Source organism: Coprococcus ammoniilyticus (genome assembly GCF_025567345.1).
Classification (GTDB): domain Bacteria; phylum Bacillota; class Clostridia; order Lachnospirales; family Lachnospiraceae; genus Coprococcus; species Coprococcus ammoniilyticus.
Genome location: NZ_JAOQJS010000003.1, coordinates 293,696 through 409,038, shown reverse-complemented (window position 1 = coordinate 409,038; position 115,343 = coordinate 293,696). Strand labels below are relative to the sequence as shown.

The window sequence follows — 115,343 nt, the reverse complement described above, 5'->3', positions numbered from 1 at the left end:
GCGAAGTATTATGATAATGGTGTAGAACAGGATTTATTTGCTATTTTGAAAGCATATGGTACAAATTCCGTGAGGTTAAGGCTTTGGAATGATCCATATGCGCCGGATGGTACTCTATATGGTGCAGAGACGAATGGTTTGAATAAAGTGATTATTCTTGCCGGGCGTGCAAAAAAATATCAAATGGTCTGCTCTGGCCAAGCGGTAAGAAACCGGAGTTTGACCGGATCGTAAAGTATCTGAATGCAGGAATCCGTGCAGTGAGAGAGATTCAGGCGGATATTCCGATCATGATCCATCTGGACAATGGTGGCTTTAATGAGATGTATGTGGAGTGGTTCGACGAATTTACAAAGCGAGCAGAACCATTTGACATTATAGGTTTGTCTTATTATCCGTTCTGGCACGGCACGATGGAAGATTATCGTGATCGCGAGGGTAAAACGCTGGATCAGTTAAAAGGAATGGCGACAAAGCCGGAGCTTGTATAGAAGCTGAATTATCCGATGACAAAGGAAGGACAGGCTTCATTTATGAAAGATCTTATGAAACTAATCGCAGATATTCCGGGTGGAGAAGGCTTCTATTACTGGGAACCTTCATGGATTCCGGTTTCGGGATGTGGTTGGGCGACAGAAGCAGCACTTGCATATACCGGAGAAAAAGGACCGGGAGGAAATGAGTGGGCGAATCAGGCGTTGTTCGATTATGATGGAAATGCCCTGCCTGCACTTGCTGTGATCCGTGATTTTAACAGGTAAAATTGTAAATGATAAAAATATCAATTGCTTAGTAGCAAGAAAAATGATATGACAGGTATGGAAAATTCAAGATTTCTGTTGTGGATTTAAATATAATAAAAGGCTGAATGTTCTGTACATTTTTGTGCAAGACGTTCAGCCTTTTGTTATTTCGGAACAGAAATGTCTGTTTCCGAAAAACGGTATTTATTTAGTGCAAAGGATCTATTTTGCTGGTAAGTTCGTGCTTTTATTCTTTGGTGCTGTCTTTAGCGTCCGCTTTTTTTACTGCCGGTCGTTGTTCTGTTTGCTTTGGTATTTTCCGTAGCTTTCGTTTTGCTGTTTGCAGTAACCTTTTCGGCAGTTTTTGCCTTGCCGGTTACGGTAACTTTCTCGGTGCTCTTTGTTTTCTCGGCAGTTTTTGCCTTCTGTGCATTCTGCTTTAATGTTTGTTCCTGAACGGAATGCATATCATCAATCAGATGTTCGATACATTTCTTCTTAACATAGACATCAACTGACAACATAGATACCATACACATATCATGAAGATAAGCGTCTGTTTCCGGATCATACATATCGGATGCCTTATCATAGGTAGATAAAATGCTCTTGATAATATCGTTATAGTTATCAATCTCATAATTGAATAATTTGCGGTAGACCTCTTCGATATTGACCGGGGACTCGCCGTTATAGCAGTCGTTGTTGTTCATCGGGGCAAGAAGTGTCTGGATATCAGTGATACTTACAAAGTTCTTGAGGTAGTAAATATACAACAGCATGATCAGATGATCCTTGGAGTAACGCTTCTTGTCGGGGGGCGGGAGAAGGTTGTTTTTTGTATAATTGTTGATCATGGTCTTTGTCATGGTCTTGTCATCTTCACTTCGCTTATTAGCGTTCAGCTTATCCTCCATAAAGGTTGTTAGCTGATCCATATATAGATCGATTTCAGGTATCTCATCCGGATCGATGTAACTTAGAGAAGTTGCAATCTGTAATAGTTTTTTTCTGCGAGTAATATTTTTATTCATTAGAATCTCTCCCAAACATAACCAAATCTGTATGAATTCTATAGGAAAGTCCTGTTTTCATGTAAATGATATGAAATACAGGACTTTATAACCTTAGTATTCTATTATATAGGAATAAAAACCACAACACAAGCGTTTTGCCAGAATTTTTATAAATTCAGAATTATGTTGGTATCTGTATACCTGCACGATACCGGCATTTTAGTACAGGTAAAAGTTATATAAGGCAAGACTTTATTATTCGTTGTCGTCATCATTGTCGGTATCTGGCTGTGGCAGGATTTCAAGAAGAACTCTGGATACACGTTTTTTATCTAGTTTTGTGACTTTACAGGAGATCACTCCGTCGGATGCAGTATCACCGACCGCAGGAAGGTGATCTAATAACTGAATGATATAGCCACCGATGGAATCGTAATCTTCGGATTCGATATCCAGATCCAGAGCATCGTTTAAGTCATCAAGCTTGATACCACCATCGATGCTGTAGTGTGTATCATCTATTTTTACGATGTTATTATGTTCTGCATCGTCGTATTCATCCTTGATATCGCCGATGATCTCTTCAATCAGATCTTCCATGGAGATCAGGCCGACACTGACACCGTATTCATCCAGCACGATACCGATGGAGTTGGAGCTGGATTTCATATTGGTCAGAAGATCATTTGTTTTCTGGAATTCATACACATAGAGTGGTTCACGAATGATTTTTGCAACATCAAAATTGTTGATGTCATGGGTCGCTTTATAAAAGAACAGATCTTTTACATGCAGAATACCGATGACATTATCACGGGAATCCTTATAAACAGGAAGTCTGGTGTAAGGAACCTCCATATACTGCTTCAGCAGTTCATCATAAGAAGCAGTAACAGGAACCATGGTCACATCGGCACGGGGAATCATAATATCACGTACACGGGAATCTCCGAAGTCCACTACGTTTGTGATCATTTCCTTTTCTTTGTTCTCGATAACGCCTTCTTCCTCGCTGACATTTACCATAGTGATCAGCTCATCTTCGGTGATGGATTTGGCACTTTCGTTTGTATCCATTCGTAAGATCCAGAAAATAACATGAGAGATCTTGTTTATAATGAATACAAATGGGGTAAAGATATATACCAGAAACCGTACGACGTCCACATAAAGTATTGACATTTTAACACTGTTATTTTGGGCAAGCGTTTTCGGTGTGATCTCACCAAATAACAGGATCAAAAGGGTGAGGATTCCTGTTGCGATTCCGACTGCCTTGCTTCCAAATAAATTAGTGGTAAGTGTTGTTGCAAGAGCGGAAGCTGAAATATTCACGATGTTATTACCTATTAATATTGTGCTGATTAGTTTGTCACTGTTAGAGATCAGTTTAAGAACTCTGGCAGCACGTTTGTTCCCATTGTCAGCCATTGAACGCAGAGTGAATTTATTGACCGTTGTAAGAGCTGTTTCGGCAGAAGAAAAGAATGCCGACAACAGGATCAATAGAATAATTGTAAATAACTGGATAATTGTACTGGGGTGCAAAAAAGATCATCTCCTAAAAATATTTTTGCTTTTGATTGTACAGAATAGCGGAAATCTTGTCAAGAACAGAACGGCTAAGAAATGATGGTTTTACATAAACATTACACTATCCGGTAATGTTCGGAATAAATGACGGAGAAGATGCAGATACTAATGCATGTAGATGATAATAGACAGTTATGCAGATATCATTGCCTGATGTTGTTGGTGCATGACCGGATCTATGAAATCTGCGAGAAAGACTGACAAATGTCAAGGAGGTAAGAACGATGAGAAGTTCAACAGAAACCTATCATGAGGTAGCAGAACGTTGTAGTGCTTATGAAAAGACATGCCATTGCAACAGTATGACCAACAAAGCGGATGGTGAAAAGAGCTGCTTAAACTGTTCCCATTTCAGCAAGGACGAACATTGTAAATTAGATCTTTATGATCCGATTGTAAAGAATCTGAAATAACAGGAAAACAGAACTGAAGGGTTCACCCCTGACCGGTCAGCCGGAAAAGACTTGGAAAATGAGCCTTTTCCGGCTTTTTCAAGCACATACGTTCTTTTCATAATTGACACATATTCAACTAATTGATATACTTTTAGATTAGAAAAATGGAAAGGTATGTGTATCGATGATAAGTGCAAATAACGTAACATTAAGATTTGGAAAGAAAGCTTTATTTGAAGATGTAAATATTAAATTTGTACCGGGTAACTGCTACGGACTGATCGGAGCAAACGGAGCCGGTAAATCAACCTTTTTGAAGATCCTTTCAGGAGAGATTGAACCATCAAAGGGCGATGTCACAATGGATGAGGGGGAGCGTCTGTCTGTATTACAGCAGGATCACTACAAGTTCGATGAATACACAGTACTCGATACTGTTATCATGGGAAACAAGCGTCTGTATGAGATCATGAAAGAAAAAGATGCGATTTATGCAAAAGAAGATTTTACAGATGAAGATGGTATCCGTGCTTCCGAACTTGAGGGCGAATTCGCGGATATGAACGGATGGGAAGCGGAATCCGATGCGGAGACTTTGTTAAATGGCCTTGGTGTGGATACAGAATATCATTATATGATGATGAAAGATCTGGACGGTGGACTGAAGGTTAAGGCACTGCTTGCGCAGGCGTTATTTGGCAATCCCGACGTTCTTCTTCTCGATGAGCCTACGAACCATCTGGATATGGATGCGATCGCATGGTTGGAGGAATTCCTGATCAACTTTGATAATACCGTTATCGTGGTATCCCATGACCGTTATTTCTTGAATAAGGTATGTACTCAGATCGCCGATATCGATTATGCAAAGATCCAGTTATATGCCGGTAACTATGATTTCTGGTATGAGTCCAGTCAGTTGATGATCAAGCAGATGAAAGAAGCAAATAAGAAGAAGGAAGAGAAGATCAAGGAATTACAGGAATTCATTCAGAGATTCTCGGCAAATGCTTCCAAGTCCAAACAGGCAACCTCCAGAAAGAGAGCACTGGAAAAGATTGAACTGGATGATATCAAGCCATCCAGCCGTAAATACCCATATATTGATTTTCGCCCAAAGAGAGAGATCGGAAATGAAGTATTGACCGTATCTCATATTTCAAAGACTGTAGAAGGCGAGAAGCTCTTAGATGATGTGTCGTTTACAGTAGGACATGATGATAAGATTGCATTTGTCGGACCAAATACAAAGGCAACAACCATGCTGTTCAAGATTCTTGCGGGAGAAGAAAAGCCGGATGAGGGAAGCTTTAAGTGGGGTGTTACAACTTCGCAGGGTTATTTTCCGAAGGATAATACAAAGGAATTCGATAATGATCTGATCATCGTAGACTGGCTGACACAGTATTCGGAAGAAAAGGATGCAACTTATGTACGAGGCTTCCTTGGAAGAATGTTATTTGCCGGTGACGATGGTGTTAAGAAAGTAAAGGTTCTGTCCGGTGGAGAAAAGGTTCGTTGTATGTTATCCAAGTTAATGATCATGGCTCCCAATTGCCTGATCTTAGATGAGCCTACAAACCATCTGGATATGGAGTCTATTACAGCGCTGAACAATGGACTGATCAAGTTCCCTGGTGTCATTCTGTTCTCATCACAGGATCATCAGTTCGTACAGACAACAGCAAACCGTATTATCGAACTTACAAATACAGGCCTGATCGATAAGCAGACAACATACGATGAATATCTGGCAAATGATGAACTTGCTAGAAAACGTCAGATCATGAACATGGATGTTGAAGGAGAAGATTAAGACAGAGATTAAGATGGCAGACAGGGGATGTTTCATATGAAGATGAGATTAGAAAAGCCTGAGATTGCAAAGCGGGCAGGCGAAGAAGGAAAGATTTATTCGTTTGGCAAGGAAATATGGCGGTTTATCCTGGTATTCCTGGTCGGAAGCTTTATTGCAGGTTTGATTCCTGCAATATATGAAATGTACCTGTTCCTGTCAGATATGGAAATGTTTGACCAACTGCAGCGACTGTTCTTAAACGGAGATTCATCTTTTTCGGATATGATGGAACTGGCAACCAATATGACAGACGGAATGTATATACTTACATTATTCTGTACACTGATCCTGATCATTTCTGTTCTGATCTATTGTAATAAGATAGAAAAGCGTTCCTATTATTCTATGGGACTTGTTAAGAAAGATGGAGCAAAGCATTATGTACAGGGCTTGCTTATTGGCGCGGTATCCTTTTCTCTTTGCGTACTTGCAGGTGCTGCTCTTGGATTTATAAATATTAAGGGATGGAATCAGAACTGCAATCTGCTGATCGTGCTTTTGTATTTTATCGGATTTTTGGTACAGGGCTTCAGTGAGGAGATCGCATTCCGAGGATATTTTATGATAAGCCTGATGAAACGAAGCTCGGCAGTAAAAGCTGTTCTTGTGAATTCACTGGCATTTGCATTCTGCCATATGTTGAATCCGGGACTTACGATTCTGGCGTTCCTGAACTTGCTATTGATTGGAATATTCTTGTCACTCTATGTGATAAAAACAAATGACATCTGGGGTGCGGCAGGCTACCATAGTATGTGGAATTTTGTGCAGGGAACCTTCTATGGAATCTCTGTCAGCGGAACCAACGTAGGAAGTGCTGTTCTTTCCTCTGAGATCAAACCGGGAAATATATTCCTGACGGGTGGTAAATTCGGCATGGAGGGCAGCATCGTGGCAACTGTTGTGATGGCAGCAGTCTTAGTCCTCGGAATGCTTTACTATAATAGAAAAGAAACAAAACAGAATATAGCTGGATAGAAGAAGATCACACAGGGCTGTCTCCGGAGTGGATCCGTTATATGAATATACCCACTATAACATGACGTTTGCGAGGATTTCGTCGCAAGCAACACATTGCCAGTAAATACGGGTGCTTGTCTGAGCTGAAGGCGAGTTAGCACAGAAGTATTTACGAATCAGGCATGTGTTGCGAGCAGAAACCGCAGCAAGTCATTTATAGTGGGTATATTTATATTTGGATCACTTCAGAGACAGTCCTGTGTGATCTTCTTCTATATAGGTATTATTTATAGATCCAATCCGAGGTCGAAGATGAAGTTACAGATCTGCTTGATACGCTTCTGGTTGTCTTCGGATACGCCGGGGAAACAGATGTAGACATCGTCGTATCCCGGATTCAGTTTCTTTGCAAAGTCGGTATCACTGATGTTGATCGCGTATGGAGCACTCTTTCCTGTGTAAGCAGGAGAAGTTGTGATCTGATCATTATAATCAGCGGTGAAAATATCATATAGATCGGAAGGCAATGCTTCACCCAGCGTATGAATGATCGAACTTTCACTTAAGTATTCCAACCCTCGTTTATCTGTAATGATAATATCGTAGTAGTTTTCATCACATAGAGTAGGAAATGCAATGTAGTTTCCGCTTTCGGCATCTTTAGATGCTTCGTTGGTGCTAATGCTTGGATCATACTTCAGATCCAGAACTTTCTGAAACTGATAATTGTCATCAAAACCATAGTAGTTCCAATAATCAGCTTCTATGACAGAGGTGTCAAGTGCTTCCAGATCTTCACAGTTTACAACTGCGTAGGAGAGTGCGATCGGTTTGTTGCCGCGGAAGAATGCAACTACGATCAGGCTGATTGCGATGATCACGATCAGCGGTAGCAGGATCTCCATCTTATACGCATATAAAAAGTATTGTAACTTTTGCACCAAGGTCATTCCTTCGGTCGTTTCCTTTAATCGTTTTCTTTTTGCTGCCCGACGCTCCTTACGGGACATGGTTGCAAATTCCAGTTTGTCCTCAATCTTAAGATCTTCCTTTGGTGGAACCTTGCGTGGATCTTTGAACTCGTGCGGCGGCTCCTGTTTGTTTTCGATAGTCTGTACCTTTACCGGTTCCTTCTTTTCGACGGCAGCCTGAGTATTGACAGTTTCCTGTTTAGTTTCGATATTTTGTGCCTTAGCCGGTTTTGCTGTTTGCACAGCAGTCTGCTTTTTTGCCTGTACATTGGAAGTTGCGGAGGTATGGTTGTTTTTCTTCTTTTTCTTTTTGTTGTTGCTCATAGTGTTTCCTTTTCTACTTATATAATAATGATAAGTATAACACAGATGGAAATGGATAAAAAGAAGCAGGCGTGGTAAAGAGTATGAAAAAAGAATGAAAATATAAGAAATGCAATATAAAGAATATGTATTTAGCAGATCATAAAGACGTGTACCTTGTAAAAAACAGAATTGGCGATATGCGTTGTGGTAAAAACGTATACATTTTAACGAATACGCAATGTACATCATATATAGATGAAGTTATACAGAAAGAGAACTGCAACTACGCGAAAAATGAGACAACGGAAAGATAAAGATTTAAATTGTATGTCAATTGAGCTAAAATTGTGGAAATAGTATAAATAAGCTGTGTCGCAAATTGGTAAATTTTTTTAAACGAAAATTTAAAAATGTACAAAAAAGATAAAAAAGAATAAAAAAGGGCTTGCCAAATTAGATAATATGTCCTATAATAAGCCTATGTTGACAAGGAAATTTGTCAATAATATCTTAAGAAAGCCACATACATAATCATGTTTGACATATTGTGTAAATGATAAGTTAATCAGATCATGTATAAAAGTGGCAGGCATTCCAGTAAATAATACAGATGCAGATGTCAATCCGCAGAAGTATGAATGAAAGGAATAGCACACATATTTTAAAAGGAGGGTTTTTTTGTGAGAAAAATCAAAAAAGCATTGGCTCTTTCATTAGCACTTGCTATGGGATTATCACTTGTTGCTTGTGGTGACAAGACAGATAACTCAACAACAGAGTCAAAATCATCAGAAGCAACATCAGAGGCAGCATCATCAGAGGATGCATCATCAGAAGAAGCATCATCAGAGGACGCTTCAGGAGCAGCTAAGATCGAAGCTCCTAGCACAGATGGATGGGATGACAGCAAGAAGATCTACGCTTATTCATGGGATGAAGATTTCTCAAAGAAGCTGAACGTCGTTCTTGACAAGTTCCCAGAGTACAAGGATTACGTTGAGTTCGTAACACTTGGTCTTGGTGGAACATCAGATGACTACAAGACAGCTATTGATACAGCTCTTACAAGCGGAGACAAGTATCCATCACTTATCCCAGCTGATAACGATGTAGCTAAGTACTGGTCAGAGGATGATTCAAAGACAGCTAATCTGTATGACTTAGGTTTCACAGATGAGATGCTTGCTAACTCATACGACTTCGCTAAGCAGTATGGTACAACAAACGGCGAGCTTAAGTGTGTAACATGGCAGGCAACAGCAGGTTCTGTATACTACAGAAGAGACATCGCTAAGGAAGTTCTTGGAACAGATGATCCTGCAAAGGTTCAGGAAGCACTTGCTTCATGGGATAAGTTCTTCGAGACAGCTGAGACATTAAAGGCTGCTGGATACAAGATCGTGTCTGGTGCTCCTGATGTTAAGTATGCTATCTGGGATACTCAGTCACAGCCTTGGGTAACAGATGACGGTTCAAAGGAAACTCTTACACTTGACGAGTCAGTTACAGAGTATCTTGAGACAGCTAAGAAGATTTACGATGGTGAATATTCAAACAACACATCTATGTGGGATAATTCATGGGCAGCAGATATGAAGGATGATTCTAAGGTATTCTGCTACTTCGGATGTCCTTGGTTCATTGGTTCAATGCAGGGTAATGGTGCTACAGATGGTAACTGGGGAGCTGTTACAGGCCCTACATCTTATCACTGGGGCGGTACATATGTATGTGTAGGTAAGGATACAAATAACCCTGAGTTAGCTGCATTCCTTCTTTACGAATTAACATGTGATCCAGACGTAGGTGTTGAAATCACAAACAAGACAGGTGACTGTGTAAACAACAAAGAAGCTAATGCTAGACTTATCGCTGGCGAACTTAGCGCTGACAATGCAGCAGCTAAATTCCTTGGTGGCCAGAATCCTATCGAAGTATGGGCAGCATCAGCAGAAGGTATTAACCTCAGCAACTTAACATACCAGGATGCTTCAATCAAGGCATTTATTGATGAAGCTTCTACAGCATACAATTCAGGAACATACAAATCAGTTGATGAAGCTATTAAGTATATCCAGGATAAGTGTGCATCAGAATTAGGTATTTCAGCTGAATAATCCCTAAAAACTGATTAAGTAACACAATTTGCACGCATCAGTAATGAAAGTTGCTGGTGCGTGTGTACTATAAACGATTAATTTTTAGGGGGTGCTCTTACACAATGAAAAAGAATAAGACAGTTGAATATGGAAAATATGGTTTACTTTTTCTTATTCCATTCTTTCTTGTATTCTTAGTTTTTCAGCTGTATCCTCTTCTTTATACTTTTTATAATTCATTTATCTATTCCGCTAAAAATGGTAGATATGTAACTGAGACGGTTGGTCTTGGAAACTTTACAAACTATGTATTTGCAAAGACTGGTAGCGAGTTCTGGCAGTCATTAATGGTAACAGTAGTTCTGTGGATCTTAAACTTCATTCCACAGATTTTATTGGCTTTACTTCTTGCTGCATGGTTTACAGACATCAAGATCAAGTTAAAGGGAAGCGGTATTTACAAGGTTATCATGTATATGCCTAACATTATTACAGCAGCTACAATCGCCGTATTATTCTACGGTATGTTCGAGGTTAATGGTCCTATCACGACTATTTTCAAAGACCTTGGCTGGTGTGATAAGGGTGGTATCTTAAATCATGGCTGGGCATCATTGATCATCATTGCTTTCATTCAGTTCTGGATGTGGTATGGTAATACAATGATCGTTCTTTGTGCAGGTATCTTAGGTATTAACCCATCCCTGTATGAGGCTGCAAGCGTAGATGGTGCTTCATCTAAACAGCAGTTCTTCAAGATTACACTTCCATTGTTAAAGCCGATCTTACAGTATACACTTGTAACATCAGCTATCGGTGGTTTACAGATGTACGATATTCCTCAGTTGTTCAATGAGGGCGGTCCTGTAGTTGTAACAGGCAGTGGATCATCCGTTAATTCAACAACAACAGTCGTAATGCTGATTAAGAAGTATGTAAGTGCCGGAGGTACACAGGATTATGGTAAAGCCGCTGCATATTCAGTTATGCTTTTTGCATTCACACTGATTATCAGCTTACTGTTCTACAGATTAACAGCAGAAAAATCATCAAAGGATGGAAGGTAGGTGAACAAAGTGGATCAGACAGAATCAAAAGTATCAGGAGGCAAGATTGTCAGATACGTCGTTTGTATCTTGCTTTGTTTCCTGTCGATATTGCCATTTTATATTTTGATCATTAACTCTACTTTAAAGTCAACAGAAATTGTTACAGGTATTAAATTAATACCGGGTGGAGAATTTATTACGAACTTCAAAGGTTTGTTAGCAGGTAGTGAAAAAACAAGTGGTGTTAACGTACTTCGGGCTATGTTAAACTCTTTACTGGTTACTGTTCCGGCTACAGCATTGCAGATCTATTTCGGATCATTAACAGCTTATGCAGTTACAGTATATAACTTCAAGTTAAAGAAGTTTGCATGGGGCTTTATATATGCGATCATGATGATTCCTCAGCAGGTATCAATCGTTGGTTTCATTAAGATTTGTAACTTAACACACTTATACGGATCATTCTTATCACTGATTATTCCGGCAATCGCTGCTCCTACTACTGTTTATTTCATGAAGCAGTACATGGAAACAGGTCTTTCAGTTGAGATCGTTGAAGCAGCCAGAATCGATGGATCGGGAGAAATTCATACATTCAATACGATTGTACTTCCGCTGTTGAAACCGGCTATGGCAACACAGGCGATCTTCGGATTCGTTGCATCATGGAATAACCTGTATACACCTTCAATTATTCTTGCAACAGAGAGACAGAAGCAGACAATGCCTATGTACGTTTCAGCGTTAAAGGCAAATGATAAGTCAAGAGACTGGGGTCAGATTTACTGTGGACTTTTCACTACAGTACTTCCAATTCTGGTTATGTACTTCTTCCTTTCTAAGTACATTATCGCAGGTGTAGCACTTGGTGGTGTAAAGGAGTAAAGAGGTCTTTTATAAAATATAATGTAGGTATCGGAAGCCATGGGCGATCGATACCCACATTATATATACTGAATAAGTGAGGAGAAGCTGCTGTAGCAGGTTCTCTATATTTTTGTTTATGAGGAAAATTTGATGAATGAAATGACAAACAATCAAGACAACAAGAATAGCGGAAGGGATAAAGAACCGTTTTTGAGACGCGCAATGGATGCATTTGGAACAATGTTTGCATTAAATATCTGCTTTGTGGTGGGATGCATTCCAATCTTTACGATTGGTGCATCATTTACTGCATTGTATGCAATGTGCATCCGACTTCAGGAAGATGAAGAGGAAACTGTTGTTTCTGGTTTCATTCATGAGTTTAAGCGTAGTTTCAAACAATCTACGATTGCGTTTTTACTGTTGCTCGTTGCAGTTGCTGTAATGTTGGCTGAATATATTATGATCAAGCGGGTGACAGGGTTTATTTCAACATTTTATACATTTGTGCTTATAATTGAGGCAGTATTAGTTGCACTTGTTGTACCGTTTTTATTTCCGTTAATTGCAAGGTATAATAATGCGTTGAGTATCACGGTAAGAAATGCAATGGTACTTTCAATAACTTACCTGTGGTCATGGGTAAAGGTCGTTATCGCATGGTTTGTTCCGATATTTATCTGTGTGAAATATCCGGTTGTGTTTGTGAGTATCTGGTATATGTGGCTGTTGCTTTTGTTTGGGGCAATTGCGTGGGGAACAACGCATACGATACGAAAGATATTCCGGTTGAATGAACAAAGAATCATTGATACTGCAGAGAAGGAGAGAAAAGCTGCGGAAGAAGCAGCGAAGGAAGATGAACCGGATGAATCGGAACCAGTGGATGAAGAGGGAAAATAAAAGAAAAACAAAATAGTTTCTTTAATAATAAAATAAAGGAAAATGAAAAAGTCTGTAGAATAATAAAATTGTACGGACTTTTTTGCTATATTCGTTATATTGACCATGGAGGATGGTAAAATATGCTGATTCGTGAAAAACAGGAGCGACAAGAACATGAGATCCTGAGCCCATATGCATCATTCAGTGATCAGAGCAGAGGCAGGGACAAGGAGGAAGAACAGTGTGATCTTCGGACGGTCTATCAGAGGGACAGAGATAGGATCATTCACTGTAAGGCGTTCCGTCGCCTGAAGCATAAGACACAGGTATTCCTGTCACCGGGAGATGATCATTACAGAACGAGACTGACGCATACCCTTGAGGTGGCGCAGATTGCAAGAACGATCGCAAGATCGCTTCGTCTGAATGAGGATCTGACAGAAGCAATCGCACTTGGTCATGATCTGGGGCATACACCATTTGGACATGCAGGAGAACGGGCATTGTCCAGATGTTCCGGCAGGTCGTTTCAGCATAATGAACAGAGTGTGCGTGTGGTGGAAAAACTGGAGAAAAGGGGAGCAGGGTTGAATCTGACATGGGAAGTCAGAGATGGAATGTTGAATCATAAGACATCCTGTACGCCGGCAACATTGGAAGGAAAAATCGTCCGGTTGGCAGATAAGATTGCATATGTAAATCATGATATGGATGATGCAATTCGAGGTGGAATTATGAAAGAATCCGATCTTCCGGTTAGTATCGTTAAGGTACTTGGCAACAATACCAGAGATCGATTGGACTGTCTGATCCATGATGTGATTGATACCAGTTATGAAACGGATACAGTTCGGATGTCAGAAGAGATCGGTGAGGCGTTATCAGCGCTTCGCAGATATATGTTTGAATATCTGTATACGAATCCTGTGGCAAAGAGCGAGGAAGTAAAAGCAGAAAAGTTATTAGAGATATTATATGATTATTACATGGAGGATCAGTCGAGATTGAATAATGAGAGTATAGAGATGCTCTATATGGGTGAAGATCTTACGACGGTGATTTGTGATTATATAGCAGGGATGACGGACAACTATGCGATCGAGACATTTAAGGAGATCTATGTTCCAGGTGCATGGAAGGGTGTCTGAGATGAGACTGCAATCCGTAAGAAAGATGTGTTTGGACAGAAGCTTATGGGCGTATAGATAGAAAGTAGTTGAATTGGAAAGGAAGGGTAGTCGTTGTACTATTCAGATGAAGTGATAGATGAGGTGATATCCAGAAATGATATTGTGAATGTGATATCGGGGTATGTCAGTCTCAGGAAAAAAGGAAGGACGTTTGAAGCCTGTTGTCCATTCCATCATGAAAAGACACCGTCTTTTAAGGTGGACCGGGACAAGCAGTTGTATCATTGTTTCGGATGCGGAGCTGGAGGAAATGTATTTACATTTATCATGGAATATGAGAATATGTCATTCCCGGAAGCCGTACAGTATCTGGCGGATAAGGCAGGCATGACGCTGCCGGAGAGTAATCAGTCCGGACAGGATGCATCAAGAGAGAAATATAAAATATTGCTTCGGGATATGAATAAGACCGCAGCAGCATATTTTCATTATATCATGCGGCATACAGAGCATGGAAAGAAAGCCTATGAGTATTTTAAGGGCAGAGGCCTTTCGGATGAAACGATCAATCAGTTCGGTCTGGGATATGCAGACATTTACCGGGATGATCTGTATCGTTACCTGAAAGGAAAAGGATATACAGATGCAGAGTTAAAGGACTCCGGTCTGGTTGTGATCGATGAGAAAAATGGTGGATCGGACAAGTTCTGGAATCGTGCGATGATACCGATCCTGGATATCAATGGCAAGGTGATCGGATTTGGCGGACGAGTCATGGGTGATGGAAAACCAAAGTATATCAACACCAGTGATACAGTTGTATTTGATAAGAGCCGGAATCTGTTTGCGATGAATATTGCCAGGAGGAGCCGACGAAAAGGGTTTATCTGCTGCGAGGGCTACATGGATGTCATATCCATGCATCAGGCAGGATTTGATAATGCGGTAGCATCACTTGGAACTGCATTTACCTTTGGACATGCCAATATATTGAAGCGATATACAAATGAAGTATATCTGGCATATGACAGCGATGGCGCGGGTGTTGCGGCTACGCTGAAGGTTATATCCATCATGCGTGAAGTAGGTATTTCGGCGAGAGTCATTAATATGCGGCCACATAAGGACCCGGATGAATTTATTCAGACACTTGGCAGTGAAGCCTTTGAGGAGCGGATCAAAAATGCAGAAAGCGCGATCATGTTTGAGGTTCGTATGCTGTCGGAACAATACAATCTGAACGATCCGGAGGAGCGAACCTCTTTCCACAATGAGACAGCAAAACGACTGGCACAGATAGAAGAAGTGCTGGAGCGTAATAATTATATAGAAGCGGTATCGAACCTATACCATATTGACAAGGCAGGTCTTGCAGATCTGGTACACAAATACGGAATTGCAGGTGTCCCGCGGTCAGAGATTGTAGAACGGGAAGAACGGCGGGCAGAGCATGAAAGCAGAGCTGCCGATCCGGCAAAGAATAAACCAATGAAGCTGCTTCTGACATGGATGGTCAACGAACCGGGATTATTTCAGAAACTGGATGGAATCATTGATGAAACCTGCTTTGAAGATGGTGTTTACCGGGTGGTTGCTGATAAGCTGTATTCCCAGTATCGGGAGAATGGCAGGGTAGAGCCTGCGAGCATCGTGACGACATTTGAGTCGTTGGAGGAACAGCGGCTGGTGGCAGAGATGCTTCAGACGAACATCGGAATTGATATGACGCAGGAAGAAATTAACAATGCAGTGACCGATGTTGTAAAAAAGATAAGTTTAAGCAGTATAGAAGATAAGCTGGCAAAGACGAATGATATAAGCGAGATGCAGAGCCTCATACGTGCCAAAGCGAATCTTACAAAGCTGCATATTTCCTTATAGAATGGATAAACTATTATATATTTATGGAGGATCATGATTTATGGAATCAAAAGAGAATAAAGAGCAGATTGAAGAGAAATTTCAAGCGAAGCTGCAGGGCCTGCTTGAGATGGCAAAAAAGAAAAAGATGGTAATTGAAGATACAGAGATCATCCGTTACTTTAATGATGCGAAAGAAATTGAGCTGAATCTGGAACGGATGGAGCAGATCTTTTCATTTTTAGAGAGCCACAATGTAGATATTCTGACGATCACAGAAGAGGATGACGATGAGGAGCTTTTGTTAGAGGATCTGGAAGAGGATGTGGATGTAGATAAGATCGACATTTCTGTGCCGGATGGTGTCAGCATCGAGGATCCTGTCAGAATGTACCTGAAGGAAATTGGTAAAGTACCTCTTCTGAGTGCAGAGAAAGAAATTGAACTGGCAAAACGTATGGAAGAAGGTGATGAGCAGGCAAAACAGAAGCTTGCAGAGGCAAACCTCCGTCTGGTTGTCAGTATTGCAAAGCGTTATGTCGGACGCGGTATGCTGTTCCTCGATCTGATTCAGGAAGGAAACCTTGGACTGATCAAAGCAGTAGAAAAATTTGACTACAGAAAAGGTTATAAATTCTCCACATATGCAACATGGTGGATCCGTCAGGCAATTACAAGAGCAATCGCAGATCAGGCAAGAACAATCCGTATTCCGGTTCATATGGTAGAAACGATCAACAAGCTGATCCGTGTATCCAGACAGTTATTACAGGAACTTGGCAGGGAGCCACAGCCGGAGGAGATCGCAGAAGTTATGGATATTCCGGTTGAACGTGTGCGTGAGATTTTGAAGATTTCACAGGAGCCGGTATCTTTGGAGACACCTATCGGTGAGGAGGAAGACAGCCATCTGGGTGATTTTATTCCGGATGATAATATGCCGGTTCCGGCAGATGCTGCAGCATTTACTTTATTGAAGGAACAGTTGGTTGAGGTACTTGATACGCTGACCGAACGTGAAAAGAAGGTACTTACCCTTCGTTTTGGTCTGGAAGATGGAAGAGCAAGAACACTGGAAGAGGTTGGTAAGGAATTTAATGTAACCAGAGAGCGTATCCGTCAGATCGAGGCAAAGGCTCTTCGGAAGCTCAGACATCCAAGCAGAAGCAGAAAACTGAGAGATTATATATACTAAAATAGGGATGGAGAGCATATGATAGAACTGTCGAAACGGATGCAGTCGGTTGCAGATATGATACAGCCGTGTGATGAAGTCGGAGACATCGGCTGCGATCACGCATTTGTATCGATATATCTGGTAGAACAGCACAGAGCAAAACGGGTGATCGCATCCGATGTCAGACGGGGACCGATTGCGATAGCAAAACGGAATATTGAAGCAATGAACCTGTCGGATCAGATTGAGATTCGTATGGGTGACGGGCTTGATACAATTGTACCGGGCGAGGTAAATGCTGTTGTTCTGGCTGGAATGGGCGGTATGTTGATGATCGACATTCTGGAACGCGGCGAAGAGGTGGTCACACGTTGTGATCAGCTTGTGCTTCAACCACAGTCGGATATTGAAAAGGTCAGACGATATCTGGCAGAAAAAGGATATCATCTTGCAGATGAACAGATGCTGATCGATGCCGGAAAATATTATAACCTGTTGGATGTAAGGGTTCATGAGATGGTGCAGAAAGATGAATATGATTGTTCAAAGCTTGCTGATGACTGGTGCTATATGTATGGTGGAAGCCTGTTACGAAAGAAAGATCCGGTTTTACGGTCGTGGCTGGTAAAACGGCGGGATACAACGGCCGGGCTGATCAACAGCCTAAGTGGTAAGAATACGGAGAATGCGGCAAAACGGCTGAAGACAGTAAAAGCAGAACAAAAGACCATTTGTGCAGTTTTGAAGCAGGTATATGGCATAGATGGATGACAGAGATCGTGGATGATATGATCATCAGTGACCTTTGTTGACAGAAGGTTTTTGGAGGTTTATTAGAAATATGAGCGAAAAAGCGGTACATAACAGCGTGCTGACTTTAAAAGAGCTTGCAAAGAAATGGGCAGTCCGTGTAGGGGCTGATTCGGTTGAAAAGATCAATGAGATCGTAGAAGCAGGGAAAGGCACGGAATTGATCCTTGTATGTGAAGCCATGCAGCAGAATGCGATCTATGATATAGCCAGAAGTATCCGCAGAGAGAAAAAAAGGATTGTGATGATCGCAGGACCAAGCTCTGCCGGAAAGACGACATTTTCACACCGGCTTAGTATACAGCTTTGTGCACTTGGACTGCATCCGCATCCGATTGCAGTTGATAATTATTTTATCAATCGGGAAGATAATCCAAAGGATGAAAATGGAAATTATAATTTTGAATGTCTGGAAGCTTTGGATGTAGAATTACTGAATCATGATATGAATCAGTTGTTAAGCGGACAGACAGTTGAACTGCCGGAATTTGATTTTATGAATGGCAGAAGACTGTACAAAGGGGATGATTTGCGTATAGGGACTCAGGATGTTTTGATTCTGGAGGGAATCCATTCACTGAATCCTAAAATGTCATATGCACTTTCAGATAAGGATAAATATAAAATCTATATCAGTCCATTGAATCAGCTTATGATTGGATCAGAGGATAAGATTTCTACACTGGACAGCCGGCTGATCCGCCGGATCGTCCGGGATAACCGAACCCGTGGCCATGACATAGAACGAACTCTTTCGATGTGGCAATCCGTCAGACAGGGAGAGGAACAGTATATATTCCCATATGAAGACAATGCGGATGTGATGTTTAATTCCGGATTGTTGTATGAATATTCTGTGCTGAAAAAACATATTGAACCACTGTTGATGGCAGTAGGAGAACCGTCTCCATATTATTCAGATGTTCTTCGATTAAAAGAGCTGACTGATCGCTTTCTTCCGTTGGAAGAAACCGTTGTACCACTAAACTCCATCTTACGCGAGTTTATCGGTGGAGGCTGTTTTAAAGTCTGAGGATGATTCTCACTTTGTATAAGTCAATGAACAGATAAATGGGCTGGCTATATATGTGTTCTGTGGAATACATATATAGCCAGCCCATTTATCGTCAGTATGATAAAAGCTGGACGATAAGCCGGGTTATGTCGAGAGTGATCATCTATCTAGGCTTTATGTTGCCATAAAGCTCAAGCGACCTACCTGAGACTTGACGGGCAGCCATTCGTCTCACAGCCGAAGCTGTTTTTTTGGTCTTGCTTCGAGTGGGGTTTACAGAGCCTGTTCTGTTACCAGAAGCAGCGGTGAGCTCTTACCTCGCCTTTCCACCCTTACCATATACATGGCGGTTTATTTCTGTTGCACTAGCCTGGGAGTTTCCTCCACCGGACGTTATCCGGCACCCTGCCCTGTGAAGCCCGGACTTTCCTCACCTGTCATATGACAGCCGCGATCACTTGTCCAGCTCATTACTTTTATAGCAGAATAGGGACGAAAAGTAAAGGGGAAAATATAGAAACAAAAACATGGTTTTCAAAACTACTTCTCGTGGTATAAAAAATGGTTGAAGTGAATGGAGATGGGTGTTATAATCTCTCTATAGAAGCCTGATAATAAGTATTATCAAAGATTTGATATAAGAGGGTGAATAATATGGAGAATAATTATCTGTTAAATAAAGATTATATCAGAATAAAAAACATGAATACGATCAGCTATGGTGGTAATCAGTCATGGTGCAAGAGCAAGAAGATGCAGAAGGTAGGCTGCGGAGTGATCGCACTGGCGGATATATCCATCTATCTTGCAGAACAGAATCCCGGACTTATGACAGATGCAATCCGCAAGATCAACAAGCCGAAGGGACTTTATAACAAAAATGATTACCTTGAATATGTGAAATGGTTCTATAAGCATTATGTATTTTTCCTGTGGTATAAAGGAATGACAGGCGTGACGATAATGAATACATTGAACCGTTATTTTATGCTGAATGATATTGGACTTCGTGCCAGATGGAGACTGTTTTTATCTGACGAGGAAATGATGAAACAGATCAGGCATTTAATCCGTAAAAATAAGCCGGTTGTATTATCAATTGGTCCGAATATACCAAATGTATTTGGAAATAAAGGAATCCATATGTATGTGGAAAAGGATGGGCGGATGCTTGCTTCCATGAAGAAAAATGTTCACAGCCATTTTGTTGTTGTGACAGGAGTAGAGGAAATAGCAGGTCATGAATACCTGATCGTTTCTTCATGGGGTAAGAAATACTACATCAGCTACGAAGAGTACCGTGATTATGTAAAACATTCCGGCGGAAGAATTACAAGCAGCATTCTGTACATCAAGGGGATGATCTGATACGGAAAATCTTTTTTTGTAATTTATGCGGATATTGTTATTTGTTAAAAATATGTACGGGGAATCTCCCTCAGACACGAACAACCACTATAAATGACTCGCTGTGGTTTCGATTCGTTGCACATGCCCGATTCGTAAATGCTCTTGCGCTAACTCGCCTTTGGCTCGAACAAGCGCCCGCATTTACTGGCAATGTGCATCTCATTTCGAAATCCTCGCTGATGTCATATTATAGTGGTTGTTTGTGTCTGAAGCAGATCCCCCCTGTGTGGTTTATCAAGAATAACAATATCTGCATAAAATTAAATTAAAAAGATTTTCTGTATTAGATCATTCTCTTTGGAAATCAATGTCAGACTGGATAGTTATTCATCTGTTGGTTAATGTATATTACATTATAATCATGTATTGCTACATAGTTATTTTCGGGTTAATGCCTGTAACTCGGTTTCTGTCAGTTCGCGGAATTCGCCGGGAGCGAGGGCTTCGTCCAATGCCAGACTACCCATGGACAGGCGTTTTAAGTAGGTGACTTTCATGCCGAGGACTTCAAAGGAGCGTTTGACCTGATGGTAACGTCCTTCGGTGATCGTCAGAAGAATTTCGGAGGTACTGGTATCAGGATTGGCGCTTTTTATGACCAGAGTGCCCGGCTTGGTTGGTTTATCATCTCCGATATCCAGACCGTCCTTGAATGCTTTGATATGTTCTTTTGTTACCAGCCCGTTGATACGGGCAAAATATGTTTTTGCAACATGCCTGGATGGGGATAAGAGATTATGGGACAGTTCTCCATCATCTGTGATGAGCAGCAGCCCTTCTGTATCGATATCCAGTCTGCCGACAGGAAACAGACTCTTTACCGGCACAGAATCTTTTAACAGATCCAGAACAGTTGTGTGCAGATTGTCATTGGTTGCGCTGACACAGCCTGCCGGTTTGTTCAGCATGTAATAGTGGTGTTTTTGATAGCCGATGATCGTTCCGTTATAAGAAATCAGGTCTGTATTTTCGTCAATCTTCTGTTCAGGGGATTTGCAGACAGTTCCATTTACCGATATCATTCCTTTTTTTATATATTGTTTTACCTGGGACCTGGAGCCGATGTTCTGATTTGCCAGAAATTTATCAATTCGCATAGTTGTTACCTGCCTTTTGTTCATTTGTTGAGTCTAAAACCATGCCCGCAGGCTGATGATTTTTCACCATTATAGCATGGATTTTTTTGTTGTTGTGGAACAAATTCAGTAAATTTCAGAATATTGCTCGTATTGCGCGAAAATGTTATAATAAATCTGTGATTATGACGGAAATGTTAAGCGTAAGGATACGAAGTGGTTTTACAGCAGATTATATAAAATAAACAAAAAAATCCCATATTTATTCACAGAAAATTAATACATTTTACTATAAAAAGTTGGAACTGGGGACATATGCGTATTGACATGAAATCAAAATTAGAGTATTATTTTTAACAGAAATGTAACATTTTGTCATGATTTTTAATAAATAGGTACGAAAAGATGAGAATTAACAGAAGAAATAATCGTTTTTCCCATATGAGGAGAGGCTTATTCAGTTATAGATACATGAAACGCAATCTGCTTGTAGCAGCAGCTACGATCGTTACGGCAGCAGGAATCGGACTCGTTGTTAAGTATGGGGAGGCGTTGGATCACAACCCTGCTTACCTGAACAGTCAGACCGTTCAGACTGCTGAAGTGGAGACAACCAGTGAAGAGGTTGCTTCTGTCGATACGACTGTACTTCAGAACAACAGTACAACCAAGAAGGCTGCACAGAAGAAGACAGTAGTAGCAAAAGCAGAAGAGAAGTCCGAATTTGATGGTAAATTTATCGCCAAGATTGACGATACATTAAATATCCGTGAGGAAGCATCGACGGATTCTGATATTGTTGGAAAGCTGTTTGATGGTAATGTAGGTGATGTTCTGGAAACAGATGGTGACTGGGTAAAAATTTCCTCCGGTGATGTAACGGGATATGTAAACAGTGATTATATTCTGACCGGTAAGGATGCAGAGACATATGCGGCAGATTATAAGAAAGTGCTTGGAACAGTAACGGATGATACCGTCCGTGTACGTGCAGAGAAGTCAACAGATTCTGATATTCTTGAGCTGGTAGCAAAGGATACGGTTCTTCCTGTAGAGGAACAGGATAAGGACTGGGTTCAGGTAACACTGGCAAATGATGTTACCGGGTACATAGCAGCAGATTATATCACAGTTGCAGAGTCTTATGAGTACGCAATGACAATCGATGATTATACAGCAATGGTTGATGCAGAGACACAGAAAACAACAGAAGTTGCATTGGCAGAAGAAGAGTCTGTATATGAAGAAGCATCAGAACCTGAGGTTATGTCAGTGGATGAATCGACAACGGAGGAGGTTGTTACAGAAGCACCAACGACAGAAGAAGTAACCACAGAGGCTCCGACAACGGAGGAAACTGTTACAGAAGCACCAACAACAGAGGAAACAACCACAGAAGCACCTTCTGCAGATCCTTCCCAGTATGATGATGCTTATCTGCTTGCCTGCCTGGTCAGCATGGAAGCTGGATATGAGCCATATGAAGGTCAGCTTGCAGTTGCAAATGTAGTTCTGAACCGTGTAAAGAGTGGTAGCTGGGGCAGTTCAATCTCATCTGTAATTTATGCACCAAATCAGTTTCCGATGGCAACCGGAAGTGTGATGCAGGGATATCTGCAGAACGGACCGCTGTCTACTGCACAGCAGGCTGCAGATGATGCATTAGCAGGAAATAATAATATTGGATCTTTTATGAGTTTCTTGAATGTGAATTATATTGATACGGATTCCTTATCCGATTATACGGTTATTGGAAATCATTGTTTTTATTAATAAGTGAATGGATGTAAGAGATATGTTGAGGCAGATGAATGTAAAAGATGATTATAACGATGCTCAGACAACTCAGAAGAACAGAAGGTACATGCATGGTATGATGTACCTTCTGTTGTTTCTGTTTTGTCTGGGCTTTTATATTGTAAATATGATAATAAACGGACAGTATCCATTTGGAAGCCGCAGCTTTCTGTATCAGGATGCATATGATCAGTATACAGGAATGCTGCAGATCTTTCTGGAATGGCTGCATTCTGGGAATAAAGGTACCTTTTTGTGGGATCACGGTCTGGGAATGGACATGCTTTTAAATATGTTTTATTACTGTATGAGTCCGTTTAATATTATAGCAGTAATATGCGGCTCCGGACATGTGGAGTTGGCAATGGTTATTATGATCGTTGTCAAAGCTTCTCTGCTTGCTCCTTCGGGACTGTATTTTTTCAGACGTACAGAGTTGAAACGGTATGCAGATGAAGAAACCGGTCGTGGCTGGCAGACAGCAGTTGAAATTGTTTTGTCTCTGTCGTATGCACTGTGCGGATTTGTGCTGGTATATGAGCACAATGTGATCTGGCTGGATGGGCTGATCCTTGTACCGTTTCTTGCGATCGCAGTAGAACGGATGGCTGCCGGTAAGGGAAAGATTGCTTATACAGTGCTGCTTGCGGTTGGATTTATCGTGAATTTTTATTTTGCCTTTTATCTGTGCCTGTTTATCGTGCTGTATTTCCTGTTACAGGACTGGAAAACTCTTCGTGAATTTGGCAGGGGGATTCTACGGTTTCTGATCTGGTCAGTTGTTGCAGGGCTGATCGCAGGTGCGGTACTGGTTCCTGCCTTTTATGCAGTGCTGCATTTGTCCGGAGCAGGAAGCATGGATGATAAGCTGCCGTGGTATCAGCTTGGTAATATCGGTAATTTTATCAATTCATTTTATCCGTTGAATAAGGTGACGACAGGCAATCTGTTTAATCATAATAATTATTGCGGCACACTGATTGTATTACTGGTGATCCTAGTGTTCTTTATGAAGAAGATAGAATGGAACCGGAAGCTCCGGTATCTGACAGTTCTGATATTTCTTGCACTTGCAATGAATCAGGCAGGACTGAATTATGTGCTTCATGGATTCGTAGTTACACACGGTATGGGAAATCGTTTTGCATTTATCTGGACGTTTTTACTGTTGAGCGTAGCTTATGTATGTCTGTTGAACATAAGGAAAATACGGATGTGGCAGGCGGGAGTGGCATTTGGAAGCTGTCTTGTATTGTTCCTGTTGGAGCTGTTCTTCAATCGCGAAGAAACAAATCCCAATTCCTATGTGGCGGTACTCTTATTTATCGTTGCTTATTTTGGTTTGTTTGTCTTTGCACTCCGGAAAAGCATCAAATGGAAGACCTTTTATATATGGGTGGTCAGCCTTTGGATCATAGAGCTGGTGTTAAATGGCAGCTATGTACTGAGTGCAAAAGGAAATAACAGAAGTCTTACAGATGATATAAAACAGACATCCAGGGAAACGGCATATGCAGAATGTGATCTGGAAGCCGGAGAACGTAAGACGGCATTGTATTCCTATGATTATCTGCAGTTATCAAATACAAACTGCTATTCCTCCATGGCAAATGGTTCTGCCATTGATTCCTTTGCTAGTCTTGGATTGTCACATTATCAGAATATAGAGTATACCTACAGAAGAACGACTCCGGTTACAGCACTGATGTATAATGTCCGGTATATTATGACAAATGAATTGGGAGCAGCAGGTGGATATCATATGGTGGCAGCACCGGATGGAACATATGGATATCTGTATGAGGCGGATGCTCTTGCAGGGATGGGTTTCCTTCTGGATGAGGACATTCTGAACTGGAGTGGAGAGAAGAGTGCAGCCGAAAATCAGAATGAACTGGTAATGCTTGGAATGGGTCAGCCGGAGCTTTCAGATCTGTTTGAGAAGAAGACTCTTACAGATGATATGATCTCATTTACCGGCCTGGATGCAGCAAAGCAGGGCGATGGTGTCTATGCTTATACAGCTCAGGCGGATATTGCAACCTCCATGATCGTTTCCTATAAAGCAGAACAGGCAGAGGATCTGTATGTAGAGTGTTCGGACACAAGACTGCAGGGTGTTGATGTTTATGTGAATGATCAGCAGGTTGTGAGTTCGGTTTATCCGGAATCAGCAGGCATGATACATATTGGAAATGTAAATGCCGGAGATGAGGTTAAGCTGCGGTTTGCTACGGCTGCTGTTAGGAATGAGTCGGGCATAAAGACAGTTGCCTTGTATGCGATAAATGAGGAAACGGTTCAGGCATTTAAAGAGTATGTGTTAAAGAATATAATGGAATTTGATGGGTATGATGGCAATTGCTTAAATGGGCATATAACAGCGGACAAGGCTGGAATCCTGTATTTGGCGGTTCCGTACAATGAAGGCTTTATGGCTGTTGTAGATGGGAAAAAGGTAGCTCCTGTAAAGATCGGAACCGGCATGATGGGCGTTCCGGTAGAAGCGGGGGAACATGTGATTACACTGACCTATCATACACCATATCTGATGGCGGGCATATGTCTGTCTGTGATTGGAATATTAATATTGGCAGGATATTTGATTATCCGTCGAAAAAAATCATCCGATAAATAATGGACATAAATTATTTGTTTATAAAATGCAGATTTTAAAAACAGATCATAATAAATTCTTATAATAAAAACAGGCAACCTGAGTGCGGTCGCGCAGGTCAAGCTTCATAAGGATATTACTGAGATAATTGCGGACGGTTCCTTCCGAGAGGAAGAGCTGCTCTGCAATTTCTTTGTTATTCAGACCATCGGCAATCAGCCGGATCAGTTCAAATTCTTTTTCTGTCAGATTGTAGGACGGATAATCAAAACGATCTTCAGCCTGTAACAGGGTAGGGATCTTGTTCATGATTTCATTTCCAAAGACAGTTTGTCCGTTGTGTACAGCAGTGATCGCAGATGCAACTGTCTCGAAATCTTGTTTTAAGATGTATCCCTTTGCGCCGGTCCGGATGGCTTTGATGATATAGTCATCATCGGCGAAGGTAGTAAGTAACAGAATCTTTGCGTCAGGGTGCCCGGTGATGATCTCTTTCGATGCGGTCAGACCATCCATGCCCTCCATACGAATATCCATTAACAGAACATCGGGGATGTAAGTATCGTACAGGGAGATGGCGTCGTGACCATTTGCTCCGGTCGCAAGTACGGTAATATCTGAGTAGGATTCTAAGATGATCTTTAATGATGCGCTGACAAATGCATCATCATCAACAATTATAATATTCATGCAGTTCTATCTCCTTTTTGTGTATGCTTTGGAATACTGACAAACAGGCGGAATCCGGAATTGGTTGTGATCTGTAAAGTACCGGATAAGGATTGGACTCGTTCCCGGATGTTGGTAAGTCCGATACCAGGGGTGTCTGTAAGGTGAATGTCTGTTCCGTTGTCATGAATCGTCAACTGATAGAACCCCGGATGTTCCCGGATCAGAATCGAGAGCTGATCGCCGTTACTGTGCTTTACAGCATTTGTGATCGCTTCTTTGGCAATACTGATAAGACAGTACTTGATATCCTTTGGAACAATGTTGCTCATATCATATTCAAATGAAGTATGAAAGCCTGTTATATCATTTAACATATCCTGAATGGCAGCTTTCGTATCAATGGATTCATCGTGAAGGTCGTGGACACTTGATCGTATACTGTTCATGGCAGTATCCAGCGTAGTGCGGAGATCAGAAAGCGGATTTGCAAGGATCGGTTCTTTGTTGATCGTCTGGATCGCACCAACCTGGAGAATGGATCTGGTGAGCATGTGACCGACATTATCATGGATTTCTCTGGCAATACGATTTCTCTCTTTCAGGGTTGCAGTATAGATCCTGTTATCCTGTTCCTTCCGGATCATACGGATTCGTTCTTTTGCCAGAAGTTCATTTGTCTCCGATGTATCTGTAAGGTGCTTCATCTGTTGATGAAGGGTGGCAAGCTCTGTGGTCAGATATCCGTATAACATGCTGCACAGACAGAGAACACATATTAAAAGAAGTGTTTCTACAGAAAATTTTGTTGTAGCCAGAATGATAGCAAGGATCCCGATGGGAGCAGTATAACGGACTGGCCGTCTGCTCAGATAGAAGCAGAAAAGCGGAAGAAATACAACAAGTTCAGGAATCATACAGCACAGAATAAATATGCCTGCATGGATAAGAGTCAGAGCTGCAGGTGAGAGTCTGTCGGCAATCAGTATTGTGCCAAAGGCAAGGATGATCGCAAGCAGGATATATATTACGCTGTGCGTGGATATCGAAAAAGTGTGAATACACATAATACAGCATATTACAAATATAAGCAGTCGTGTCAGGATTTGCTTCATAACTTCCCCTTGTATATAGACAGGTCACGCGGATGTCAGGTAATTGCGTGAACCGGATCGGATTCATAAGTGACGATATTAGTATACCTGTTGAAAAATACAGCGTCAATTGACTAAATATGAAAAACTCCGGATTTTAAAAGAATGTGACAAATGTCATATTATGGATGTGAAGATTGGCACTGAACAGAATTATCCTGGTATGATAGAATGACAGCATAACATGGAACATATGCGATGGGTTTCAGACGCGATGCCGGAAGAAACAATAGCATCCGAATAGAAAATGAATGAGGAGACAGTTATGGAATATGCGATTGAAGTAAAAGATCTGGTGAAACGATATAAAGATTTTGTAGCATTATCACACTTTGATCTGGAGGTGAAAGAGGGCGAGATCTTCGGCCTGCTTGGACCGAATGGGTCGGGCAAGACGACGACGATCAACTGTATCTTGTCACTGCTTACATACGATCAGGGCGATGTCCGGGTATTTGGTAAGAAGATGACATCGACGAGTTATGATCTGAAACGAGAGATCGGTGTTGTAATGCAGAATGTGGCTGTATTTGATGAAATGACGGTATATGAGAATATCGATTATTTCTGTGGGCTGTATATCAGGGATAAAGAGACAAGAAAACAGTATGTAGAGGATGCCATTGCATTTGTCGAGCTTCAGGACTATAAGAAGTTCCTGCCGAAAAAGCTGTCAGGAGGACTTCTCAGACGATTAAATATTGCATGTGGAATTGCACACAAACCAAAGCTGATCTTTTTTGATGAACCGACGGTGGCGGTAGATCCACAGAGCAGGAACAAGATCTTAGAGGGAATTGTCGAGCTTAATAAGAAAGGCGCAACGATCATTTACACTTCTCATTACATGGAAGAGGTAGAACAGATCTGTAGCCGTATATTGATCATGGATAAAGGCCAAAAGGTCGCTCTTGGCACGAAGGAAGAATTGAAAAAAATGATAAAGAAGACGGAGAGTATCTTCATAGAAGCTCCGGCACTGACAGATGAACAACTGCTGGAGCTGAAACAGCTTCCGCATGTGTATGACAGTTCATATCAGGATGGAATGCTGAAACTGGTCTACTCCGGTGGAAATCATAATCTGATCCGGATTATGGAATATATGAAGGAGCATGCGGTATTATTTGGAAAAGTATATACCGAGCTTCCGAGTCTGAACGATGTGTTTCTTGAGATCACCGGAAAGACGCTTCGGGATTAGGAGGGGTGGATATGTTTTGGCATAATTTTAAATATGCAGGTAAAATGCTGATAAAAGGAAAAGATACACTGTTCTGGACGATATTGTTTCCGATCGCATTATTCACATTCATGTACATGGCATTTGGAAATATCATGGAAAAGGATGAAATGTTTAAAGATATCCCGGTTGCGGTTGTGAGGGATGGCGAGAACGATACAGCACTTATGATGGTGCTGTCTACGCTCTCCATGGACGGCGAAGATAAACGGATCGACATGGAGGTGCTCAACGAGAAAGAAGCACTTCAAAAGTTAAATGATGAAGAAGTGACCGGTGTGATCTATACATCGGATGCGAGCCTGACAGTGAGGCAGAGTGACATCAAGGAGTCGATACTGGAATCAATCCTGAATCAGTATAAGCAGATGGAACAGATGTATCTGAATCTGATGCAGAAGGATCCGGAGGCTGCATCGGAGATCATTCAGAAGGCAGTGCAGAGCGATGCGGTATATTATGAAGAGATTTCCACAACGGACGGATGTCAGAATGAGTATTATAATTATTTCTATGCAGTGCTTGCTATGAGTTGCCTGTTTTCTTCCTTTGCCGGAATCACAAGAATGCATAAGCTGCAGGCAAATGAAAGCGCACTTGGAATGCGTCGTTGTCTGTCACCGAATCCTAAACTTGTGATTGTTCTGGCGGAGTATCTGGCATTACTGCTGGTTCAGTTTGCAGCTGAGGTTATCACTGTAATCTATATGCGGCTGTTCGGTGTACAGTTTGGAATAAAATATCCGGCTATTTTACTGGTACTCTTTATTGCATGTAATATCGGTATTGCCGGGGGAATGCTGCTTGGTACCTGGTCAAAATGCTCATATGGAGGAAAAATTGGAATTGCGGTAGCGGCCAGCCTGATCTTCTCTTTTATGGCGGATCTGATGGTACATGGAATCAAAAACAGTATTGAAGATAAACTTCCGATTCTGAACCGGGTTAATCCGGCAGTGTTGGTAACGGACTGTCTCTATGCGCTCAATGTATACGATAATTACGATCGGTATTTCAGAAATATTCTGATCTTAACCGGTATGGCTGTCTGTCTGCTTGGAGCGAGTATTCTGGTCTTAAGGAGGAATAAATATGCAAGTGTTTAAATCCTATTTTAAAATCTTAAATAAGAAAAAAGGCTCAATGTTGATGTATATTGGGATCTTTGCAGGCATTATATTTGGATTTATATTGCCGAATTCCGGTAAAACAGAAGATGAATATAAAAGCATGAAGTGTAAATTTGCCTGGTTCGATTATGATCATACGGAAGAAAGTGAAGAACTGTTTTCGTATCTGGATCATGCACATAAACATGCTGAATTAAAAACAGATACGACGGAAGCGATGCAGGACAGTTTGTTTAACCGGGATACAGACTGTATCGTCCGCATTAAAAAAGGTTATGCGGATCATCTGGATAAGGAAGATCTGTCCGATTATATCGAGATCGTTGCAATTCCGAACCGGAGCAAGGTGGAACTGTTTGAATCAGATGTAAATAAATATATCTCTTATCTGAATGCATATTTTGCAGCCGGATATGATCGGGCAGAGGCAGCAGCTCAGGTGGATGAATTGTTTCAGACTAGAACGAACGTAACGATGACAACGGAAGACCATGGCGGAAAACATAGTACGAGATACACATTTTTCAGTTATCTGGGATGGATACTTGTGGTTATGATGATCGAGGGTGTAAGTCCGGTATTGATCGTTTACGACAAAAAAGAATTAAGAGAACGGGTCGCAAGCTCGGCATATAAATATTCCAATATGACAAAAGAGATTCTTCTCGGAACAATCGTGACGGGATTTCTTGGATGCGCAGTATTTGCAGTTGGAGGATGCCTTGTATTCAGAAAAGAAATGTTTACGGTAGCAGGACTTGGGAATCTGCTAAATATGGTCTGCTACATGTTTGTAGCCATGGCACTTGCATTTCTTGCAAGTAAGATTGTCCGAAACGAGGAAGGTTTCAGTATGATCGGCAATATAGTGTCTCTTGGTATGGCATTCCTGTCCGGCATCTTTGTTCCAGTGGAATTTCTCGGAGCAGGAGTCATTAAGCTGGCGCATTTTCTTCCGGCTTACTGGTATGTCAGAGTCGTTGATCTTCTGGACTATGAGGCGAAGATACCATCGGAAGCATTTGTATATATGGGGATCGAGCTGCTCTTTTCAGCCGCCATCATCACGATCGCAATCGTGGTCGACCGTGCAAAAAACCACCGTTTGGTGGCGTGAAAAGAAAAAATTAAGCCCATATATCTAATTCCTATTTTTAGAATAAAACGACAAGCAATTTTTATTTAAAACAGAAAAAATTCCGTAGATGAAAAAACTACCGTGCAACAATCATATTCCACACTGGTATGTAGCAAGGTTGTTTGATTATTGAGACAAAATGGAAGATGCATTACTGTTATGAAGCAAGCCTTTTTCAACGCCGGTTCTTAGTGAATCGCCATAGGCGAGGAGCTTAGCACCGTTGCGTTGAAATAGAGTGCAAACGACTTGCAGAATAATATGTAATGCATCTTCCATTTTTATTTAATCATTTAGGATATAACCTTGCGTAATACCTTGTGTGTGGTGTGATGTTGCACGGTAGTTTATCATTTATGGAATTTTTCGTCCTAAAAATTATTTGTCGTTGTTTTTGTTCTTCTCGTTCATCATTGCGCGGACTTTCATGGACAGGCCGAACAGGTTGATGAATCCGGTTGCATCCTTATGGTCGTACAGCTCACCGGTAGTGAAGCTTGCAAGACTCTCAGAATACAGAGAATATGGAGAAGTTGTTCCGGCTTTGATGATATTTCCCTTGTACAGTCTCATCTTAACCTGACCGGTAACTGTCTCCTGTGTCTTTTCAACAAATGCCTGAAGAGCTTCACGAAGAGGGCAGAACCACTTTCCTTCGTATACAAGATCGGCAAACTTGGTTGCTACGAGCTTCTTGTATGCAAGTGTTTCACGATCCAGAGTCAGCTCCTCTAACTGCTTGTGAGCTTCCATCAGAATTGTTCCGCCGGGAGTCTCATAAACACCACGGGACTTCATGCCGACAACACGGTTCTCAACGATATCGATAATACCGATACCATGTTTGCCGCCTAAACGGTTTAATTCACGAATGATATCAGAAACTTTCATCTTTGTACCATTAATAGCAGTTGGGATACCCTTTTCAAAATCAAGTGTCAGATATTCATCCTCATCCGGTGCCTTTTCAGGGGTAACACCGAGAACCAGAAGATCATCGTAGTTTGGTTCGTTTGCAGGATTCTCCAGTTCCAGACCTTCATGGCTGATGTGCCAGATATTACGGTCACGGCTGTAAGAATGAGCAGCATCAAATGGAAGATTAATACCATGTGCCTGACAGTATGCGATCTCCGCATCACGGGAATCCAGCTTCCATTCCGGCTGTCTCCATACAGCGATAACCTTGATGTCAGGAGCAAGAGCCTTAATTGAAAGCTCAAATCTTAACTGGTCATTTCCTTTTCCTGTTGCGCCGTGACAGATCGCAACAGCGCCTTCCTTACGAGCAACCTCAACTAATTTCTTAGCGATCAGAGGTCTTGCGAAAGAAGTACCGAGTAAATATTTATTCTCATATACAGCATCTGCCTGAACAGTTGGCATGATGTATTCATCACATAATTCATCAACAACATCCAGAATGTATAACTTGGAAGCTCCTGAATATTTTGCTCTTTCATCCAGTCCTTCCAGCTCACTTTCCTGTCCTACGTCGATGCAGGCGCAGATAACATCGTAATCATAAGTTTCTTTTAACCAAGGGATGATAGCTGTTGTATCAAGACCGCCTGAGTATGCAAGAACAACTTTGTCTTTTGCCATTTCTAAATCCTCCTTAAATTCATAAAGTTTTACCTGCAAATAAATATATAACGGTAATGAATATTATGCAAGTATTTTTGGAAAATGCTGGTCTGAAAATCGTACTTTGAAAGGAATATTGGTTGTAAATTGTACTTTTTTATTGTATCATATAAATAATAATGTCGTAAAATAAGTTGCAGAGAGGATGTCTTTATTTATATGGATAAGAAGACTACACAATTCGATCAACGTCTATCCGAATATCGGGACAGACTGTTACAACGGAATAAGGAAATGACGACTGACGATGATGACCGGATCGATGCGATCATCAATGGAAGTGCAGATACAGAGGAAATGGAGGCTCCTGCGGGTATGAATGAGATACAGGAGCAGTCGGAGACATCGGAGAAGGAAGATACACAGAGAGCGCCGGAACCGGTGTCGGAATCGTATAAAGAGTATGCGGACAAGCTGGAATCTGTATTACAGGAAGTCGGCGTATCAAAGAAACCGGAAAAAAAGGAAGAAAACAAAAAAGAAGAGAAGAAAATCGAAAAGAAAGCTGAAAAGAAAAATGATATTGAAGCTGCTGCAGAACGGGAACGGAAACGGCTGGCAAGAAAGAATGCAGGACTTGACAAAGAAGAGACTTTGGAACTGACAGAAGAGCCGGAACCGGAAGAACCTGATTATGATGATGACTCTTCGGATGATTTTATGGAAGAAGATGGCGGACGCACATCAGCAGCCAAGGAGAATCTTCAGAATATATTGTTTGGCGCTGGCCGGGCATTTCAGAATCTGAAAAAGGAACAGGAAGAGAAAGAGGATAAGGACAGGGAACGGAAACAATCTGGAACTGTATCGGTTGTTAATCGTTGGCTGATTGTTGGAGTTGTCCTTTTGATTGTCTTTATCGTGCTGACGATAAGTTATATTGGAGCAAACAAATCATACAAATATAACCAGATGGATATCCGTCCGATTGCGGAATCAGACCTGACAGTGAATGATGGCGTGGAAGATGCGACGAAAGGATATACAACGATCGCATTGTATGGTGTGGATTCCAGAGACGCCAACCTGAATACAGGAACCAACAGTGATACGATCCTTCTTGTCAGTATCAATAATGACACAAAGGAAGTAAAGCTGGTATCCGTGTACAGAGATACATTGTTTGAGCTCCAGGGTGAGACACCGGTTACACAGAAGGTAAATTACGCATATCAGTTGGGCGGAGCATTAATGTCCATTAACACACTGAACACGAATCTGGATCTGAAGATCACAGATTATATAACGGTAGATTTTAATGCGATGTCAAGCATCATCAATGCACTTGGTGGTGTGGAGATAACGATTGAAGAGGAAGAAGTCAACAGCCTGAATAAGAATCTGGCAGAACAGATCGCAATATCAGGAGAATACTCCAATGGTGTTCATTCTGCGGGGAAACAGCTCCTGAATGGTCAGCAGGCAGTAGCCTATACCAGGATCCGGAGCAATGCAAAGGGTGATATTACCAGAACCGAACGACAGAGAATCGTTCTGTTAGAGCTGATCAGCAAGCTTGGAAATGCAGGAAGCGATACGATCCGTAATCTGCTGGATGTATCCTTTAGCTGTATCTCTACCAGTCTTACAAAGACAGAGGCGGAGAAATTTGTGAAGGATGCTGCTTCCTACAAGATCACAGGCAATACGGGCTTCCCATTCGCCTACAGCTTCGCATCCCTTGAGGATAAGGGCAGCGTGATCGTGCCTGCAGATATGGCGGCAAATGTAACAGCACTTCATGCATGGCTGTATGGAGACAGTGGATATTCGGTATCGACAACGGCGGCTGCGATCAGCAAAACAATCGCTGATGAAACCGGCGTGGCATCAGCAGGCAGCATTGATATCGAGCAGGCAGTCAGTGAAGTGACGGAGTCTGCCTCAGAAACCGGAAACGGCACAGAAGAAGATTCATCGGATGTGAAGACGATCACAACACCTCCGGAGGGTATGATAGAAAATGAATAGTCGGCAGATGCCGGGTAAATAGATTCAGACAGAGAACCTGAGAACTGTATCCGATGCGGTTTTCAGGTTCTTTTTCACAAGAACGAAGAAAGACAGGTATCATGCATATGAGAAAACGATGGTGGATAGCCGGTATCCTGACTGTTGTTCTGACAGCAGGATTTGGGACTGGAAATGGTAACCAACAACTGAATATGGCAGGGCAGGATGGAATCACCCATGTATATGCGGCAGAGTGTCCGGATGAAAAAACAGAGATCATTCCGTTTCGTGGAAGAGAAAGTTATATCCTGTCAGAGTGGGAACTGGAAACAGAAGGTAAGCTGGAGCAGGCAGCTATGGTAAAACAGTACATATCTACGATGACACTGCGGGAGAAGGTGTGCCAGATGATCATTGCCGATCCGGAAAATCTGGTTACAACACATGATGTCACAAAAGTGGATGCGGAAATGAAGCAGGCACTTGCAGACTATCCGGTAGGCGGGATCATGCTAAAGTCCAGAAATATCGAAAACAAAAAGCAATTAAAGAAACTGCTTAAAAATTTGCAGAAGCAATCGGAGATCGCATTATTCCTTGCGGTTGATGAAGAAGGCGGAAAGGTCAGCCGGGTACTGTCGAACCTCGGAAACCGGGAAGGCGGGACGATCGATCCGATGTATGAATATAAGGATGATGGTACGGATACGGCATTTGAAAATGCGAGGGAGCTTGGGAGCAATCTGGCATATTATGGGTTTAATCTGGATTTTGCACCGGTGGCTGATGTGTGGTCGAATCCTAAGAATACCGTGATCGGAAAACGGGCATACAGTGATGATTATGAACAGGCGGCGGAGCTGATTCCGTATGCAGTGGAGGGCTTTCATGCCGGCGGCGTGATGTGTACCCTGAAGCATTTTCCGGGACACGGGGATACCGTTGAGGATTCCCATTATGGAACGGCGTATGTAAGGGCAACGCTGAAAGAACTGGAAACGCAGGAGTTTGTTCCGTTTCGGGCAGGAATCCGGGCAGGGGCCGATTGTGTTATGATCGGACATCTGGTAGTACCTGACATATCAGATCAGCCGGCGGATCTCTCGGAAACACTGGTTACAGGCTGTCTGCGAAACGAGCTGGCCTTTCATGGATTGATCATCACAGACTCCTTTCAGATGGAAGCAATCACGGATCATTATGAACCGGGAGAAGCTGCGGTGCTGGCAATCCGGGCAGGTGTGGATCTGATCCTTGAACCGGAAGATCTTGGGGAAACGGTTGAAGGGATTCTGACTGCGTCAGACAAGGGAGAACTGACTGAGAAGCGGATCGATGAAAGCGTGGAACGGATACTGATGGCAAAACAGGTAAATGGAATCCAGATAGATCGTAAAATTAAGAAACAATAGTAACACAATTCAAAAATATGATAGAAAACGATGAAAACATCAAAAAGAAAATTATGAGTAAAAATACAATTCATGGGAATGAAATCACTTGAATTGTATTTTTTAATATATAAATATAGTGATTTGTAAATACAAAATACTTTAAAAAATTAAGTTTGCAAACTATCTGACAATTTGACGAAAAAAGTTATTTACAAACGGAAAAAAAGATAGTATGATTACAAATCATAAAAAGCACAGAGCTGTATTTGAGAAATACTATCAGATAATCGGGCAGTAGGATCTCAACAGGCACTGACAATAAGTTGGAAAGGAAAACGAGCATGGAAGATAACAGAAACGTAGCAAATCCAGGGTTATACCGTGAAGAATATGAACATGATAACTGTGGTATCGGTGCCGTTGTGAATATCAAGGGCATTAAGACACATGAGACCGTAAATAATGCGTTAAAGATTGTTGAAAATCTGGAACACAGAGCAGGAAAAGATGCAGAAGGAAAAACCGGTGACGGTGTAGGTATCCTTCTTCAGATCTCACACAAATTTTTCAGAAAAACCGTTGCAGAACTTGGATATGATCTGGGTAAGGAACGGGATTATGGTGTTGGTATGTTTTTCTTTCCACAGGATGAATTGTCAAGAAAACAGGCAATGAAGATGTTTGAGGTTATTGTCGAGAAAGAAGGACTGGAGTTTTTATGCTGGAGAATGGTTCCGACGACTCCGGGTATCCTCGGTAAGAAAGCTATTGATGTTATGCCATGTATCATGCAGGCGTTTATCAAGAGACCGGCAACCGTAAAAGCAGGACTTGATTTTGACCGGAAGCTGTATTTTGTCAGAAGAATATTTGAAGAAAGTAACGATGATACCTATGTGCCATCACTTTCCAGCAAGACGATCGTATATAAAGGTATGTTCTTAGTTGGAGAGCTTCGTAAGTTCTATAACGACCTTCAGGATCCGGATTATGAATCAGCAATCGGACTTGTACATTCAAGATTCTCAACGAATACAACGCCTAGCTGGCTTCGTGCACATCCATACCGTTATCTTTGTCACAATGGTGAGATCAATACGATCCGTGGAAATGAAGATAAGATGATCGCCAGAGAAGAGACAATGGAATCCACGATCATGCAGGATGAGATGTACAAGGTTATGCCGGTACTTGATCCAAATGGTTCCGATTCCGCAAGATTGGATAACTGTTTGGAGTTCCTGGTATTAAATGGCATTCCACTTCCACTTGCCGTTATGATCACCATTCCGGAGCCTTGGGAGAATGACCGATTTATGAGTCAGGAGAAAAAGGACTTCTATCAGTATTATGCAACTATGATGGAACCTTGGGACGGACCTGCATCGATCCTGTTCACAGACGGAGATATCATGGGTGCAGTGCTCGACCGTAACGGACTCAGACCTTCCAGATATTATATAACAGATGATGATTACCTGATCCTTTCCTCAGAGGTTGGTGTATTAGAGGTCGATCCGTCAAAGATCGTTAAGAAGGATCGTTTAAGACCGGGACGTATGCTTTTAGTTGATACGGTAAACGGCCGTCTGATCTCTGATGATGAGATCAAAGAAAAATATGCAAAAGCAAAACCATATGGTGAATGGCTCGACAGTAATCTGGTCAAGTTAAATGACCTGAAGATCCCGAACATCCGTGTAGAGGAATATACCGATGAAGAACGGGCAAAGCTTCAGAAAGCATTTGGTTATACATTTGAGGACTTTAAGAATACGATCTATCCAATGGCTGAAAAAGGTGCAGAAGCGATCAGCGCAATGGGAACGGATACTCCGCTTGCTGTACTTTCAAACAGTGACAAGCCATTGTTTAACTATTTCAAACAGTTATTTGCTCAGGTAACGAATCCTCCGATTGATGCGATCCGTGAGGAGATCGTTACATCAACTTCCGTATATCTTGGAAAGGATGGCAACATTCTGGAAGAGAAGCCGGAAAACTGTCATGTATTAAAGATCCATAATCCAATCCTTACAAATACTGATATTTTAAAGATCAAGAACATGAAGGTAGAAGGATTGAAGGTCGGCGTTCTTCCAATCCTTTACTATAAGAATACATCACTGGAAAAAGCATTGGATCGACTGTTTGTAGAAGCAGATAAGCTGTACCGTGACGGTGTAAATATCCTGATCCTGTCAGACCGTGGTGTCGATGAAACACATGTTGCGATTCCTTCCTTATTAGCAGTTTCGGCTATGCAGAAGCATCTGGTAAGAACCAAGAAGAGAACTTCGGTTGCGATCATTCTGGAGAGTGCCGATCCTAGAAATGTGCATCATTTTGCAACCCTGCTTGGTTACGGTGCCTGTGCTGTCAACCCATATCTGGCAATTGAGACGATCAAACAGATGGTAGACAGTCATCTGTTAAATAAGGATTTCAATGCGGCTGTCGATGATTACAATGCAGCGATCATGCATGGCATCGTAAAGATCGCATCCAAGATGGGTGTATCAACGATCCAGTCTTACATGGGATCCCAGATCTTTGAATGTATCGGACTTTCCAAAGAGGTCGTTGATAAATATTTCACAAATACAGTAAGCTGCGTAGGCGGTTCCGGTATCAAGGAGATCGAGAAGACAGTGGATGCCCTTCATTCATCTGCATTTGATCCGCTTGGCCTGGATACTAATCTTGCACTGACAAGCATCGGTGCACATAAGTTCAGAAGCGGTAAGGAAGAGCATCTGTATAATCCACAGACGATCTACCTGCTGCAGCAGGCGACCAGAAGAGGAGATTACAGCCTGTTCAAGCAATATACCGCATGTCTGGAAGATGAGACAAAACCATTCCATCTGAGAGGACTGATGGAATTCAAATATGCTGAGAATCCAATTCCGCTGGAAGAGGTAGAACCGGTAGAATCCATTGTAAAACGTTTCAAGACCGGAGCAATGAGTTATGGTTCCATTTCACAGGAAGCACATGAATGTATGGCGATCGCAATGAATACGATCGGTGGTAAATCCAATTCCGGTGAAGGTGGAGAGTCGATCGACCGATTAACAATAGGAAAAGACGGTAAGAACCGTTGCTCCGCGATCAAGCAGGTAGCATCTGGACGATTCGGTGTTACATCCAGATATCTGGTCAGCGCAAAAGAGATCCAGATCAAGATGGCACAGGGCGCAAAGCCGGGTGAAGGTGGACATCTTCCTGGTGGAAAGGTATATCCATGGATCGCAAAGACTCGGTTATCTACTCCGGGTGTCAGCCTGATCTCACCACCACCGCATCATGATATTTATTCGATCGAGGATCTGGCACAGTTGATCTACGATTGCAAGAATGCAAACCGTGATGCAAGAATCTCTGTAAAACTGGTATCAGAAGCCGGTGTTGGTACAGTTGCAGCTGGTGTTGCAAAGGCAGGAGCACAGGTTATCCTCATCTCCGGTTACGATGGTGGTACCGGTGCAGCACCAAATAACTCCATTCATTATGCAGGACTTCCTTGGGAGCTTGGTCTGGCAGAGACACACCAGACACTGATCAGGAATGATCTTCGTAACAAGGTTATCCTTGAAACCGATGGTAAGCTGATGACCGGACGTGATGTTGCAATCGCAGCCATGCTTGGTGCAGAGGAATTCGGATTTGCAACAGCTCCGCTGGTAACCATGGGCTGTGTAATGATGCGGGTATGTAATCTGGATACCTGTCCGGTTGGTATCGCTACACAGAATCCGGAGCTTCGTAAGAGATTCAAAGGCAAACCGGAATATGTCATCAACTTTATGAAATTTATTGCAGAGGAGCTTCGTGAATATATGTCGAAGCTTGGTGTCAGAACGGTGGATGAACTGGTAGGACGTTCCGATTTGTTATATGCAGGAAAGGGAGCAGAGGACAGAAATGTTGATCTGTCACTGATCATCAATAATCCATATATTGACGCACCTCAGAATAAGATCAAATATAACGAGAAGCATCCATATGACTTCCAGCTTGAAAAGACGATCGATATGCGTGTTCTGTTAAAGAAACTCGGACCTGCTCTTGAAAAGGGACAGAAGAAGAGTATCGAGATCGATGTTGTGAATACCGATCGTTCCGTTGGTACGATCTTCGGATCAGAGATCACAAAGCGCTATGGAGATACCTTGGAGGATGATTCTTACCTTGTAAAATGTAATGGCGCAGGTGGACAGAGCTTTGGTGCATTTGTACCAAAGGGACTTACCTTAGAGCTTGTCGGAGACAGCAATGACTACTTCGGAAAAGGACTTTCCGGTGGTAAGCTGATCGTATATCCGCCACGTTCCGCAAAATTTGTCCATGAAGACAATATTATTATCGGTAATGTAGCACTTTACGGAGCAACCAGTGGCAAGGCATATATCAACGGCGTTGCCGGTGAGCGATTTGCAGTTCGTAACTCCGGAGCAACCGCAGTTGTTGAAGGTGTCGGCGATCATGGTTGTGAATATATGACAGGTGGTAAGGTGGTAGTCCTTGGACGCACCGGAAAGAACTTTGCAGCCGGCATGAGTGGTGGTATCGCATATGTTCTTGATATGGAGAATGACCTGTATAAGCGTCTGAATAAGGAAATGATCCATGTGGAAGCAGTATCCGACAAATATGAGATCGGTGAACTGAAGCAGATGATCATGGATCATGTAAATTATACAAATTCAGAGATTGGAAAACGAATCCTGGATAAGTTTAATGAGTATCTTCCAAAATTCAAGAAGATCATTCCAAAGGATTATGAGAAGATGATGAACACCATTGTTGCGATGGAAGAAAAGGGTTTGACCAGTGAACAGGCAACGATCGAAGCATTCTACAAGATTAAAAATGGAGGTAAATAGATATGGGAAAGCCAACGGGATTTTTAGAATATGAAAGAGAAACCAGTATAGAGATCGCTCCGGAAGAAAGAATTAAGAATTTCAATGAATTCCATATACCATTAAGTCTTGAAGAACAGAAGATCCAGGCTGCCAGATGTATGGACTGTGGTGTTCCATTCTGTCAGGCAGGTATGATGATCGGCGGTATGGCATCCGGTTGTCCGTTAAATAATCTGATCCCTGAATGGAACGATATGATCTATAATGACAACTGGGAACATGCTTATGCCAGACTGAGCAAGACCAATAATTTCCCTGAATTTACCAGCCGTGTATGTCCGGCTCTCTGTGAGAAGGCATGTACCTGTAATATTAACGGTGATCCGGTATCCGTAAGAGAAAATGAACGTGCGATCATTGAATATGCCTATGCAAATGGTCTGGTAAATGATCAGCCTCCAAAAGGAAAAACAGACAAAAAAGTTGCCGTGATCGGTTCCGGTCCATCCGGACTTGCTGTAGCGGATATGTTAAACAGCCGTGGACATGACGTCACTGTATATGAGAGAAGTGACAGACCGGGCGGACTTCTGATGTATGGTATTCCAAATATGAAACTGGAAAAAGAAGTCATCGACCGTAAGATCGCATATATGGAAAAGCGAGGCATCCGTTTTATATTAAATACAGAAGTGGCAACCGGAAAGTCCACAGCAAAGTCACCGTATCCAAAGGATGACCAGATCACAGGATATCTGAAGAATCCAAATCAAAAGTATGTAAAGGCAGAAGATCTGTTAAAGGAATATGATGCAGTTGTACTTGCCTGCGGCGCATCCAATCCAAGAGATATCAAGGCAGCAGGCAGAGATGCGAAGGGAATCTATTTTGCAGTTGATTTCTTAAAGACAACGACAAAGAGTCTTGTAAATTCAAAGTTTGCAGATAAGCAGTTCGTGAACTGCAAGGGTAAAAATGTTCTGGTTATCGGCGGCGGTGATACCGGTAATGACTGTGTGGGAACTGCCGTCAGAGAAGGAGCAAAGAGTGTTACCCAGCTTGAGATGATGCCGAAGCTTCCGGATCAGAGGGCAGAGAATAACCCATGGCCGGAGTGGCCGAGAGTCTGCAAGACCGATTATGGTCAGCAGGAAGCAATTGCAGTATACGGACACGATCCTCGTATCTATGAGACGACCGTTAAGGAGTTCTTAAAGGATAAGGATGGTAATGTGAAGGGGGCCAAGTGCGTAAAACTTGACTGGCAGAAGGATCCAAAGACCGGCCGCATGAATATGACAGAGGTACCGGACAGTGAGTATGTGATCGACTGTGAAGTTGTTCTGATCGCAGCCGGATTTCTTGGTAGCCAGAAGTATGTAGCAGACAGCTTTGGCGTAGAATTAAATGAACGTACCAATGTAAAGACTGCATGCCCGAAGTCCTATGCAACGAATGTGCCAAAGGTATTTGTTGCAGGTGATATGCACAGAGGCCAGTCGCTGGTCGTATGGGCGATTCATGAAGGTAGAGAAGCTGCTGTTGCAGTAGATTCGATGTTGGTTGGATATACAAACCTGAACAGCTAAATATATTTATAGAAGAAACTGTTATGCAGATGTCCGGAGTAAGGATGTCTGCATGGCAGTTTTTTCTGTTAAATATGTGCAAATTTTCTAATTTTTTGGGTTTTCTTTTATACTTATTGACAGAAAAACCGGGGGCGTTTAAAATAGATGTTATCTAGGTGAACTCTGCCCGGAACGATGTTTTAACAGAACAAAATCAGGCAGATGAGTAAAAAGAAGGAGAGTAAACTATGAGAAAAGGTAAGAAATTTATCTCAGCGGCACTAGGGTTTGCGCTGGTATTCCAGTCGTTTGCCGGAATTGGTCCGGTAGCTGTCGCTGCAACGGGAGATGTAGATATCAATTCGACATTTACCGACGCGAACTTTCGGTCATATGTATCATCGAATTTTGATACAAATAAAGATGGCACGTTGTCAGAAAAAGAAATTGATGCGGTAACATCATTGAATGTAAGTATCAGTACATATTCAAAGAAGATATCAAGTCTTGCAGGCGTGGATGTATTTACGTCACTGGAATATCTGGACTGTTCCGGTCAGGCAATTGGAAGTCTGGATGTAGCGGATCTGGAGAATCTGAAATCTATTAATGCATCGAGCGACCAGTTGACGACATTTACATTACCAAAGAAAGCAGAACAGCTTGCTTCTGTTAATCTTTCCTATAATCAGATCACAGATATCACATTCCAGACGACTTATGCAGCTCTGAAAGAATTAAATGTATATGGAAACCAGCTGACTTCGATCGATCTGTCAAAGCTGCCGGCACTTGTGCGGCTGAATGTTGGTTACAACGTATTGTCGGCACTGGATCTGAGCAAGAACACGAATCTGGAATTCCTGCACTGTCAGAATATGACAAAGCTTCATACGTTAGATATATCAAGCAACAGTGTGGATCATACAAAATTAGCCTATGTTGATTGTTCCTACATGCTGTCAGGTGGAGAAGGTGGAATCAATGAGCTGGATATTACAGGTGATACCGGTCTTAAGACACTGATCGCAGATGATAATGCCATATCTGTATTAAATATGGATGGAGCAACGTCGCTCCAGATACTGAGTGTAGCAGGAAATAAGATCAAGTCAATCGATGTGTCCAAAGAATCCAGTCTGGAAACATTGAACCTGTCCAATAACAGTATCCAGTCTGTGGATGTCAGCAAGAATGCGGTTCTGAAATATCTGAATCTTGGAGCTATGCTGTTAAGCACGATCGATGTTACGAAGAATCCGTTACTGGAGAAGCTGGATCTGAATTCCAACCAGCTCATGGATATCGATGTGAGCAAAAACACAGCACTGACAGAGCTGGATCTTTCGGATAACCGTTTACAGAAAATTGACGTTAAGAATAATACAGGTTTAACTACATTGAAGCTGGATAATAATGCTTTGGTTGCAATCGATGTATCTTCCTGTCCTGGACTGTTGGAGGGTGAGTTCTCCTGTACAAATAACAGCAGACATATTTCTCTGTCAGAGCCAAACTACATCTTTAATATGGCGAATTTGGTAGCCGATGGATATCAGTCAGAGTATTCCGGTGTAGACCGTAAGGATGATACGATCGGATATGCATGTATCCGTACGACGGATCAGAATGGTAATAATCTGATCAAGAATGCAACACTTCAGGGATACACCTTATATACAGACGTTACCAATGAAAAGACACAGAATGTTGAATATAGTTACTATATCGGACTTGGAAAACAGACAGCAAAGTTTAAATTAATTGTTGATAATCCATTATCCTTAATTGTATGGTATACCTCAAATGGCAGCATTGTGAATAGCGGAAATGCAGAGTTAAGCCTTCGTGTCGGTGATACCACAACATTAGTTGCAAAGGATAAGAAGGAGAACGAATATTCCAAGGATATCATTTCCTGGAGCTCCAGTGATCCAAAGGTATTCAAGGTAGATAATGATGGCACGCTTACCTGTGTTGGCGCAGGAACAGCAACCCTTTATGTAAATATCAATAACAAAGCAAGAGCTTATATGACGATCAGCTGTCATAAGCCGGTAACAAAGGTTGTATTAAAAGACAAACAGAATGTTGAATATAATGATGGTGATACGATCGACCTGGTAGCAGGAAGCTGGGTTGGCGATGACCTGAAAACAAAAACACTTACAGCAACCTGCTATACAGATGAAGGCGTAGCAGACAAAGAGTATTCAGGCGTTACTTATAAGGTTACAACAACAGCAGATAAAGACAGCGCATCAAATTATAAAGTTGCAACTTGTACCAATGCAGGCGTGTTGACAGCAAAGGGGGCAGGTACAGTATACTTACATTGTATTTCAAAGGATTCAGGTGTAGATACAGTGTTAAAGGTAAATGTTTCCCAGATGGGCGAAGGTGTAACACTGTCAGAACAGAAGACAACGATGTTCACAGGTGTATCTAAGACATTCACAGCAACAGTAACACCGGATACCGCAACAAACAAAGAACTTGTATGGTCATCCAGTGATGAAACCGTAGCGCAGGTTGACCAGAATGGTAAGGTAACAGCAATTTCTGAAGGAACTGCTACTATATTCTGTAAGCTGAAGGCAAATCAGGGAATATATGCAAGAGCAGAGATCACAGTATATACAAGTGCAAATGGTGTAACCTTAAATCACACAGAATATACCCTGATCAAGGGAGCAACTGCAGAGGAAAGAAGAGTAACACTTGTTGCAAAGATCCAGGCAGAAGATACATCTTTATTTAAACCGAAATACAGCAGCAGTAATCCGGAGATAGCAACCGTAGGAACAACCACGGGTATTGTAAGTGCAGTAGCACCGGGAGAAGCCATTATTACCTGTACGATTGCAGATGGTATATCAACCGAGTGCAAGATCACAGTTATACAGAGAGTAACCGGAATCCAGATTGTAAGAGAAGGAACTGTTATGAATTCCGGAGAGAAGATGAAAGTAACAGCAAATGTTATGCCTGCAGATGCAAGTAATCCGGATGTAGAGTGGTCATCTTCGGATGAGAACATTGCAGCAATTGCTGCTGATGGAACGATCACTGCATTAAAGCAGGGTAAAGTAATCATTTACTGCAAGGCTCTTGATGGAAGCGGTAAACAGTCACAGTTTAATCTTACAATTAATGAACTTGCAAAAGATATTACCGTTGATCAGACAAATGTAGTCGCATATATTGATAAAGATACGGTTGTAAAAACAAAGGTAACACCGGATACAGCAACCAAAAAGACACTGTCCTGGTCATCGGATGATACATCCATTGCAACCGTTTCGGGTGGAACAATGACAGTAGATGGAATCTCATATACGATCGGAAGAATCCGTGGTGTTGCACCGGGAACAACAACGATAAGATGTACAACACAGGATGGAAGTAATATTGAAAAAGAAATTAAAGTCACAGTTGTACAGCAGATCACAAATATCACACTGGATAAGACAACAGTTGAGATCAATGCAGGCGAAAAAGCTTCGATCGCAGCATCTGTATTACCGGCAAATGCAGGTAATAAGAAGGTTGTATGGTCATCTTCCGATGAGAAGATCGCAAAAGTAGATCAGAAGGGTATGATCACAGCGGTTGGAAGAGGTACAGCCGTAATCACATGTAGTGCTGCAGACGGAATGGGTGCTAAGACAACCTGCCGTGTAACGGTTAAGCAGAGAGTTACATCAATCAAGTTAGATGCAACGACAATGAAATTATTTGTGGGCAATAAACAGTCCTTAACACAGACGGTATTACCGGAAAATGCGAATATGGCTACTGTAGAGTGGAGCTCCTCAAATGCAAAGGTTGCACAGGTAACATCTTATGGTCAGGTTACTGCAATGGCAGCAGGAAAGGCAGTTATTACATGTAAAGCAAAGGATGGAAGCGGCGTATTCGCAACTTGTAGTGTTACGGTTGTAAATCCGGTACAGTCCATCAAACTGAATCAGACGCAGAGAACAATCTTAAAGGGTAAGAAATATACCTTAAAAGCAAAGGTTGGACCAAAGAATGCAACCAGCAAGGCTGTAACCTGGAAGTCTTCAGACAAAAAGATTGCAACAGTAAGCTCAAAGGGTGTTGTAACTGCTAAGAAAGCAGGTCGTGTAACGATTACATGTACTGCGAAGGATGGAAGCAATGTTTACGCAACTTGTTCTGTAACCGTTGCAAATCCGGTTAAGACGATCAAACTGAATAAGAAAAAGGTTACGATCAAGAAGAAGGGATCCTATCTGTTAAAGGCAACAGTAGGACCAAAGTCAGCAACCAATAAGGCTGTAACCTGGAAATCTTCAAACAATAAAGTTGCTACAGTATCTGCAAGTGGTCTTGTAACGGCTAAGAAAAAAGGTAAAGTAACGATTACTGTTAAGGCCAAGGATGGCAGCAAGAAATCTGCTAAGTGTACAATAACAGTAAAGTAAACATACGAATTGAATGAACATGTCCGGTGTTCCGGGGCATGCAAACAGCAAAAAGCAGGATATCCGATACCTCCGATGAGGAGTGAGGATATCCTGCTTTTTATAAAATATCAGGGCAGTTGTGCAGACATGGATCTCATATCTCATTTGCCTTTTTCATTTTAGGGTTTGTTCATTTTTGATGTGGTGTCCGTATAAATTAAATAAGCCCTTCTCAAAAGGAAAGGGCTTATCTAATATCTTCAACAACAAAGAAAAAAATTATGAATTAAGAACTGTCTATATAATAACGATAAATTATGAACAAATTATGACCATAAAAACAACGATTTGCAAATTAAAAGTAAGTTTTTTTTGACATATTTTCATACGTTGTGCGTTTTATACAAAAAAATCCATGCGCATTGTTTATCTTGATGAATTCACCGGGCGCATGGATTTTTGATTGTATTTTTTGATATACAGGCAATTAATGTAATAAGTGATCGACCGGAAGATATACAGGAAGTCCATCTTTATACTGTAATGAAACCTCACCGATGATCAGAGGACGAAGATAGTCGATCATTTCGTCTGTGACATCATTTCCTGCTTCATTGATCCATTCAACCGGAACGGATTTTGCTTCGTTTGCAATATCAGCAACATCGGCGGATTTGATCACCCACTGATACGGATCGTTTGAGATTCGTTCGATCGCAGCCATGATACCGGTCTTGCCTTCAGCAGCATATTTGACTGCTGCCTGGCCAAGAGAAAAAGATTCTGTAATATCGGTTCTGGATGCAATATGACCGGCACAACGCTGTAATACATTCAGCTCGATGGAACGTACTTTAACACCGATTTCATCACGAACCAGATATTCCAGAGCCTTGCCGGCACCGCTTAACTGTGCATGACCGAATTTGTCTGCAACAGCGGAATCTGAGCTGATGTAGTTGCCGTCAGCATCGTGAATACCCTCCGAAACAGCAACAATAACCGTTTTCTGTTTTGTAAGTTTATCTTTAACATCGGCTAAGAACTGTTCTTTTGAAAATGCAACTTCCGGAAGATAGATCAGATCCGGAGCCTGACTGTAGGTTGTTCTGGCCAGAGCGGAAGATGCAGTCAGCCAGCCGGCATCCCGCCCCATAATTTCGATGATGATAACTGCCGGAATCTTATAGATATAAGCATCATGTGCAATCTCTAATACGGTGGAAGCCACATATTTGGCAGCAGAGCCAAAGCCCGGTGTATGGTCGGTTGCAAACAGATCGTTGTCGATCGTCTTTGGTACTCCAATGATCTTAACATCTGACTGGATGGATTTGGCATAGTTGCTGAGCTTTAAAACTGTATCCATGGAGTCATTTCCACCGATATAGAAGAATGCACTGATTCCATATTCTTCAAAACGTTCAAATATCTGCTTATATGGAGCGGGATCCTCGGTATAATCCGGGAGCTTGTAACGACAGGAGCCAAGATACATGGCTGGTGTAAGCTCCAGTGTATTCAACATAGGAAAATGGGAGAGTGCCATCAGTGACATATCCATCATATTATTTTCCAGAACGCCGGTAATACCATGCAAAGAACCATAGATTCTTGTAAAACTACCGGATTTTCGAACTCCATCGATCACACCGGCTAAAGAAGCGTTGATTGCAGCGGTAGGACCGCCGGATTGAGCTACGATACAATTTTCTTTTTTCATTTTTGTCTCTCCATTCTTTTGTTCTATCAATTACTCAGTAGTGCTGTCAGATTTCAGCTAACTGAATGATTCCTTTTTTATAGAGGATATCCGGAACGTAGGACATCTTAGACTTACGAAGTCCGGGAAGTCCGAGATCCTCTTCGCGGTTTACATAGGTATAAGCCTGAAGCTCATGCGTGACAAATGACTGATTGATCATAGGATAGATGCCGTCAATACTGTCATCTGCTTTCTCAAAATGTACGTCAAAGGTATCTGCGGTCAGCGGTTCCCCTAAGGTAAATGCAGACGGGATGTGATTGACGTAGATGATTCCTCCGGTCATCTGAAGTTTTTTCCTGTTTGCAAGAGCTTTCCGGATGATATTATATTCATAAGCATGTTCTTCTGCAAGATCCGGCTGCAGGACATCGTGTTTTTCCACCCAGTATCTGGCGACTGCAAGACAGGCATCGATGTGCTCATCTGTGATTGTATAGTATTCATAATCCGGGTAATTACGCAGAAAGCTGTTGATATGATTCCGTTTGCCATGCAGCTTCTTTCCACGCAGACCGGTCAGCTTTTCTACCGTGTAGATATAGTCAAAATCACCTGGATCCAGAGTATAAGAGAAGTTTTTGCCGTACCAGCCGGAGATGATTTCATACATTTCCAGTGTCGCACAGTGGACACTGGGGGTTACACCCTTTGACTGAAACCAGGCACAGATTTCTTCAAATACGGCTTTTGCATTCTGAAGATAGACAGGATCCTGAAGATCTTTCACAAAATCTTTGCCTTTGCCGAGCGGAAACGTAAAAGAAGAAGGTTTTCCGCCTTCTTCTGATATAAATACAAGCATACCAGAGAGGATTGTATAGGATACATGGTATTCCTCTGCCCATAAGATGGCATTTCCAGGACAGAAACCACAGTCTCTGATACTGGTACCTCTCAGATACGGAGTTAAAATGTCAAGTTGCGATAAAGTTGGTTTTATAAGTTCCATGTATATGTCTTTCTAATTCTTAATTCTTCTACTATATTTTTATTCAGGACTATAGAGCAGGGTTAACAGATTCTTACGACCGTAGGTCATAAGGCCGTCAATGATCGCTTTTTTATTGTCCTCTGAAGTCCTGATCTCAACAAGCTGCAGCAATGCATTTACATAGCTGGTCCAGCGTTCATAGATCTTGCGCTGTGCATCTGTCGATACCGGAGGAAGCGAGGTGACTGGAGCATCGTCATCATCCGAGGATACGCCTGTTATATGGAATACAGGAGAGTCCGGTGTCAGGGCTTCAATTCCGTATGCGATCATATAGAGCTCTTCGGTTCGCACCAGACCGCAGTCATACATTTCCACAACCAGATCATTGATACATTCTTCCAGTTTGTTGAAATGATGTTCGCAGCGGAGACGGGTGATCGCATCGCCATCTTCCATATCCTCTTTGTTATACCAGTAACCCATATCGGCCTCTGTGTCACCTTCCAGTGCCTCTTCATATTTCTTTTTCACAGCAGTTGTCCGGCGGCTTCGTTTGTTTGCCATTTTTTCCTTTGATACCTGGACAGACCAGACAATCAGAGCGATAAATGCAAGAAGAAGTAATATGCCAAAAACAACTGTCAGAATCGATTTGATCATAGTTCATTACCTGCCATATTATTGATTGGATCTGCATAAAATGCAATAAAAAAAATCATACCTACAACACATTATACTACAGAGTGCCATTCCTTTTCAATTCTTCTATTTGAAAAAATGAAGGCAATAACCAAATTTTAGGTCTTGCATGAGTAGTATGCCTATAGTATAATTACGTTAAAGCTGAGATGTACTAAGCTTCTTGCGATTTTGAACCTACATTTGAATAAAAGGGATTCCTATATTGCTGTTTGCGATGTCAGGCCTCTTCAAACGTGGAAGGCAGAGATTCAGTTGCGGTTGCCCACCTAGCATTGGCTAGGACTCAAAATGCAGGAACGCATTTCAGTTTTCAACAAATGATAAAGAGAGCAGCATCTATGATGCTGCTTTTTCTTTCGATATACATGTGCAGTAGAGCACATGTATAAATAAATTATGTCACAGGAACTGGAATTTTATGAAAAATTTTTTAAAATTTTTAACCTTTTGTGTGATGATCCTGTTGGTCGTTTTGATCATTTATGCAGGAAAATATGCTATAAAAGAAAAAGAAGAAATACCGGAAGAATATAAGCAGACCGATATTTCCATATTATCAAATCTTCGGGATTCAGCAGGTGCCGATGTTGTAAAAGAGTCGGACGGTCAGGCAGATAAACAGGCACGGGAAGCCATGCAGACCGATCATACAGCGGAGCTTCCTGTTTTGTCGGAGCAGAACATGCCAGATACGATCCGTGTTCTGTTGTCCGATGACGGAAGCTACTGGCAGTCAGAAGTCCGGGTGAGCAGTGATTCGAACTTTCGTGTTATCTGCGGGCAAACAGAAACAAGCTATAAGAAAGGAACGGAGATTGATCTGGTAGAGCTTACCGGGGACGCAGATCCGGTTTCCTTAACGATCATTCCGGAGCAATATGGAAAACTGACAATAGAGAGCTTTCATAAATCAGAAGGAGCACCGTCCTATCGGGGAAAGCTGCAGATAAAAAAACAGGGAAATAAATATTGTATTGTAAACGAACTGGCGTTTGAGGAATATCTGTATGCGGTTGTTTCCAGTGAGATGCCTTCCTCATATGAGAAAGAGGCGCTGAAAGCACAGGCGGTATGTGCAAGAAGCTATGCAGTTAGAAGGATCCAAGATGGTGCATTTGAAGAATATGGGGCGGATCTGGATGACACAACTGCCAGTCAGGTATATAACAATGTATTTGAAACAGAGGAAACGATTCATGCAGTACAGGAAACCGAGGGACAGATCCTGACCAATGACGGGGATGTGGTAAATGCATATTTCTTTTCAACCTCCTGTGGAACGACATGTCGGAATGATGATGTCTGGGGTGGAGAAAAGTTAGATTATCTGAATGATCAGTTGGAGATTTACACAGAGGCGGATCGGAAACGGTTAGGAGATGCAACTGTTATGCTCGATCATGGATATTTTCAGATAGGGGATGGCAGATTGTCAACGGAAGAGGTATTCCGTGCATTTATCGATCAGACGGTCTATGTGAACAGTATTGAGAAAGAAGAACCATTTTACCGCTGGCAGGTTACGCTGACGGCAGATCAGATACAGACACTTGCGGGTGCAGATATCACGGATCAGACCGGAGAGATTGAGAAAGTCCGGATCACGAAAAGAGGAAATAGCGGAATTGCCCGGAATATGGTATTATACGGGAAACAGAGTTCTGTTACGATTGAAGGACAGATGGAGATCCGTGAACTTCTGTGTTCACCGGATGTTGTGATCCGAAAACAGGATGGAAGTGAAACATCAGGTTTTGATCTGCTGCCAAGTGCGTATTTTTATATTACGCAGGATAAAGAGGGAAATTATCAATTGCATGGTGGTGGCTTTGGTCACGGAGTCGGCATGAGCCAGAATGGGGCAAATGATCTGGCAGAAGCAGGATATGGATATGAGGAGATCCTGTCTCATTATTATAATGGAACAGAACTTGAGAAATTGAGAGAAACGGGAAATAAAACAAATGAAGAATAAAGTAAACCGGGTGAAAGAAAAAATCGAATGGATCCAGAATCTTACAGTTGTACGGATGGTTCAGGGAGCAATGAGGATCAACAAGGATAATCAGTTGTCTGCGTTTGCGGCACAGGCGGCTTTCTTTCTGTTGCTTTCTTTTTTTCCATTTGCAATGATGCTTCTGATCGGCATTCGTTTTCTTCCGGTAACACAGGCGGAGTTTATAGAGCTGGTAGCGGAGATGATACCGGGAAAGATGGCAGAGACACTCAGATTTATGGTCGATGAAATCTACAGTACGCAGGTTGGAACGACGATGATCGTGTCAGCAGTCGTAGCAGTCTGGTCGGCGGCAAAAGGAACGATGGCGATCGAACGAGGACTCAATTTTATGGATCGGACGAAGGATACCAAGAATTATATATTACGAAGACTGACAAATGCATTATATACGCTGATATTCTGCGTGATGCTGATCGCACTGGTCGGAGTATATGTTCTTGGCAATACGATCATGGAAGATATTCTTGCAAAGACAAACTGGGTGGATTATTCCGAGAAGATCTTCTTTTATTCCAGACTGTTAACTGCGCCGGTGCTGGTATTTGCAGTTATTTTACTAATCTATTGTCGTCTGCCGGATAATCATCTGCGTTTGAAGACAGCAATACCGGGGGCGGTATTCACAACTGTCTGCTGGGTATTGTTATCAGCGGCATTTTCATCCTATCTTACTTATTTTGGAATCAATACTTATATGTATGGCAATCTTGGAGGCATGGTCATCGCAATGCTCTGGCTGTATATCTGTATGTATATCCTGCTTTTGGGAGCAGAGTTGAATCTGTTCTTCCGTGATGAGATCTGGTCTGTATTCCGGAAAATCCACACAGACCTTCATAAAAAAGATTAAAACTTTATAAAAAATAGTTGAAAAAACGACAGGAGAGAAATATACTAAGCGTATATGAGACGAGGGGAAATCGTTCAATAAATGGAGGAAAGTTTAATATGAAAAGAAGAACATGGAAGGATTCAGGTTTTTCACTTGTAGAGCTGATCATTGTGATCGCGATCATGGCAATTCTTGCAGGTGTACTCGCACCGGCACTTATCAAATACGTAAAAAAATCCAGACTGCAGGTATATCTTGATACGGCATCAGAGATTGAGAAATCCGTTGTTAATATGGTGGTTGATGCAGAGGAAGATGGCTATGCGATCCGTGCTGTGACATATAAAGGTTCAACGGATGGTGGTTCAGGATCAGGAACGTTGATCTGTGCAACTGCTTCCGGTTACGCAGATATGGCGAATTCTTCAGATAAATCAAAGTATTTTTCTGAAATGTTTCAAGCAATGGGAATGGGCAGTATTACCCTGTATATGAATGGTGGGATTCCACTTCAGATCGCATTGTCAGAAAATGGAAAAGTCGTTGCCTCAGATCCGGCAACAGGTGTGAGTTCTGAGATCCTGTTATCTGACCGGCGTGGGAATCTGAAGGCAAAACTTGTCTATTCAACAGAAAAATCTGAATGGGTGATCGCAGAAAGTTATTGACACATATTAAAAATGTGCTATATTTAAGTATAGTTTTAACCATCTTGACTATAAGCGGATGGAAGAGAAGACGTTGAAGATGCAAAAGATGGGATATGTCTGACAGAGAGATCGGGTCATCGGCTGGAAGCCTGATCGAGCACCATATTTCATTTAATTTCACATCCGAGTTTTATCTCTGAGAATTCTTTAAACGGAAGCGTAGGAGATAACGGGTTATGACCGTTATAACATAGAATGAGTGCTGACAGCGCCGGGAAGACCGGATGTCAGAATCAGGGTGGTATCGCGGTTGCTCCGTCCCTTTGTGGACTGGGGCTTTTTTTGTGTACATCATCGAGCCGGGAGGCAGGAGGGTGTATCCCAAGTAGGAGTATTCCGCATGTTTATTCACAAATATTGAGAAAATATAAATAAGGAGAATGAAAGATGAAAGACAGATTAGAGGCAATCAAAGCAGCAGCACTTGCCAAGATCAATGAAGCAGATGTGCTGACATCCTTAAATGATGTAAAAGTATCTGTACTCGGAAAGAAAGGTGAACTGACCCAGGTATTAAAGGGTATGAAAGATGTAGCACCTGAAGATCGACCAAAGGTTGGACAGATGGTAAATGAAGCAAGACAGGCGATCGAGACAGCCTTAGAGGAAAAATCAAAGAAGATCAATCAGTCACTTCGTGCAGAGAAGATGAAGCGCGAAACGATCGACGTTACCCTTCCGGGAATCAAGAAGATTGATGGACACAGACATCCGAATCAGATCGCTCTTGAAGATCTGGAACGTGTCTTCATCGGTATGGGCTATGAGATCGTAGAAGGACCTGAAGTTGAATATGATAAATATAATTTCGAATTATTAAATATCCCTGCAAATCATCCTGCAAAGGATGAACAGGATACCTTCTATATTACAAAGGATATCCTGCTCCGTACACAGACATCTCCGGTACAGGCAAGAATCATGGAGAAGGGCCACCTTCCGATCCGTATTCTTTCACCGGGACGAGTATTCAGAGCTGATGAATTAGATGCAACACATTCACCATCCTTCCATCAGGTAGAAGGTCTGGTTATTGATAAGAACATTACGATGGCTGACTTAAAGGGAACTTTACAGCAGTGGGCAAAGGAATTCTTTGGTGAGAACACAAAGGTTAAGTTCCGTCCACATCATTTCCCATTCACAGAGCCATCAGCAGAGATGGATGTAACCTGTTTCAAATGTGGCGGCAAGGGCTGTCGTGTATGTAAGGGCAGCGGCTGGATCGAGATTCTTGGCTGTGGTATGGTTCATCCGAAGGTACTTCATGACTGTGGCATTGATCCGGAGGAATATTCAGGATTTGCATTTGGTATCGGTCTGGAGCGTGTAGCACTGTTAAAATACGAAATCGACGATATGCGTCTTCTTTACGAAAACGATGTACGTTTCTTACAGCAGTTCTAAAAAACAGGAAAAGGAGATAGAAAAATGAATACACCACTTTCATGGATAAAAGTATATGTGCCTGATCTTGACGTAGAGGCACAGGAATTTGTCGATGCAATGACACTTTCCGGTTCACATGTAGAAGGTTTTGAGAAGAAAGACAAGAATCTTGAAAAGATCGTAGTTGGTAAGATCGTTAAGATAGAAAAGCACCCGGATGCTGACAAGCTGGTTGTATGTCAGGTCGATATCGGAGCAGATGAGCTGCTTCAGATCGTAACCGGAGCACCAAATGTAAAAGAAGGAGATCTGGTTCCTACCGTACTTGACGGCGGTAAAGTAGCAGGCGGACACGATGGCGGAGAGCTTCCTGCTGATGGAATCAAGATCAAGAAGGGAAAACTTCGTGGCGTGCCATCTTATGGTATGATGTGTGCGATTGAGGAGCTTGGATCATCCAGAGAGCTGTATCCGGAAGCACCGGAAAACGGTGTCTATGTATTCCCTGCGGAAGCAGATGTAAAGCCGGGTGATGATGCGGTAAAGGCACTGGGACTGGATGATGTTGTTGTAGAATATGAGATTACATCAAACCGTGTAGACTGCTTTTCCATGATCGGTATGGCAAGAGAGGCTGCTGTTACATTTGACAAGCCATTCTACCCACCGGTGATCAAGAAAACAGGAAATGATGAAGATGTAAATAACTATGTATCTGTAGAAGTTCAGGACACAGATCTGTGTAAGCGTTACTGCGCAAGAGTTGTAAAGAATTTAAAGATCGGTCCATCACCAAAATGGATGAGAGAGAGACTTGCTTCACAGGGAATCCGTTCGATCAACAATCTGGTTGATATCACAAACTATGTAATGGAAGAATATGGACAACCAATGCATGCGTATGATCTGTCCACAATTGCAGGAAATAAGATCGTTGTCAGACGCGCAAAGGATGGCGATACATTTGTGACGCTTGATGGTCAGGAAAGAAAGCTGGATAAGGATGTTCTGATGATCTGTGACGGAGAAAAAGAAGTTGGTATCGCAGGTATCATGGGTGGTGAGAACTCCATGGTAACGGATGATATCCAGACCTTATTATTTGAAGCAGCCTGTTTCGATGGAACCAATATCCGTCTGTCATCCAGAAGACTCGGACTTGCAACAGATGCTGCATTCAAGTTTACAAAGGGACTTGATCCAAATCTTGCAGAAGAAGCAATCAACCGTGCATGCCAGCTGATCGAAGAAATGGGTGCAGGTGAAGTTGTTGGCGGTATGGTTGATGTATATCCGGATCCTGTACAGCCTAAGGTGCTTCCGTTTGAGCCTGAAAAGATCAACAAGCTTCTTGGTACCGATATTGATGAAAAGACCATGCTTGATATATTTGATAAGCTGGAATTAACATATGATGAAGCAGCAAAGACACTTACTGTTCCAACCTTCCGTCAGGATTTAAACTGCATGGCAGATCTGGCAGAAGAAGTTGCCCGTTTCTATGGATATGATAAGATTCCGATGTCACTTCCAAAGGGTGAAGCTACCGTAGGTAAGAAGCCATACAGCCATAGAATCTATGACATTGCAAGAAACATTTTGGAAGGAAACGGATTCTCCGGTGGTATGTGCTATTCATTTGAAAGCCCGAAGGTATTTGACAAATTACTGCTTCCTGCTGATTCCATTTACAGAAAGGCGATTACGATCGCAAATCCGCTGGGTGAGGATTTCAGTATCATGAGAACGGTATCCTTAAACGGTATGCTGACTTCTCTTGCAACAAACTTCAATCGTAAGAATAAGGTTGCACGTCTGTATGAATTCGGAAATGTATATCTCCCAAAGCAGCTCCCACTGACAGAGCTTCCGGAAGAATGTATGAAGCTCACGATCGGTATGTACGGCGAGGGTGATTTCTTCAACTTAAAGGGTGTGATCGAGGAGTTATTTGATAACCTTGGTATGAAGAATATCTGTACCTATGTTCCTACAACAGAGCATCCATTCTTACATCCGGGCCGTCAGGCAAATATCGTAAAGGACGATACCGTTGTTGGTTATCTCGGTCAGCTTCATCCGGAAGCATGCGATAACTATAACTTAAAGGGTGAGATATATGTAGCAGTTCTCGATATGCCAAATGTCGTAGCACTGTCATCCTTCGATATCAAGTATGAAGGCATCGCAAAGTTCCCCGGAAGTACCAGAGACTTAAGTATGGTTATGGACAAGAGCATCTTTGTCGGTCAGGTAGAAGAACTGATCAAGAAGTGTGGCGGCAAGTTGCTTGAAAGCTATAAGCTCTTTGATGTATATGAAGGCGAGCAGATCGCAGCCGGTAAGAAGTCTGTTGCTTACACGATGACTTTCCGTGCAAAAGACAGAACCTTAGAGGCCGGAGAAGTCGATAAGATTATTGAGAAGCTTGTAAAAGAATTAGGAAAGCTGGGCATCGAACTCAGAGCCTAATTTACAGGTTGGAATAATTCTGGTATTATGAATCGGAGAATATTTGTTATACAAGTATTCTCCGGTTTGTTATATTAGACAGTCAGATATTTTTTGTTACAGGGAGAAGAAGGAGAGAAGATGGGAAAAAGAAGGTTACGAATGATGGCGGTAGCTATGGCTTTGGTCGTGGCAGCAGGGCAGTCCGGAGCAGGCTTTGTCAGTGGTATGGGATCTGTGACGAAGGTCTGTGCAGAGACGGAAGATACAACGGAGCAGGAATATATAACAGCAGATGGCTGTTATACATATAAAATCCTGGATGCGGAGAAAAAGACCGTAGCCCTTACGAAAGTGGATAAAACAAAGTTGTCTGTTACAGAAGTGGATTCGCAGAATATCCTTACGATTCCGTCAAAGGTGGATGATGAATATACAGTAACGGAATTAGGCGACAATTTGTTTTGCATGGTATATGAAGTTGGACCGGTTGATAGTCAGACAGAGGATGCAGATAGGAATCAGACCGGTGAAACGGACAGTGATCAGACAGATGATACGGATGGTGACCAGACCGAGGATAAAAAAAATAACCACATAGAGAAGGTCGTTTATCCTGTTCTGTCAGGAAAGAAGACAGATCATGGATAATGAAGTGGTGTTTGCCGTCGATGCTACCTACCAGAAAGCACAGTATGATGCCAGTGCCAAACGGCTGCTTGGACAGAAGATCATGCTGGCGCATATACTGATAAGAGTAGTAGACGAATTTAAAGGCATGGATGCAGAAACGGTCGCTTCACTGATCGAGGGGGAACGCTATTGTCACAGACAATAACGGTAGAACAAAAGTTGAAGCTTATGAAAAAGGGTGTCAGGTACAGATAAAATTTGTTTATTTGTATCTGGCATTTGTTTTGTTATCTGTTACCTGCTTTATTCTTTGTTTTTCTTCCTTGCATTTAGACATAAAACGTGGCATTATCATAGTTGAGTTTTAAGGAGGATAAGAAAATGCAGTTATCAGATTTTTACTATGATCTGCCTCAGGAGTTGATCGCACAGGACCCACTCTTAAAGCGTGATAATTCGAGATTAATGGTTTTGAACAGAGCAGAAGAAACCATTGAACATAAACATTTTTATGATGTAATATCATATCTGAAAGAGGGCGACTGTCTGGTTATTAATGATACAAAGGTTATTCCTGCCAGACTGATCGGTGAGAAAGAAGGAACCGGAGCGGCTATCGAGGTGCTGTTATTGAAGCGTCTGGATGACTGTACCTGGGAGACGCTTGTAAAACCGGGAAAGAAAGCCAGAGTCGGTGCAAGGATTATCTTTGGTGGCGGCAAACTGGTTGGTGAAGTTATCGATATCGTGGAAGAGGGAAATCGTATTGTTCGTTTTGAATACGAGGGAATCTTTGAGGAGATCTTAGATGAACTCGGACAAATGCCACTCCCACCATATATCACACATAAATTGGAAGACAAGAACCGTTATCAGACTGTCTATGCAGAGCATGAAGGTTCTGCTGCAGCGCCAACAGCCGGACTTCATTTTACAAAGGAGCTTTTAGAGGAGATCAAGGCAAAAGGCATCAAGATCGCACATGTAACGCTTCATGTCGGACTTGGAACATTCCGTCCGGTAAAAGAGGACAACATTCTGGATCATCATATGCATTCGGAATTCTATGTGATCGATGAGAAAGCAGCAGAGACGATCAATGAAACAAAGAAAAATGGCGGTCGAATCATTGCAGTCGGAACGACCAGTACGAGAACATTGGAAACAGTAGCTGATGAGAACGGTATGCTTCGGGCTTGTAGCGGTTGGACAGATATCTTCATCTATCCGGGTTATAAGTTCAAAGCCATTGATGGACTGATCACGAACTTCCATCTGCCGGAATCCACGTTGCTGATGTTGGTATCAGCCCTTTACAGCCGCGAGAAGATTCTCGAAGCCTATAAGGTAGCCGTGGAAGAACGCTATCGTTTCTTCTCCTTCGGCGATGCTATGTTGATTCTGTAGGACAAAGACTCCGCCGTATATTTTATGGAAATATGCTTTGATGCCGGTTTTCAGGATCTTGATATAAATAAATGACAATACCAGTGGTATAGCAAGATTCGTTTCATTTTCTATTCGGTTCGCACGCTGATTTGTCAGCAGTCGCCCAAACTCACCCTTACGGGTTCAGACAAGGGCTTGGTGCTGACAGCTAGTGCAAACCTCATGACGAAAATTACACGAACATCTTCTATTACCACTGGTATTGTCGTTTATTTATAATATAGATGTTAGTGAAATCGGCATCAAAGCAGAAAATCTATTTTATGTGGCGGAGCCTTTTTCCTCATTGCTTTGAAAAGCTCGGACGCTGGGATGAGTTATATCGAGATATTATATAAGGGAATTACATTAAAAATCCTGCTGCCCGGCTATGTACAAAAGACGTAAGCGAAGTTTTCGTTATGAGGTTTGCACGAATTGTCAGCACCAAGCCCATGTTTGAGCCCGTAAGGGTGAGTTTGGGCGACTGCTGACTAATAAATGTGCGAGCCGAATAGAAAACATGCTTGTCTTTTTACATAGCCGGGCAGCAGGATTTATTTGTAATTCCCTATCAGAAGTGTTGATTCACTCATTCCAGCGTCCGGGTGGGATACTACCTCAACCCGGCGAGATCCTGATAGAAGGTCGGGTAGGAGATGTTTACGCAGTCGCTGCCAAGAATCTCTGTGTCGCCGTCGGCGTTAAGTCCGGCAATGGCAAAGCTCATGGCGATGCGGTGGTCGAGGTGGCTGTCGATGACAGCACCGTGAAGCGGCTTGCCGCCATGGATGATCATGCCATCATCGGTAGCGCTAATATCTGCGCCCATAGCGGAAAGGTTCTTCACCATAACATCGATCCGGTTTGATTCTTTCACCTTCAGTTCCTGTGCATCTTTGATAACGGTTTGTCCCTTTGCAAAGCATGCCATGATGGCGATGATCGGAATCTCGTCGATCAGCTTCGGAATCAGGGAGCCTTCGATCACACAGCCTTTTAAATCTGAGGTCTGTACTGTGATGTCTGCAGCAGGTTCGCCCGGCTGATCCAGTCGGTCGTAGGTGATCGTACCGCCCATCATTTTTACAACTTCTAATATTCCATCACGGGTATTGTTGATACCCACATTCTTGATCGTGATACAGGAATCCGGTGTGATAAGTCCGGCTGCGATAAAGTAAGCCGCCGAGGAGATGTCTCCCGGGATCATGATCTTCTGACCGTATAATTTATCCGCAGGTTTTACAGTTGCGGTTGTGCCGGAGGTCTTGATATCGACACCGAAAGCATCAAACATCAGCTCCGTATGATTTCTGGATACATATGGTTCGGTTACACTGGTTTCGCCGTCGGCATACAGACCGGCAAGAAGAATACAAGATTTGACTTGTGCCGAAGCAACCGGTGAATTATAGTGGATGCCGTGTAATGGCTTTCCGGTGATCAGAAGCGGCGCACAGTCGTTTCCGTTTTCGCTCACGATATCAGCACCCATCAGAGAAAGCGGGGTCATGATCCGTTTCATCGGACGGCGGCAGATCGATGCATCACCGATCACGCGGCTCTTGAAATTCTGTGCCGCAAGAATTCCGGACATCAGTCTGGTAGTTGTTCCGCTGTTGCCAACATCGAGCGTTTCTTTCGGAGCCTGCAAACCATGAAGCCCTTTACCGTGAATGATAACGGTATCCCCATTGTGGTCGATCGTTACACCCATTTCGCGGAAGCAGTTCATAGAAGAAATGCAGTCTGCACCGTTTAAGAATCCATGTACTTCAGTTATACCATCTGCCAGTGATCCAAGCATGATCGAACGGTGGGAGATGGATTTATCTCCGGGGATCGTAAGGACCCCTTTTAATCCTGTTCTTCTGGAAAATATCATAATGTATTACCTGTCTGGACGCGATATCGTCCATTTCCTTTTTATGTTGTCTTATCTGTTATATAAACGGTATCCGGCATCGGCAAGAAGTTCAAATGCTTTCCGGCATGCATCCGTATCGTAGAAGGATAAACGTAGAACGCCTTCCTCGTCTTCACGATTATGGGAGATTCCGAAGTTCTTCAGATTGATGCCTGCATCAGCAAGCAGTACCGTAACCTTTGCCAGAGCACCCGGTTCATCCGGGATATCGACAAAGAGTTCATATTGCATACGGATAACACCGCTTGTATTGTTCGGGATGGAATCCCGGTATTCTCTGGATGACTCAAAGAAAGCATTGATGTCCTTTGCGTCATTTCTTTCAATATCATAAATCATTTTATTTAGAAGCTCAATATATTCCTTCAATCCATTCACGATGTTCTTCGGATTGCTGAGGAGAATGTGCTCCCAAACCACCGGATTTGAGGATGCGATTCGTGTGATATCTTTAAAACCTCCGGCTGCCAGAGATTTAAAGATTCCGTCCGGAGAATCGGCATGTCGTACCAGATTGACCAGAGACGCTGCGATCACATGCGGTACATGGCTGATATAGGAAGTGATCTTATCGTGTTCATCCGGGGAATACCGGATCGGGATAGCACCCAGATCGCCGATAAATGTCATAAATTCCTCCACGCGGTCTGACGGAGCATCCGGAGATGGAGTAATGAAATAATAAGCATTCTCAATCAGACGGTCGGTTGCTGCATCGTAGCCGGATCGTTCCGATCCGACCATTGGATGACCACCGATGAAATGAGAACCAAGTCCCAGTTCCTTTACAGCATCGTAGATATCGGATTTGACACTGCCGACATCAGATAGGATACAGGAATCAGAGATCAGTGGTTTTAAAGTTTTCAGATATTCTATATTATAATGAACCGGCGCACACAGAAAGATATAATCACAGTCTGCGATGTCGCTGATATTTGTTGTATAATGACCTAAGGTGCCATCCTCCTGCGCTTCTTTTAAGGTCGCGGTGTTGACATCATAGCCGATGATCGTATAGTTTGGGAAAATACGGTGAATAGATTTTGCCACCGATCCACCGATCAGACCAAGACCGATAAAACCAATTTTAAATGCATTCATAGCTGTTTCTCCTTTTTTGGATTTAACGCGTTAAAGCGTGTAACAACATTATATACACATAAAATCAAAATAGCAAGAAAAACTAAAAAGGTGTACAATAGAAATCAAAGTAAAAAGACAGGAGAACAGAGCATATGGAAGAAAGAAAAACAGAAGTTGATCTCATATCAGAAAAGCCGGAACAGACAGGCTTGTTAAAATATATGTTAGAAAAAGGAATTACCCAATTCCATGTTGTAAAGCATGGAGAGGAATATCTGAAAGAACACGGATTTTCCGAGCTTAAGTTAAAGGACAAATGGCAGCTTCAGGCAGGAGCAGATTATTATGTCAGACCATACAGTTCTGTTATGATCGCATTTCATCTGCCGAAGCAGCTGCAGCATATCCGTATAGCGACCAGCCATACGGATTTTCCGATGCTGAAGTTAAAGCCGTCAGCCGATATGGAAAAAGGCGGTTATCATATGTTGAATATAGAGACGTATGGCGGACTGTTAATGAAGACATGGTTTGACCGCCCGCTGGGACTTGCCGGCAAGGTAGTGGTAAAAGGCAGCGATGCATTTCATCCGGAGGTACGATTATATGATTCCGAGAAGCCGGTTGCGATTATACCGAGTCTTGCGCCGCATCTGAAACGTGGAGATTCAGAGACAAAATTAGATCCGCAGAAAGAACTGATCCCGGTATTTGGGCTTTGGAAGAAGGATGAACCGCATAGCTTTTTAGATGAGGTTGCAGAAATGCTTCAGATCGATAAGGTGGACATATTAGACTATGATCTGTATTTATATAATTGCGATTCCTGCCAAATGATCGGAGACAGTGGCGTATTTACATCACCGAGAATTGATAATGTATCTTCCGTTAGTGCGATTTTGGAATCTTTGGTGCGAATCGGAAACAAGTGGAAAGAAGAAAAAGGTAAGGGAACAGAAGCTGCATTGGCAGATGAAAAAATATCGGAAGTAGATGGATCTGATATGAATCTCGACATCGGAGTATTTTTCGATAACGAGGAGATCGGGAGTTTGTCCAAACAGGGAGCAGATTCCGGACTGCTTCGGATGATAACGGAACGTATCTTAAAAGACAGCGGAGAGAGCCGTACCATACAGGAGCTGCTTCCGGAGATATTTTTGATCTCTCTTGATGTGGCACATGGAACACATCCGAATTATCAGGAGAAATCCGATCCGGTCAACCGGGTACTGCTTGGAAATGGGGTTGTCTTAAAGAGCAGCGCGTCTCAGCGATATGTGACAGACAGCGAGGCTGCTGCAGTGATTCAGGTGCTCTGTGAGGATGAAGGAATTCCGTTTCAGCGTACGGTCAATAAGACAGGAATGCCGGGTGGAACTACGCTGGGTCCGATCGTTTCATCCTATCTTCCGGTAAAGGCAGTCGATATGGGAATGCCGGTACTCGCTATGCATTCAGCATGTGAAATGGCACATTTGTCAGACTATGAGTCGATGAAACGGCTCCTTATCGCTTTTTGGTTGAAATAGAGCCATATTTATGCGATAATAGACATTAGGTGTATAGAAATATGGACGGAGGTTACTTATGAAGAAGGTTTACAGAACAATACTTATATGTATGATGATCATTCTTTCAGCATTTGTACTTGCAGCCTGTGGGAAAAAGGATGCAGGAAAAAAGACGACTACCGAGAGTTCAACAGAAGCTTCTGAAGATGTAGCATCCACAGAGGATACAACAGAAGCGACGACGGAAGCACAGGTGGATGAAGAAGGATTCACGATCGTAAATGACAAGGTGACGACGACTGATTATGTAAATGTCAGAACAGCACCATCGACAGACGGAGATCCTGCGATGCAGCTTGCAGATGGTGTAGAGCTTGACCGGATCGGTTATAACGATGAGTGGAGCAAGGTATCGATCAAGGGTGAGACCTATTATGTTTATTCGAAATTTGTAAAGGCAGAAGGAGCAGCATCCAGTGGTGATGACAGCAGCACAGAAGAATCAACACAGGAGACAAGCAATGTTGGCGAAGGCAAGCTGATCTGTATTGATGCAGGTCATCAGGCAACGCCGAATACGGATACAGAGCCGGTAGGTCCCGGTGCGGAAGATAAGAAAGCAAAAGTCTCAGCCGGTAATACAGGTGTTACAACCGGTACAGAGGAATATGAACTGAATCTTGAGGTAGCGTTAAAGCTTCAGAGTGCATTAGAGGCAAGAGGCTATACTGTGAAGATGATCCGTACATCCAATGATGTCGATATCAGTAACGCTGCAAGAGCAGAACTTGCAAACAGTGATAAGGCAGATGCATTTATAAGAATCCATGCAAATGGTTCTACAGATACAAATGCGAGCGGTGTTATGACAGTATGCCAGACTAAGGATAATCCATACAATGCAGATATCTATGATTCCTGTAAACGGTTGTCTGCCGATGTATTAAGCGGAATGGCAGCAGCAACAGGGGCAAACAGCGAAGGTGTCTGGGAGACAGATTCCATGAGTGGAATTAACTGGTGTAAGGTTCCGGTTACGATCGTTGAGATCGGTTATATGACAAATTCAGAAGAAGACCAGAAGCTTGTAACATCAGATTATCAGAATCTGCTTGCAAAAGGAATTGCAGATGGTATAGATGCATATTTTGCAGGTGAGTGATCTGTAACAGATAATGAGATGATTTTTCGAAGACATTGAGTGAGTTATACTTGCGATATATGTAAGAAGATACAAAAGATATTTATAAAAATACAGGAGGACAAGACATGGAAGCATTAGAATGTATTAAGACAAGAAGATCGGTAAGAAAATTCAAAGAGGATATCATTCCGGATGAAGTGATCCGTGAGTTAGTAGAACTCGCATCCTATTCACCATCCTGGAAGAATACACAGACAATCCGTTACATCAGTGTTTCTGATCCGGAGAAGATCAAGAAGATCGCAGAAGAGGGTGTAATGGGATTCGCATTAAATGAGAAGACAGTTTCCAGAGCACATCAGTTGATGGTTGTGACACAGAAGAACGGTATTTGTGGATATGAGAGAGATGGAAGCTTCAGTACAAGCAAAGGTGCCGGATGGGAGATGTTCGATGCCGGTATCGCAGCCCAGACATTCTGTCTTGCAGCACATGAGAAGGGAATCGGAACGGTTATCCTTGGAGTATTTGATGATAAGAAGGTTGGAGAGATCGTAGGTGTGCCGGAAGGTCAGACAGTTGCCACCGTTATTGCAATGGGATATCCGGTATTTGCACCGGAGATGCCACCAAGAAAATCAGTTGATGATCTATTAACGATCCAGTAAGAGCTATTTTATTCATTATATAATGAATACTGACAGAAGATAGATTTGGAAGAAACAAAAGTCTGTCGGAATAGCCAACAAAACGAATAGTGTCTCGAAAGAGAAAAAATATACTGCACTTTAGTATAGATGATATGGTCTGCTAAGGTGCAGTTTTGTTGTAGAAGGTGATTTTTTCATGGTTTTGACAAAAGCAGATACATTAGATTATTTGAAAAACAGAATAACAAAATCGAGAATAGAAGACCTTATGATCGTAACCGGGAAAATGTATGGTGAGAACCGGAAACAGATCCTTGCCGATATTCAATCACAGTTTAAAGGACAGACGATTGTTGTTCGAAGCTCCTGTTCCAATGAAGATTCCTCCGAGACATCAAATGCGGGTCATTATGACAGTATATTGGATGTCGACGCTGATGATCGCGATGCTGTATGTCATGCGGTTGAGACAGTATTTGATTCCTATAAAAAAGATCTGCCAGATATCAGGAATGAACAGGTGTTGATCCAGACGCAGACGAAATCTATCATCAGCAGCGGAGTTATCTTCTCCAGAGAGATCAAATCAGGAAGACTGTATTATGCAATCTCATATGATGAAGATTCGACCGATGCGGTAACCAGTGGAAGCGGAGGAAAGACGATTTATATTGCACGGACAGCAGAGAGTTCATCTCTCCCGGAGCGCTGGGGTGTTCTGATCACAGCCATGAGGGAATTAGAAGACATCTTTCCGGAGTATCCGCTCGATGTGGAATTTGCAGTTGGAGCAGATCTGACAGTTACGATCTTTCAGGTGCGTCCGCTTGCGGCCTGTATTAAGAAACTGCAAAAGCCGTCTGACTACAAAGAAGACAGAGCAAAGAATGATCGTATATTTGGAGAATTGATAAACAAGATAAAACAGCAGTATCAAAAACTCAGTGATCTGTTGTATGAGAAACAGGCAATCTTATCCGATATGGCATTCTGGAATCCTGCTGAGATCATAGGAGTGAATCCGCATCCGCTTGATTTCTCCCTTTACAGAGAGATCATAACGAAGGCTGCCTGGAATCAGGGACTTACCACGATCGGATATCGTGTGGTGGACGGAGATCTGATGTACAGGGTCGGAAATAAACCATATATATCATTGCGGAAGTCATTTCTGTGCCTGATGCCTGCGGATTTAGATGAGGACATGGTGAAAAAACTTTTGGCATTTTATGACCGGAAGATATTATCGGATATAACGGCACATGATAAAATAGAATTTGAAATCGTATTTTCCAATTATGATTTTACAACGGAGGATCGGTTGCAGGAATTATTAGAATATGAATTCACGAAAGGCGAGATTCAGGATTTGTCAAATAGCCTGTTTCGTCTGACGGATCGTGCAATCTGTAATTTCAGGCAGAACCGGATGCAGGATATCCGTTCCTTAAACGGACTGAAGGTGCATCGGGAAAATATCAGGAATAACTGGCTGATGGCAGCAAAGGATGTGAATACTTCCATCCGTTATTTTATAGAATTGATCGAGAGTATCAAACAGTACGGAACACCGAAATTTGCAAGACAGGCAAGACTTGCATTTATCTCAAAGGCTCTTTGCAGGTCACTTAGTGCAAAGGGATATTTTACGAGCCGTGAGATTGATGACTTTATGATGTCAATCTACACAGTGGCATCGGAGTACGATTCGGATTTTCAGGATTTTGCAGAAGGACGGATTACCAGAGCTGCATTTGATGAGAAATACGGGCATCTTCGTTCCGGCACTTACGATATCACCTGTGAGACATATGAGGAACGGGATTTTGACAGCTCCAAGGCAAGCGAGACAGCAAAGAAGCAGAGACAGAGAATTGAGCGGTTAAAGCATACGCCATTAGATCCGGAGAAGGTAGAACAGGCACTTTCCGATATCGGCTTTGGTGTTGATGCAAAGAAATTTGTGGAATTCTTAAAGGATTCCATGGAAGAACGGGAATATTTTAAATTTGAATTTACGAAATCCTTAAGTCTGGCAATCGATATTCTGATCAATATTGGAGAAATGTTGAATTTTTCAAAAGAAGATATGGCATATCTCACAGTAGATGATATAATTGCAGTGTATCATAAACCAGAAACGGAGATCCGAAGGATATGGGAACAGGTGATCGCAGAGAACCGAAAGGCATATACAGATGCTTCCGATATGATTCTGCCAGATGTGATCTGTAATAAGCAGCAGTTGGAATATATCGAGATGGTAGAGGCGAGACCGAATTTTATCACCTCGGAGATCGTGACCGGAGCAGTTGTCATATTGGAGGATGAGGAATCGAAGCGTGACGATGCCGGAGCGGTTGATGTTGCAGATAAGATCGTAGTGATCCCGAAAGCAGATCCCGGCTATGACTGGATCTTTGCAAAAGGAATCCGGGGCTTTATTACGAAGTATGGTGGTGTTGCATCCCATATGGCGATCCGATGTGCGGAATTCAATATTCCGGCGGCTATTGGATGTGGCGACGTTATTTATAATTATGTAACAGGACTTGACAAACTGACACTTGATTGTAAAAATGGAAAGATACTGAAGGAGGAATAGGCGTATGCTTCACGCACTGATAACACAACGCGAAGGTCAGAATATGTATGGAAAATCCACGGATGTTCTGGAAGCTGCCTATACGGAATTTTATGAAAGCATGGGAATAAGACTTCATCCGGTGTCGAATTTCACCAGAGATTTTGAAGCCTTATTTGAAGATCCGATTGACGTACTGATCGTAACGGGTGGCGGTACGCTTCACCCGAAATATTATGTAGAACCGCATAAGGCAGAGCTGCAGCCGCATCGGGATGTGATGGAGGAACGGCTCATTATGTACTGTGTGGAGAATGAGATACCGATCATCGGGGTATGCAGAGGTATGCAGCATCTGAATGCTCTTTTTGGTGGAAAGATTTCATATTCTGCACCGTTTGTGGTACCAAGACCGCGAGGTGTTGACCATATGGCAAAAATATGTAATTCGGATCGATATATAAAGATAAATAATTTTCACAGTGATTGTGTATATCTGGAAAACCTTTCAACAATGTTTTATCCGTTGGTTGTAGATGAAGAAAATGGATCGGTTGAGGCATTTGTGTCACCAACCATGAGTATTCTTGCGTTTCAGTGGCATCCGGAGCGGTATTTTGAAAGTGAAGAAGGAAGGCTTTTCAGCAGACATCTGATCCAGGATTTCTTAGGTATTCCAAGAGATGATAAGAAACCGGATCTATAAATAAAATCCTATAAAGCCATAGTTGGAGGAAGCAATAGACATGGAAAAAGGAAAAGCAAAACAACTGCTTGATAAGATGCAGGTATTGATTGAGGACGGACAGAATGTTCCATTTGCAGCAGGGAAGGTTCTTGTAAATAAAGAAGAAATGCTGGAAATGATAGAAGATCTGAAAAAGACGATAGATATAGAATTAAAAGCGTATCATGAGATCACGGATAAGCGTGGCAAGATCATAAAGGATGCGAATAAAGAAGCCGAGGACATTATCGTAGAGGCAGAAGAATCTGCAAGCCGGATCCGAATGAGCAAGCCGAATCCGCTCTATGTCCAGAGGCAGGTAAAGGATCTGAACAAGAAAGATAAGATGGCACTTCGGACAGCAAATGAGATCTATGCGGCATCGATCATTTATACGAATGAGATGCTTATGGAGATCAATGAATCGGTACGTCAGGCATATAATATGATCAGCGAGGAAACCGACCGTGTGCTGGATTCCCTCAGACAGAAATCCGATGTCATTGAGCAGAATAAGCGAGAGCTGATGGATGGACTTCTGGATATGAAAAAGCAGGAACGGTATGCCGATATCTTAGAGATCAGCCAGCTCCTTGCAAATGAACTGTACTATGAGAAGAACCGGTTTGAGGAAGAAGAACAGAAGACGAAGAAGCAGGCAGAAGAAAATGAGATGGTTCAGTGGGAATTTGATTTTGAGGATAAGAAGGAAGATCCGATCAAGGTAAAACCATCCAGACAGCCGGTGAAGCTTCATGATGATATTTTGCATGATGAGGTTGTTGATTCAGCATTTGAGATTGCAGATGAATTAAAGAAAGAAAAGAAAAAGTCATTATTTGAGGATCGGACACCTGTGCCGTTAGAGGAATCAATTACGGATGCAGGGGTTGCAGGAAAGGCAGCAGAAGGCCCTTCTAAGAAAATTCCGGAGTTTCGGATTGGTGGAAACATCCATAAGAGCCTTGACGATGAACTTTAAAGCCACCTAAGAACAGAAGCGTGATACTTTACATTTAATTCATGATTCAGGCGTTGCGGAGCGTACGCCTGTTATGATATCATGGGTTTGTGAGCACGAAAAAACAAGAAACCATAAAGTGTAAATATATACAGGAGGTAATTATTTATGGGGATTTTAAAAAGATTTAAAGACATTATGTCAGCAAACATCAACGCTATGCTTGATAAGGCAGAGGATCCGGAGAAGATGATCGACCAGTATCTCAGAGACTTACAGGAAGATCTTAGAAACGTAAAATCAGAGACAGCAACCGTTATGGCAGATGAGACCAGATGCAAACGTGCATTGGATGACTGCGATGCAGATATTGCCAAGATGCAGAACTATGCAGAGAAGGCACTCCTTGCAGGAAACGAAGCAGATGCCATGAAGTTCTTAGAGAAGAAGAATCAGTTATCAACCAAGAGAACTTCGTTACAGCAGTCTTATGATATGGCAGCAGGAAATGCGGCTAAGATGAAAGAGATGCATGATAAGCTGACGAAGGATATCATGGATCTGAACGCAAGAAAAGATGCGATCAAGGCTAAGGTTCAGGTTGCAAAGACGCAGGAGAAGATGAATAAGATGATGGGAAGCGTAACGGATACAGCCGGAACGATCTCAGCATTTGACAGAATGGAAGCAAAGGCTGATGCAATGCTTGACAAGGCAAATGCTATGGCAGAATTAAATGCCAGCGGTAAGGATGAGACAGATGATCTGATGAGCAAATACGATGCAGAACCATCATCAGCAGTTTCAGACGAACTTGCAGCATTAAAGGCAAAGATGGGACTTTCATAGGAGGAAACAGATGGGATTATTTTCAAATCAGTTTGCCAATGTAGTTGAGTGGGAAGAATACAGAGATGACTTGCTCTTCTGGAAATGGACAAATCGAGAGATAAAGAAAGATTCCAGACTTATCATTAAACCGGGACAGGATGCAATCTTCCTGTATAACGGTGCGGTAGAAGGTATCTTCACAGAATCAGGAAGTTATACGATTGATTCGGATATCATTCCATTCCTTTCTACATTAAAGGGATTTAAGTTTGGTTTCAACTCAGGACTTCGTGCAGAGGTTCTGTTCATCAATACGAAAGAGTTTACCTGTAACTGGGGAACCAGTTCACCGATCCGTTTACAGGCTCCGGGACTTCCGGGCGGACTTCCGGTACGGTCAAATGGTAAGTTTTCATTCAAGATCGATGATTACAATGTGTTGATCGAGAGAATCGCCGGGGTAAAGGCAATCTTTACAGTGGATGATGTCAGAGACCGTATTAAGGGAATCTTAGATGGACTGTTGATCAAATGGATCACAAAGGTCGGCGGTGACGTATTCAATCTGATGGCAAATGCAACGGATATTGCGAAGGGTATTTTAGAAGATCTGGATATGGAACTGATCAAGATCGGTCTGACCATGACAGATTTCAGAATCAGCGAATTTACATATCCTGAGAATATATCAAAACGTGCAGATCAGGCTGCTGAGTATACGATGCTTGGTGACATGGGACGGTTCCAGCAGGTGAAGATGGTAGATGCACTTGCAAATTCCAACGGAAAAGGTGGAACCAATATGGCAGATGTTGCCAGCGGTATGATGGGAATGCAGATGGGTATGATGATGGCAAATCAGATGACCGGTAATCTGCAGAACAACATGAACGGACAGATGAATCAGCAGGCAGCTCCAACCGGAAATGGTACGGCTCCTAAGTTCTGCCCGAACTGCGGAACCCCTACAAATGGAGCAAAGTTCTGTGGTAACTGCGGAACAAAGCTGATATAAAGGAGTACAAAAGCGATGGCTGGATTAAATGACATGCAGGATTTGGCATGCAGACATGTCGATGGACCGCTTCTGATACTGGCAGGTGCCGGATCAGGAAAGACCAGAGTAATCACCCACCGGGTAGCGTATCTGATGGATGAGATCGGAGTGAATCCATATAATATTCTTGCGATAACATTTACAAATAAAGCCGCAGCCGAAATGAGAGACAGAGTAAATAACATTGTTGGAGAGGGTGCTGAACGAGTATGGGTCAGCACCTTTCATTCGTTATGTGTACGGATTCTGCGACGGTTTTCAGACAGGCTCGGTTATGCAACAAATTTTAATATCTATGATTCGGATGACCAGAAATCTGCGGTCAAGAATATTCTGAAGGAATTGAAGATCGATCCGAAGAAGTATCCGGAGAAGATGTTCCTGGCAGAGATATCAAATGCAAAGGAGCGGTATATTTCACCGGATCAGTATGCGAAGATGAATGCGACAGATTTTGTGAAGACACAGACGGCAACCGTATATTCCGAGTATATGAAGCGACTCCGTAAATTCAATGCATTTGATTTTGATGATCTGATCTACAAGGTGGTTGAGCTGTTTGAACATAATCCGGATGTACTGGAATTATATCAGGACAGATTTCGTTATATTATGGTGGATGAGTATCAGGATACAAACCACATACAGTTTCTGATGGTGAAGCAGCTTGCTTCCAAATACAGAAACCTTTGTGTCGTTGGTGATGATGACCAGTCAATCTACAAATTCCGTGGTGCCAATATTACGAATATTTTGAATTTTGAAAAGGAATATCCGGATGCGAAGGTCGTGAAGCTGGAACAGAATTATCGTTCCTGTGGAAATATTCTGGCGGCTGCAAATGCGGTGATCAAGCATAACGAAGGAAGAAAGGATAAAGCCCTCTGGACAGATCAGGGAGATGGCGAGAAGCTTGTATTTAATCAGAGTGAGGATGAATACATGGAGGCGGATCGTGTTGTAAATGAGATCATCCGTCTGACAGCAAATGGTGCACAGTATAAAGACATTGCTTTACTATATCGTACGAATGCACAATCTCGTATCCTTGGTGAGAAGCTGGTTATGCGAGGAATACCACATCGGGTCTACGGTGGTCAGAATTTCTATGAACGAAAAGAAATTAAAGATATAATGGCATATCTGAAGGTTGTAAATAACTCTACAGACGATACCTATCTCAGACGAATCATCAATGTACCAAAGCGTGGAATCGGTGATGCTACCGTTGATAAGGTGGCCGCATTTGCCGCTGCAAATGATATGACACTGATGGAAGCCATGCAGATCATAGAGCAAGTTCCGGGATTACAGCGTTCGGTTGCAAAAATTTCCGGCTTTGTGGAATTGATCGATGGATTTCGGGGGATAATAGAGGAGCAGGAACCACTCAGTACATTATTTGACCGTATTCTGGAGGATACCGGATATGAAGATGAACTGATAGCGGAGCACACGGATGAATCGATGGCTAGACTTGAGAATATCGATGAGTTAAGAAACCGTGTGGTTCAGTTTGAAACCGATTATGAGGAAGCAACACTGGCAGATTTTCTGGAGGATATCGCGCTGGTTTCGGAGACCGATAAAATGTCCGATGATGATAATATGGTTAAATTAATGACGATCCATGGTTCAAAGGGACTGGAGTTCCCATATGTATTCTTATGTGGCATGGAAGAGCGAATCTTCCCAAGTGCGATGGCGATCAATTCGGATGATGAAGATGCGCTGGAAGAAGAACGCAGACTTTGCTATGTAGGAATTACAAGAGCGATGAAGAAGCTATATCTGTCCTGTGCAAGAAACCGTATGCTGCATGGAAGTAGAAACTGCAATGACATCTCCAGATTTATTAAAGAGATTCCGCCGCTGCTGTTCCAGGATTCCGGTGATATTACAAGGCATGTAAAACGGATGGAAGAACGGCAGTTTGCAGACACCGGATATACCGGAAATAGGTATGGTAGCAGCGGGCAGTCAGGATATGGAAAAGGCTCATATCATGGAAGATCGTCGCAAACGGGTTCCGGATATTCTTCATCGAATCCATACAGCAGCTACAGTAAGGCAAAGAAAGAGCCGATCAGTATAATACCATCGACCAAACCATCATTTGGCAAAGAATTTACCGTGAACCGGGAACTGGTTCTCGACTATGGAGAAGGTGATCGGGTGCGTCATATGAAATTTGGAAATGGAACTGTAACGCAGCTTGTAAAGGGCGGCAGAGATTATGAGGTGACGGTAGATTTTGATCGTGGCGGTACAAGAAAAATGTTTGCTTCCTTTGCAAAATTAAAGCGTTTGGAAGAATAAAGAAATTATAATAATTCCAAGATAATATAGAAATAGAAAAAAGAGTATGCTATAATGACGGCATACAGAAACTAAATGAAAGGGTGGTAGTTTATAATGAAAAATAATGATGTAATCTTAGTAAAAAGCGAACCAACAGAAGAAAAGGCAAAAGGTGTTGTATTTGTGATCCTTGCGATTATCGGTGCAGTAGCAGCGATCGCAGGTATTGCATATGCAGTATATTCATACCTGACACCTGATTTTCTTGATGATTTTGATGATGATTTTGATGATGATTTTGATGACGACTTCTTCGATGATGACGATGATGACGAGGAAGAAGCACCGGCAGAGCAGCCTGCCGAGACAGCAGAAGCACCGGCAGCAGAGCCTGTAGCAGACGCTGAATAATCAAAAATTTGAGCTGAATCAAAGTGAGTAAAATAACCGGATTAGTTTTTTGAATTATAAAGAGCTAATTCGGTTATTTTTATCTAAAAAGATATATGAAAAGTTTTCATTTATAGTTAGTGGAAATTTTGTGGAAAAGGGAGAAATAATAGATCAAGATATCAATGTTTAGATCAAAAATGAGAAGTGAGATTTGGCATTGGAGTATATGTACTTTATGAAGTAAGCCTTTTTAACGCCGGTTCTTAGTGAGTCGCCATAGGCGAGGAGCTTAGCACCGTTGCGTTAAAATAGAGTGCGAACGTCTTACGGAATAATAAGTAATGCTGTCTTTCATTTTATCTACTGACAAGACACATGTAAAGTGGTGTAAAATACTATATTGTCATGCACAACAGAACGTGGTATACTAAGGCAACGCTTTTTTATAATAAGAAGAAAAAACAAATAAATACAGTTGGAGAAACAATATGAAGACAGATATTTTAATTGTTGGAAGTGGATGCGCAGGTTTATATGCTGCATTGAATCTCCCCAGTGATAAACAGATAACGATCATAACAAAGGATATCGTAGAACACAGTGATTCCTTCCTGGCACAGGGTGGCATGTGTATGCTGAAATCAGAAGATGACTATGACAGTTATTTTGAAGACACCATGAAGGCGGGACATTATGAGAATAATCCAAAGAGTGTAGAAGTCATGATACGTTCATCGGTCGATGTTGTAAACGATCTTGTAAAGTATGGAGCGGATTTCCATCGGGAGCCGGATGGCAGTTTCAGCTATACAAAGGAAGGAGCACATAGCCATCACCGTATCATTTTTCATGAGGATGTAACAGGAAAAGAGATCACAAGTACCCTGCTCCGCAATGTAGAGAAGCTTTCGAATGTGACGATCTACGAACATGTAACCATGGTGGATATCCTGTGTAAGGATAATTGCTGTTACGGTGTGGTGGCAAGGGATGCGGAGAATAAGATTTTCCCGATCATGGCAAACTATACCATGCTTGCTTGTGGGGGAATCGGTGGTATTTACAGACATTCGACTAATTTCAGACACCTGACCGGAGATGCCGTTGCGATCGCATTAAAGCATGGGATTGAGACAGAGCATGTGAACTATGTCCAGATTCATCCGACAACTTTATATAGCAAAGAGCCGGAGGACAGGAGTTTTTTGATCTCGGAATCGGTTCGTGGCGAGGGGGCGCTGCTCTATAACAAGAATCATGAGCGGTTTGTAAATGAACTTCTTCCGAGAGATCTGCTGACGATCGAGATTCGCAAACAGATGGAGAAGGACGGAACAGATTATGTCTGGGAAGATATGACTGTGATTGATAGAAAAGAATTAGAAGAACATTTCCCGAATATCGTTGAGCATTGCAAAGAAATGGGATATGATGTGTATACAGAATGCATACCGGTTGTGCCGGCACAGCATTATTTCATGGGCGGTATCAAGGTGGATTTGTCCAGTAAGACATCGATGGATCAGTTATATGCGATCGGAGAGACTGCATGTAACGGAGTTCATGGCAAGAATCGACTGGCAAGTAATTCACTTCTTGAGAGCCTGGTATTTGCCAAGCGGGCCGCAAAGGAAATGACTGAGCAGTTCGATCGGACAAAGATAGAAGAAATCTCTTACAGAGAAGACGATTATACAGATAAGAAGAAGCTGGCAACAGAATATAAAGCACTGCTTAAGGCTGAGATTGCAAGGGAAAACGAAGAAGACCTGCACAGACAGGAAGCATAGAAAAATCATTCAGGAGGATATTATGTACGATCAGATTACTTTAAAATTAAATGTAGATCCATTTATTCTTGGAGCATTAAAAGAAGATATTACAAGTGAGGATGTATCAACAAATTCCGTTATGCCGGAGGCATGCATGGGAAAGGTAGAGTTAATCTGCAAGCAGGATGGAATCATCTGTGGTTTACAGGTGTTTAAGAGAGTATTTGAATTATTAGATGATACAACCGTGACAGAACTCTACTGCAAGGATGGCGATGAGGTAAAGGCAGGACAGTTGATGGGAGTTGTAACCGGGGATATCCGTGTATTGTTATCGGGAGAACGGACAGCACTGAATTATCTGCAGAGGATGAGCGGTATTGCTACGTACACATATAAGGTTGCAGGACTTCTTGCAGGAAGCAAGATCCAGTTGCTTGATACCAGAAAGACAACCCCGAATAATCGTATTTTTGAAAAATATGCAGTTCGTGTCGGCGGTGGGCATAATCACAGATATAATCTTTCGGACGGAGTCCTTCTGAAGGATAACCATATAGGCGCGGCAGGCGGAGTGAAAGAGGCAATCCGTATGGCAAAGGAATATGCACCGTTTGTCAGAAAGATCGAAGTCGAGGTTGAGAATCTGGATATGGTAAAGGAGGCTGTTGAAGCCGGAGCGGATATTATCATGCTGGATAATATGTCAGATGAAATGTTAAAAGAAGCGATCGGCATCATAGATGGCAAGGCAGAGATCGAGGTATCAGGTAATGTAACAGCAGAAAATATCGAGCGCTTGAAGAACCTTGGTGTTGATTATATATCAAGTGGAGCACTGACACATTCCGCTCCGATCATGGATATTTCTCTGAAAAATCTTCATAGAATCTAACTGAATATTGTAACAAAATTTCTGGTGCCTTTGGGTGCAGGGAAGGTTTATATGAGAAATAGAATGGGCTAATGGATGATAAGATTGGGAGGAAGAACATGACAGGAGTTGAAAGACGGGAAAAACTGTTGTCGATGCTTGCGAAGAGTAAGGAGCCGATTGCGGGGGCGGAGATGGCGAAGCAACTCAGTGTGAGTAGGCAGGTAATCGTACAGGATATTGCCCTGCTTCGTGCGGCTGACAATAATATTGTTTCAACAAACCGGGGATATGTGTTATTAAAGCCGGGAAAATGTGAACGAATATTCAAGGTGCGTCATACTGCGGAAGAGATAGAGAAAGAATTGCAGATCATCGTAGATAATGGCGGCAGGATTCTGGATGTATTTGTATATCATAAGATTTATGGAGTTGTAAAAGCTCCGATGAACATAAAAACCAGAAAAGATATTTATGAATATGTAAAGACCTTGAGCAGTGGAAAATCATCGCCGCTTCTTAAGATAACCGACAATTACCATTATCACACGGTGCAGGCAGATTCAGAAGATATCCTGGATAATATTCAGAAGGATCTGGAGGAATGTGGTTTTCTTGCGAAACTGCTGGATTTCGAACCGGTTGATTTTTGGGAAAAAAGTGAATGACATAGGATGGCAGGTAGTCTATAACAGATTACCTGCCATTCTATGTTATAAGATGACGAGGGGAAGAAATTAATAAGTCAATATTGTGCAACAAATTTATAAAAATAATGTAAGAAAAACGGATGAACAGATAATATAATAACATTATCAGGTATAATAAATTATATACCAAATAAAAAGGAAAAGAGGAAATGAGAATGATAAAAAAATACACATATGGTAATCCGTTTTTTACAGAATCAGTTGTTGTGTCATTTGAGGCATCGGAAGGTATGCCTGAAGTTGGAACAGTAAATCTGGATGATGGCTTTTCATTTCTTTATGATATGAAAGCAGAGGATGCAGTATATGGACTTGGTGAAGCAAATCGTGGAATCAACAAAAGAGGATATAAATATATAAGCAATAATACAGATATTCCGAATCATCATGAGGATGTTTATTCTTTATATGCATCTCATAATTTTGTTATTATATCCGGCGAGAGAACATTTGGATTGTACATAGATTATCCGTCTTCGCTGGTATTTGATATCGGATATACTAAGATGGATGAACTTCATATTTTCTGCGATAAAGCAGATTTGGATTTCTATGTGATCACAGGCGAAAGTATATATGATATTGTAAAACAATTCAGACAAATGATAGGAAAAAGTTATATTGCTCCAAAGTTTGCTTTCGGTTTTGGACAGAGCCGTTGGGGTTATAAGACACCGGAAGATTTTGCTTATGTTGTGAAGAAATACAGGGAGAATCATATTCCAATCGACATGGTATACATGGATATCGATTATATGGATCATTATAAAGACTTTACGATAAATGAAGCATTTGGTGATTTTTCTGAATATGTAGAAGAGTTGAAAAAAGAAAATATACGCTTGATCCCGATTATTGATGCGGGAGTGAAGATTGAAGAAGGATATGATGTGTATGAAGAAGGCGTAGCAAACAATTATTTCTGTAAAAGAGAGGACGGAAGTGATTTTGTTGCAGCTGTATGGCCGGGATACACACATTTTCCGGATGTATTGAATCCGGAAGCGAGAAAATGGTTTGGCGGGAAATATAAGCTTCTTACAGATGCAGGAATTGAAGGCTTCTGGAATGATATGAACGAACCAGCAATTTTTTATACACCGGAAGGCGTTTGTGAAGTAAAAGAGGCAATGCGGGAATTTATTGATAAAGAAGAATCCGTGGATGATGTCTGGAAAATTCGGGATATGGTAGCAGATCTGGCTAATAATGCCAAAGACTATGCTTCGATGTATCATAATATGAATGGAAAGATGGTGCGTCATGATCAGGTACATAACCTTTTTGGTTATAATATGACACGGGCAGCAGGTGAAGCACTTCGAGAGATCTGTCCGGAGAAAAGATGCCTGTTGTTTTCTAGATCATCTTATATCGGAATGCATCGTTATGGCGGTATCTGGACCGGAGATAATAAATCCTGGTGGTCCCATATCCTATTGAATCTGAAAATGCTTCCATCATTAAATATGTGTGGTTTCTTATATACAGGAGCAGATCTGGGCGGATTTGGCTGTAATACGACCAGAGATCTTTTGCTCAGATGGCTCGCACTTGGTGTATTTACACCGCTGATGCGTAATCATGCATGCCTTGGCACAAGAGAGCAGGAGTGCTATCAGTTTGAGCAGATTGAAGATTTCAGACATATCATAGGTGTTCGTTATCGGTTGCTTCCATATATTTACAGTGAATATATGAAGGCTGCTTTAAATGATGAAATGATGTTTAAACCGCTTGCATTTGAATATCCGGAAGATCGTATGGCGGTAAATGTAGAAGACCAGCTTATGCTTGGTAATGAGATCATGATCGCACCGGTATATACACAGAATGCAATCGGAAGATATGTTTATCTGCCGGAGAATATGATGCTTGTCCGTTTCAAGGCTGAGGGTGATATTGAACAGACCGAGATGAAAAAAGGACATCATTTTGTAGAAGTACCGTTGAATGAAGTGATTTTATTTATTCGGAAAGGAAAATGCATTCCTCTTGCTGACTTTGCCGAGTGTGTTGCGGATATTAATACGAAGAAGCTGCAGTTACTAGGGTATGCGGGAAGTAGTTATCAGTTGTATGATGATGATGGATATACAAGAGAATATGATCTGGAGATGTCCTGTGTAATTTTGAATAATTAGTAACAGGATATCAGATAAAAGAAAAAGGCAATCGATCATGATTGCCTTTTTTGATGCGGATAACAGGAGTTGAACCTGCACGTCTGTTGACACTAGAACCTAAATCTAGCGCGTCTGCCAATTCCGCCATATCCGCAGAGTTTCTTCTATATATAATAGAATAAAAGAATAGAAGAGTAGATATAAAAAAATCAGATATAAAATTATATCTGAAATTTTAATGAGCCATCGGGGACTCGAACCCCGGACAACTTGATTAAAAGTCAAGTGCTCTACCGCCTGAGCTAATGGCCCATATAAATTAAGTTTTTGACTGGGCTAGCTGGATTCGAACCAGCGAATGCAGGAGTCAAAGTCCTGTGCCTTACCGCTTGGCGATAACCCAAAAGCATCGCTTAATATGCGATAAAGAAAAGGGTGGATAGAGGGACTCGAACCCTCGGCCTCCAGAGCCACAATCTGGCGCGCTAGCCAACTGCGCCATACCCACCATATAAGTGAAACATCCATATGGAACAGCAGTAGTGCCACAGAATGAAACAAATAAATGTGCCCGAAGGGATTCGAACCCCCGACCCACGGCTTAGAAGGCCGTTGCTCTATCCAGCTGAGCTACGGACACATTTTAAATTCCCGCTATAAATATTAGCGAAAATAAAGAGCGGGTGATGGGAATCGAACCCACGTATCTAGCTTGGAAGGCTAGTGTTCTACCATTGAACTACACCCGCATGATTGCTTAACAGTGTTTAGATTTATGATTATCTAAGTCGGGGTGACAGGATTCGAACCTGCGACCTCTTGATCCCAAATCAAGCGCTCTAGCCAAGCTGAGCCACACCCCGGAACAAAGTGTTTGTCGTTTTTTTATGTTCGTCATATCTCTGACGCAAGACATATTATACATAAACACCCCCTTGATGTCAACAATAAATTTTATTTTTTTTGCATTTTTTTTGACAGAGCGGATTTCCTTAGGTTTTAAGCCACTTTCCAGTATTTATTTTTTTGAATATTATATATGGACTGATGATAATCTCATACATTTTAGCATTAATTTAAAGTTTTCGAGGTCTGGCAGGTGTGTATCTGTTGCATATAGATCTTTTAAAAAAATCGGATAAAAATTGAATCGGGTAACAAGCTGTGCTATAGTAAGGGCTGCGACAGTTTAATTAAGAAAAGAGAGAATGGAATGAGTGATTTTTTATTTAGTATAAATGCGACAGTGCCGATCTTTCTGGTGATCCTGTTGGGGTGGTTTCTGAAACGGATTGGGCTGATCAATGATGAATTTGCAAATATAGCAAATAAATATGTGTTTAAGGTATCCCTTCCGGTGCTTTTGTTTCGGGATATCGCAACAACCTCGGTATTAAAAGACGTAAATATGAAATTTGTGGCGTTTTGTTTCTTCGGAACTTTTATTATGTTTGCATGTGCATGGTGCTTTGCAAAGATATATTGCCGGGATAAGACGATGGTCGGAGCGTTTGCGCAGGCATCGGCAAGAGGAAGCGCGGCGGTGCTTGGAATTGCCTTTGTAGAAAATATCTGTGGAAGCTCAGGGATGGCTCCGCTTATGATCGTTGCGGCGGTACCATTGTTCAATATCCTGTCCGTTATTATGTTGACCTTTGGGGGCAGAGATAATATCCATGGTGCAGACGGAATCAAAACGGCATGCATTAATATTTTAAAGAATCCGATCATAATCGGCATCGTGCTCGGAGTTCCGTTTTCATTATTGAATATTCCGATTCCTGCGATACCGATGAAGACGATCAATTATATCGCACAGACGGCGACTCCGATCGCATTGATCGCCATAGGAGCAGGTTTTAATACAAAAGCAGCACTGGAGAAAATGAAGCCTGCGGTTACAGCAGCTCTTATGAAGCTAGTCGTATTTCCTTTGATCTATATGCCGATTGCGGTTAAGCTTGGGTTTGCACCGAGTGAATTGGCAGCAATCCTGATCATGACAGGCTCACCGTCCACGGTAACCTGTTATATCATGGCTAAGAATATGAATAATGATGAAGTCCTGTCATCAAATACGATCGTGCTGACAACCCTGTTTTCATCGATCACGATAACGGTATGGGTATATGTCCTTCGCGTTATGGGATGTATATGACACAAGTAATAATAAAAATCCTTGAATAAACAGAAATGGGATTAAATTAGAAGTAATGAATACAGAGAACAAATGAAAAGATTAGGATAATATAGAAAATTAAAATACAGAGAATGGAGAAAGAAGATGAAAAATATAGTTTTGATCGGAATGCCTGGTTGTGGAAAGAGTACGATCGGTGTGGTACTTGCCAAGGTTCTTGGATTTGATTTTGTAGATGCAGATGTGTTGATCCAGAAGAAGCATGGTAAGCTGCTTCGTGAGCTGATCGCAGAATATGGAGATGATGGGTTCCTTCAGATAGAAAATGATGTAAACAAAGAAATTGACTTAAAGAATACGGTTATTGCAACCGGAGGAAGTGTCGTATACTGTGATGAAGCCATGCAGCATTATGTAAAAAATGATATTGTAGTATATATCGAGCTTCCATATGGAGTGATCGCTTCCAGACTGGAAAATGTAAAACGGCGTGGCGTAGTGTTAAAGGATGGTCAGACTTTAAAGGATCTTTATAACGAGAGAATCTTATTGTATGAAAAATATGCACAGATCACGGTAAAAGCCGAGGGACTTTCCGTAGAAGAACTCATGGATACGATTGCAGAAAAAGTGTTGGCATATGAGAAGACACATTAATGTGAAGATCGAGCGTAAACAGCATAGATCCAAAGTAATGATATGAATTTGGATCTATGCAGCGGGTTTATGAAGTGCTAAAAACAGATTGGAAAAACGACTTCTGAACAGCAGAATGGAATATTTGGCGAAAGCTGAAAAAATATCTGCAAGGAAGTCGTTTTTTATATTGACGAAAATGGATGTATCCAATATAATCTATTTTGTGGTTTAAAACGTAGAACTTTAAAGTTGCTTGACTTCAACGCAATAAAGCAAAATGAGCCGGATTATGTCAGAATTCGAAAATCAGAAATTATAAGATGCGCTATTGTTGGTGGAAAGTTGGCTGTAAAATTCTGCGAATACAAAAATGAGAAGTGACGGGAGGTCGACATGGTTATTAAAGTGATTATGCTTGTTGTATTCTTTGGCATAATGATCGGTGTAGGATTTTATGCAAGAAAACAGGCCACAGATGTGAACGGATTTGTACTGGGAGGAAGAAGCGTAGGCCCATGGCTTACAGCATTTGCATATGGTACGTCCTATTTTTCGGCAGTTATTTTTATTGGATATGCAGGACAGTTTGGATGGAAATACGGAATTGCATCCACATGGATCGGAATTGGAAATGCGATCCTTGGATCTCTGCTTGCATGGGTAGTGCTTGGCAGAAGAACCAGACTGATCACGCAGAAGCTGGATTCCAGAACAATGCCGGAATTCTTTGAGAGAAGATATAACAGCAAATCCATGAAGATCATTTCTTCTTGGATCATATTCATATTCTTGATCCCATATACGGCTTCATTGTATAACGGTCTTTCCAGATTGTTTGGAATGGCGTTCGACATTGATTACAAGATCTGTGTTGTTGCTATGGCAGTTCTTACCGGTATCTATGTAATTGTTGGCGGGTATATGGCGACAGCGATCAATGACTTTATTCAGGGACTGATCATGCTGGTTGGTATAGTAGCAGTTATCTATGCAGTATTAAACGAGAGAGGCGGACTTACAGGTGCGTTAGACAAGCTGGCTCGTGTAAATGATCCGGCGGTTTCGGATACACCGGGTGTATTTGCATCCTTCCTTGGACCGGATATCTTCAATCTGGTATGTGTTGTCATATTAACCTCACTTGGAACATGGGGCCTTCCTCAGATGATCCAGAAATTTTATGCGATCAAAGATGAGAAATCAATCAAGACTGGAACGATCGTATCTACTTTATTTGCAACGATCGTAGCCGGAGGATGTTATTTCCTTGGTGGTTTTGGACGTCTGACCGAGACGGATGTAGCAACAGAAGGATTTGATGCGATCATTCCACACCTGCTTGAGAATCTTCCGGAAGTATTGATGGGACTGGTGGTTATCCTTGTATTATCTGCTTCGATGTCTACCTTATCTTCATTGGTTCTGACCTCAAGCTCCACACTTACGATCGACTTTATCAAAGCATCGATCGCACCGAAAATGTCAGAGAAGAAGCAGGTCCTTACAATGCGGATCATGCTGGTAGTATTTATCGCATTATCGGCGGTCATTGCAGTCATTCAGTATTCCAGCAAGGTGGCATTTATCGCACAGCTTATGGGTATTTCATGGGGTGCGATCGCAGGTGCCTGTCTGGCTCCGTTTTTATATGGTCTGTACTGGAAACGCACGACAGTGGCAGCCTGCCTTGTTAGTTTTATCTGGGGCGTAGGCATCATGACACTGAACTTTATCAGTAATACATGGCAGTTATTTAGTTTTCCACAGGCATTACAGTCACCTGTAAACTGTGGTGCAGTAGCGATGATCGGTGGATTGATCCTTGTTCCGATCGTCAGTCTGATCACAAAGAAACCGGATCAGAAGCACGTAGAGGAGATCTTCTCCTGCTATGAAGCGACAGTAACCGTACCTCAGAAAGAAGCACTGGATTAATATTATACACAAAATATACATGACATGCATAAAGCCGGCAGAAGGAAGATATCCTGTTCTGCCGGCTTTGATTTTTATGAGAAATGCAATAATGCTGCTTTAAATATAACATTTTCTGCATAATATAATAATTTGAAAAATATATAAAACATGTATGATCAAATTAAGAATGCAATGCTGGGATATAAAAATAAAAAATATTTTTGCATATTTATTAATTAATGCTTGAATATTATACATAATAACTGTATAATCATGGAAGATTATACGAACTGTATTTTCCTATGAAAGCGGTTGACGGAAGAAAATGCAGAGAGTAAGATAAGTGAATGTGTAGAAATACAAATAGGACGATGGCTGTAACGGAAAATGACCGGTTGCAGCAGATTGGAGTAAGATATGATAAAAGCAGGAATTATTGGTTCAACCGGATATGCCGGTCAGGAAATAGTAAGAATTCTTCTTGGACATAAGGATGTGGAAATAGTCTGGTATGGTTCCAGAAGTTTTATAGATAAGAAATATTACGAAGTATTTGGAAACATGTTTCAGATCGTGGATGCAACCTGTCTGGGCGAGAACATGGATGAACTGGCTGGGAAAGTGGATGTTATTTTCACTGCAACCCCACAGGGTTTATGTTCTTCTCTTGTAAATGAGAATATCTTATCAAAGGTTAAGATCATTGATCTGAGTGCGGATTTCAGAATTAAGGATGTTGCTACTTACGAGAAGTGGTACAAGATCGAGCATAAGAGTCCGGAATTTATCGACGAGGCCGTATATGGTCTGTGTGAGATCAACAGAGATAAGGTAAAGGGATGCAGACTTCTGGCAAATCCGGGCTGTTATACAACCTGCTCTATTCTTTCCTTATATCCGCTTGTAAAAGAGAAGTTGATTGATCCGAATACGATCATTGTAGATGCTAAGTCCGGTACATCAGGAGCAGGACGAGGAGCAAAGATCCCGAACCTGTTCTGTGAGGTAAATGAAAGCATTAAGGCATATGGAGTAACGACTCATCGCCATACACCGGAGATCGAAGAACAGCTGGGATATGCATACGGCAGTCCGATCATGATTAATTTCACACCACATCTGGTTCCGATGAATCGTGGTATTCTGGTTACGGCATATGCTTCATTAAAAGAAAAGGTAGATTACGATACTGTTCGTGCTGCATATGACAAATATTATGCAAACGAGAGATTTGTCCGTGTTCTTGACAAGGATGTATGTCCGGAGACACGTTGGGTAGAGGGCAGCAATTATGTAGATGTCAACTTTAAGATTGATGAAAGAACCGGACGTATCATTGCAATGGGAGCACTTGATAATCTGGTAAAGGGAGCAGCCGGTCAGGCAGTTCAGAATATGAATATTATGTTTGGACTTCCGGAAGAAGAAGGACTGCTGATGGCTCCGGTATTCCCATAAAGAGTAACGGCATCGGATATCGTGGAAGAACAGATGATATAAGGCGGTGATCGGTATGGAGATCATTTCCGGCGGAGTGACAGCTCCAATCGGATTTCTGGCAGCAGGTATGCACGCCGGAGTAAGAAAAAATAAAAAGAAAAAAGACATGGCATTGCTAGTCAGCAAGTGTCCGGCGAAGACAGCTGGAGTATTTACACAGAATGTAGTCAAGGCTGCACCTGTTATGTGGGACAAAGCATTATGTGACGATATCGGCTTATGTCAGGCACTGGTTGTAAACAGTGGAGTGGCAAATGCATGTACCGGAGAAGCAGGAGATGTTGATGTGGCGCATATGGCAGAGCTTGCGGCAGTAGAACTTCAGGTACCGGCTGATCAGGTTGCGGTTGCTTCGACCGGAGTAATAGGTATAAGGCTTCCGATGGAGACGATCGCGCATGGAATCCGCGAACTTTCAGGAATGCTTTCCGATGATTTGGAAAGTGGAAGTCATGCGGCGGAAGCCATTATGACGACCGATGTATATAAGAAAGAGATCGCGGTAAAGCTGCAGATCAAAGGGAAGACAGTTACCGTCGGAGGCATGTGCAAAGGTTCCGGTATGATCAATCCGAATCTTGGAACGGTGCTTGGATTCCTGACAACGGATCTGAATATCAGTCAGGAGTTATTGCAGAAAACACTGAGAAATGATGTCATAGACACTTATAATATGTTATCTGTCGATGGGGATACTTCAACGAATGACACCGTTATGATATTTGCAAATGGCATGGCAGGAAATGATGAGCTGCTTGAAACGGATGCGGACTATCCGGCATTTGCGGAGGCACTTCGATATATCAATACCTACTTCGTGAAGCTGATCGCAGCGGACGGCGAGGGAACGACGAGGATGTTTCAGGTACAGGTAGCAGGGGCGGAATCCAAGGAGGGCGCAAGAAAGCTTGCAAAATCCGTGGTGACATCAAACCTTGTAAAATGCGCCGTATACGGTTCGGATGCGAACTGGGGACGTCTGGTGTGCGCGATGGGACAGAGCGGGATCGCTTTTGATCCATATAAGGTAGATATTATAATATCCAGTGAGGCCGGTTCCTTAAAAATAGTTGAAAACGGGGTCTGTACCGATTATGATGAAGAAAGAGCGACGGAGATCCTGTCGCCGGATCAGGTATGTTTTCATGCGGATATGCATGCCGGTACAGAGACAGCTTCCGCGTGGGGCTGTGACCTTACATATGAATATATCAAGATAAATGCAGAGTATAGAAAGTGAGGAAGTAAATAAGATGGTAAAGGGAGATTATACAGTAGATCAGGTAATATCAAAAGCACAGACACTGATCGAGGCTTTGCCTTATATCAAGAAATTTCAGGGGAAAACAATTGTTGTAAAATATGGCGGAAGTGCTATGTTGGATGAGAATCTGAAATACAATGTGATCGAAGATGTTGCATTATTAAAGCTGGTTGGACTGAAACCGGTTATCGTGCATGGTGGCGGTAAGGAGATCAGCAAATGGGTAGAGAAGATTGGAAAAGAGCCTGAATTTATCAATGGACTTCGTGTAACAGACGGGGAGACAATGGAGATTGCCGAGATGGTATTATCCAAGGTAAATAAGAGTCTTGTCAGCATGATGCAGAAGGTTGGTTTAAAGGCTGTGGGTATCAGTGGAAAGGATGGTGGACTGTTTACCGTTAAGAAGCGTCTGCCGGGCGGAAAAGATATCGGTTATGTAGGCGAGATCACAAAGGTTGATACAGAGGTGATCGATGCACTGGTCGATCAGGATTTTATACCTGTTATCGCTCCTATCGGTGTCAGTGAAGAATATGAGGATTATAATATTAATGCTGATGATGCTGCATGTGCTGTTGCAACAGCATTAAAGGCGGAAAAGCTGGTATTCTTAACAGATATTGAAGGTGTATTTATCGATCCGACAGATAAGTCTACCCTGATCTCAGAAATGGATATCCATGAGGCAAAGGATATCATTGAGAAAGGTGTTGTCGGCGGTGGTATGCTTCCAAAGCTTAATAACTGTATCACAGCAATGGAAAATGGTGTATCAAGAGTTCATATTTTGGATGGTCGCCTGAAGCATTGCCTGCTTCTTGAGTTCTTTACTCAGAAGGGTATCGGTACTGCAATCTTAAAAGAGCCATTATTCTAAGAAGCACATTCAATGAAAAGTTAAAAGTAAAACAGAAAAAGACCGGAGCTGTGCACCGATAACGAGAAAAATCGGATGCCGCAGGACTGGTCTTTTTCTATTTTGCTATTGTAAAAGGAATCGAAGTTCGTTAAAATGGGGGTGTGCATGAGTGTACCGGCATATCAAGGAGGTATGCAGGTATGATAATAAAGAAAAAACTGTTATATGTAGGACTTGCCGGATGGATGTTGTTGTCCGGGATTACTCTGGTCGGATGTCGGAAAAATGGCATGATACTTGAGACAACAGAGCAGAATACCGGTTCACAGAATGATACGGCATATGCCGAAGACGCCGTGGTAGGTTCTGTTACAGAAAGGGATCAGGAAGACACAGAAGCCATAATAGACACAGAAGCTATAAAAGACACAGGAATCTGTGTATTTGTCTGTGGGGCAGTAAAACAAGAAGGGGTATATGAACTCCCGATAGGTGCAAGGATCAATGATGCACTTCTTGCAGCAGGCGGATTTGCAGAGAATGCTGCGGAGCAGGTGGTAAATCTTGCAGACTTTATCGAGGATGGACAGAGGATTTATTTTCCGACGGAGGAAGAGGTGCAGGAGCAGCCGGAACGCTGGCAGGATCCGGAAACAGAAACGAACGGACAGACAATGGAAGCGGGAGTAGTGAATATCAATACTGCCGGGAAAGAGGAACTGATGTCATTGTCCGGGATTGGTGAAGCAAAGGCGGAGAATATCATAACTTACAGAGAGACACAGGGTGCATTTGAAAAAACAGAAGATATTATGAATGTGAATGGTATCGGAGAGAATTTATTTCAGAAGATAAAAAACGATATTTGCGTGGGTCGGTAGAGATATAGAAACAAAGGAAAGGTGGAAATCTGGTATGAAAAAGGTATTGGTCGTAGATGATGAGAAACTGATCGTGAAAGGTCTGAAATTCAGTCTGGAACAGGATGATATGGAAGTAGACGTGGCATATGATGGCGGAGAGGCGTTTGAGAAGATCAAAAACAATGATTATGATATCGTTCTGTTAGACATCATGATTCCGGTTTATACCGGGATTGAAGTATGTCAGATGGTGCGTGAATTTTCCAATGTTCCGATCATTATGCTGACGGCCAAGGGTGAGGATATGGATAAGATCATGGGTCTTGAATATGGTGCAGATGATTATATCACCAAACCATTTAACATACTGGAGGTAAAGGCAAGGATCAAAGCCATCTTAAGAAGAAGCGGAAAAAAGGCAGAGCCTGTAAAACCGGTAAATATTTTAGAAATCAATGGCATGAAGGTAGAATTGGATAGCCGCCGTGTATTTGTTCATGGAAAGGAACTGAATCTGACAGCAAAAGAATTCGATTTGCTGGAGCTTCTGATGGCGCATCCGAATAAGGTTTATTCCAGAAATGAACTGTTAGATACGATCTGGGGCAGTACATATCCGGGAGATGCCAGAACTGTGGATGTTCATGTAAGAAGACTTCGTGAGAAGATTGAGGAGAATCCGGGTGAGCCGGTGTATATTCATACAAAATGGGGCGTTGGCTACTATTTTAAAGGATGATGAGACAGGGAATGCGTAAAGCATTCCTATCTTACTGGATTTTTTTGGAATGGAAAAAAGTAAAGATGAAAATGTAGAAAATAAGAATAAAAATATCTGGAGAAACAGTAGACGGAGGATCAGTCTTCAGGTTGTTATCTTTGTAATGATCATGGCAGGTTTTTATCTGATCTCAATCAGTATGAAAACGGTTCTGCTGCAGTTGATGTTGAATCAGAGATATAGTGATTGTGAAACACTGTTGCAGGAAAACGCAAAAAATCTGGAATATCTGATCAATGATATTAATTCGGAAACAGAAGGTACAAGCAAGACTTTTCATGGTATGAACACTCTGGCGTACAGCCTGTCTGCCAGAGTTATGATCGTAGATACTGATTACAGGGTAGCCTATGACAGCTTTCGTCTGTTGAAGGATACCTATATCATGAATAATGATATCTATGAGATCATGAAGGGAGACAGAGACGAACGGCTGGTACGGGAACAGTCCTACATTGAGTATATGTTTCCTGTGGTGAACCGGGAAGGTTATATTGATGATGTAGCTGTGATCGCAGTCAGTCTGGAAAGCATGGAAAATGAAAGAGGGTATTTGTCATACCGTGCCAATATCTTGATCTGTATTTTTATGGTGATCGGGGTGCTGACAGCATTTTTCATTTCTTATATGGCGGTTCGTGATACCAGAAAGATCAAGAGTCAACTTGTAAATATGAAGGATGGATTTCTGGGACAGATTTCATCGGATGGCTTATGGCGAGAAGCTGGGAGCGTTGTTGACAATATGAATGGGATATTTGCCAAATCGCAGTTGTTGGAGGAATCCCGGCAGGAATTTGTATCAAATGTATCACATGAGCTGAAAACACCGATTACTTCAATGAAGGTTTTATCAGAATCGATCTTGATGCAGGATAATGTTCCGGTTGAGATGTACCGGGAATTCATGAACGATATTGTTTTAGAGATTGACCGTGAAGCGCAGATCATCAGTGATCTGCTGACGCTGGTCAAGACAGATAAGGGATCAGACAGCCTGAATATCGAGCGGGTGGATATCAATGAGTTGATGGAGGTTATTCTGAAACGGTTGACGCCTCTGGCAGAAAAGAGAAGCATTGAGATCACATTTGAAAGCTTCCGGGAAGTGGAAGCTGATATTGATAAGGTGAAGTTTACGCTGGCAATCTCCAATCTGATCGAAAATGGAATCAAATATAATGTGGATGGCGGATGGATCCGCGTATCCCTGAATGCCGATCATAAGAATCTGTATATTAAGGTTGCCGATTCCGGTGTTGGTATTCCGGAGGATTGTGTAGAGCATATATTCGAACGTTTCTACAGAGTAGATAAGGCGAGAAGCAGGGATACCGGAGGGACCGGTCTTGGACTTGCAATCTCAAAGAATATTATCGTTATGCATAAGGGTATTATAAATGTGTACAGTGAGCCTGGAAAGGGAACTACATTTACAGTACGTGTTCCGATGAACTATGTGAAATAAAGGAGCAGAAGATGGAGAAACGGATCATGCATATTATAAGCGGGATGCTGTTAGTTGTGGCTCTGCTGTCTATGACCGGATGTGGGAAAAGTGGACATGCGGAGAGTCGGAGAACAGATACCGGTACGGATGCCGGGATGCAGACATATTCCGTATATTATATGAATCAGAAATGGACAGAGTTTTCTGTCTATGATACGAAGATCGATCAGTTGGAATCAACGGAAAATGTGATAGATAAGCTGATGAATCTGTTGATATCAACAGAAGACGAGCAGCTTTATAAGATTCCGGTTGCAGATGGAATGACTTATCAGCGATATTCTTATGATGGAAAAGGACTGGTAACGATCATGTTCAATCTGGATTATGATACCGCAGAGAATTATCAGATCCTGTTGTGTAAAATGGCATTTACAAAAACCCTGTGTCAGGTAAATGGTATTTCAGGGGTTTCATTTGAATTGTCGGATCTGATTGGAGAGAAGAAGGTAGATACAAGTGTTTACAATGCGGAATCATTTTCAACGATCGGTGATAATTTTATGGAGGCTTCTTATTCCGTGACGATCTATACGCCGGATAATACCGGAAAACGGCTGGATAAGCATACGACGGAGATTGATGCGTTGTCTTACAAAGCACCGGAGGAACAGATCATGGAAGCACTTCGGAATTCCCAGGAATGGAAGAGTCCGATCGATAAGGATGTAGATATTCTTGATATCTATGTGTTGGATCGGGTGTGTTATGTTAATTTCAGCAAGACCTTTTTGGATCATGTCGGTGATTATGATGACAAAGTGATCATTTATTCGCTGGTTGATTCTCTGACAGAGCTGTCAGATGTGGATGGTGTTGTATTTGAGGTAGAAGGCAGTCAGGATCTTGTATATGGAGAGAATTTGGATTTCTCAGAGACATACACAGCGAATTATTCAATGTGTAATTAGACAGGTACTGACAGATAGCGGAGGAAAAGAAAATAAAAAGACCACTATTTTGGGCCGCATGTGCATTTATGCTTGGAGAGGCGGAGGCGATTGCTGGCAGCAGGTGGTTTACTTTGGCTGCAATGATAGTTGCAGCCTTTTTTCTGTTTACGGGAGAAAAAGGGCAAAAACAGGGAAAAAGGCAAAAACAGCAAAAACAGAAAGAAGAGTCCGGCCGGGATGAAAAAATACGGATGTCGGACAGGCGAAGACAGACAAAGCGGAGTGTGGATGTAAAACGAACAGTAAGAATAACTGTCGGAATTCTCATATATGTGCTGTTTGCCGGAATGGGGTATATGAATATCAACATATTGCATGAGCAGGAACAATATGCTTCCCGGCTGAACGGTTGTTCCGGAACAATTTCCGGAACGATATACGAGATAAAGGAAACGGAAAACAGGCAGCAGGTCTTTATTAAGATCGTGGATGCAAGAGGAATGTCCGGTGAAGAATGGACTGGGTTTCATGAAAATATGAAGCTGCTTGTGTATGTGGAGAAAGGTATAACCTTGTATCCGGGACAGGAGGCAGTATTTGCCGGCAGATTTGAACAGCCGGAGCATGCGGGAAATCCGGGAGCCTTTGATGCATATCGATACTACAGGAGCCAGGGGATCTTTCTTATACTTTCAGATGCAGAGCTGCAGAAAACAGGAAAACAGTACTCGCATATACGGGCGGGGCTCCGGAAGCTCCGAAAACGGATATCAGATGTAATTGGTAACTTATACGGCGAGGAGGATGCATCTGTGATACGGGCGATGCTTCTGGGTGAACGGCAGGGGATGGACGGTGACGTGAAACGGATGTATCAGTTGAATGGTATTGCACATATTCTTGCAATATCGGCATTACATATTGCGATCATTGGTATGACCTTGTATCGGCGTATGCGAAAATGGGGAGTTTCCTACTGGAGTGCGGGAATTGGATGCAGTATTCTGGTTATTCTGTATGGACAGATGACCGGACTTGCAGGATCAACGATGCGGGCGATCATTATGATGGGGCTCCTGTTATTTGGGAAAGCCATTGGGCGTTCGGTGGATCTTCTGACCTCAACAGGAATTGCCGGGGTATGGATGTCGGTGATAAATCCTTATGTTGTATTAGATGCCGGATTTCAGCTTTCATTTGCAGCGATAACCGGGATAGCTGTGATCGTGCCGGTGTTACAACAGGTATTTAGCAAAAGGGGAAGTGCTGACCTAATCAATAAGCTTGGTGCAGGGACGGTGTTGCAACACATATTTGGCGCAGGGGAGAAAATCCGGCAATCGCTTACTGTCAGCATGGCAACCTTTCTGGCGACCTTGCCGGTGATCGTCTACTATTATTACCAGTTTCCATTGTATGGTATTTTATTAAATCTGATCGTTGTGCCATGTGTATCGGTCGTCCTGACCGGTGGGATCGGAACGGTTATCTGTGGCTGCATGTCACTTCAGGCGGCCGGATGGCTTACGATTCCGGTGAAGGGGATTTTGTGGTTATATGAAATGTTGTGTCAGGGGATGGAACAGCTTCCCGGAGCCTGTATCAATATCGGACATATTCCGGTGAAGCTGGTGGTGGGTTATTATATTGCGTTACTGATATCCTTATATTTTATGACCAGGATGAGAGCAGATAGAGGAGACAGAACGGAAGGCAAACAGACTCGAAAAATCGTAAAAAAGTCAAAATGGCAGGTCCGTAGAAATCAGGCAGTGGAAGAAAAGTGTGATCAGCAGACGATAAAGGAACGGAAACACAGAAAAATCCGGTATGGGATCGCAGAGATTTTTGCCGTGCTGATATTCTGTATATATGCAGGAAGCGTGCTCGACCGTCCATTTACGGTTGCTTTTCTGGATGTCGGGCAGGGGGATGGCATACTGATCCGGACGGAACAGGGAACGAATATTATGATCGATTGTGGTTCATCGGATAATAAGACGGTAGGAGAATATGTTCTGCTTCCTGCTCTTCGGTATTATGGGATGGCAGAACTGGATTATGTTTTTATAACACATGGGGATAAAGATCATATATCCGGGCTTCAGGAATTATATGAGCTGGAGCATACCGGGATTCGGATCCGGAATCTTGTTGTGGCGGAATATGGCGACCGGGAAGGACTGCTGGAACTGATCAATCAGGCAGAACAGCATGGAACTGAGGTTTTATATATGGATGCGGGTAGCATATTTTCTGAACCGGAAGCTGGAGCTTCCGGGATATTTCGGATCGCATGCATATATCCGGGAGAATCGGATGTTCACACAGATGCAAATGAAGCCTCTCTTGTGCTGCAGGCAAGTGTCGGTTCTTTTCGTCTTTTGTTTACAGGCGATGCAGGGGAAACAGCAGAACAGCAGATGACAGAGACTGGAAGATTGGATGCGGTTGATGTTTTAAAAACAGGGCATCATGGCTCCAGATATGCAACCTCGGAGTCATTTCTTCAATATATAAAGCCGCAGTATGCGGTGATCAGTTGTGGAAAAAAGAATCGGTATGGTCACCCGCATAAAGAAACGCTGGAGAGACTGCAGGCTGCTGGTGCGGAGGTTTACCGCACCGACAGCAGCGGCGCTGTAATTTTGCAGATACGGGCAGGAAAAATTATGCTTCATGGGTACGGAGGATAAAATTAAGCATTGATACCAAGCCCCAAATGAAATGATGGGTATATGAGAGAAAACATTTCCGAAAGAAGAATTAATATGTGCCAAAAATGGAAAAGGATATAAGTGGTATTTGAAGAGTGCAGGAGAGTATTATTATTGGGAACATTTCGGTATGATGGACAATCCGGAATATGCGAGTCCTGCCTGCAGGAAAATAAAAACATATTGTGATAATGGAATAATACCATCTATTAATTTAATTATGACATATGAAACCAGTGCTTGTCCTATCGGAATGGAAAGAATAGAGCAAGTGGCAGAATATTATTTCGGATAAATGACACATTTGATATAATGAACGCAAAATTATTTGCTCGCAAGGATGCTGATTTTGCGGAATGCATAGAATGTGCGAAGCACATGATATAATTAGTATAAAGAAGTGGCAAACTATACTCTACAGTGCGTAGAATCCGCAGAAATTCACCATTTTCTACGCTTTATGGGTATGATGCCGGATGCAGGTATGTAATAATCTGGTCAGAAAGGAGGCAGATATGGATCAGATCAGTATAGGCAGGTTTATTGCAGCGGAAAGAAAAAGAAAAGGTTGTACACAGAAGCAGCTTGCAGAAAAACTGAATATCAGTGATAAAACAGTTTCCAAATGGGAATGTGGAAAGGGATTCCCGGAAGTGTCTCTGTTATTACCTTTATGTAAGGAACTGGACATTACGGTAAATGAACTGTTGTCCGGTGCAAGAGTGTCTGAGGAAGAATATCAAAAGAAAGCGGAGGAAAATATGGTGAATATGATTAAAGAAAGAGAAGAAAACAAGAAGAAATTAATTCCTACAATTATAACGGGTTTAATTGCAACGATATCATTTATTACATTGATCATGGTTGTTGCAGTGTATACAGAGGTGATCGCAGTACCGGTTAAGATATTACTGATAGTGATCGCATGTGTTATATTTGGTTGTGGACTTATGGTTGCGATGGAAGGTGAGCGCACCATCGGTTATTATAAATGTCGTCATTGCAATGAGCTGTTTGTTCCGACCTTTGGTGCATATACAATGGGAATGCATATGATTTCAACCAGATATTTGAAATGTCCAAAATGCGGAACAAAAACCTGGTGTAAAAAAGTTCTGGCAAAAGAAAATAGAAATATGATGTAAAAAAGTTCCGACAAAAGAAAATAGAAACACGATGTAAAGAAAGTTCCGGTAAAAGATAAGTAATTTCTGTTATAGAAAACAACCTGTCTTTTGCCGGAACGATGAAGATTCAAAACCTAAATATGAAAAATATTGATTAAAAATACCATTACCAGTCCGTAGTAGGTGATCACGGCAACCAGATCATTGACCGTTGTAATGAGTGGACCGGAAGCAACCGCAGGATCAATATGGATCTTGTGGAAGAACATAGGAATGATAGTTCCGACAAAGCTTGAGATCACCATTGCAACGATCAGCGAGATGCCGACACAGCCAGAGATCAGGAATGCAGATGCCCATATATATTTCTTAAAATAGTGGATATAGATTCCTAAAAACAGGAGTGCCATGATTCCAAGGCTTGCACCATTTAAGAAGCCGATCTTCATTTCTTTGATAAGAAGGGAAAGCTTCTTTTTAGTACTCAGGTCTTCGTCCATAAGTACACGGATCGTAACAGCGAGGGACTGTGTGCCGACATTTCCAGCCATATCAAGGACAAGGGACTGGAAGCATATTACGATTGGAAGCACCGCAACAACGGATTCAAACATTCCTACCACAGAGGATACCGCCATGCCAAGGAACAGAAGGATTATGAGCCATGGCAGACGCTTTTTCATGCTGGTAAAGGTTGGTTCGTTCAGGTCTTCTTCGGATGTAAGACCGGCGAGCTTTGCGTAGTCATCACCCATAGCATTATCCACCAGTTCCACGATATCATTTGCAGTCAGGATACCGGCAATGGTTCCGTTTTCCGATAAAACCGGGATGGAATCCTCTTCATAATCGGTGAGATCTTCGATACAGTCTGCAATCTTCACATGCTCATATACAGACGGATAGGAGCGGCTGATAATATTTGACAAAGAGTCATTTTCCCGTGCGATGATCAGATCTTTCAGATCGATAGCACCGGAAAACTGACCATTTATATCAGTGGTATAGATCGTCGAGATATTGTCATGTTCTCCTGCCTGCCGAACCAGTGTACTCATAGCTTCACGGATGGATAAGGTGTCCGGAATACAGATATAATTGTTCGTCATGCAGCTTCCAATCTCATCGTCTTCGTAAGAAAGCAGCTTCTTTACATCTCTCCGGGAATCATCATCCAGATGGGCAACCATTTCCTGTTGTTGCTCGGCGGAAAGTTCATCCAGAATATCCAGAGCATCATCCGCATCCATATCGGATATGACTCTTGCGGCTTTATCAAGTGACAGTTCATCCAGATACGGCTTGGCATCATCCAGATAAGAGAAGATCTCTGCAAGCCGTGGGGTGCCGATCATAGTGTACAGGTGCATTCGTTCTGTTTCGTTTAGCCGTGTGATTGCTTCTGCGACATCTTTGTCGTGATAGTTTGCCAAATGCTTCTGCAATACCTGTGCGTTCTTTGCATTACGGATGATTTTTACGAGTTCTGTTACATAATCTTTTTTAAATACTGTGATTTTTGTCATTGTGACCTCCTTCCTGCCTGTTTTCAGACATAAAAATACATCGTCTCAGTGTGAAGACCGGATGGTCAGGATCGTCTGATGCGATGTATGAAAAGGCACACAACAATATAAGATGGGGTTATCGGATCTTCATAGACAGCCACATCCATTTATGCTTTCTTATCATAACATCGCATATTTTACTTCGTCCAATACGATCGCAACTATCCATGAAAATTCACCTCCGTTTGAAAATCGAATTTTAGATTTTGGTATTTGATATTCTCAAAAACCTTTGCTACTATAACAGAAAAGAGTTGAATTGACAACCTGGATAATTCGGATTGGGTAAATTTTATATTTAGGTTATATTTTTAAAATACATAGAAAACAGGAGGATATCAGAAATGCGGATCGAGCATGTTGCAATGTATGTAGAGGATCTGGAAAAGACAAAAGAATTTTTTATAAAGTATTTTGATGCTGCTGCGGGAGAACAGTATTATAATCCGAAAACAGAGTTTCAGTCGTATTTTTTAAGCTTTGAGGATGGAGCAAGACTGGAGATCATGCAGAAACCACGGGTATCCAATGTGAGAAAAGAGCTGGCACGAACAGGGTATATTCATCTCGCTTTTTCAGTTGGAAGCAGAGAGAAAGTCGATGCATTGACGAAAAGACTGGAAGAGGACGGATATAAAGTTGTCAGCGGACCACGGGTGACAGGTGATGGATATTATGAGAGCTGTGTTCTAGGTATCGAGGATAATCAGATCGAGATCACGGTCTGAAGGACAAGAGAAACGTGAGAGAAAAAATGAAGTGAAAAGATCGATTGGGAATCCGGCTGGTCGCAATACATAACATTGGCAGTGTGGGAATCGGAACAGTCATGGCAGCGGGTCGGGTAGGATCTGTGCTTGATCTGGTAACAAAAGCATTTGGAACATGGCGTGATCATCTGTATTATGGAAGGGGCATAAACAGAGCCGGAAAGAATGTGAGACAGGTGTTGAAAATCAAATCGGTATTTGGCATAATGGACTGGAACAGGAAAGAAAGGAGACATAGCTATGGCAGCAGGAAAAAAACAGAGCGGCAAGGATGCAATGGCGGTTATCAACGAGCATATAAAGAACGAAAGCTATGCTCCGGTATATCTGTTATACGGAGATGAAACATATCTTGTGAACCAGTACAGGGACAAATTGCTTTCGGCGGTAACAGACCGTGAGGACAATATGAATTTTGCAAAGTTTGCAGGGGAGAAGATCGATCCGATGGAGATCATAGGCTTCTGCGAGACGATGCCATTCTTCGCTGATCGGCGCGTGGTGCTGGCAGAAGAGACCGGGTTGTTTAAAAAGAGCTGTGAGGAATTTGCGGAGCGGATCAAAGAGCTGCCGGATACTTCGCTGATCCTGTTTGTTGAGTCAGAAATTGATAAGAGAAATAAATTATATAAAACCGTTGATAAGCTGGGAGAAGCTCTGTGCTTTGAAACACTAAATGAGAAGACGCTTGCTGTATGGGTTAAGGGAATGTTCAAGGGAGAAGGAAAACGGATAACCGATGATGCGATCCGTTCCCTGATCGAGCATACCGGATCAGATATGAATTCGATCAAGAATGAGATTGATAAGCTGATAAGCTATACGGTAGACAGGGAGGATGTAACGGTATCCGATGTGGAAGCTCTCTGCGTTGGCAATTCGGAGGGACATATATTTGAGATGATCGATGCCATATCCAGAAAACAGCAGGATCGTGCACTTCACCTGTATCATGAACTGCTTGAAAACAGGGAGCCTGCGATGCGGATTCTGTTTTTGATCGCCAGACAGTATGATCTGTTATTAAAGACAAAGATGTGTCTTGCCGAGAATAAAAATTATGCAGATACGGCATCGGTGCTTGGCATTCCGTCATGGTCGGTGAAGAAATATGCGGAACAGTGCCGGAATTATTCGGAACAGGAACTGAAGAAGATTATGGAAGCCTGTCAGGATACCGACTACAAATTAAAGACCAGTCAGGCATCGGATGTAGTGGCAGTAGAAGTGCTGTTGATATCATTGAGCCGGTAGCCGGAGCTACACGAACATCGTTATATCATTGTATATCACAGGTATTATTATAGTCTGGAGACTGAATTATTACACAAAAAAACAGAACCTCAAGGGTTCTGTTTTTTTTGACGGTTTTGATTATATATGTGCAGCCTTACATATGTAATCAATTATAAAAATATATATGAGTCAGATTAAGCCATCTTGTTGACAGCGGCTGTAAGACGTGATACTTTACGAGAAGCATTGTTCTTGTGGTAAACGCCCTTTGAAGCAGCCTTGTCGATCTCTGAGATAGCAACCAGAAGATTTGCCTGAGCAGCTTCTTTGTCACCAGCAGCGATAGCAGCTTCTACCTTTTTGATAACTGTCTTAACCTTAGACTTGATCATCTTGTTTCTTAAAGTCTTCTTGTCAATTACTTCAATTCTTTTCTTTGCAGATTTGATGTTAGCCAAAATTCTCTACCTCCATTTGAATTATAGATTATAATAAGGTTTTTACATTAAAACCGGACACGGACAATTCAATGTAAACATACTCATCAATATTAGTATAGAGAAATTTATTTGTCAAGGGGCGAAGTGAAAATATTTCCATTTCTGAAAAATAAGATCGGATCTTATTCCCATCAATTTTATTTCTATCCTATTTCTATTACTTGTTGGCTTGTATGGAAAGGGAGGACATGGTATACTGTCTCTATTAATGCGTTATATATTATTACATACCAGGAGGTAAGAAAATGTTTGGATTTGATGAAATTACAAAAGTGGATCCGGAAGTTGCGGCAGCAATGACGGATGAACTGAACAGACAGAATAACAATCTGGAGCTGATCGCATCAGAGAATATCGTATCAAAGGCAGTTATGGCAGCCATGGGAAGCCATCTGACTAACAAATACGCAGAAGGTTATCCTGGAAAGAGATATTATGGCGGATGCCAGTATGTAGACGTAGTGGAAGATCTTGCCAGAGAGCGTGCAAAAGAATTATTTGGATGTGAATATGTAAATGTTCAGCCACATTCCGGAGCACAGGCCAATATGGCAGTATTTTTCGCTATTTTAAATCCTGGCGATACATTTATGGGAATGAATCTGGATCATGGCGGACATCTGACACATGGATCACCTGTAAATATGTCCGGTAAATATTTCCACTGTGTACCTTATGGTGTAAATGATGATGGCTTTATAGATTATGACAAAGTTCTTGAGATCGCAAAGGAATGCAAGCCAAAGCTGATCGTAGCGGGTGCATCTGCATATGCAAGAGCAATCGATTTCAAGAGATTCCGTGAGATCGCAGATGAGGTTGGAGCATATCTGATGGTAGATATGGCACACATCGCAGGTCTTGTAGCAGCAGGACTTCATATGAGCCCGATTCCATATGCACATGTTACAACAACTACTACACATAAGACACTTCGCGGACCTAGAGGTGGTATGATCATGTGCAGCAACGAAATCAATGAGAAATTCAACTTCAATAAGGCAGTATTCCCTGGTATCCAGGGTGGACCTCTGATGCATGTCATCGCAGGTAAGGCAGTATGCTTAAAGGAAGCATTACAGCCGGAATATAAGGAGTATCAGGCACAGGTTGTAAAGAATGCAGCAGCACTTGCATCCGCATTAATGGCAAGAGGCTTCAATATCGTATCAGGCGGTACAGATAACCACCTTATGCTGGTGGATCTTCAGAACCTGGATCGTACCGGTAAAGAAGTAGAGAAGCTTTTAGATGAGGTTCATATCACTGTAAATAAGAACACAGTACCAAATGATCCAAAATCTCCGTTTGTAACAAGCGGTATCCGTATCGGAACACCGGCGGTTACAACCAGAGGTGCAAATGAAGCTGATATGGAGACAATTGCTGAGGCAATCAAGGCAGCAGTGATTGATGATGACAAGGCAAAAGCAGAAGCACTTGTTAAGAGTATTGTAGAGAAATATCCACTGTATGCATAAGGTTGTTATATGGAAGATTTATTTGACGAGAAGCTGTTAGAAGCGATCCGGCTTGCAGAAGCATTGCAGGATGGACAGTCAGAAGAAAAAGAGTCAGAAGGAAAAAAGACAGAAGTAAAACAGGAAACCGAAAACAGCCGTCCGGTCAGCCGGACGGAAGAGCCGGCTGCTGCTCCGGTTCCACAGACTGGTGAGGAAGCGGTCGATCAGCTTATAAAAGAGATCGTGCAGGAAACGCAGGAAGAGATCGCTGCCGAAGGCATCCAGACAGAGGATATCAGAAAAGAATTTTTCCAGAAGAAGGCAGAAAAAGCGAAACGGGAAAAGAAGAAGCTGGATCCGGAACTGGAATCCAGACCGGTACATGCACCCAAAAAGCTGAAGGATCCATGGAGCCTCCGGAAAAAGATCTGTGTGATCCTGCTTGTTGTGATTCTGGTTGTGACCGGGATCCCTGCCGGTATATTTGCAAGAATGTATATGAATGGAAAGAACCGGCTGGCAGAAAATGCGCAGGGAGAAAAGGTGAGCTTTCATACTGACGGATCTTCATCAACGGCTATCACATATAAAGGAAAGAACTACGTTTATAATACAGATAGCGTATCGATTCTGGTATTTGGCGTGGATAATTCCGAGTATGTGCCGAAGGAACCGGAAAAGAACGAAGAACCGAAGACGACAGAGGCGGCAACGGAAGAAACAAAGTCCAAAAAGTCAAAGAAGTCAAAGAAAAAATCAAAGAAAGCCTCAGAGGATACAGAATCCACGACGGAAGCTGATCTCAGAGACAGAGATGATGCCCTGACTTATTCGGATGCAAATGGTTCTGAATATGTCCGGTATGGCGGAAGGATCGATCTGTGCTTCCTGATGGTATTTGATCTTCGAAATGATAAGCTTCACGTTATTAATATAAATCGTGACAGTATGACAGATGTGGATATTAAAACCATAGAAGGAAAAACAGCACTTACAGACCGGATGCAGATCGGACTGGCATATGGTTATGGGGATGGCGAGATCGTCAGTTGTGAGAATTTTACACATGCGGTATCCGGACTGATGTATAATCTTCCAATCAACGGTTATGTGGCACTTGATATGGATGCAATGGCAGATATCAATGACGTCCTGAGCGGGGTAACATTGACAGCCAGAGATACGATCAGTGAGAATGTCTTTGAGAAGGATGTAGTCACCTTACAGGGCAATGACGCATACCGGTATCTGGAAAAGATGGATACGGTAACGGATGCAGTCGGCGAACATGGCAGACGGATGGAACGTCAGAGTCAGTATCTGGCAGGCTGGCTGGAGCGGTTTGAACAGTGCTATTCCGATGATAAGGGAATCATAAAGAAGGTATACGAGGCAGCAAGTCCATATCTGCAGACGAATCTGGACAGAGATGCCTGCCTGTATCTGTTCAGCAGAATGCGTGGAATGGATATAGCAGTTGCAGAGAAGGATATACAGAAGCTTCCGGGAACGTATGAACGCCCTGCTCATTTTGATGAGTATCAGGTGGATACGGGAAGTCTGGTAGAAGAGATGCTGGATATTTTCTATATTCCAACCAGTTAGTGTGACATATTATATAAAATAAAAATTAAAAATATCCCAAATGCGGATTGAAGCGGCATGCAAAAAATGGTAAAATTCACTTAAATTTTGTTTGCGCGGAACTGCATTTGGGGTATTTTTTTATGCAATATCATAAGAGACAGGATGAAATGAAAAATATGCACAGAGGGGCAGTACAAATGTAGAGACATCTTGTATAAAGTGTATAATACAGCGGGCATAACAGCAAGGAGGGCATTTTAGAAGCATGAGAGAACATGGAAAAAGAGCAGCAGCATGGTTCCTTACCGTTGTCATGGTCATCACGATGATCGTGCCGTATGGCGGGGCAGGAATTCCATTTGCAGGTCGGGTGAAGGCAGCGGATCTGATCGACCTGTCCGGAAAGGATGGAGCACATAAGGTTACTGTTGTAGCGACGACGGAAACCGGTCTTGGTAATTATTATACCGGCGAGGCGATCGAAGCACCGGTTACGGTAAAGGTAGATGGGGAGGAAGTACCGTCAGACTGTTATGATGTGGTATACACAAACAACGTGAACGTGTCAACTGCAACTGAGCTTGCCGTGGCGACGATAACCGGTAAACCGGAAAAGGGTTATACAGGAAGCAATACGGCAAAATTCAAGATCCGTGTCACACCGATCAATAAAGCAACGGTCAAATTTGCATCCGATACGACACTTGTATCCGGCAAGTATTATGTTCCATATGTAAAGAATCTGGCAAATTCTCCGACAGTCGAATCGGTTACCTGGAATGGAAAGGTTCTGGTAGCAGAGAAAGATTATTATGAGAATGTTACTCTTTCAGAGAATTATCTGAAGATTGGTTCTAAGGGAACGACAGCGATTAAGGGAATGAATAATTTCAGTGGTTCCAAAACCTATACCTGGTATCTGAAGGCTGCCAATATCCAGGATCAGATCATCACACTAAGCAATTCCAATTACAGCTATGATGGAAAGGAAAAGAAGCCATCGGTAACGATTGCCGATGTGAACTCCTGGCTGGATGAGAATAATGATTATCAGTATCTGGAAGAAGGTGTTGACTATACTCTTTCTTACAGCAATAATACCAATGCAGGAACGGCATCTGTAACAATTACAGGTATAAATTGTTATACAGGAACAAAGACAGTAAACTTTACGATCACAAACAGCAGCAGTGGCGGAGATACAGGAACGAAAGATATCTCGGCAGCAAGCGTAACGGTAGCATCCTGTACCTATAACGGAACCGCTCAGACACCGGCAGTTACCGTAAAAGACGGAAGTACAACACTGAGACAGGGAACGGATTACACCGTACAGTATGCATCCAATACCAATGCCGGAACCGGAACAGTGACGATCACCGGATGCGGCAAGTATAGGAATACGAAGACAGCGACATTTACAATTGCAAGAAGAAATCTGTCGAATGCAACGCTGACAGCAGCGACAGAAACCTACAATTACGGAGCATCAGTTACATCATCTAATATCACAGTCAAAGATAACGGACTCGGAAGAACATTAACGAATAATACCGATTATACGATAGGAAGTTATAATGCAGTAAATGTTGGAAATGTAACGATCACAGCAACCGGAAAAGGAAACTATACCGGAACGGTCAGCGGAACCTTTACGGTAAATGCACTGAATGTGTCAAGTGTAGCAGCAGTTACATTAAATCAGACAGAATTTACGCAGACAGGATCAGAGATCAAGCCAACCGTTACAGCAGTAACAGCAGGCGGACATACATTAACGGCAGGAACCGATTATACCGTAAGCTATCAGAATAATACTGCGGTTGGTACTGCGGCAAAGGTAATTGTCACATTCAAAGGAAACTATACAGGGTCAAAGACAGTATATTTCACGATCAAATCAAACAGCAGCAGTGGTGGAGATACAGAGACAAAAGATATCTCAACAGCAACGGTAACGGTAGCTTCATGTACATATAATGGACAGGCACAGACCCGGACATGATCGTAAGGTTTTCAACGATACCTACTTCATGTACATATAATGGACAGGCACAGACACCGGCTGTCACGGTAAAGGATGGAAGCACGACATTAAAGCAGGGAACGGATTATACGGTATCCTATTCCGCAAATACAAATGCAGGAAATGGAACGGTTCTGATCAGTGGATGCGGCAAATATGCAAATACAAAGTCCCTCACTTTTAAGATCAATCCAAGAGATATTTCAAAGGCGACTTTGACGGCAGAGCCTGCAACATATAAATATGGAGCAGAAGTATTTTCACCAAAGATCAGTGTTTATGACAGCGAACTGAGAACAACATTGACGAATAAAACCGATTATACAGTTGCAAGCTATGTAGCAAAGACAGCAGGAACGGTACCGTTCAGTGCGACAGGAAAAGGCAATTATACAGGAACCGTTACCGGTACATTGACTGTCAATCCTCTGGATGTGACGAATACAGCAAAGGTAACATTGAATCAGACATCCTTTGATCAGACCGGTGCAGAGATCAGACCGACAGTAATGTCGGTCACTTCAGATGGATATACACTGACCAAAGGAATAGATTATACGGTATCTTATAAAGATAATGTAGCAGCCGGCAATCTTGCAAAGGTAATTGTTACGTTCAAGGGAAACTATACAGGTTCCAAAACTGTGTACTTTACGATCACTTCTTCCCTGCCGGATCTGTCAGGGGCAGTGTGCAGTACAATTGCAGATCAGACCTATACCGGAGTACAGATCAAACCGGAGGTTACAGTGACCTATGATGGCAAAGCACTGACGAAGGACAGCGATTACACCGTTTCATATGGCGCAAATGTTAACTGTGGTACAGGTACGGTTACGATCACCGGAAAGAACGGATACAGTGGAACGAAATCTATAAATTTCAAGATCAGTGCAAGAGCGCTGGCAGATTGCTCGTTCAGTTATGATGAGAGCGTAAAATGGACAGGAAGTGCCGTAACGCCGAATATCCGTATCACATATGGTCAGAAGCTCTTAATAGAGGGTACGGATTATACCGTTGCTTATTCCAATAATATAAATGAGACAACGGCAGCGACTGCTACAGTGACAGGAAAAGGTAATTTTACAGGAAGAAAAGTACTGACATATAAGATCACCAGAGATCGTACTGACGTCAATGCTTCAACGATTACAGTCGATGCGATCGCAGACCAGGAATACAATGCAGGACAGGGACTCCGACCTGCTGTTACAGTCAGAAATGGTGGTACGATCCTTACTCTGAATACAGATTATACGGTTACTTATACCAATAACTATACCGCAGGTTCTAAAGCAATAGTAACCATTACGGGAATCAATGATTATACAGGAACAAGAACAGCAACCTTTAATGTTGTTGCACTTGATCTGACAAATGCAAAGGTTGTTTTGGAAGCAGACAGTTATGAATATACAGGCATGCCACAGACTCCGGGTGTTACATCCTTTACAACTGTATCTGGAAAGACCTACACCAGTATGACGAATTTCACTGTAAGTTATTCGAATAATAAAAACTGTGGAACGGCAACGGTAACTATAAAAGGAAAAAATGCAAACTTTACAGGAAGTGCAGAAGGAACATTTACTGTTACAAAGAAATCAATCAACGGAGCGGTTTTCAGTAATATTACAGCATGTACATTTACAGGAAGTGAGCAGAAGCCGACAGCAACCGTAAAGATTGGAACTACGACGCTGGCTGCCAATACAGATTATGAATTATCATATGAAAATAATATTAATGCCGGTATAGGAACGATTACAGCAACCGGAAAAGGCAACTACAGCGGAAGTTCAAAGACGACCTTCACGATCGCAGCCAGAGCTATCACATCCTGTAAAGCAGAATACAGCAAAGAGATGATATATACCGGATCCGAGGTAAAGCCTTCTGTAAAACTGACCTATGGTTCCTACGAACTGAAGGCAGGAACGGATTACACTGTTTCCTATAGCAATAATATAAATGAAACAGACAGTGCATCGATCCGGATCACAGGAAATGGAAACTTCAGCGGTACACAGACATGTACATTTAAGATCACAAAGATCGTAACAAACATCAATGACCGTTCGATCAGCATAGCATCGATCGGAGATCAGGAGTATCAGGGAGGCGAAGCCATTATTCCGAAGCTCAGGATCACACGGGATGGAGTTACTCTGGTAGAAGGTGAGAGTTATACTATAACAGTAACCAACAATAAGACGGTTGGTTCCACTGCAACCATTACGATACAGGGTATCGGAGCATATACAGGTAAAAGATCCCTGACATTTAAGATCGTGGCAGCAGATATTACAGGTGCAGAAGTAGCACTTGTACAGCGGGCATATGAATATACAGGTGCGGCATTTACACCGGCAGTTGTAAGCCTTACAACCACAAGTGGAAAGCGGATCACAAATCTGTCAGAATTCAGTGTTTCATATTCCGGCAATACCAATGTCGGAACGGCAACTGTTACTGTGACCGGAACCGGCAGTAATTATAAGGGAACCACAACCGGAACTTTTGCGATCACGAAGAAGGCGCTGAATAATTCTCTGGTAATGAATGTGGGGACAGTGACTTACACAGGATCTGCATTAAGTCCGGATATTACAGTAACCTTTAACGGTAAAACGCTTACAAAGGGCAAGGATTATGCAGTTGCATTTACAAATAACATCAATGCCGGAACTGCAAAAGCAAAGATAACAGGTCTTGGCAATTATGATGGAACAGTTGAAAAGAACTTTACCATTCTGCCTTTTGATATAAATAATGGCGGATTTATCATGGTTATGGGTTCTCCATATACCTATACAGGAGGAGAGCTGAAACCGGGATTCACTGTTATGATAAGTGGAAGATCACTGGCGGCTGCAAACTATGACGTGGCATATTCCAACAATGTCAATGTCGGAACTGCAACGATCACAGTTACAGGCAAAGGCAATTATAAGGGAACGATAACTGAAAAATTTACAATCCAGGCGAAGCCTCTGAAAGACGTTTCTGTGACTTATGCAAATCTGATGTCATATACAGGAAAACAGGTTTGTCCGGAAGTAAAGGTAATGGATGGAGCAGTTGAGCTAAAGCAAAATGTTGATTATGATGTCAGCTATCAGAATAATACAGAAGTGACAACATCTGCACGGATCAAGATCACAGGAAAAGGAAATTATACAGGAACAATAGACCGGTATTTCTCAATCCAGAAACAGGAGATCAATCTCAAGGATGCAGAGATAACAGCAGATAACCAGACTTATAACGGCAGGGAACAGAAGCCGGCTGTTACAGTAAAGGTATCCGGCAGAGTGATCGATCCATCCGAATACAGTGTGCTCTATTCTGAAAATATCAATGCCGGAACTGCAAGAATCACGGTAAATGGTCTTTCGGATTCCTTTAAAAATACAGGATATGGAACCTTTACGATCCTTCCAAAACAGATAGAGCAATGTACGGTGTCCTATACAAAGAGCGTATCCTATACAGGAAAGGCTGTCACACCTTCCGTTATTGTCAAGGATACAGCAAGAAATGCAGTGCTGAGCGCCGGAGCATCTGCAGACTATACGGTATCGTATCAGTCGAATACAGAGCCGACAACCAAGGCTGTGATACAGATTACAGGAAATGGAAATTACACCGGTACATTGACACAGTATTTTGCAATTGTAAAACAGACGACACCGGTTACAAAGACAGATCTGTCTGCGGCAGTTATAACGGTGGCAGACCAGACTTATACAGGAAAAGCATTAACACCTGCAGTTACTGTTACATTAAAAGGTAAGGAGCTGAAGCTGAATACAGATTACACGGCAGCATATTCCAACAATACAAATGTTGGTACAGCGAAGGTTGTGATAACCGGAAAAGGCAATTATACAGGAAGTGTGTCAAAGACATTTGCGATTAAGGCAAAGACCACACCGAATGTGAAGAAGCCTGGTACAACAAAAAAGATTACAGTAAGCAAGATCAAGACAACTTCTGCAAAGATCACATGGAAGAAGGTATCTGATGCAGATGGATATATGATCTACCAGAAGCAGGGCTCCGGCAAGAAGAAACTTATAAAAACGGTGGGTAAGAATGCATCTTCTTACAGTGCGAAGAAGCTGAAAGCAGGAACCAAATACACTTATAGTGTATATGCTTATAAGAAGTCAGGAAACTCTAAGATAAAGGGCAAAGAGAAGAGTAAGGCATTTGTAACGAAGCCATCAAAGGTAAAATCAGTAAAGACGACAGCAAAATCAAAGGCATGTAAGATAAGCTGGAAGAAGGTAGCCGGTGCCAGTGGATATCAGGTATATATGGCAACCTCAAAGAAAGGCAAGTATAAGAAGATCGGCGATACAAAGAAGCTGAATCTGACAAAGAAGAGCCTGAAAAAAGGAAAGACATATTATTTCAAGGTCAGAGCATACAAAACTCTGAATAAGAAAAAAACATATGGTGCTTATTCCGTTAAAGTAAAAGCGAAGATTAAATAAGCGGGAAAATAAAAAACAGCCATTGATGAAAAGGAAGCCGGATCCATATACGGATCCGTTTCCAACGCATCGATGGCTGTTTGTTATGGGTGAAATTATAAATATTATTTTGGCTGCTGATATGGAAGACAGGTTAAATGAATTCTGTAAAAAATGTATCTGCCATATGTTCCAGAAATTCAATGACTGCATCATATGGAAAAATCTCAGCACGGGTGACGGAAGCTTCCGGGGCAGGTGACGGATTCTGAATAATGTACGTCTGCAGAGCTTTTGTGATCTGTGACGGATCTTCCGGCCGGCATTCTGTAATATGTACAAGCTCCGGCTGATAAGTGATTTGTTCCGGTATATATGGATGAAAGTCTTTTAGTAGACGTGGATTGATCCTATCATATTCTCCATAAAAGTACCGGTCAGAGAAAAATTCTGCCAGAGGAATCTTTTTTTCCGGTTGTGAGAAAATGTGAACATACAAAGGGTGTCTTGTATCAAAACAGGTATTTCCTGCGGTATCTTCTATAGTGAAATATTCCGGCCAGAAATCAGTCACATAATGAGTATCCAGATGGAGATGTGCCAGGATGCCATAGTCAGCCGGTGACAATATCGCATCATCCGGGTAGAGGGCACGGATATGAGCAAGCTCCGGATATTTTGTGATCAGGTTCTTCTGCCATGCCGGACGGAAATGCGTTTTTTCTTTATTATCCGTGATATCCGGCAGGATACAGCCGAGGAGAAACTGTTCAGGGGCGGATTTTATTGCCGACAGATGGGAATCTGCCGCAGAAGTTACACCTGTATTTATTTTATTGATTATCATTTCACCCTCGATCAGATGCATCAGAAAACCGGGCATGCGACTTAAACCTCCTGTAGATCATAAGTTAAAGAAATAATAGTGACTTTTAATGGGGATGTCAAGCCGGAGAAAAGAATATTGACGTATGACAAAAAAGAATATAAAGTTAGCGGTAGAAACAAAGTATCGAAAAGAAAGAGGAGGTACTTATGGGATCAAAGATCTGTCCAATATGTGATGGAAAAGTAAACAGTATTAATTTTTGCAAAACCTGTAAACGATTTGTGACACCGATTGAAACCAGTCACACCTTTTATCTGAACGAAAGACGAGAGCCTGAAGATTATCAGAGAGAGTATCAATATAGTGGGGATGTATCGGACTACAGTGCGGACAAACCTGAAGTTGAGGATGAAGTAACAGATTGCCATGATGAGTTTGAAACCGAGCTTCCGAAATGGGCGAATCGTACTCCAACATCGGCAAAACCTATACCGAATCCGGATACGACCTATACGACAAAGAAGAAATCGAAAAAAGCAGAGGGCGTGATCTCTGGTCTGCTTTTTCTGGCTGCAATTGGAGTATGTTTCCGGACGAGCAGTTTGTGGGATGTATGGCAGCAGTACCGGGATGAGCAGGAGCTGCAGGACTCGCTGGATGAAATGCATGAGATGATGGATGAACAAGATGAGGATATGTTTGTAGATGAGGACGGATACAGTTACCGTTATATCTATCAGCCGGGAGAAATTACGGATTATGGTACAGACAGTCTGGTCGGATTATCGGCTGATGAGGTGTTCGACCGGGGAGAAGCCTGTGATGGTGTGGCTCATTATGAGGGTGTCACCAGTGATGAGTTGGAGGCTGATTTTTTACAGAATGCGGAGGAAGATGGCATTTTATTTGAAGATACAAGTACAGGAACTGCCGGAAATCTGAGTTTGTATGAATACTCGTATCAAAATGGAGATACATTTACATACTATAACAAAGAAAAGTATATTTCAGATGACGAATGTGGCATTGATGTGAGCATAAACAGTGATCTGAACACACAGGCGATCCACTCTGTCCGTATATGGCAGTATCCTCCGGATGTCGATGACGGTTTCTGTCTGGATCAGATCTATGAAGATCTGGTAATGGCACTTGAGGATGAAACACTTCAGGGCGACAGTCTGGAACGGTCAACAGAGATGATTTGCGCCTATCAGGAAAAGGAGTATTCTGCGGATGATTCCAGTGCAAATTATACAGAACTTCAGATTGGAAAATGGAGTCTGACGATCAGCAGAGGAGAAACCTCTCTTGGTATTGCGATGGACTATCTGGGTGAATAGAAAGGTTAAATCTTCATGAACAAAAGCGGTGCCATCTTGAAAGCCGGGAAAAACGTGGTTATAATGGATGCGAAATTGCCGGGAATATATACAAAAGAAGAATACAGCAGGCAGGCTGTATAAAAAGGAGGTTCTGATTGGACAACAATTTACCTGATAACAGTAATAACAACAATAATAACAATAATAACAGCAATAACAATAATAATGGAAATAAAGGAAGAAACAACCGCTCGATCATGGTGATCCTGGTTATTTCCATTTTACTGACATTTTTATTCTGGCGCGTATTTGACCGGGTGTCATCCGGCAGGGAAGAGGAAGTCACATATGGTCAGTTTATCGAGATGTTAGATAAGGGCGAGGTTGGTTCCGTAAAGATCTACGGAAGTAAGATCGTATTTGAAAATAATGCCGATGATAAGGTGATCAGTAAGACGAAATATACTGCAACCAGAATATCGGATGACAGTCTGGCAGAGAAGCTTCGTCAGGCAAAGACAAAATATGGAACAGAATATGAAGGTGTAGATGAAAGCGGAAGTGCCATGGTTGGCACGATCATTTCTTACATTGTAATGATCGTTGCATTCTATCTGTTGCTGTCGATGATCATGAAACGAAGCGGCGGTGTAGGTAGAGCAAATGCGAAGATTTACGTTGAGAAGAAAACAGGTGTTACCTTTGCGGATGTTGCCGGAGAGGAAGAGGCTAAGGAATCTCTGACAGAGATGGTCGATTTCCTGCACAATCCAAAGAAATATCTGGATATCGGAGCGAAGCTGCCAAAGGGGGCACTGCTTGTCGGCCCTCCGGGAACCGGTAAGACCCTGCTTGCAAAAGCAGTGGCAGGTGAAGCAAATGTACCATTCTTTTCTATGTCCGGGTCCAGCTTTGTAGAGATGTATGTCGGAGTGGGTGCTTCCCGTGTCAGAGATCTGTTCAAACAGGCGACACAGATGGCACCATGTATTATATTTATTGATGAGATCGATGCAATTGGAAGAAGCAGAGATTCCAGGCATGGCGGAGATTCCGAACGGGAGCAGACCCTGAATCAGCTTCTTGCAGAGATGGATGGCTTTGATACATCAAAGGGTATTGTGATCCTTGCAGCAACGAATCGTCCTGAGGTGCTTGATAAGGCACTTCTTCGTCCGGGACGATTTGACCGCAGAGTTATCGTAGAGAAGCCGGATCTGAAGGGAAGAATCGATACACTGAAGGTTCATTCCAAGAATGTCAAGATGGATGAAACGGTTGATCTTCATGAACTGGCACTTGCAACTTCAGGTGCGGTTGGTGCGGATCTTGCCAATATTATAAATGAGGGAGCGCTGGCCGCTGTCAGAGATGGCAGAATTCTGGTTTCCCAACAGGATCTGATCGGTGCGGTAGAGGTTGTATTTGCCGGAAAAGAGAAAAAGGATCGTCTGCTCAGTAAAGAAGAAAAGCAGATCGTTGCTTATCATGAAGTCGGACATGCATTGCTTGCAGCACTCCAGAAGCATACGGAGCCGATCCAGAGGATTACGATCGTTCCAAGAACCATGGGTTCCCTTGGTTATGTATGGCAGGTTCCTGAAGAAGAGAAATATCTCGAATCCAAGAAAGAACTGGAAGCAGAGCTTATAACCCTGCTCGGCGGACGTGCTGCAGAAGAGTTGAAATTCGACTCCGTGACAACAGGAGCATCAAATGATATCGAGAAGGCGACCAAGACAGCCAGAGCCATGATCACCATGTATGGTATGTCAGATAAATTCGGCATGGTGCAGCTTGAATCAATAGAAGGACAGTATCTGGACCGAAATCTTGCCCTTCAGTGTTCGGATGAGACCGCTACCAAGATTGATAAGGAGATCCGTGATATGCTGCGAGATTCCTATAATAAAGCAAAGAAACTTTTGTCTGCCCATATGGCAGCCCTGGATTCTATCGCCAGCTTCCTTATAGAACATGAAACGATCACCGGCAAAGAATTCATGTCAATTCTTGCTCAGGTGGAACCACAGAGATAGGAATGTAACACCGTACCCAGTCTGGTATATTACACAACTATTATTCCGCAAGGCGCTTGCGCTCTATTCCTCGGCGTAGCGGTACATAAAGTTGCAAAAGACGCAACTTAAGTACCGACGCTCGGAAAGGCTTGCTTCATAACAGTGTGTGATATATCAGACTGGGGACGGTGTTTTTGATATATCTTGTGGATCAGCATAGAAATGGTCTATTAGCAAAAAAGTGGACATTTTGTTAATCCGATAATGCTTTATAGGATATAGGTGATCGATTTATGCAGTTGAGAAAGAAAAAATCATTAACACTATAGGTATTATACACTGTTATGAAGCAAACCTGCCCGAATGTCGGTCCTTGATGAGCTGCCGAAGGCAGGGAGTCTAGTACCGTTACATGAGGGTAGAGCGAGAGCGTTTTGCGGAATAATAGTTGTATGATACCTATAGTATTAATGACTTTTAAAAAGTATAACTGCGTAAATCGATAGAATACCTATATAAAGCATTATCGGTCGTATTGAAGCTGGTCGAGGTTTTTGCCGTAGGCAGGGAGGAAGTCAGACAGAAAACGTTCAACCTCCGGAAGGTCGGCAGCCAGCTTGTCGACAGAAGCCTTTGTGGATTCGTAGGCGCTGGAGAATTCCGGATTGCCGACAGAGGTTTCTTCCATACATTTGATAAGAGCAGATAGTTTATCTGCCGCTTTTACAAGCTTCCAGATATATTCATCTCCGGACTGGCGGAAGAAGAGTGGTTCATACTGTGGTTTCATTTCATCCGGCAGTTTGTTTAACAGCTTGTAGCAGGCTGTTTTCTCGATCATTTTAAAGGATTCCTTGATAGCGTCGTTATAATACTTGACCGGTGTCGGCATATCACCGGTTATGATCTCTGAAGCGTCATGGTAAAGTCCAATCAGAGCAGCCCGCTCTGCAT

The 115,343-nt window shown here is 42.2% G+C and carries 83 protein-coding genes, 7 tRNA genes, 1 other RNA gene and 1 pseudogene (2 of these 92 running past the window's edge); 68 read left to right on the top strand and 24 right to left on the bottom strand.

Translation table 11 applies throughout. The features are described 5' to 3' along the window. Both OCV60_RS12935 and OCV60_RS06370 read left to right on the top strand, forming a co-directional pair. Window positions 1-234: the 3' portion of a glycosyl hydrolase 53 family protein gene (locus tag OCV60_RS12935; protein WP_317258978.1), read on the top strand. The gene continues 54 nt to the left of window position 1, outside the view; 234 of the gene's 288 nt are visible here — the last part of the coding sequence; its start codon lies beyond the left edge, outside the window; its stop codon occupies window positions 232-234. Next, window positions 177-761: pseudogene (locus OCV60_RS06370) on the top strand (glycosyl hydrolase 53 family protein). The gene OCV60_RS12935 and the pseudogene OCV60_RS06370 overlap by 58 nt, the downstream one beginning before the upstream one ends. Window positions 762-1,009: 248 nt before the next feature. Here OCV60_RS06370 and OCV60_RS06365 read toward each other — a convergent pair. Next, window positions 1,010-1,777 (bottom strand): DUF1836 domain-containing protein, encoded by a 768-nt coding sequence (locus tag OCV60_RS06365; RefSeq protein ID WP_262529811.1) that lies wholly within the window; start codon window positions 1,775-1,777, stop codon window positions 1,010-1,012. Window positions 1,778-2,014: 237 nt separating this feature from the next. Then, entirely contained in the window at window positions 2,015-3,307 is a 1,293-nt protein-coding gene (locus OCV60_RS06360; RefSeq protein ID WP_021943510.1) for an HlyC/CorC family transporter, read from the bottom strand. A gap of 269 nt (window positions 3,308-3,576) precedes the next feature. Between OCV60_RS06360 and OCV60_RS06355 the strand changes: the two genes are divergently transcribed. The 3 genes from OCV60_RS06355 (at window position 3,577) to OCV60_RS06345 (ending at window position 6,583) form a co-directional block, all read left to right on the top strand. Continuing rightward, window positions 3,577-3,765, top strand: a complete 189-nt coding sequence (locus OCV60_RS06355; protein ID WP_021943509.1) for a hypothetical protein — start codon at window positions 3,577-3,579, stop codon at window positions 3,763-3,765. A 166-nt stretch (window positions 3,766-3,931) separates the two neighbouring features. After that, window positions 3,932-5,563, top strand: a complete 1,632-nt coding sequence (locus tag OCV60_RS06350) for an ABC-F family ATP-binding cassette domain-containing protein (protein ID WP_021943508.1) — start codon at window positions 3,932-3,934, stop codon at window positions 5,561-5,563. Between the two features lie 36 nt (window positions 5,564-5,599). Continuing rightward, window positions 5,600-6,583, top strand: a complete 984-nt coding sequence (locus OCV60_RS06345) for a CPBP family intramembrane glutamic endopeptidase (protein WP_021943507.1) — start codon at window positions 5,600-5,602, stop codon at window positions 6,581-6,583. Window positions 6,584-6,852: 269 nt separating this feature from the next. Here the strand turns inward: OCV60_RS06345 and OCV60_RS06340 are convergent, their stop codons facing one another. Continuing rightward, entirely contained in the window at window positions 6,853-7,860 is a 1,008-nt protein-coding gene (locus OCV60_RS06340; protein ID WP_021943506.1) for a hypothetical protein, read from the bottom strand. Window positions 7,861-8,522: 662 nt separating this feature from the next. Between OCV60_RS06340 and OCV60_RS06335 the strand changes: the two genes are divergently transcribed. From OCV60_RS06335 to OCV60_RS06295, 9 genes are all read left to right on the top strand, one after another. Beyond that, on the top strand, window positions 8,523-9,959 hold the full coding sequence (locus OCV60_RS06335) for an ABC transporter substrate-binding protein (protein ID WP_262529803.1): 1,437 nt from the start codon (window positions 8,523-8,525) through the stop codon (window positions 9,957-9,959). A 104-nt stretch (window positions 9,960-10,063) separates the two neighbouring features. Continuing rightward, a complete protein-coding gene (locus OCV60_RS06330) occupies window positions 10,064-11,008 on the top strand; it encodes a carbohydrate ABC transporter permease (RefSeq protein WP_021943504.1) in 945 nt (314 codons plus the stop codon). Then, window positions 11,009-11,878, top strand: coding sequence for a carbohydrate ABC transporter permease (locus OCV60_RS06325; protein WP_021943503.1), 870 nt, complete (start codon window positions 11,009-11,011; stop codon window positions 11,876-11,878). 132 nt (window positions 11,879-12,010) lie between these two features. After that, window positions 12,011-12,763 carry a YesL family protein gene (locus tag OCV60_RS06320; RefSeq protein ID WP_117785176.1) on the top strand — a complete coding sequence of 251 codons (753 nt, stop codon included), beginning with the start codon at window positions 12,011-12,013 and terminating at the stop codon, window positions 12,761-12,763. Window positions 12,764-12,885: 122 nt separating this feature from the next. Continuing rightward, window positions 12,886-13,893, top strand: a complete 1,008-nt coding sequence (locus OCV60_RS06315; RefSeq protein ID WP_262529798.1) for a deoxyguanosinetriphosphate triphosphohydrolase — start codon at window positions 12,886-12,888, stop codon at window positions 13,891-13,893. A 93-nt stretch (window positions 13,894-13,986) separates the two neighbouring features. Further along, the gene (dnaG, locus tag OCV60_RS06310; protein WP_117785174.1) at window positions 13,987-15,756 is read left to right on the top strand and encodes a DNA primase; all 1,770 of its coding nucleotides are present in this window, start codon (window positions 13,987-13,989) and stop codon (window positions 15,754-15,756) included. Window positions 15,757-15,796: 40 nt separating this feature from the next. Beyond that, window positions 15,797-16,930 (top strand): RNA polymerase sigma factor RpoD, encoded by a 1,134-nt coding sequence (gene rpoD / locus OCV60_RS06305; protein ID WP_262529795.1) that lies wholly within the window; start codon window positions 15,797-15,799, stop codon window positions 16,928-16,930. Window positions 16,931-16,948: 18 nt separating this feature from the next. Next, window positions 16,949-17,683, top strand: coding sequence for a tRNA (adenine(22)-N(1))-methyltransferase (locus tag OCV60_RS06300; protein ID WP_262529793.1), 735 nt, complete (start codon window positions 16,949-16,951; stop codon window positions 17,681-17,683). A gap of 70 nt (window positions 17,684-17,753) precedes the next feature. Further along, window positions 17,754-18,755 (top strand): uridine kinase family protein, encoded by a 1,002-nt coding sequence (locus OCV60_RS06295; protein ID WP_262529791.1) that lies wholly within the window; start codon window positions 17,754-17,756, stop codon window positions 18,753-18,755. A 101-nt stretch (window positions 18,756-18,856) separates the two neighbouring features. On the opposite strand, the gene rnpB is transcribed toward OCV60_RS06295, so the two are convergent. Next, window positions 18,857-19,207, bottom strand: an RNA gene (gene rnpB, locus OCV60_RS06290) — RNase P RNA component class A. A gap of 184 nt (window positions 19,208-19,391) precedes the next feature. On the opposite strand from rnpB, the gene OCV60_RS06285 reads away from it, so the two are divergent. Next, window positions 19,392-20,105 carry a hypothetical protein gene (locus OCV60_RS06285; RefSeq protein ID WP_021943496.1) on the top strand — a complete coding sequence of 238 codons (714 nt, stop codon included), beginning with the start codon at window positions 19,392-19,394 and terminating at the stop codon, window positions 20,103-20,105. 419 nt (window positions 20,106-20,524) lie between these two features. Here OCV60_RS06285 and OCV60_RS06280 read toward each other — a convergent pair whose 3' ends face one another. Beyond that, the gene (locus OCV60_RS06280) at window positions 20,525-21,244 is read right to left on the bottom strand and encodes a pseudouridine synthase (protein WP_262529789.1); all 720 of its coding nucleotides are present in this window, start codon (window positions 21,242-21,244) and stop codon (window positions 20,525-20,527) included. 384 nt (window positions 21,245-21,628) lie between these two features. Between OCV60_RS06280 and OCV60_RS06275 the strand changes: the two genes are divergently transcribed. Beyond that, a complete protein-coding gene (locus OCV60_RS06275; protein WP_262529787.1) occupies window positions 21,629-22,996 on the top strand; it encodes a cell wall hydrolase in 1,368 nt (455 codons plus the stop codon). Between the two features lie 34 nt (window positions 22,997-23,030). Next, window positions 23,031-25,658: a YfhO family protein gene (locus OCV60_RS06270; RefSeq protein ID WP_262529786.1), complete on the top strand. Its 2,628-nt coding sequence runs from the start codon at window positions 23,031-23,033 to the stop codon at window positions 25,656-25,658. 45 nt (window positions 25,659-25,703) lie between these two features. Here OCV60_RS06270 and OCV60_RS06265 read toward each other — a convergent pair whose 3' ends face one another. Both OCV60_RS06265 and OCV60_RS06260 read right to left on the bottom strand, forming a co-directional pair. Beyond that, the gene (locus OCV60_RS06265; protein WP_117808759.1) at window positions 25,704-26,327 is read right to left on the bottom strand and encodes a response regulator transcription factor; all 624 of its coding nucleotides are present in this window, start codon (window positions 26,325-26,327) and stop codon (window positions 25,704-25,706) included. Continuing rightward, a complete protein-coding gene (locus tag OCV60_RS06260) occupies window positions 26,324-27,421 on the bottom strand; it encodes a sensor histidine kinase (RefSeq protein WP_262529784.1) in 1,098 nt (365 codons plus the stop codon). Before OCV60_RS06260 ends, OCV60_RS06265 begins: the two co-directional genes overlap by 4 nt. Window positions 27,422-27,725: 304 nt before the next feature. Between OCV60_RS06260 and OCV60_RS06255 the strand changes: the two genes are divergently transcribed. Genes OCV60_RS06255 through OCV60_RS06245 form a run of 3 tightly spaced genes read left to right on the top strand, consistent with a single transcriptional unit; the run spans window position 27,726 to window position 30,950 of the window. Next, window positions 27,726-28,664 (top strand): ABC transporter ATP-binding protein, encoded by a 939-nt coding sequence (locus tag OCV60_RS06255; RefSeq protein ID WP_021943491.1) that lies wholly within the window; start codon window positions 27,726-27,728, stop codon window positions 28,662-28,664. Window positions 28,665-28,675: 11 nt separating this feature from the next. Next, on the top strand, window positions 28,676-29,809 hold the full coding sequence (locus OCV60_RS06250) for an ABC transporter permease (protein ID WP_021943490.1): 1,134 nt from the start codon (window positions 28,676-28,678) through the stop codon (window positions 29,807-29,809). Next, a complete protein-coding gene (locus OCV60_RS06245; protein ID WP_262529778.1) occupies window positions 29,796-30,950 on the top strand; it encodes an ABC transporter permease in 1,155 nt (384 codons plus the stop codon). The genes OCV60_RS06250 and OCV60_RS06245 overlap by 14 nt, the downstream gene beginning before the upstream one ends. 399 nt (window positions 30,951-31,349) lie before the next feature. On the opposite strand, the gene OCV60_RS06240 is transcribed toward OCV60_RS06245, so the two are convergent. Further along, window positions 31,350-32,576, bottom strand: coding sequence for an argininosuccinate synthase (locus OCV60_RS06240; RefSeq protein ID WP_117785164.1), 1,227 nt, complete (start codon window positions 32,574-32,576; stop codon window positions 31,350-31,352). A 201-nt stretch (window positions 32,577-32,777) separates the two neighbouring features. Here OCV60_RS06240 and OCV60_RS06235 point away from each other — a divergent pair, with 201 nt between their 5' ends. The 5 genes from OCV60_RS06235 (at window position 32,778) to OCV60_RS06215 (ending at window position 46,858) form a co-directional block, all read left to right on the top strand. Further along, window positions 32,778-34,589 carry an LCP family protein gene (locus OCV60_RS06235; protein ID WP_262529776.1) on the top strand — a complete coding sequence of 604 codons (1,812 nt, stop codon included), beginning with the start codon at window positions 32,778-32,780 and terminating at the stop codon, window positions 34,587-34,589. A 107-nt stretch (window positions 34,590-34,696) separates the two neighbouring features. Beyond that, a complete protein-coding gene (locus tag OCV60_RS06230; RefSeq protein WP_262529774.1) occupies window positions 34,697-35,983 on the top strand; it encodes a glycoside hydrolase family 3 N-terminal domain-containing protein in 1,287 nt (428 codons plus the stop codon). A 323-nt stretch (window positions 35,984-36,306) separates the two neighbouring features. After that, entirely contained in the window at window positions 36,307-40,854 is a 4,548-nt protein-coding gene (gene gltB, locus OCV60_RS06225; protein ID WP_262529772.1) for a glutamate synthase large subunit, read from the top strand. A gap of 2 nt (window positions 40,855-40,856) precedes the next feature. Beyond that, window positions 40,857-42,425: a glutamate synthase subunit beta gene (locus OCV60_RS06220; RefSeq protein WP_021944726.1), complete on the top strand. Its 1,569-nt coding sequence runs from the start codon at window positions 40,857-40,859 to the stop codon at window positions 42,423-42,425. 230 nt (window positions 42,426-42,655) lie between these two features. Next, on the top strand, window positions 42,656-46,858 hold the full coding sequence (locus OCV60_RS06215) for an Ig-like domain-containing protein (RefSeq protein ID WP_262529768.1): 4,203 nt from the start codon (window positions 42,656-42,658) through the stop codon (window positions 46,856-46,858). A gap of 469 nt (window positions 46,859-47,327) precedes the next feature. Here the strand turns inward: OCV60_RS06215 and OCV60_RS06210 are convergent, their stop codons facing one another. From OCV60_RS06210 to OCV60_RS06200, 3 genes are read right to left on the bottom strand one after another with little or no spacing between them, the layout of a single operon-like run. Continuing rightward, the gene (locus OCV60_RS06210) at window positions 47,328-48,563 is read right to left on the bottom strand and encodes a 6-phosphofructokinase (RefSeq protein ID WP_021944724.1); all 1,236 of its coding nucleotides are present in this window, start codon (window positions 48,561-48,563) and stop codon (window positions 47,328-47,330) included. A gap of 46 nt (window positions 48,564-48,609) precedes the next feature. Then, the gene (locus OCV60_RS06205) at window positions 48,610-49,557 is read right to left on the bottom strand and encodes a DUF2156 domain-containing protein (protein ID WP_021944723.1); all 948 of its coding nucleotides are present in this window, start codon (window positions 49,555-49,557) and stop codon (window positions 48,610-48,612) included. 39 nt (window positions 49,558-49,596) lie between these two features. Further along, the gene (locus OCV60_RS06200) at window positions 49,597-50,202 is read right to left on the bottom strand and encodes a hypothetical protein (protein WP_021944722.1); all 606 of its coding nucleotides are present in this window, start codon (window positions 50,200-50,202) and stop codon (window positions 49,597-49,599) included. A 460-nt stretch (window positions 50,203-50,662) separates the two neighbouring features. On the opposite strand from OCV60_RS06200, the gene OCV60_RS06195 reads away from it, so the two are divergent. The 8 genes from OCV60_RS06195 (at window position 50,663) to queA (ending at window position 59,686) form a co-directional block, all read left to right on the top strand. Further along, a complete protein-coding gene (locus OCV60_RS06195) occupies window positions 50,663-52,219 on the top strand; it encodes a SpoIID/LytB domain-containing protein (RefSeq protein ID WP_021944721.1) in 1,557 nt (518 codons plus the stop codon). Continuing rightward, on the top strand, window positions 52,209-53,114 hold the full coding sequence (locus tag OCV60_RS06190; protein WP_262529762.1) for a YihY/virulence factor BrkB family protein: 906 nt from the start codon (window positions 52,209-52,211) through the stop codon (window positions 53,112-53,114). Before OCV60_RS06195 ends, OCV60_RS06190 begins: the two co-directional genes overlap by 11 nt. Window positions 53,115-53,212: 98 nt before the next feature. Beyond that, the gene (locus OCV60_RS06185; protein ID WP_021944719.1) at window positions 53,213-53,764 is read left to right on the top strand and encodes a pilus assembly FimT family protein; all 552 of its coding nucleotides are present in this window, start codon (window positions 53,213-53,215) and stop codon (window positions 53,762-53,764) included. 429 nt (window positions 53,765-54,193) lie between these two features. Beyond that, a complete protein-coding gene (pheS, locus tag OCV60_RS06180; protein ID WP_262529759.1) occupies window positions 54,194-55,213 on the top strand; it encodes a phenylalanine--tRNA ligase subunit alpha in 1,020 nt (339 codons plus the stop codon). A gap of 24 nt (window positions 55,214-55,237) precedes the next feature. After that, window positions 55,238-57,667 carry a phenylalanine--tRNA ligase subunit beta gene (pheT, locus tag OCV60_RS06175; RefSeq protein WP_262529757.1) on the top strand — a complete coding sequence of 810 codons (2,430 nt, stop codon included), beginning with the start codon at window positions 55,238-55,240 and terminating at the stop codon, window positions 57,665-57,667. Between the two features lie 120 nt (window positions 57,668-57,787). After that, entirely contained in the window at window positions 57,788-58,297 is a 510-nt protein-coding gene (locus OCV60_RS06170; RefSeq protein ID WP_117785153.1) for a hypothetical protein, read from the top strand. Further along, window positions 58,290-58,484: a hypothetical protein gene (locus tag OCV60_RS06165; protein WP_117785152.1), complete on the top strand. Its 195-nt coding sequence runs from the start codon at window positions 58,290-58,292 to the stop codon at window positions 58,482-58,484. The genes OCV60_RS06170 and OCV60_RS06165 overlap by 8 nt, the downstream gene beginning before the upstream one ends. Window positions 58,485-58,660: 176 nt before the next feature. Continuing rightward, window positions 58,661-59,686 carry a tRNA preQ1(34) S-adenosylmethionine ribosyltransferase-isomerase QueA gene (gene queA / locus OCV60_RS06160; protein WP_117785151.1) on the top strand — a complete coding sequence of 342 codons (1,026 nt, stop codon included), beginning with the start codon at window positions 58,661-58,663 and terminating at the stop codon, window positions 59,684-59,686. A gap of 637 nt (window positions 59,687-60,323) precedes the next feature. On the opposite strand, the gene aroA is transcribed toward queA, so the two are convergent. Together aroA and OCV60_RS06150 are read right to left on the bottom strand one after the other, a co-directional pair. Further along, the gene (gene aroA, locus OCV60_RS06155; protein WP_173788935.1) at window positions 60,324-61,595 is read right to left on the bottom strand and encodes a 3-phosphoshikimate 1-carboxyvinyltransferase; all 1,272 of its coding nucleotides are present in this window, start codon (window positions 61,593-61,595) and stop codon (window positions 60,324-60,326) included. Between the two features lie 51 nt (window positions 61,596-61,646). After that, the gene (locus OCV60_RS06150) at window positions 61,647-62,741 is read right to left on the bottom strand and encodes a prephenate dehydrogenase (RefSeq protein WP_117785149.1); all 1,095 of its coding nucleotides are present in this window, start codon (window positions 62,739-62,741) and stop codon (window positions 61,647-61,649) included. Between the two features lie 134 nt (window positions 62,742-62,875). Between OCV60_RS06150 and OCV60_RS06145 the strand changes: the two genes are divergently transcribed. The 14 genes from OCV60_RS06145 (at window position 62,876) to OCV60_RS06080 (ending at window position 80,385) form a co-directional block, all read left to right on the top strand. After that, a complete protein-coding gene (locus tag OCV60_RS06145) occupies window positions 62,876-64,255 on the top strand; it encodes a M18 family aminopeptidase (RefSeq protein WP_262529751.1) in 1,380 nt (459 codons plus the stop codon). Window positions 64,256-64,313: 58 nt separating this feature from the next. Beyond that, on the top strand, window positions 64,314-65,399 hold the full coding sequence (locus OCV60_RS06140; RefSeq protein ID WP_117785147.1) for an N-acetylmuramoyl-L-alanine amidase: 1,086 nt from the start codon (window positions 64,314-64,316) through the stop codon (window positions 65,397-65,399). A 107-nt stretch (window positions 65,400-65,506) separates the two neighbouring features. Continuing rightward, the gene (locus OCV60_RS06135; RefSeq protein ID WP_008401292.1) at window positions 65,507-66,049 is read left to right on the top strand and encodes a nitroreductase family protein; all 543 of its coding nucleotides are present in this window, start codon (window positions 65,507-65,509) and stop codon (window positions 66,047-66,049) included. A 178-nt stretch (window positions 66,050-66,227) separates the two neighbouring features. Further along, window positions 66,228-68,636 carry a PEP-utilizing enzyme gene (locus tag OCV60_RS06130; protein WP_262529748.1) on the top strand — a complete coding sequence of 803 codons (2,409 nt, stop codon included), beginning with the start codon at window positions 66,228-66,230 and terminating at the stop codon, window positions 68,634-68,636. Window positions 68,637-68,640: 4 nt separating this feature from the next. Further along, on the top strand, window positions 68,641-69,321 hold the full coding sequence (locus OCV60_RS06125; RefSeq protein ID WP_021943991.1) for a gamma-glutamyl-gamma-aminobutyrate hydrolase family protein: 681 nt from the start codon (window positions 68,641-68,643) through the stop codon (window positions 69,319-69,321). A gap of 40 nt (window positions 69,322-69,361) precedes the next feature. After that, window positions 69,362-70,324: a hypothetical protein gene (locus tag OCV60_RS06120; protein ID WP_262529745.1), complete on the top strand. Its 963-nt coding sequence runs from the start codon at window positions 69,362-69,364 to the stop codon at window positions 70,322-70,324. A 147-nt stretch (window positions 70,325-70,471) separates the two neighbouring features. Beyond that, the gene (locus OCV60_RS06115) at window positions 70,472-71,152 is read left to right on the top strand and encodes a PspA/IM30 family protein (RefSeq protein WP_021943993.1); all 681 of its coding nucleotides are present in this window, start codon (window positions 70,472-70,474) and stop codon (window positions 71,150-71,152) included. A 10-nt stretch (window positions 71,153-71,162) separates the two neighbouring features. After that, the gene (locus OCV60_RS06110; protein ID WP_117785144.1) at window positions 71,163-72,149 is read left to right on the top strand and encodes an SPFH domain-containing protein; all 987 of its coding nucleotides are present in this window, start codon (window positions 71,163-71,165) and stop codon (window positions 72,147-72,149) included. Between the two features lie 15 nt (window positions 72,150-72,164). Then, window positions 72,165-74,510 (top strand): ATP-dependent helicase, encoded by a 2,346-nt coding sequence (locus OCV60_RS06105; RefSeq protein ID WP_117785143.1) that lies wholly within the window; start codon window positions 72,165-72,167, stop codon window positions 74,508-74,510. 96 nt (window positions 74,511-74,606) lie between these two features. After that, window positions 74,607-74,903, top strand: coding sequence for a hypothetical protein (locus tag OCV60_RS06100; RefSeq protein ID WP_021943996.1), 297 nt, complete (start codon window positions 74,607-74,609; stop codon window positions 74,901-74,903). Window positions 74,904-75,373: 470 nt separating this feature from the next. After that, window positions 75,374-76,675 carry an L-aspartate oxidase gene (locus tag OCV60_RS06095; RefSeq protein WP_021943997.1) on the top strand — a complete coding sequence of 434 codons (1,302 nt, stop codon included), beginning with the start codon at window positions 75,374-75,376 and terminating at the stop codon, window positions 76,673-76,675. 22 nt (window positions 76,676-76,697) lie between these two features. Beyond that, window positions 76,698-77,552 (top strand): carboxylating nicotinate-nucleotide diphosphorylase, encoded by an 855-nt coding sequence (gene nadC, locus OCV60_RS06090; RefSeq protein ID WP_021943998.1) that lies wholly within the window; start codon window positions 76,698-76,700, stop codon window positions 77,550-77,552. 98 nt (window positions 77,553-77,650) lie between these two features. After that, window positions 77,651-78,199 carry a transcription repressor NadR gene (locus tag OCV60_RS06085; protein ID WP_021943999.1) on the top strand — a complete coding sequence of 183 codons (549 nt, stop codon included), beginning with the start codon at window positions 77,651-77,653 and terminating at the stop codon, window positions 78,197-78,199. Between the two features lie 197 nt (window positions 78,200-78,396). After that, window positions 78,397-80,385 (top strand): glycoside hydrolase family 31 protein, encoded by a 1,989-nt coding sequence (locus tag OCV60_RS06080; protein WP_262529738.1) that lies wholly within the window; start codon window positions 78,397-78,399, stop codon window positions 80,383-80,385. 54 nt (window positions 80,386-80,439) lie between these two features. Here the strand turns inward: OCV60_RS06080 and OCV60_RS06075 are convergent. From OCV60_RS06075 to OCV60_RS06045, 7 genes are all read right to left on the bottom strand, one after another. Further along, window positions 80,440-80,521 (bottom strand) — tRNA-Leu (locus OCV60_RS06075). An 85-nt stretch (window positions 80,522-80,606) separates the two neighbouring features. After that, window positions 80,607-80,679, bottom strand: a tRNA-Lys gene (locus tag OCV60_RS06070). Window positions 80,680-80,698: 19 nt separating this feature from the next. After that, window positions 80,699-80,770: transfer RNA gene (locus OCV60_RS06065), tRNA-Gln, on the bottom strand. 31 nt (window positions 80,771-80,801) lie between these two features. After that, a tRNA-His gene (locus OCV60_RS06060) sits at window positions 80,802-80,875 on the bottom strand. Between the two features lie 58 nt (window positions 80,876-80,933). Then, window positions 80,934-81,007 (bottom strand) — tRNA-Arg (locus OCV60_RS06055). 38 nt (window positions 81,008-81,045) lie between these two features. Next, window positions 81,046-81,116 (bottom strand) — tRNA-Gly (locus OCV60_RS06050). A gap of 39 nt (window positions 81,117-81,155) precedes the next feature. Next, window positions 81,156-81,230 (bottom strand) — tRNA-Pro (locus tag OCV60_RS06045). Between the two features lie 350 nt (window positions 81,231-81,580). Between OCV60_RS06045 and OCV60_RS06040 the strand changes: the two genes are divergently transcribed. From OCV60_RS06040 to OCV60_RS05980, 13 genes are all read left to right on the top strand, one after another. Then, a complete protein-coding gene (locus tag OCV60_RS06040) occupies window positions 81,581-82,525 on the top strand; it encodes an AEC family transporter (RefSeq protein ID WP_021943668.1) in 945 nt (314 codons plus the stop codon). 126 nt (window positions 82,526-82,651) lie between these two features. Then, on the top strand, window positions 82,652-83,164 hold the full coding sequence (locus OCV60_RS06035; protein ID WP_021943667.1) for a shikimate kinase: 513 nt from the start codon (window positions 82,652-82,654) through the stop codon (window positions 83,162-83,164). Window positions 83,165-83,539: 375 nt separating this feature from the next. After that, complete coding sequence (locus OCV60_RS06030; protein ID WP_262529735.1) at window positions 83,540-85,081, top strand: sodium:solute symporter family protein; 1,542 nt, start codon at window positions 83,540-83,542, stop codon at window positions 85,079-85,081. Between the two features lie 399 nt (window positions 85,082-85,480). Then, window positions 85,481-86,521 (top strand): N-acetyl-gamma-glutamyl-phosphate reductase, encoded by a 1,041-nt coding sequence (gene argC, locus OCV60_RS06025; protein ID WP_021943282.1) that lies wholly within the window; start codon window positions 85,481-85,483, stop codon window positions 86,519-86,521. A 55-nt stretch (window positions 86,522-86,576) separates the two neighbouring features. Beyond that, window positions 86,577-87,803, top strand: a complete 1,227-nt coding sequence (gene argJ / locus OCV60_RS06020) for a bifunctional glutamate N-acetyltransferase/amino-acid acetyltransferase ArgJ (RefSeq protein WP_021943283.1) — start codon at window positions 86,577-86,579, stop codon at window positions 87,801-87,803. A 13-nt stretch (window positions 87,804-87,816) separates the two neighbouring features. Then, window positions 87,817-88,707: an acetylglutamate kinase gene (gene argB, locus OCV60_RS06015; protein WP_044945251.1), complete on the top strand. Its 891-nt coding sequence runs from the start codon at window positions 87,817-87,819 to the stop codon at window positions 88,705-88,707. Window positions 88,708-88,889: 182 nt separating this feature from the next. Then, window positions 88,890-89,570 carry a helix-hairpin-helix domain-containing protein gene (locus tag OCV60_RS06010; RefSeq protein WP_262529729.1) on the top strand — a complete coding sequence of 227 codons (681 nt, stop codon included), beginning with the start codon at window positions 88,890-88,892 and terminating at the stop codon, window positions 89,568-89,570. Between the two features lie 34 nt (window positions 89,571-89,604). Continuing rightward, the gene (locus OCV60_RS06005; RefSeq protein ID WP_117808803.1) at window positions 89,605-90,291 is read left to right on the top strand and encodes a response regulator transcription factor; all 687 of its coding nucleotides are present in this window, start codon (window positions 89,605-89,607) and stop codon (window positions 90,289-90,291) included. A gap of 49 nt (window positions 90,292-90,340) precedes the next feature. Continuing rightward, the gene (locus OCV60_RS06000; RefSeq protein WP_262529724.1) at window positions 90,341-91,801 is read left to right on the top strand and encodes a sensor histidine kinase; all 1,461 of its coding nucleotides are present in this window, start codon (window positions 90,341-90,343) and stop codon (window positions 91,799-91,801) included. Between the two features lie 11 nt (window positions 91,802-91,812). After that, window positions 91,813-92,754: a GerMN domain-containing protein gene (locus OCV60_RS05995; RefSeq protein WP_262529722.1), complete on the top strand. Its 942-nt coding sequence runs from the start codon at window positions 91,813-91,815 to the stop codon at window positions 92,752-92,754. A gap of 122 nt (window positions 92,755-92,876) precedes the next feature. Continuing rightward, window positions 92,877-95,432 (top strand): ComEC/Rec2 family competence protein, encoded by a 2,556-nt coding sequence (locus OCV60_RS05990; protein WP_330659703.1) that lies wholly within the window; start codon window positions 92,877-92,879, stop codon window positions 95,430-95,432. A 109-nt stretch (window positions 95,433-95,541) separates the two neighbouring features. Beyond that, window positions 95,542-95,748 (top strand): hypothetical protein, encoded by a 207-nt coding sequence (locus OCV60_RS05985; protein ID WP_021944817.1) that lies wholly within the window; start codon window positions 95,542-95,544, stop codon window positions 95,746-95,748. A gap of 220 nt (window positions 95,749-95,968) precedes the next feature. Further along, a complete protein-coding gene (locus tag OCV60_RS05980; RefSeq protein ID WP_021944818.1) occupies window positions 95,969-96,598 on the top strand; it encodes a helix-turn-helix domain-containing protein in 630 nt (209 codons plus the stop codon). 116 nt (window positions 96,599-96,714) lie between these two features. Here OCV60_RS05980 and mgtE read toward each other — a convergent pair whose 3' ends face one another. Continuing rightward, window positions 96,715-98,106 (bottom strand): magnesium transporter, encoded by a 1,392-nt coding sequence (mgtE, locus tag OCV60_RS05975; RefSeq protein ID WP_262529718.1) that lies wholly within the window; start codon window positions 98,104-98,106, stop codon window positions 96,715-96,717. A 386-nt stretch (window positions 98,107-98,492) separates the two neighbouring features. Between mgtE and OCV60_RS05970 the strand changes: the two genes are divergently transcribed. Next, window positions 98,493-98,876, top strand: a complete 384-nt coding sequence (locus tag OCV60_RS05970) for a VOC family protein (protein ID WP_021944821.1) — start codon at window positions 98,493-98,495, stop codon at window positions 98,874-98,876. A 282-nt stretch (window positions 98,877-99,158) separates the two neighbouring features. After that, a complete protein-coding gene (gene holA / locus OCV60_RS05965) occupies window positions 99,159-100,172 on the top strand; it encodes a DNA polymerase III subunit delta (RefSeq protein ID WP_262529715.1) in 1,014 nt (337 codons plus the stop codon). 176 nt (window positions 100,173-100,348) lie between these two features. On the opposite strand, the gene rpsT is transcribed toward holA, so the two are convergent. Next, the gene (rpsT, locus tag OCV60_RS05960; protein ID WP_008401332.1) at window positions 100,349-100,612 is read right to left on the bottom strand and encodes a 30S ribosomal protein S20; all 264 of its coding nucleotides are present in this window, start codon (window positions 100,610-100,612) and stop codon (window positions 100,349-100,351) included. 287 nt (window positions 100,613-100,899) lie between these two features. On the opposite strand from rpsT, the gene glyA reads away from it, so the two are divergent. The 4 genes from glyA (at window position 100,900) to OCV60_RS05940 (ending at window position 110,235) form a co-directional block, all read left to right on the top strand. Beyond that, window positions 100,900-102,135 carry a serine hydroxymethyltransferase gene (glyA, locus tag OCV60_RS05955; protein ID WP_021944825.1) on the top strand — a complete coding sequence of 412 codons (1,236 nt, stop codon included), beginning with the start codon at window positions 100,900-100,902 and terminating at the stop codon, window positions 102,133-102,135. A 9-nt stretch (window positions 102,136-102,144) separates the two neighbouring features. Continuing rightward, the gene (locus tag OCV60_RS05950) at window positions 102,145-103,722 is read left to right on the top strand and encodes an LCP family protein (protein WP_262529714.1); all 1,578 of its coding nucleotides are present in this window, start codon (window positions 102,145-102,147) and stop codon (window positions 103,720-103,722) included. Between the two features lie 247 nt (window positions 103,723-103,969). Then, complete coding sequence (locus OCV60_RS05945; protein ID WP_262529713.1) at window positions 103,970-105,709, top strand: autotransporter outer membrane beta-barrel domain-containing protein; 1,740 nt, start codon at window positions 103,970-103,972, stop codon at window positions 105,707-105,709. After that, window positions 105,706-110,235: a fibronectin type III domain-containing protein gene (locus OCV60_RS05940; protein WP_262529711.1), complete on the top strand. Its 4,530-nt coding sequence runs from the start codon at window positions 105,706-105,708 to the stop codon at window positions 110,233-110,235. Before OCV60_RS05945 ends, OCV60_RS05940 begins: the two co-directional genes overlap by 4 nt. Window positions 110,236-110,368: 133 nt before the next feature. Here the strand turns inward: OCV60_RS05940 and OCV60_RS05935 are convergent, their stop codons facing one another. Beyond that, window positions 110,369-111,097 carry a hypothetical protein gene (locus tag OCV60_RS05935; RefSeq protein WP_021944828.1) on the bottom strand — a complete coding sequence of 243 codons (729 nt, stop codon included), beginning with the start codon at window positions 111,095-111,097 and terminating at the stop codon, window positions 110,369-110,371. 152 nt (window positions 111,098-111,249) lie between these two features. On the opposite strand from OCV60_RS05935, the gene OCV60_RS05930 reads away from it, so the two are divergent. After that, a complete protein-coding gene (locus OCV60_RS05930; protein ID WP_021944829.1) occupies window positions 111,250-112,386 on the top strand; it encodes a hypothetical protein in 1,137 nt (378 codons plus the stop codon). 239 nt (window positions 112,387-112,625) lie between these two features. Next, window positions 112,626-114,407 (top strand): ATP-dependent zinc metalloprotease FtsH, encoded by a 1,782-nt coding sequence (ftsH, locus tag OCV60_RS05925; RefSeq protein ID WP_416810454.1) that lies wholly within the window; start codon window positions 112,626-112,628, stop codon window positions 114,405-114,407. A 505-nt stretch (window positions 114,408-114,912) separates the two neighbouring features. Here ftsH and yfbR read toward each other — a convergent pair. Further along, window positions 114,913-115,343 carry the 3' portion of a 5'-deoxynucleotidase gene (gene yfbR / locus OCV60_RS05920; protein ID WP_021944831.1) on the bottom strand. Its footprint extends 166 nt past the window's final position, so 431 of the gene's 597 nt are visible here — the last part of the coding sequence; the start codon falls outside the window, past its right edge — the gene reads right to left on this strand; the stop codon is at window positions 114,913-114,915.

Coding starts and splice junctions, on each gene's coding strand:
- OCV60_RS06095 (WP_021943997.1), top strand. CDS start 75,374: ATGAAGACAGATATTTTAATTGTTGGAAGTGGATGCGCAGGTTTATAT.
- OCV60_RS06135 (WP_008401292.1), top strand. CDS start 65,507: ATGGAAGCATTAGAATGTATTAAGACAAGAAGATCGGTAAGAAAATTC.
- OCV60_RS06130 (WP_262529748.1), top strand. CDS start 66,228: ATGGTTTTGACAAAAGCAGATACATTAGATTATTTGAAAAACAGAATA.
- OCV60_RS06105 (WP_117785143.1), top strand. CDS start 72,165: ATGGCTGGATTAAATGACATGCAGGATTTGGCATGCAGACATGTCGAT.
- OCV60_RS06340 (WP_021943506.1), bottom strand. CDS start 7,860: ATGAGCAACAACAAAAAGAAAAAGAAGAAAAACAACCATACCTCCGCA.
- OCV60_RS05980 (WP_021944818.1), top strand. CDS start 95,969: ATGGATCAGATCAGTATAGGCAGGTTTATTGCAGCGGAAAGAAAAAGA.
- OCV60_RS06005 (WP_117808803.1), top strand. CDS start 89,605: ATGAAAAAGGTATTGGTCGTAGATGATGAGAAACTGATCGTGAAAGGT.
- pheS (WP_262529759.1), top strand. CDS start 54,194: ATGAAAGACAGATTAGAGGCAATCAAAGCAGCAGCACTTGCCAAGATC.
- OCV60_RS06215 (WP_262529768.1), top strand. CDS start 42,656: ATGAGAAAAGGTAAGAAATTTATCTCAGCGGCACTAGGGTTTGCGCTG.
- rpoD (WP_262529795.1), top strand. CDS start 15,797: ATGGAATCAAAAGAGAATAAAGAGCAGATTGAAGAGAAATTTCAAGCG.
- OCV60_RS06165 (WP_117785152.1), top strand. CDS start 58,290: ATGGATAATGAAGTGGTGTTTGCCGTCGATGCTACCTACCAGAAAGCA.
- OCV60_RS05950 (WP_262529714.1), top strand. CDS start 102,145: ATGGAAGATTTATTTGACGAGAAGCTGTTAGAAGCGATCCGGCTTGCA.
- OCV60_RS06280 (WP_262529789.1), bottom strand. CDS start 21,244: ATGCGAATTGATAAATTTCTGGCAAATCAGAACATCGGCTCCAGGTCC.
- OCV60_RS06120 (WP_262529745.1), top strand. CDS start 69,362: ATGGAAAAAGGAAAAGCAAAACAACTGCTTGATAAGATGCAGGTATTG.
- OCV60_RS06250 (WP_021943490.1), top strand. CDS start 28,676: ATGTTTTGGCATAATTTTAAATATGCAGGTAAAATGCTGATAAAAGGA.
- OCV60_RS06150 (WP_117785149.1), bottom strand. CDS start 62,741: ATGAATGCATTTAAAATTGGTTTTATCGGTCTTGGTCTGATCGGTGGA.
- OCV60_RS05935 (WP_021944828.1), bottom strand. CDS start 111,097: ATGCCCGGTTTTCTGATGCATCTGATCGAGGGTGAAATGATAATCAAT.
- OCV60_RS06210 (WP_021944724.1), bottom strand. CDS start 48,563: ATGAAAAAAGAAAATTGTATCGTAGCTCAATCCGGCGGTCCTACCGCT.
- OCV60_RS06080 (WP_262529738.1), top strand. CDS start 78,397: ATGATAAAAAAATACACATATGGTAATCCGTTTTTTACAGAATCAGTT.
- OCV60_RS06185 (WP_021944719.1), top strand. CDS start 53,213: ATGAAAAGAAGAACATGGAAGGATTCAGGTTTTTCACTTGTAGAGCTG.
- OCV60_RS06030 (WP_262529735.1), top strand. CDS start 83,540: ATGGTTATTAAAGTGATTATGCTTGTTGTATTCTTTGGCATAATGATC.
- OCV60_RS06115 (WP_021943993.1), top strand. CDS start 70,472: ATGGGGATTTTAAAAAGATTTAAAGACATTATGTCAGCAAACATCAAC.
- OCV60_RS06285 (WP_021943496.1), top strand. CDS start 19,392: ATGGAGAATAATTATCTGTTAAATAAAGATTATATCAGAATAAAAAAC.
- OCV60_RS06255 (WP_021943491.1), top strand. CDS start 27,726: ATGGAATATGCGATTGAAGTAAAAGATCTGGTGAAACGATATAAAGAT.
- OCV60_RS06190 (WP_262529762.1), top strand. CDS start 52,209: ATGAAGAATAAAGTAAACCGGGTGAAAGAAAAAATCGAATGGATCCAG.
- OCV60_RS06145 (WP_262529751.1), top strand. CDS start 62,876: ATGGAAGAAAGAAAAACAGAAGTTGATCTCATATCAGAAAAGCCGGAA.
- OCV60_RS05940 (WP_262529711.1), top strand. CDS start 105,706: ATGATCGTAAGGTTTTCAACGATACCTACTTCATGTACATATAATGGA.
- argC (WP_021943282.1), top strand. CDS start 85,481: ATGATAAAAGCAGGAATTATTGGTTCAACCGGATATGCCGGTCAGGAA.
- OCV60_RS05970 (WP_021944821.1), top strand. CDS start 98,493: ATGCGGATCGAGCATGTTGCAATGTATGTAGAGGATCTGGAAAAGACA.
- OCV60_RS05945 (WP_262529713.1), top strand. CDS start 103,970: ATGAGAGAACATGGAAAAAGAGCAGCAGCATGGTTCCTTACCGTTGTC.
- OCV60_RS05930 (WP_021944829.1), top strand. CDS start 111,250: ATGGGATCAAAGATCTGTCCAATATGTGATGGAAAAGTAAACAGTATT.
- OCV60_RS05995 (WP_262529722.1), top strand. CDS start 91,813: ATGGAGAAACGGATCATGCATATTATAAGCGGGATGCTGTTAGTTGTG.
- OCV60_RS06010 (WP_262529729.1), top strand. CDS start 88,890: ATGATAATAAAGAAAAAACTGTTATATGTAGGACTTGCCGGATGGATG.
- OCV60_RS06195 (WP_021944721.1), top strand. CDS start 50,663: ATGAAAAATTTTTTAAAATTTTTAACCTTTTGTGTGATGATCCTGTTG.
- nadC (WP_021943998.1), top strand. CDS start 76,698: ATGTACGATCAGATTACTTTAAAATTAAATGTAGATCCATTTATTCTT.
- OCV60_RS06100 (WP_021943996.1), top strand. CDS start 74,607: ATGAAAAATAATGATGTAATCTTAGTAAAAAGCGAACCAACAGAAGAA.
- OCV60_RS06040 (WP_021943668.1), top strand. CDS start 81,581: ATGAGTGATTTTTTATTTAGTATAAATGCGACAGTGCCGATCTTTCTG.
- OCV60_RS06355 (WP_021943509.1), top strand. CDS start 3,577: ATGAGAAGTTCAACAGAAACCTATCATGAGGTAGCAGAACGTTGTAGT.
- OCV60_RS06205 (WP_021944723.1), bottom strand. CDS start 49,557: ATGGAACTTATAAAACCAACTTTATCGCAACTTGACATTTTAACTCCG.
- OCV60_RS06125 (WP_021943991.1), top strand. CDS start 68,641: ATGCTTCACGCACTGATAACACAACGCGAAGGTCAGAATATGTATGGA.
- OCV60_RS06320 (WP_117785176.1), top strand. CDS start 12,011: ATGAATGAAATGACAAACAATCAAGACAACAAGAATAGCGGAAGGGAT.
- aroA (WP_173788935.1), bottom strand. CDS start 61,595: ATGATATTTTCCAGAAGAACAGGATTAAAAGGGGTCCTTACGATCCCC.
- OCV60_RS06200 (WP_021944722.1), bottom strand. CDS start 50,202: ATGATCAAATCGATTCTGACAGTTGTTTTTGGCATATTACTTCTTCTT.
- glyA (WP_021944825.1), top strand. CDS start 100,900: ATGTTTGGATTTGATGAAATTACAAAAGTGGATCCGGAAGTTGCGGCA.
- OCV60_RS06350 (WP_021943508.1), top strand. CDS start 3,932: ATGATAAGTGCAAATAACGTAACATTAAGATTTGGAAAGAAAGCTTTA.
- ftsH (WP_416810454.1), top strand. CDS start 112,626: ATGGTGATCCTGGTTATTTCCATTTTACTGACATTTTTATTCTGGCGC.
- OCV60_RS06170 (WP_117785153.1), top strand. CDS start 57,788: ATGGGAAAAAGAAGGTTACGAATGATGGCGGTAGCTATGGCTTTGGTC.
- holA (WP_262529715.1), top strand. CDS start 99,159: ATGGCAGCAGGAAAAAAACAGAGCGGCAAGGATGCAATGGCGGTTATC.
- OCV60_RS06330 (WP_021943504.1), top strand. CDS start 10,064: ATGAAAAAGAATAAGACAGTTGAATATGGAAAATATGGTTTACTTTTT.
- OCV60_RS06260 (WP_262529784.1), bottom strand. CDS start 27,421: ATGAAGCAAATCCTGACACGACTGCTTATATTTGTAATATGCTGTATT.
- mgtE (WP_262529718.1), bottom strand. CDS start 98,106: ATGACAAAAATCACAGTATTTAAAAAAGATTATGTAACAGAACTCGTA.
- OCV60_RS06085 (WP_021943999.1), top strand. CDS start 77,651: ATGACAGGAGTTGAAAGACGGGAAAAACTGTTGTCGATGCTTGCGAAG.
- gltB (WP_262529772.1), top strand. CDS start 36,307: ATGGAAGATAACAGAAACGTAGCAAATCCAGGGTTATACCGTGAAGAA.
- OCV60_RS06140 (WP_117785147.1), top strand. CDS start 64,314: ATGAAGAAGGTTTACAGAACAATACTTATATGTATGATGATCATTCTT.
- OCV60_RS06220 (WP_021944726.1), top strand. CDS start 40,857: ATGGGAAAGCCAACGGGATTTTTAGAATATGAAAGAGAAACCAGTATA.
- queA (WP_117785151.1), top strand. CDS start 58,661: ATGCAGTTATCAGATTTTTACTATGATCTGCCTCAGGAGTTGATCGCA.
- OCV60_RS06300 (WP_262529793.1), top strand. CDS start 16,949: ATGATAGAACTGTCGAAACGGATGCAGTCGGTTGCAGATATGATACAG.
- OCV60_RS06235 (WP_262529776.1), top strand. CDS start 32,778: ATGGATAAGAAGACTACACAATTCGATCAACGTCTATCCGAATATCGG.
- argB (WP_044945251.1), top strand. CDS start 87,817: ATGGTAAAGGGAGATTATACAGTAGATCAGGTAATATCAAAAGCACAG.
- OCV60_RS06035 (WP_021943667.1), top strand. CDS start 82,652: ATGAAAAATATAGTTTTGATCGGAATGCCTGGTTGTGGAAAGAGTACG.
- OCV60_RS06110 (WP_117785144.1), top strand. CDS start 71,163: ATGGGATTATTTTCAAATCAGTTTGCCAATGTAGTTGAGTGGGAAGAA.
- OCV60_RS06000 (WP_262529724.1), top strand. CDS start 90,341: ATGGAAAAAAGTAAAGATGAAAATGTAGAAAATAAGAATAAAAATATC.
- OCV60_RS06365 (WP_262529811.1), bottom strand. CDS start 1,777: ATGAATAAAAATATTACTCGCAGAAAAAAACTATTACAGATTGCAACT.
- OCV60_RS06345 (WP_021943507.1), top strand. CDS start 5,600: ATGAAGATGAGATTAGAAAAGCCTGAGATTGCAAAGCGGGCAGGCGAA.
- OCV60_RS06265 (WP_117808759.1), bottom strand. CDS start 26,327: ATGAATATTATAATTGTTGATGATGATGCATTTGTCAGCGCATCATTA.
- OCV60_RS06275 (WP_262529787.1), top strand. CDS start 21,629: ATGAGAATTAACAGAAGAAATAATCGTTTTTCCCATATGAGGAGAGGC.
- OCV60_RS06315 (WP_262529798.1), top strand. CDS start 12,886: ATGCTGATTCGTGAAAAACAGGAGCGACAAGAACATGAGATCCTGAGC.
- argJ (WP_021943283.1), top strand. CDS start 86,577: ATGGAGATCATTTCCGGCGGAGTGACAGCTCCAATCGGATTTCTGGCA.
- OCV60_RS06270 (WP_262529786.1), top strand. CDS start 23,031: ATGAATGTAAAAGATGATTATAACGATGCTCAGACAACTCAGAAGAAC.
- OCV60_RS06295 (WP_262529791.1), top strand. CDS start 17,754: ATGAGCGAAAAAGCGGTACATAACAGCGTGCTGACTTTAAAAGAGCTT.
- pheT (WP_262529757.1), top strand. CDS start 55,238: ATGAATACACCACTTTCATGGATAAAAGTATATGTGCCTGATCTTGAC.
- OCV60_RS06230 (WP_262529774.1), top strand. CDS start 34,697: ATGAGAAAACGATGGTGGATAGCCGGTATCCTGACTGTTGTTCTGACA.
- OCV60_RS06240 (WP_117785164.1), bottom strand. CDS start 32,576: ATGGCAAAAGACAAAGTTGTTCTTGCATACTCAGGCGGTCTTGATACA.
- OCV60_RS06245 (WP_262529778.1), top strand. CDS start 29,796: ATGCAAGTGTTTAAATCCTATTTTAAAATCTTAAATAAGAAAAAAGGC.
- OCV60_RS05990 (WP_330659703.1), top strand. CDS start 92,877: ATGATAGTTGCAGCCTTTTTTCTGTTTACGGGAGAAAAAGGGCAAAAA.